Genomic DNA, 115343 nt, shown 5'->3' on the forward strand with positions numbered 1-115343 from the left:
GCGGGGGCGACAGGTTCGCGGCTGGTCACGGGCTCCACGGCGCTCCACGCCGAACTGGAGCGCGAGCTGGCGCAGTTCGGCGGTTTCGAGGCGGCGCTGGTCTTCTCGTCCGGGTACGCAGCCAACCTCGCCGTGCTCACCGCGCTGACCGGCAGGGACTCCCTGATCGTCTCGGACGCCGGCAACCACGCCTCGATCGTCGACGGCTGCAGACTCTCCAGGGCAGCGACCGAAGTCGTCCCGCACAGCGACCCCGAGGCGGTGGGCAAGGCGCTCGGCGCCCATGGCGGCGGCCGCGCCGTCGCTGTCACCGACTCGGTCTTCTCGGTCGACGGCGACGCCGCGCCCCTGCCGGAGCTGGCCGCGGTCTGCCGCACGTACGGTGCGGCGCTCATCGCCGATGACGCGCACGGACTCGGCGTGCTCGGCGACGGCGGGCGCGGCGCCGTCCACGCGGCGGGCCTCGCGGGCGCGCCCGACGTCGTCTCCACGGTCACCCTGTCGAAGTCGCTGGGCAGCCAGGGAGGCGCGGTCCTCGGTCCGGCCCGCGTCATCGAACACCTGGTCAACGCGGCGCGCACCTTCATCTTCGACACGGGTCTTGCGCCGGCCGCCGCGGGTGCCGCTCTGGCGAGCCTGCGACTGCTGAGCGATGAGCCGCAGCTGGCCGGCTGTGCCCGCACGGTCGCGCACACCTTGCACACACGTCTGACCGCGGGTGGGCTCAGCGCGGTACGCCCGCAGGCCGCCGTCGTATCCGTCCTCGCCCCTTCGCCCGGCAAGGCGGTGCGCTGGGCCGCCGACTGCCGCGACGCCGGACTGTGGGTCGGTTGCTTCCGCCCGCCGTCAGTGCCGGACGGTGTCTCGCGGCTGCGGCTCACCGCACGTGCCGACCTGACGCCGGAACAGATCGAGTGGGCGGTGGACACGGTCCTGCGGACCGCGCCCACCGGATGACCGCTGCCGGTTACCCCACGCGTCGCAGTTCCCGGTCGCGTAACGCGGCCAGGAAGCTGGTCCAGGTGCCCGCTGCGAAAAGCAGCGCGGGGCGGTTCACACGCTTGGAGTCCCGGACGGCCAGCAGGCCGCCGTCGAGTGACGCGGCCTCGACACAGTTGTTCATCCCGGTACTGCGGCTGCTGCGCCGCCACTGAGCACGGGGCAGACAGGTGCTGGGAAGCGGAGCACGGGACTGAGAACTGCTGGAAGGGAAGGGCGTAGTTCGTGCGGACATGATGACTCCCTAGACGCCGTCAGCGACCCCGGCGATGAGATCCAACGATTCCTTCTGTGGAAGGGCGAGCGCCTGGATCCTGCGGAACGCGGCGCTGTACGCCTCAAGGTCTTCTTTCCGTTCCAGATAGCGGCTAGTCATCAAGTGGTCGAGAACGACCACATCCAGATCAATGATGTTCGGAAAGGAGAAGATTGTGAAAGAGCCGGTCAGTCCGATATATCCGCCGACGGCGAATGGCATGACCTGCAGGTTCACATGGGGAAGCTGCGCGACCTCCCTCACGTGCCGCAACTGCTCCGCCATCACCCGGAGGCCGCCGATCCGCCGGTGCAGAGCCGCTTCATCGACGACCGCACTGAGCTCCAGGGGCGGATCCGCGCTCAGTACCCTCTGCCGGGCCAGTCGTACGTCGACCAGTGAGTCCACGGTCCGGGCGGCCGGTCCGTCCAGTGAAGCCCGCGTCACCGCTTTCGCGTAGCCGGGTGTCTGCAGCAGCCCCGGCATCACCGACGTTTCGAAGGTGTGAGCCGTGCACGCCTGGGACTCCAGTCTGATGAAGTCCCGGTACTGCGCGGGCAGCAGGCCCCGGTAGGTGTGCCACCAACCGGCACCCTCGGCGGCCCCCGCGCCGGACAGTGCCTCCAGGAGCTCGCGCTGGCGGTCGTCCCGTACCCCGTAGGCATCGAGCAGCAGCACCACGTCCGACGGCCGTACGCCGCTGCGGCCCGTCTCGATCCTGCTCACCTTCGACTGGTGCCAGCCCACCAGCCGGGCTGCGGACGCGCTGGTCAGACCGGCCAGGACGCGCAACCGACGCAGCTCCGCGCCGAGTTTGACGCGGCGCACCGCCGGGCTGCTGCGCACGCGGCTCTCCCTCCGGCCGGCCGTTTCCGCAAACGTGCCAGACCGGACGTCAAATACGGCTCCGCGTCGCAGAGTTCATCACTTTGAGCGACAGATATATGCACATCTTGGTGGATGACGGGTACTGCGGTCACTATGAGTGTCACGCTGGTACAAAGCGCCACCCGAAGCCGTCCTCGGAGTGCATTCGTCACGAGGCCGGCGCCTTCATCGGTGGGAAAGGGGCAGGCCGCCATGGCAGACCACCAGGAAGCATCCGTCACGCTGCCGAGCGAGCCGGCCTCGGTTCCGGCAGCGCGGACGTTCGTGGCCCGAGTGCTCACCGAATGGGGGCTGTCTCCTGAAGCCGAGCTGGCCGACACCATCAGGCTGATCGTCTCGGAGCTCGCGACCAACGCGGTGCAGCACACCTTCGGGGCGTCGCCCACCTTCACCGTGGAAACCGTCCTCGAGCGGGACGAACGGCTCTGTATCGGCGTCACTGACAGTCATCCGCGCTGGCCCCAACGCCTGCCCGCTGCCGTACAGCAGGACAACGGCCGGGGCATGGTCATCATCCGCTGGCTCGCAGCCGAGAACGGCGGCCGGCTGACCGTCACGCCCACCCGGGAGGGCGGCAAGACGGTATGGATCGCCCTGCCCTGGACTGCCACGGCCCAGGGCTGAACGCACCTGCGAACAGAGGAACTTACGGCATCAGGGGGCTTACGGCTTCAGCCCACCCGGCCGTACCAGACGCTGCCGGTCCAGATCTTCTCCAGCCTCACCACTGCGCCGGTCTTGGGGGAGTGCCAGATCTTCCCGTGCCCGGCGTAAATACCGACGTGGTAGACGCTGCGGCCGTAGTGGAAGAACACCAGGTCGCCCCGGGCCCGTCCGGAGGCCGAGATGTGGCGCACCCGGTTGTACTGCGCCTGAGCGGTGCGCGGCAGTTTCTTCCCTGCCTGTTTGTACGAGTAGAGCGTCAGCCCCGAGCAGTCGAACCGCGATGGCCCCGCCGCCCCCCACTGATAGGGCGAGCCCTTCTTGGAGGCCGCTACCTGCACGGCTCTGACGGCGTGCATGGCGGCCTGGGCTTCGGTGGTCGCACCCGGCGCCAGAGAGGTCCCCGCAACTGCGGCGAGGGTGAGGGCCGAGGCGGTTCCGGCCCGGGTGAGCAGAGACGGGATATGAATCTGCGCAGTCATGCGCAACCCTTCGCAAACCGCCTGTGAAGGATGACCTGTCGGGTTCGGGCCGGCGAAGTTGCCCGGCCGCCCGGCGGAACAGCCGACTGATCAAGTCGGTTGCCCGCCGGGCGGCTTCACCCCAAGGAGCGACGTCGCTGTCGCCCCGGACTGCTTGGGTCCTCCACTCCTGCCGATCCACTCGTGTCGACCAGACATCCGGGTACGGCGGCAGGACTCGGCGTCCGCCCGGACCGCCCCGCCGTGGTGGCGGGGGCTTGTCGTCTCCCGGATCTTCACCCATGGCAGGGCGGATTTCTGGCTGACCGCGCCGATTTGTACTGGTTCGTGCCGATGGCCTGTTCGGGTGGATACCGACGGCGCTGCGGCAGGTTTTCCTGTGGCCGCACGTCCCCCACCTGGGGCGGAGCAGTAGTCAGGGGCGGGTCGGCCGGTGCGATGTGCAACTCGGCGCGACAGCCGGAACACCGCCCGGCTACGCCTTCCGGGGGGCGTCCATCGGTGTAACGGCGCCCGCCGAAAGGATGGGCGGGCCGCCTGCCGGCCGAGTGGGCGCCGGGTGCTGGGCGCGGCAGCGGTGCCCGGCCGAACTCCTCTGTCCCGGTTCCGCGTTGCGGGCCGCTGTGGCGACCGGGGCCCAACCGCCGGGCGGACGGGCCCGATGCAGGGCCCTTTGGCTGGGGCTGAACCGCTCATCGGACCAGGATCTCCGCATTTCGGGTTGGCAAAGAACCCCGATGCGCCCTGTTGTCAGGGACTGTTCACACGCAAGGATCCCCGTACGTACTGGAGAGCGCCGTGCGAACGGCGCTTCGCAGAGGGGGAGGTACCACGTGAGACGCACCGCAGTGCTCGGCTCGGCCGGCGCTCTGGCCGCGGCGACTCTCATAGCGGGCGCCATGGCTGCACCGTCGGCCACCGCCGACGGCCGCGGTCGCACCGGCCCGGAGGCGCACGGTGCGGCCGTCGCCGCCGCCCGCGCGGCGAGGGCGGGGATCGACTGGCGGGACTGTCCCGCGGACTGGGCGCTCGCCAAGCCGGTCCAGTGCGGCTGGGTGACCGTGCCGGTCGACTACGCGCACCCGGACGGCCGGACGATCAAGCTGGCGGTGGACCGCGCCGCGAGCACCGGCACCGCGTCGCAGCGGCAGGGCTCCCTCGTCTACAACCCCGGTGGCCCCGGCGGTTCGGGCATGCGCTTCCCCATCAGGACCACCACCAGGAGCGCACTCTGGGTCAACACCGCGAAGGCGTACGACTTCGTGGGCTTCGACCCCCGGGGTGTGGGCCACTCGGCACCCCTCTCGTGCGTCGACCCGCAGAAGTACGTCAGTGCTCCGAAGGCGGATCCCGTCCCGGACAGCGCCGCCGACAAGCGGGTTCAGCGCAAGCTCGCGGCGCAGTACGCGGACGGCTGCGAGAAGCGCAGCGGGGCGATGCTCCCGTACATGACCACGCCGAACACCGCTCGTGACCTGGACGTCATCAGGGCGGCGCTCGGCGAGAAGAAACTCAACTACCTGGGTGTCTCCTACGGCACCTATCTCGGCGCGGTGTACGGAACGCTCTTCCCTGGCCACGTCCGGCGGATGATCGTGGACAGCGTGGTCGACCCGGAACGATCGAACATCTGGTACCGGGCCAACCTCAATCAGGACGTCGCCTTCCAGGGCCGCTGGGGCGACTGGCAGAACTGGGTCGCCGCCAACGACGCCACGTTCCATATCGGGAAGACGGCCGGGGCCGTCGAGCAGCAGTGGGTGAAGCTGCGGGCCACGGCGAAGAAGCATCCGATCGGCGGGATCGTGGGCCCGGCCGAGTTGCTCGGGTTCTTCCAGAACGCTCCGTACTACGACTCCTCCTGGGCGCCGGTCGCCAAGGCATGGAGCCAGTATCTCGGCGGTGACCCCAAGCCGCTGATCGAGGCCGCGGGGCCCGATATGTCGGACACCGCGGGCAATATCTCGGCGGAGAACGGCACAGCCGTCTACACGGCAGTCGAGTGCGCCGATGCCAAGTGGCCGACCGACTGGCGGACATGGGACCGGGACAACACCCGGCTCAACAAGGACTACCCGTTCCTCACCTGGTCCAACGCATGGATGAACCTGCCGTGCGCCACCTGGCCCGCGAAGCAGCGGACCCCGGTGAACGTCCACAGCGGCAAGGGGCTCCCGCCTGTACTGATCGTGCAGTCGACCAGAGATGCCGCCACCCCGTACCAAGGTGCTGTGGACCTGCACAAGCGCTTCAAGGGGTCACGTCTGATCGTGGAGAAGGGCGCCGGGTCGCACGGGGTGACCGGTCTCGTCAACCCGTGCATCAACAGCCGGGTGGACAGCTATCTGCTCACCGGCAGCACCGACCGCCGCGACGTGACGTGCGGTCCGCACGCCACACCGCAGCCCTGACGGAGCCGGCTGGGGGGCTGCTCGGTCAGCGGCTCCCCAGCCAGGCGTCCTCCGCCGTGTAGTCGAAGAGGTCGAGGTGCGGGCCGTAGGTCTTCGCCATCGCGGGAAAGGCCTCCCGCCAGTCCCTGCCCCGCAGCCGGGAGGTGAGCCACTCAACGGTCGCGGGCAGGGAATCGGCGTACCCGGTCACCGGCCGGTACTCCAACTCCCGCTCGGCCGCAGACATGTCGTAGACCACGGGATGGTCCACGCTCCACGGCGTGTCACCCACCGTGGCCGGGCCGTCGATCAGCACCAACTCGCTCCGTACACCCATGGCATCGTCGACGGCCGTGCTGATCTCGGCCACTGTCGGAGCCTCGGGGTCCCCGCAGTTGAGCACGCGCGCGCCCGGCCGGAGCGCAGCCAGCCGGATCATCTCGGCCAGGTTGGAGACATGCGCCGGGTGGAAACGGCTCCGTCCGCCGTGGGCCAGGATCCGGACCGGCCGGCCGTCCAGCGCCCGCTTCACGAAGTACAGCTCACGCGGCGAGCGGCAGTGCGGGCCGTGCACGGCGCCCGCGCGCACCAGCGTCACGGGCAGCTCCCGGGCCGCCGCCAGCAGGCCCCGCTCCAGTGCGATCTTGCGGGTGCCGTACGTGGCCGGGCCGGGCTCGACCGTCCGCTGGCTCTCCGGGATCGGGACGGGATAGCGCGGGAAACCCTCCGGATCGCCCTGTGTGTCGAAACTGCGTCCCTCGGCGTCCGCGTACACCGCGCCGCTGGAGATCACCACCGCCGAGCCGATCCGGTCCGCGAGGCCGGTCAGCTGCCGGGCGTGGTCCTCTCCGTACGCGACCATGTCGACCAGCACGTCACAGCCGTCCCCGAGGGCGGCAGCCAGCTGGCCTTCGCTGTCCCGGTCGACGCGCACCGTACGCACATCGTCGGACCAGGCCTCGTCACGGCCCGCCCCGCGGGACGCGGCCCGTACCTCCCACCCGTCAGAGGCGAGCGCACGCACCGCCGCGCGCCCGATCTGCCCTGTGGCTCCCAGAACAACAACGCTTCCCATGCTCATGCAGGCGACGCTAAGGTCCGGGACGCGGCACCGACAGAGGAATCTGCTCTCGGCCGATCCGCTGTCAGCGCGGCTTCCTCGGGAACTTCTTCGCCTGCGCGGCCTTCACGTCGGCGGCGTACGCGTCGACGTACTCCTGGCCGGAGAGCCCGAGTACCGCATGCATGATCTCGTCGGTCACCGCCCGCAGCGCCACTTTCTCGTTCTCCAGGCCGGCGTAGCGGCTGAAGTCCAGCGGCTCCCCGAAGCGGATCGTGACCCGCTTGATCCTGGGCATCCGCTGCCCGGGGGGCTGGATCTCGAAGGTGCCCACCATGGCGCACGGCACCACGGGCACCCCGCCGGTGACGGCCATCACAGCGACCCCGACCTTGCCCTTGTAGAGCCTGCCGTCGTGCGAGCGGGTGCCCTCCGGGTAGATCCCCAGCAGTTCCCCCCTGCCGAGTACCCCGAGCCCTTCGCGGACCGCGGCCTTCCCTGCTTCCTTGCCCGACCGGTCCACCGGGATCTGACCGGCGCTGCGGAAGAAGGCCGCCGTCAGCCGTCCCTTGATCCCTGGCCCTGTGAAGTATTCCTGCTTCGCCAGGAAGGTAATGCGCCGGCTGAGGACGACCGGCAACAGGAAGTGGTCGGAGAACGACAGATGGTTGCCCGCGACAATGGCGCCACCCTCGTCCGGGATGTGTTCCAGCCCTTCGATCCTGGGCCGGAACAGCAGCCTCAGGAGCGGCCCGAGAACGGCGTATTTCAGGATGTAGTAGAACAAGCGCGATCCTGTCTCCCCGTAGTGCCCGTGCCGACGCACAGTAGCTGCCGGACCAGCCTGTGCGGAACCCCGCCGGTACCCGTTCGGGGCAGAGGCCCACGGCCGTACGGGTGGACCGGCGGTGTGGCGTCTTGCCACCGGGACCGATGGGCGGGTGCTCTGGCCTCACACTCTCGTGCCGCGTTCCAGGAGGTCCGGATGCGCCCCCGTTCGATGTTCGCCGCTGCGGCTCTGCTCGCCTTCGCCACGGCTGTGCCCGCGCAGGCGGCCGGTGCGCCGCCCATCCGCCCGAGCGGGCTCCTGCTCACCGTGTCGTCGCCCGCGCGCCCCGCCGACGACCGCAGCGTGCTGCTGCGGTGCGCGCCGGACGAGGACGAGACCCATCCGGAAGCCGCGGCCGCCTGCCGGGCACTCACCCGGTCCGGCGGGAGTTTCGACCGTCTCGACGGCGAGCCCCGCGCCTGCACCAGGCAGTCCGACCCGGTCAGGGCCACCGTCGCGGGGACCTGGGGCGGACGGCCCACCCACTGGGGCCGGACCTTCGCCAACGCCTGCTCGCTCGACGCGGCGACCGGACCGGTCTTCCGCTTCTGAGCTGCCGGGTCCGCGGCTCAGCCGCTGCCGCGCGAGACAACCATGCCGAGCGTCACCAGGCCCAGCACCACCCAGCCGAACCACAGCCAGCCGTTGCTGCCGAGCACCGTTGAATACCCCGTCACCGTGACCAGCGCTACCACGGTGATGACACCCATCGTTTTCACAGAACCGGGCATGGCCGCTCCTCCTCGGGGGTGGAGGGCCATCGTCGCCCGGCGGAGGCCTTCTCCGCTACTGGCCGCGCGCCTGGAGTGACGCCAGGTAGGCGTTGTAGGCGGCAAGCTCCTTGTCGCCGTTGCGGTCCTCGGCCCGGTCGGAGCGGCGCGAGATGCGCTGCTCGGAGCCGTACCACTGGAACACCAGGGCGATCAGGACCAGCACCGACGGGATCTCGCTGAACGCCCATGCGATACCGCCCGCGGCCTCCTGGTCGGAGAGCGCTTCGATACCCAGCGATACGGGCGGGTGCTTGTACACCTGCACCATCGGCTCGGTCGCCATCATCAGTGCGATGCCGAAGAACGCGTGGAAGGGCATTCCGGCGAAGAGTTCCAGCATCCGCATGATGTAGCCCGGCCGGTGCGGGCCGGGGTCGACGCCCATGATCGGCCAGAAGAAGACCAGGCCCACGAAGAGGAAGTGGACCATCATCGCGATGTGACCCGTCTTCGAACCCATCAGGAAGTCGAAGAGCGGGGTGAAGTAGAGGCCGTAGAGGCTGGCGATGAACAGCGGGATGGTGAACGCCGGGTGCGTGACGATCCGCATGAAGCGGCTCCGCAGCAGCATCAGCAGCAGCTCCCTCGGCCCCTTGCGGTTGCCGCGCCCGGCGACGGGCAGCGCGCGCAGCGCCAGCGTCACCGGTGCGCCGAGCAGCAGCAGGATGGGGGAGAGCATGCTGATGATCATGTGCTGGACCATGTGCACGCTGAACATGACCATGCCGTAGTCGTTCAGCTTGGTGCACATCGTCAGGCCGACGGTCAGTACCCCGACGGCGAAGAACGCCACCCGGTGGACAGGCCAGCTGTCACCGCGCCGGCGCAGCCGCACGACGCCCCAGCCGTACAGTGCGAGTCCCACCAGACAGCCGATCAGGAAGAACGGGTCCGCGGAGAAACCCAGCCCCCGTCCCAGCGTGAACGGCGGCAGATCCATGGTCATGCCGTGCCCGCTGTGGTCCATCCACTCACTCCTGATTCGTGCCTGATGTCCGCACCAGACTAGAACTGCCCCCGGCCGCAGCTGCGGCCGGGGGCAGTTCGTACCGTATCGGGCGAATGCGGAACGCTCAGAGGACGCACTCGGCTTCGGCGTACCGCTCGGCGGGGACGGTCTTGAGGGTTTCCACGGCCTGGGCCAGCGGCACCATCGTGATCTCGGTGCCGCGCAGTGCGGTGAGCATGCCGAACGCCCCGCGGTGCGCGGCCTCAACCGCGTGCCAGCCGAACCGGGTCGCCAGGACCCGGTCGTACGCGGTGGGGGTGCCACCGCGCTGCACATGACCCAGTATCACCGGACGGGCCTCCTTGCCGAGGCGCTCCTCCAGCTCGATCGAGAGCTGACGTGCGACACCGGCGAAACGCTCATGGCCGTACATGTCCTTGGCTCCCACGTCGAAGCTCATCGAGCCCTCGCGCGGCTTGGCGCCCTCGGCGACCACCACGATCGCGAACTTCTTCCCCGCCGAGAAGCGCCGGCCGACCAGCTCCGCCAGCTCCCCGATGTCGAAGGGGCGCTCCGGTACGACGATGGCGTGCGCACCAGCGGCCATCCCCGAGTGCAGGGCGATCCAGCCGGTGTGCCGCCCCATGACCTCCACGATCAGCACCCGCTGATGGGATTCGGCGGTGGTCTTCAGCCGGTCCAGTGCCTCGGTCGCCACCCCGACGGCCGTGTCGAAGCCGAAGGTCACATCGGTGGAGGCGATGTCGTTGTCGATGGTCTTGGGCACGCCCACGATCGGCAGCCCGGCCTCGGACAGCAGGTTCGCCGCCTTGAGTGTGCCCTCACCCCCGATCGGGATGATCGCGTCGAGCCCCAGGTCAGCGACGTGGCCCCTGGCCCGCTCCACGCCGTCACGCAGGTGCGCGGGCTGCACCCGGGACGAGCCGAGGATCGTGCCGCCGCGTGCCAGAATGCCGCCCACCGCGTCGAGGTCGAGCTTGCGGTAGTCACACTCGAGCAGGCCTTTCCACCCGTCGTGGAAGCCGATGACCTCGTCGCCGTGGTCGACGACGGCGCGGTGAACGACCGAGCGGATGACGGCGTTCAGGCCGGGGCAGTCGCCGCCGGAGGTGAGCACACCAATTCGCATTGCCCGACTTACCTTTGCAACGTGGGCCTGTGACCGGACCACGTCGTCCGGGCTGGATCCCCGTCACCCTACCGGCGCGGGGCGATGGAGACGTAGCGGGCGTCCGCCTGCTGGACGCCCGCTCAGATGTACGTTTCGGGCCTCATGCGGGCTGTGTCGCCACGGCGATCCGTTCGGCGCGCAGCGCCTCGTACCAGCGGTCGTCGGTCGGAGGCAGCGCGTTGACGTCCAGGGCCAGTTTGAGCAGCAGATCGGCGATCTGCGGATTGCGGGCCAGCACCGGGCCGTGCATGTACGTACCGAAGACGGTGTCGTTGTACGCCCCCTCGGTCCCGTCGCCGGTCCCGTTGCCCCGGCCGAGCTGAACCCGAGCGAACGGACGGGCCGTCGGTCCGAGATGGGTGATGCCCTGGTGGTTCTCGAAACCCGTCAGCGGCGGCAGGCCGAGCCGCTGGTCGATGTCGCCGTACACGTCGCCGACGCAGCGGTCGCCCTCGCCGCGTGTCGAGATCACGTCGAGGAGCCCCAGACCCGGCTCGCGCTCGCCGAGGTCGTTGATGAACTCGTGGCCGAGGATCTGGTACCCGGCGCAGACCGAGAAGATGATCGCTCCGTTGGAGGCCGCTCTGCTGAGGCCGCCGTCCCTGCGCAGCCGCTCGGACGCCAGCCGCTGCGGGCGGTCCTCGCCGCCGCCGATCAGATAGATGTCGCCGGATGTCGGCACGGGCTGGTCGCTGCGCACGTCGATACGGGTCACGTCGAGGCCGCGCTGGCGGGCCCGGCGCTCGACCACCAGGGCGTTGCCCTGGTCGCCGTATGTGCTCAGCAGGTCCGGGTAGACCCACACCAGTCGCAGGCTGTTGTCGCTCATCATCGTTTCCTCTGAGGTCAGTTGCCGACGCGGCGGCGCACGTCCTGGAACGCGGTGTAGTTGGCGATCAGTTCGATCCGTCCGGGCGGCGCGTACTGGACAGCCTCGTCGACGGTCTCGCAGACGCGGAACTGGAGACCGGCCACTTCCAGGCGGACCGCGAGGTCCAGCTTGCGGTCGCCGATCACGAAGATGGGGTGGCCCGCCAGCCGGGTGTAGTCGACGTCCCAGAGCCAGGAAGTGTCGGTGCCGTCGGCGCCCCGGGCGTTGACGGCGAGGATCACCGGTGTGGGCGGCGGGTCGATCAGGGAGAACGTCTCCAGCCAGCCCGCCGGGTTCTTGGCCAGCAGCAGGCGCACTTCGCGGTTGAGGTACGAGACGACGTCGTACCGGCCGGCGACGGCCTGAACGCCGTACATCCGTTCCAGGGCGACCTGTGGCGGCACGCCGAAGGTCGCGGCGACGGCCGCGGAGGTGGTCGCGTTCGCCTTGTTCGCCCGGCCCGGCAGCTGGAGGTGGATGGGCCAGGCGGAGCCGTGCGGGTCGACCACATAGTCGCCGGAGAGCGCCCAGCTGGGCGCCGGACGGCGGAAACCGCAGTCGCCGCAGAACCACTCGTCGTTCGGCCACTGGAGCACACCGCCGCAGGACGGGCACGACCAGGCGTCGTCCTTCCACTCCTGGCCGGCCGCGACCCAGACCACGGTGGGGGAGGACGAGGCGGCCCACACGACGAGCGGGTCATCGGCGTTGGCGATGACGACGGCCTTCGTACCGGCCAGTCCCTCGCGCCACTTCTCCGCCAGCATGCGGGTCTCGCCGGCCCGGTCGAGCTGGTCGCGGGAGAGGTTGAGCAGGGCGATCGCCTTGGGTGTGGTGTCGCGTGCGACCCCGGCGAGGTACTTCTCGTCGACCTCGATCACGCCGAAGCGCGAGTCGGAACCGCCGGCCAGGGCGGAGGTGATACCCGCGGGCATGTTGGCCCCCAGGGCGTTCGACACGACGGGGCCGGCGGCCCGCAGCGCCTCGGCGATGAGGCGGGTCGTGGTCGTCTTGCCGTTCGTCGCCGAGACCAGGATCACGTCCAGGTGCTGGGCGAGACGCCCGAGCAGGTCCGGGTCGAGCCTCAGCGCCACCTTGCCGCCGATCACCGACCCGCTGCCGCGCCCCGCGGCGCGCGATACCGCTGCCGCGGCCCTGCCTGCCGTCACGGCCAGCTTGGCCCGCGGCGACAGCGGCTCCGTGTTGCCGTCCATCGTCCTAGATCCTCCTTGCGTCGGCGCGGAGCTCAGCCTATCGAGATCCGGCCGTGCGCCCGACCTCGGCACCGCCGGGGCGGGGCTGTTGCGGCGGGAACGTACCCTTGCCGCCATGCGAAACCGCCCGATCCCCGGCAGTTCCGGAGCCGTGCGGACGATGAGTCCGTACGGCGATCCCGTGCTGCACGCGCCCTGTGAGCCCGTGGCGGGCTTCGACGCGTCGCTCGCCCGGCTCGTCGAGGACATGTTCGCGACGATGTACGCGGCGCGGGGTGTCGGCCTCGCGGCGAATCAGATCGGTGTCGGGCTGCGGGTGTTCGTGTACGACTGCCCCGACGACGAGGACGTCCGCCACCTCGGGCACCTCGTCAACCCCCGGCTGCTGGAGACCGGCGGTGTCACCGTGCGGGGCGCCGAGGGCTGCCTCTCACTGCCGGGTATCGAGGCGGGCACCCCGCGCCTCGACCACGCCGTCGTCCAGGGCTTCACGGTGACCGGAGCCCCGGTCACCGTGAGCGGTACGGGATTCTTCGCGCGCTGCCTCCAGCACGAGTGCGACCACCTCGACGGCCTGATGTACACGGACCGGCTCTCCGGCCGGCGCCGCGGCCGCGCGCTCCGGGCCGCCCGCAAGGCCGGGCTGATTCCCTAGCTGCTGTCCGGCACTCCGCCGCGGAGGCCGGCCGGCCGCTGCGGCCGGTTGTTCAGAAACCCGGTCCCCCCGCGCGGTCGGTGGCCACGGAGAGCCTGCCCCACAGGAGATCGGCGAGACTGCTGACCAACTGCGCCCGGGAGCAGGGCCGTTCGCCGAGCCACCAGTCGCCCGCCGCGTGCATCATCCCGACGATCCCGTGGCCCCAGACCCGGGCCAGCTGCTCGCTGTCCGGCCCGAGGTCGACCCGTTCGGCGATCACCTTGGCCAGTTCCTCGCCCAGCCTGCGCAGCAGTGGGGCCGAGTGCAGCCCTACGTCGAAGGCCTGCTCGGGCTGCTGACCGGCGTCGGCTGGATGCATCAGGAAGCGGTAGACCTGCGGTCTGGCCTCGATCGCCGCGAGATAGGTGTCCAGCGTGGCCTCGACCCGCTCGCGCCGCCCGGCCGGAGCGTCCAGTGCGGCGCGCAGTGCGCTGAGCAGTGCGTCGGTGTGGCGTTTGGCGAGAGCGCGGTAGAGGCCGCCCTTGTCGCCGAAGTGCCGGTAGAGGATGGGCTTGGTGATGCCCGCCTCGGCGGCGATGGCGTTCATGGACGCTTTCGGGCCGTCCCGCAGGACGACCCGGTCGGCGGCCTCCAGCAGTTCGCGGCGGCGGCTGTGTGCCGAGCGCTGCTGTGTGACCTGTGTGGTCCCCATAGGTACCTCTTCCCCGCCCTGCGATCCTGGCTCTGTGACGCGGACCGTGCCGCGTCCGCTGATTGATCCGTGCCCCCGCCGAAACGTAACACCCGGCCGGGGGGCCACGTCGGGGGCGACCGCGGAGGTTGACAGGGGCTACTTGCCAGTAACAGACTGCGGTTACCGCAAGTAACAAGTCAATGGAACGCAGTGCTGGAGGGGACATGGCCGAGTTCACGCTCGAACTCAACGATGACCAGAAGGAGGTCCGCGACTGGATCCACGGGTTCGCAGCGGACGTCATCCGCCCGGCTGCCGCCGAGTGGGACGAGCGTGAGGAGACGCCCTGGCCGGTGATCCAGGAGGCGGCCAAGGTCGGCATCTACTCACTCGACTTCTACGCCCAGCAGTTCTTCGACCCGACGGGTCTCGGCATCCCCGTGGCCATGGAGGAGCTCTTCTGGGGTGACGCCGGGATCGCCCTCTCGATCGTCGGTACCGGTCTGGCCGCCGTCGGCGTCCTCGCCAACGGCACCGAGGAACAGATCGGCACCTGGATTCCGCAGATGTACGGCGACGCGGCCGACGTCAAGGTCGCGGCCTTCTGCTCGTCCGAGCCCGACGCCGGTTCGGACGTAGCGGCGATGCGTACCCGCGCCGTGTACGACGAGGTCAAGGACGAGTGGGTGCTCAACGGCACCAAGACGTGGGCGACGAACGGCGGCATAGCCAACGTCCACGTCGTGGTCGCCGTCGTCGACCCCGAGGCCGGCTCCAAGGGGCACGCCTCGTTCATCGTGCCGCCGGGAACGCCGGGCCTCTCGCAGGGGCAGAAGTTCAAGAAGCACGGCATCCGCGCCTCCCACACGGCGGAGGTCGTCCTGGAGGACGTCCGGGTGCCCGGCAACTGCCTGCTCGGCGGCAAGGAGAAGCTGGACGAGCGGCTGGCCCGCGCCAGGGAACGCGCGAAGCAGGGCGGCGGCGTGGGGGCACCTCCCGCCGAAGGCAGGGGGAGGGTGAAGAACGCGGCGATGGCGACCTTCGAGGCCTCCCGGCCCGCGGTCGGCGCCATGGCGGTCGGTACCGCCCGCGCCGCATACGAGGTCGCGCTGGACTACGCGAAGACCCGCAGCCAGTTCGGCCGCCCCATCATCGACAACCAGGGCGTCGCCTTCCAGCTCGCCGACATGCGGACGCAGATCGACGCGGCGCGGCTGCTGGTCTGGCGTGCCTCGTGGATGGCCGCCGCGAACAAGCCGTTCACCGCGGCAGAGGGCTCCATGTCGAAGCTGTACGCGAGTGAGACGGCCAAGAAGGTCACGGCCCAGGCCGTCCAGATCCTGGGGGGCAACGGATTCACCCGTGAGTACCCGGTCGAGCGGATGCACCGCGACGCCGCGATCTACACCATCTTCGAAGGCACCAGCGAGATCCAGCGCCTGGTGATCGCGCGGACCCTGTCGGGCATGCAGATCCGCTGACCGGCCGGGCACCCCGGCCGGACACGGGAAAAGGCCTGCGGAGGCATCCTCCGCAGGCCTTTTCCGTACGGTCTCAGGCGGGCAGCTGCGCCTCGATCGCCGCCACTACCTCCGGCGCCTCCGGCTCGGTACGGGGGCGGATGCGGGAGACGACCTCGCCCGCCGGGGAGATCAGGAACTTCTCGAAGTTCCACTGGACGTCCCCGGCCTCGCCGGCCTCGTCGGCCACCTGCGTCAGCTCCGCGTACAGCGGATGCCGTCCGGCGCCGTTGACATCGGTCTTCTCCAGCATCGGGAACGTCACGCCATACGTGGCCGAGCAGAAGGTCTGGATCTCCTCGGCGCTGCCGGGCTCCTGCCCCGCGAACTGGTTGCAGGGCACGCCGATGACAGCGAAGCCGCGCTCGCCGTACTGCTGCTGCAGCTTTTCGAGACCGGCGTACTGCGGAGTGAGACCGCACTTGGAGGCCACGTTCACCAGCAGCACCGCCTTGCCCCGGTAGTCGGCCAGAGAGGTGGCGTCGCCGGTCAGGGTGCGCAGCGGGATGTCGTACAGGTTCATCGGCAGCTCCTGTCGTAGGTCAGTGGCACCCACTGTTCCAGAGACCCGCGGACGCCCGGCCGACGGCCCCGCCGGCAGCCCTTCCGCGCCTCAGGCCCGCCCGCTCTGCTTGCGTGCCCGTCGTCGGCCGACCAGGAGCGCGCAGGCCAGAGCGGCTGCGGACAGAGCGCCGGTGACAGCGAGTGCCGCCCGTCCCGAGAACGCGATGCGCGCGGCCTGCGACGCGGCGACCGGGGGTGTGTGCCCGGCGGGCACCGGGCTGGCGGCGGGGTCCGTCGGCCGCGCCCGGGGCAGGCCGGGCAGCACCCCCACGGGCGACGCCGTGGGCGCAGCGGAGAACCCCCAGTCCAGCAGCGACCTGGTCTCGGTGTAGGCGTCGTTCGGCTGCCCGGCCTGCGGGTTCATGACGGTCACCAGGAGGGTGCGGCCGTTGCGCCGGGCCGCGGTGACCAAGGTGTTGCCCGCCTCCGTCGTGTACCCGTTCTTCACCCCGAGCAGGCCGGGGTACCGGACAACACCATGGGACCCCACGAGCAGCCGGTTGGTGTTCTGGATGCCGAACGCGCCGGGGCCGCCGACGGCCGGGAAGCGGGCCCTCCTGGTCGAGGCGAACTGACGGAACTCCGGATTCTGCAGCCCCGCACGGGCGATCACGGACAGGTCGTACGCGGAGGAGTGCTGCCCGGGGGTGTCGTATCCGTCGGCGGATTTGACGACGGTGTCCTGCACCCCGATGCGTCGGGCGGCGGCCCGCATGTCCCGGAGGGTGGCCGGTACCCCGCCGTTCATCATCGCCAGGGTGTGCACCGCGTCGTTGCCCGACGCCAGGAACACGCCGCGCCACAGATCGGCCACCGTGTACCGGGTGCCCTCCTTGACGCCGACCATGCTGCTCCCCGGCTGGAGCCCCGAGAGGTCGGTGCCGGCCGCCCGGTGCACCTCCTGCGGCGGGAATTTCGGCAACAGGGCCAGGGCGAAGAGCGTCTTGAGCGTGCTGGCCGGCGGCAGTGGCCGGTGCGCGTCCTTGGCCGCGAGCACCCGGCCGGTCCGCAGGTCGGTCACCATCCACGACAGGGCCGTCGCCGCGGGCAGCTTGGGAGCACCGGGGGAGACCTGGACGCCGGTGCGGTACAGGGCGGACTGCCCGCTGTGCGCACCCGGTTCCGGCACGGGCCGGCCGTCGGCCCGAGCGGACGGCGAGAGGGAGGCGAGAACCAGCGCGGGCAGGGAAACGGCCAGGGCCGCACGGATCCTGACAGAACACCACATCGCTTGTGACATGATCACACCGTAGGAGAAGTCCGGCAGGGCCGCTCCGTGGCTTAGCCCGACCGGACCCCCTCCGCGCTGTGGTGTGCCGCGCCCCCTGTCAGCCGCCGAGCTTGCGGAACAGACCCTCCTGGACGACCGACACCAGCAGATTCCCCTCACGGTCGAAGATGCGGCCACGGGCCAGCCCGCGGCCGCCGGTCGCGATGGGGGACTCCTGGTCGTAGAGGAACCACTCGTCCGTACGGAACGGGCGGTGGAACCACATGGCGTGGTCCAGTGACGCCATGTCGAAACCGCGCGGCCCCCACAGGGGCTCGACCGGGATACGGACCGCGTCCAGCAGCGTCATGTCACTGGCGTAGGTGAGCGCGCAGGTATGGATGAGCTGGTCGTCGCCGAGCGGGCCGACCGCACGCATCCACACCGCGCTGTGCGGATCGGCCCCCTTGATCTCTTCGGGCGTCCAGCGCAGCCGGTCCACGTACCGGATGTCGAAGGGCTGTCTGCGGGCCATCCGCTCCAGCGCCTCGGGCAGCTCGCCCAGGTGCCGGCGGATCTCCTCGGTGACCGTGGGCAGCGACTCCGGGTCCGGTACCTGCCGGGCCGGCGTCTGATGCTCGAAGCTGCCCTCCTCCGGCCGGTGGAAGGACGCGGTGAGGTTGAAGATGGTGCGTCCCTGCTGGACGGCGGTCACCCGGCGGGTGGTGAACGAGCGGCCGTCCCTGACCCGTTCGACCTGGTAGACGATCGGCACCCCCGGCCGGCCCGGACGCAGGAAGTACGCGTGCAGCGAGTGGACGGGCCGCTCGCCGTCGGTCGTGCGGCCGGCCGCTACCAGTGCCTGCCCGGCGACCTGCCCGCCGAAGACCCGCTGCAGGGACTCGTGCGGGCTGCGGCCGCGGAAGATGTCGACCTCGATCTGCTCCAGGTCGAGCAGGTCGATCAGCTTCTCGGTGGGGTTCGTCATGTGGTGCCCTCCCAGGTCACAGTGGCCGCCCGGTTCACAGCTGGCCGACAGCGGTGATCCGGACGACCGCCCGCCCCTCCTCGTCGGAGGCCGCGAGATCCACCTCCGCGCTGATGCCCCAGTCGTGGTCGCCGTTCGGGTCGGCGAAGATCTGCCGCACGCGCCACAGCCCGCGCGAGGTGTGCTCGTCGTCCGCTTCGATGATCAGCAGCTTGGGGCCGCGCGCGTCCGGGCCCGTGCCCAGGTCGTCGTACTCGTCCCAGTAGGCGTCCATCGCATCGCCCCAGGCGTCCTCGTCCCACCCCGCGTCGCCGTCCAGTTCGCCGAGCGCGGCCACATTGTCCAGCGCCGCGAGCTCCACCCGGCGGAACATGGCATTGCGCACCAGCACCCGGAAGGCGCGGGCGTTGGCGGTGACCGGCTTGACCTGGTCGGCCCGTTCGGCGGCCTGCTCCGCGGTCTCCACCTCGGGGTTGGCGAGCTGCTCCCACTCGTCCAGCAGGCTGGAGTCCACCTGGCGGACCAGCTCGCCCAGCCACGCGATGAGGTCCTGGAGGTCCTCGGACTTCAGGTCGTCAGGGATGGTGTGGTCGAGTGCCTTGTACGCGCCCGCGAGATAGCGCAGCACGATGCCCTCGGTGCGGGCGAGCTCGTACTGCGAGGTGAACTCGGTGAAGGTCATGGCGCGTTCGTACATGTCGCGGATGACCGACTTCGGCGACACCGGGTGGTCGCCGACCCACGGATGACTCGTGCGGTAGACGTTGTACGCGTGCACGAGAAGCTCTTCGAGCGGCTTGGGGTAGGTGACCTCCTGGAGCCGTTCCATGCGCTCCTCGTACTCCATCCCGTCGGCCTTCATCTGCCCGATCGCCTCACCGCGCGCCTTGTTCTGCTGGGCGGCGAGGATCTGGCGCGGGTCGTCCAGCGTCGACTCGACCACCGAGACCATGTCCAGGGCGTAAGAGGGGGACTCGGCGTCCAGCAGGTCGAACGCGGCCAGCGCGAAGGTGGACAGCGGCTGGTTGAGCGCGAAGTCCTGCTGGAGGTCGACCGTGAGCCGGATGATGCGGCCCTCGGCGTCCGGGGTGTCCAGCTGCTCCACGACATCGCCGTCCAGCAGCGAGCGGTAGATCGCGATGGCGCGGCGGATGTGCCGCAGCTGCGCCTTGCGGGGCTCGTGGTTGTCCTCCAGGAGGTGCCGCATCGCGTTGAAGGCGTTGCCCGGCCGCGCGATCACCGAGAGCAGCATGGTGTGGGTGACCCGGAACCGTGAGGTCAGCGGCTCCGGATCGGCGCCGATGAGACGCTCGAAGGTGGTGTCGCTCCAGGCGATGAAGCCGTCCGGGGCCTTCTTGCGGACCACTTTGCGGCGCTTCTTCGGGTCGTCGCCCGCCTTGGTGAGCGCCTTCTCGTTCTCGACGACGTGCTCGGGGGCCTGGGCGACGACGAAACCGGCGGTGTCGAACCCGGCCCGGCCCGCGCGGCCCGCGATCTGGTGGAACTCCCGGGCGCGGAGCGTGCGGACACGCGTCCCGTCGTACTTCGTCAGCGCGGTGAACAGCACAGTGCGGATGGGGACGTTGACGCCCACGCCCAGTGTGTCGGTACCGCAGATGACCTTCAGCAGGCCCGCCTGGGCCAGCTTCTCGACCAGCCGGCGGTACTTGGGGAGCATGCCCGCGTGGTGAACGCCGATGCCGTGGCGCACGTAGCGCGAGAGGTTCTGGCCGAACTTGGTGGTGAAGCGGAAGTTGCCGATGAGATCGGCGATCCTGTCCTTCTCCTCGCGGCTGCACATGTTGATGCTCATCAGCGACTGTGCGCGCTCGACCGCGGCGGCCTGGGTGAAGTGCACGATGTAGACGGGCGACTGCTTGGTTTCGAGCAGCTCGGTCAGCGTCTCGGTGATCGGAGTCAGCCGGTACTCGTACGAGAGCGGGACCGGACGGCTCGCGGAGCGGACCACGGAGGTCGGCAGCCCGGTGCGCCGGGTCAGGTCCTCCTCGAACCGGGAGACGTCACCGAGCGTCGCGGACATCAGGATGAACTGCGCCTGTGGCAGTTCGAGGATCGGGATCTGCCACGCCCAGCCCCGGTCGGGCTCCGCGTAGAAGTGGAACTCGTCCATCACGACCTGGCCGATGTCGGCGTACTTGCCGTCGCGCAGCGCGATCGAGGCCAGCACCTCCGCAGTGCAGCAGATGACCGGGGCGTCCGCGTTCACCGACGCGTCACCGGTGAGCATCCCGACGTTCTCGGTGCCGAAGAGCTTGCACAGGTCGAAGAACTTCTCCGAGACGAGGGCCTTGATCGGCGCGGTGTAGAACGTGACCTTGTCCTGAGCCAGCGCGGTGAAGTGCGCGGCGGCCGCCACCAGGCTCTTTCCCGAACCGGTGGGGGTCGAAAGGATCACATTGGCTCCGGAGACCACCTCGATCAGCGCCTCCTCCTGAGCCGGATAGAGCGTGATGCCCTGACCCTCCGCCCACGACGAGAAAGCCTCGAAGAGTGCGTCGGGATCGGCGGTCGTGGGGAGCTGATCGATAAGGGTCACGCCTCCATCTTGCCTGCCTTCCCGGCTCAAGGGGGAACCGGCTGTCCGCGGGAAGATCATGAGCGATACGCTTCCCTCTCGAACGGTGCTCAACTGGGCTCAGCACAACGGAAAACGGGGCGGAACGAACCATGATGGGACCCGCGCACTCGCTGTCAGGAGCAGCAGCCTGGCTGGGGGTGGGGGCGGCGGCGACGGCGTACGGGCATCCGATGCCGTGGCCGGTCCTCGTGGTCGGAGCGCTGATCAGCGCCGGGGCGGCGCTGGCACCGGATCTGGATCACAAGGCCGCGACGATCTCCACGGCGTTCGGCCCGCTGTCCCACGGACTGTGCGCCGTCGTGGACGCGCTGGCGGGCGTCGTCTACAAGGCGACGCGAGGCAAGGGCGACCCCCGCAAGGCGGGCGGGCACCGGACGCTGACACACACCTGGCTGTGGGCGGTCCTGCTGGGCGCCGGGGCCTCCGCCCTGGCGATCTACTGCGGTCGCTGGGCGGTCCTCGGCATCCTCTTCGTCCACGTGGTGCTCGCCATCGAGGGACTGCTCTGGCGGGCCGCGCGCCCGTCCAGCAGCACCGTGCTCGTCTGGCTGCTCGGCGCCGCGGGCGCGTGGATCCTGGCCGGGATCCTGGACCAGCCGGGCAACGGCTCGGACTGGCTCTTCACCGAGCCGGGCCAGAACTACATGTGGCTGGGGCTTCCGGTCGTTCTGGGCGCCCTGATCCACGACATCGGCGACGCCATCACGGTCTCGGGCTGCCCGATCTTCTGGCCGATACCGCTCGGCCGCAAGCACTGGCGCCATGTGGGCCCGCCCAAGTTCATGCGGTTCCGGGCGGGCAGCTGGGTGGAGCTCAAGGTGCTGATGCCGGTGTTCATGGTGGCGGGCGGGGTCAGCTGCGCGGTAGCGCTCGGGGTCATCTGAGCGAGCCGGGAGCGGCGCCGCCCCCGGCTCCTGCTCTCACCCGTGCCAGGTGCGCCACAGCGCCGCGTACGCCCCGTCCGCCGCGACCAGCTCGTCATGGCTGCCCAGCTCACTGACACGGCCCTCCTCGACCACGGCGATCACATCCGCGTCGTGCGCCGTGTGCAGCCGGTGCGCGATCGCAACCACCGTGCGCCCTTCGAGCACCCGGGCCAGCGAGCGCTCCAGGTGCCGGGCCGCCCGCGGGTCGAGCAGCGACGTCGCCTCGTCGAGTACCAGGGTGTGCGGATCGGCGAGCACCAGCCGGGCCAGCGCGATCTGCTGTGCCTGCGCGGGAGTGAGTGCCAGTCCGCCCGAACCGACCTCGGTGTCCAGCGCCCCGTCCAGGGCGCGGGCCCATCCGTCCGCGTCGACCGAGCCGAGCGCCGCCCACAGCTCGGCGTCATCCGCGCCCGCCCTGGCCAGCAGCAGGTTGTCGCGCAGCGAACCCACGAAGACGTGGTGCTCCTGATTGACCAGCGCGACATGCTCCCGTACCCGCTCCGCGGGCATTCCGGAGAGTTCCGCGCCACCCAGGGTGACCGTGCCGGTACGAGGTGCGTAGATCCCCGCGAGCAGCCGCCCCAGCGTGGACTTGCCGGCGCCGGACGGTCCGACCAGTGCCATCCGGGTGCCCGGCGCGACGTCCAGGGTCACCCGGTGCAGTACGTCGACCCCCTCGCGGTAGCCGAAGCGCACCGCGTCGGCGCGCACCGTACGTCCGTCCGGACCGGCTTCCCCGTCGCCCGAGTCCGGCTCGATCTCGCGTACTCCGACGAGCCTGGCCAGCGACACCTGGGCGACTTGAAGCTCGTCGTACCACCTGAGGATGAGCCCCACCGGATCGACCATCATCTGAGCGAGCAGCGCCCCCGTGGTGAGCCGGCCGACGCTGATCCAGCCCTGGAGCACGAACACCCCGCCGAGCATCAGCACCGCGCCGAGGATGGTCACGTACGTGGCGTTGATGACAGGGAAGAGGACCGACCGCAGCCACAGTGTGTACCGCTCCCAGCTGGTCCACTCCTTCACGCGGCGTTCGGACAGCGCCACCCGGCGCGCGCCGAGGCGGTGCGCCTCGATGGTCCGCCCGGCGTCCACGGTCTCGGCGAGCATCGCGGCGACCGCCGCGTATCCGGCGGCCTCCGAACGGTAGGCGGACGGCGCCCGCTTGAAGTACCACCGGCACCCGGCGATCAGCACCGGCAGCGCGATCAGCACGGACAGGGCGAGCGGCGGCGCGGTGACGGTCAGCGCACCGATCAGCAGTCCCGCCCACACCACACCGATCGCCAGTTGGGGCACCGCTTCGCGCATCGCGTTCGCGAGCCGGTCGATATCGGTGGTGATGCGCGAGAGCAGGTCACCTGTGCCCGCCCGTTCCAGTACCCCGGGCGGCAGTGCGACGGAGCGTACGAGGAAGTCCTCGCGCAGGTCGGCAAGCATCTGCTCGCCGAGCATCGCACCGCGCAGACCGGTCAGCCGTACGAAGCAGGCCTGGACGGCCAGTGCCACGGCGAACACCGCCGCGACGCGCCCCAGATGCAGATCGGGGTTCCCGTCCGACAGGTCCTCGACGAGACCACCCAGCAGATAGGGGCCGGCCAGCGAGGCGATCACGGCGATCGCGTTGGCCCCGATGAGCACGGCGAAAGCACGCCGGTGGCGGCGCAGCAGCTCGCGTACATAACTCCGGACGGTCGCGGGTGTGCCGACGGGAAGGGTCGCCGCCGTCTGCGGTGCGGCCGGGTCGTGGGACGGTGGCGCGAGGCCGATCATGCCGACTCCTCGATATCTGCGAAAGCCTGCTCGGTGGGTGGACCGGGCCGGTCCGCCCGGCCGTCCGGTGCCGGCCCGGACACCACTGGTGCGGCGGGCCCCGGCAGCCCGTCACCCGCATCGTCGGAGCGCCGGGTGACGACCGCGCGGTACCGCTCGTCGCCGTGCAGCAGTTCGCGGTGCGGACCGGCGGCGGCGACCACGCCCCCGTGCACGAAGACCACCCGGTCGGCGTGGTCGAGCAGCAGGGGAGACGAGGCGAAGACCACGGTCGTACGACCCGCGCGCAGCTCCTTCACGCTCCGGGCGACCCGCGCCTCGGTGTGTGAGTCGACTGCCGACGTCGGCTCGTCCAGCACCAGTACCTCCGGGTCGGTCACCAGTGAACGCGCCAGTGCCAGCCGCTGCCGCTGGCCGCCGGAGAGTGAGCGTCCGCGCTCGGTGACCTTGGTCAGCATGGGATCACCGCCCGGCTCGACGGCAGCCTGGGCCAGCGCCTGCAGGACGTCTGCGCACTGTGCCGCCTCCAGCGCTTCCCCGGCCGGCACCTGGCCGGACGACGGGACGTCGAGGAGCTCGCTGAGTGTGCCGGACAGCAGTACCGGGTCCTTGTCCTGGACCAGGACGGCAGTACGGGACGTCTCCAGCGGCAGTGCGTCGAGTGGGACCCCGCCGAGCAGGACCGACGGCAGCCGCTCCGCGTCCTGCACGGCCGTGGCATGCCCGCCGAGACGCTCGGCCAGTACGCCCGCGGCGTCCGGGTCACCGCACACCACGGCGGTGAACTCACCGGCCGGTGCGAGCATTCCGGTCACCGGGTCGTAGAGATCACCGCTCGGCACCACCCCGGACGCCGCCCGGCCGTCCGGGCCGCAGCCGGTCCTGTCCTCGCAGGAGGAGCGCTGCAGCGCCAGGACCCGCGCCGCACGCTTCGCCGACGGCCGGGAGAAGGAGTACGCCATGGCGATCTCCTGGAAGTGCCGCAACGGGAAGAGGAGCAGCGTCACCGCGCTGTACACGGTGACGAGCTGACCGACCTCGATCCGTCCTTCGGAGGCCAGCCGGGCGCCGTAACAGACCACCGCGATGAGCAGCAGCCCCGGCAGCAGGACCTGGATTCCCGAGATCAGCGCCCACATACGGGCGCTGCGCACGGCGGCCCGGCGCACTTCCTGCGAGGCGCCGCGGTAGCGGCTGAGGAAGAGCTCCTCGCCGCCGATGCCACGCAGTACCCGAAGACCCGCGACGGTGTCGGCGGCCAGCTCGGTGGCGCGGCCGGCCTTGTCCCGCTGGACGTCGGCCCGCGCGGTGGCACTGGAGAGCAACGGCAGCACGGCCAGGGCCAGTACGGGCATGGCGAGGGCCACCACGATGCCGAGCGAGGGCAGATACAGCAGCAGACCGGCACAGATGATGACCAGCACCGTCGCCGCGGCGAGGAATCGCGAGAGCGCCTCCACGAACCAGCCGATCTTCTCCACGTCGCCGGTCGACACCGCCACGACCTCACCCGCGGCGACCCGCGTGGTCAGCGCCGAACCCAGCTCGGCGGTCTTCCTGGCGAGCAGTTGCTGCACGCGGGCCGCAGCGGTGATCCAGTTGGTGACCGCTGTCCGGTGGAGCATCGTGTCGCCCACCGCGATCACCGCGCCGAGCAGCATGATCAGTCCGCCGGAGAGCGCCAGGCGCGCGCCGGAGCGTTCCACCACCGACTGGACCGCGAAGCCGACCGCGAGCGGCAGTGCGGCGATTCCGCACTGGTGCAGCAGTCCCCAGGCGAGCGACCTGCACTGGCCCCCGAGCTGATTCCGGCCGAGCCAGTACAGGAAACGGGGACCTGACCTGACGTCGGGATCGCCTGGATCTGGATAGGGAAGATCGCGAATCTGCATGGCGTCCCAGAAGTCGTTGAGGGGATCAAACCGTGCAAGGTTCGCGCTGCACCACGGGTCGGGGCAATTGATTTTCCGCCCAGTGGTACGGAACAGGACGAAAACCCGTCAACCGTGCTGGGGGGCGCCGGGTTCCGGGCGGGTCGCCCGCTCCAGCTCCAGCAGGACGGAGTAGTAACCGCGGCCCGTAGCACGGTCCATACCCACCTCGCACATCCGGTTCGCCGACAGGTGCGCGTCGAAGTCCCTGGCCGTGACCTCGGCTGCTTCCGGTGCCGTCGCTGCGGCGGTGAGCTCCTTGTGGAGCATCCCGCGGTCCCCGGCGAAGGCGCAGCAGCCGAGGTCCTGGGGGACCACGACCTCATCGGCGCAGGCCGCGGCGACGGTCCTCAACTGCTCCTCGTCGCCGAGGTGTCGCATGGAGCAGGTGGGGTGGAGCACGGCGGATCCGGTCCTGCGCAGCACGGTGAGTCGGGGGAGCAGCTCATCGGCGGCCCACACGACCGAGTCGACGATCCTCAGCTCGCTGTGCAGTGCACGGTTGTCGCCGGTGAGATACGGGACCACCTCGTGTGCGATGCCCAGAGTGCAGGATGACGCGTCCACGATCAGCGGATACTTGCCGCCGCCGGTCCATCCCCAGGCAGCCTCGACGATGCGGTTGGCCATCACGGCGCCGGCCTCCTCGTACCCCTTGGAGTGCCAGATCGTCGCGCAGCAGGTCCCCGCCACATCGTCCGGAATCCACACGGGGCGTCCGGCCCGCCCGGCGAGCGTCACGACGGCCCGGGGGAGTGAGGGCCCCTGGAACCCGGCCGGTTCACCGAAGATCCGGTTGACGCAGGCCGGGTAGTAGACGGCGGTCGCACCCCGCCGGGAGGTGCGCGGGAGCCTGCGGGCGGCGGCTCCCGGGATTTCCGGCAGCCACTCCGGCACCAGGTCCTGACGGACCGCCTTGCGTGCGAGACCGGTGACGGACGCCAGCAGCCGGTCGCTGATCCGGTCCGCCGCGCCGACCGCGAGCCGCGCCGCCGCCTCGACCGTTCTGAAGTTCCGCGCGGTCAGTGCGGCCATCCGCTCTTCGCGCGGGGTGTGCCGCCGGTGCCGGAAGTCCTTCATCATCGCGCCGGTGTCGATCCCCACCGGGCAGGCGAGCTTACAGGTGGAGTCGCCCGCGCAGGTGTCCACCGCGTCGTATCCGTAGGCTTCCAGCAGGCTGTCCTCGACCGGTGATCCGGACGGCTGGCGCATCATCTCGCGGCGCAGCACGATGCGCTGGCGTGGTGTTGTCGTCAGATCCTGGCTGGGGCAGGTCGGTTCGCAGAAGCCGCACTCGATGCAGGGGTCGGCGATCGGTTCGACCCCGGGGATGGTCTTGAGCCCGCGCAGATGGGCCTCGGGGTCCCTGTCCAGGACGATACGCGGTGCGAGGATGCCGTCGGGGTCGATGATCTGCTTGGTGCGCCACATCAGCTCCGTCGCCTTCGGGCCCCATTCGAGTTCCAGGTAGGGAGCGAGGTTCCGGCCGGTGGCGTGCTCCGCCTTGAGCGAGCCGTCGAAGCGTCCGACGGTGAGCCGGCAGAACTCGTCCATGAACGCGGCGTAGCGCGCGACGTCCCCCGGCACCGCGGCGTCGAAGGCGAGCAGGAAGTGCAGATTGCCGTGCGCGGCATGACCGGCCACGGCTGCGTCGAAGCCGTGCCTGGTCTGCAGTTCGAGCAGAGCCGTACAGGCGTCGGCGAGTTTCGAAGGCGGAACCGCGAAATCCTCCGTGATCAGCGTCGTGCCGGGCGGGCGGGCACCGCCCACCGCGGTGACGAACGCCTTGCGCGCTTTCCAGTACCCGGCGATGGTCTTCGGGTCGCGCGTGAACGTGTTGGTCACCGACGCGACGGGAGCCACCAGATCAAGCCTGTCGAGGACTGCGGCCGCCGCCCGTTCGTACGCCTTCCTGCCCTTCTCGTCCGGCGCCCGGAACTCGACCAGCAGCGCCGCGGTCTCTTTCGGCAGCGCGGCCCAGTCGGCGGGTACCCCCTCCACGCTGACCGAGGCGCGCAGCGTGTTGCCGTCGATCAGCTCGACGGCCAGTGCCCCGGCCTCGTTGAAGAGCGGGACCGCGGCGGCCGCCGCACGCAGGGCCGGGAAGAAGAGGAGCGCCGTGGAGAGCTCGCGGTCGAGCGGCAGGGTGTCGAAGACGACCTCGGAGATGAAGCCGAAGGTGCCCTCGGAGCCCACCATCAGCCCGCGCAGGATCTCGACGGGGGTGGCGCCGTCCAGGAAGGCGTCGAGTCGGTATCCGTTGGTGTTCTTGATCTCGTACTTGGAGCGGATACGGGCGTCCAGCACCGGGTCCGCCTCGATCTCGGCCTTGACCGAGAGGAGCCCCGCGCACAGGCCGGGCTCGGCGGCTGCGAGAGCGTCGTCGGCGGCCGGGTCCGCCGTGTCCACGACGGTGCCGCCCGGCAGGACGAAGGTCAGTGAGGCGAGTGTGCGGTAGGAGTTGCGGGTGGTGCCCGCCGTCATGCCGGAAGCGTTGTTGGCCACGACACCGCCCAGAGTGCAGGCGATGGCGCTGGCCGGGTCCGGGCCGAGTACACGGCCGTACCGTGCGAGCGCGGCGTTGGCCCGCACTACGGTGGTACCCGGCCGGATGCGGGCCCGCGCACCGTCGTCCAGCACCTCGATGCCCGACCAGTGCCGGCGGACGTCGACGAGGATGTCCTCGCCCTGGGCCTGGCCGTTGAGGGAAGTTCCCGCGGCACGGAAGACGACCTGGTGTCCGTTGTCCCTCGCGTACGAGAGCACGGCCGAGATGTCGTCGATGTCCTCGGCGATCACCACGACCGCGGGGACGAAGCGGTAAGGGCTGGCATCGGAGGCGTACCGCACGAGGTCGGAGATCTTCGAGAGCACCTTCTCCTCGCCCAGCAGCGCCGCCAGACCGCGGCGCAGCGGCTCGGGCGTTCCGGCCGACCGCGTGTCGGGCACCCGGTCGGGTGACGGCACCCTGACCGTACGCGGACGGAGAGCGCCGGGTTTCGGCTCCAACAGCGGCATCAGAGAGTCTCCTCGGAACGGAGGACGGCGGGCGGCGTACGGCAGACGACTGGCGAACGGACGGATGCGCGGACGGACACGCGGCCGACGGGGTGAACGGCCGGCCGGCCGTCAGCAGTGCCGGTCGGGGGCGCTGTCCAACAGGGTGGACAGCAGTTCGCCGAGAGCTTCCCGCTGGCCGGTGGCCAGTGGAGCGAGGATCTCCTCGGCCGCCCGGCGCCGCGCGTCGCGCAGCGCGCGCAGAGTGGCCCGGCCGCTGTCCGTGAGCTCGATCCGCACCACCCGGCGGTTGCTCGGATCGGCCACCCGCCGGACGCTGCCACTCTCCTCCAGGGCATCGACGAGGCTGGTCACGGCGCGCGGCACCACTTCGAGCTGCTGGGCGAGGTCGGCCATTCGCGGCGGCTCGGCGCAGTGCGCGACCGTGCGCAGCAGACGGGACTGCGCGGGTGTGATGCCGACCGGTTCCAGATGCTGTTTGTGGATCCGGTGGAGCCTGCGCGTCAGCCGGAGGAGCTGCTCGGCCAGCAGGCCGTCGGCGTCGGGGGCACCGGAAGGGGATGACATGCGGGAACAATATCAGGACTATGTACATTGTGAGCATAGGTAACAATGGACTATGCTCGTCGGACTCCGCTCCGGTACGTCCGGCGCGACCGCTTCGCCCACGTCCGGTGCGACCGCTTCGCCGCCTCTCGTGACGGCTCCCCCGACGGCCCGGTGCTGTCCCCTCACTGCCGAAGGAGCTCATGAAACCCGAACGCCCCGACTGGACACCGCCGCTCCGCGACGCCGGGCAGCCACCCGCCGAGGTGCGGCGCATCGTCCGGCTCTTCCGCCCCTACCGGGCGCGCCTGGCACTCGTCGGACTCCTGGTCTGCGCTTCGTCGCTGGTCTCGGTCGCCTCGCCGTTCATGCTGCGCGAGATTCTGGACACCGCGATCCCGCAGGGCCGTACCGGTCTGCTGAGCCTGCTGGCCCTGGGCATGATCGCGACCGCCGTCGTGAACAGTGTCTTCGGAGTCCTCCAGACCCTGATCTCGACCACGGTCGGGCAGCGCGTCATGCACGACCTGCGCACCGCTGTCTACGCCCAGCTCCAGCGGATGCCGCTCGCCTTCTTCACCAGGACGCGCACCGGTGAGGTCCAGTCCCGCATCGCCAACGACATCGGCGGCATGCAGGCGACGGTCACCTCGACCGCGACATCCCTGGTCTCCAACCTCACGGCCGTCATCGCCACGGTCGTCGCCATGGTCGCGCTCGACTGGCGGCTGACGATCGTGTCCCTCCTGCTGCTCCCGGTGTTCGTCTGGATCAGCCGCCGGGTCGGCCGCGAGCGGAAGCGGATCACCACCCAGCGGCAGAAGCAGATGGCGGTGATGGCTGCCACGGTCACCGAGTCGCTGTCGGTCAGCGGCATCCTGCTCGGGCGCACCATGGGCCGCTCGTCCTCGCTCACCAGTAGTTTCGCCGCGGAGTCCGAAGCGCTCGTCGACCTCGAAGTGCGCTCCAGCATGGCCGGCCGCTGGCGGATGTCGACCATCGGCATCGTGATGGCCGCGATGCCGGCTGTCATCTACTGGGCGGCGGGTCTGGCGCTCCAGGAGGGCGGGCCCCAGGTCTCCATCGGCACGCTCGTCGCTTTCGTCTCGCTCCAGCAGGGCCTCTTCCGGCCGGCGGTGAGCCTGCTGTCGACCGGTGTCGACATGCAGACATCACTCGCCCTCTTCCAGCGGATCTTCGAGTATCTGGATCTGCCCGTGGACATCACGGAACCGGAACATCCCGTCCCACTGGGCAGCGTCCGCGGTGAAGTGCGCTTCCAGCAGGTCGATTTCGGCTACGACGAGAAGAGCGGGCCGACCCTGGAGGCCATCGACATCGAGGTGCCCGCGGGCGGCAGCCTGGCAGTCGTCGGCCCCACCGGTTCGGGGAAGTCCACTCTCAGCTATCTGGTGCCCCGGCTGTACGACGTGACCGGCGGGTGCGTCACGCTGGACGGCGTCGACGTACGCGAACTCGACTTCGCCACACTGGCGCAGGCCGTGGGCGTCGTCTCGCAGGAGACCTATCTCTTCCACGCGTCGGTCGCCGACAACCTGCGCTTCGCCAAGCCGGACGCCACCGACGCGGAACTCCAGGAGGCGGCCAGGGCCGCGCAGATCCACGAGCACATCGCCTCACTGCCCGACGGATACGAGACGCTCGTGGGCGAGCGCGGCTACCGTTTCTCGGGCGGCGAGAAGCAGCGCCTGGCTCTGGCCCGTACGATCCTGCGCGATCCGCCGGTCCTGATCCTCGACGAGGCGACCAGCGCCCTGGACACCCGTACGGAACACGCGGTGCAGCAGGCCATCGACGGCCTCTCGGCGGGCCGCACCACCATCACCATCGCGCACCGGCTCTCCACGGTCAGGGACGCCGACCAGATCGTGGTGCTGGACGCGGGCCGGGTCGCCGAACGCGGCACGCATGAGGAGTTGCTGGGGATGGACGGCCGGTACGCGGCGCTGGTACGCCGGGACGGCGAACTGGCCCCGACCGTCTGATGTCCCGCCTCCCCGCACCGGGTCAGGCGGCTGACGTGCCGAGGGGAAGGCGGCCCCGCGAGCGCTCCAGCAGCCGCAGGATGTCCCGGACCGCGACCCGTCCGGCGCGGTTGGCTCCGATGGTGGAGGCCGAGGGTCCGTAGCCGATCAGATGGATCCGCTCGTCCAGGACCGCGCGGGTCCCGTCGAGCCTGATCCCGCCGCCCGGCTCGCGGAGCCCCATGGGCGACAGGTGATCGATGGCCGGTCGGAACCCGGTGGCCCAGAGAATGCTGTCCGCCACCACGGTGCGCCCGCTGTCCCAGACGACCCCCTCCGCCGTGATCCGGTCGAACATGGGCTGCCGGTCGAGAACACCCCGGTCCCGGGCGGCGCGGATCGCGTCGTTCACCGGCAGCCCGGTCACGGAGACGACACTCTGCGGCGGCAGTCCTCGGCGTACGCGTTCCTCGACCCTCGCGACCGCCTGCCGCCCCCACTCCTCGTCGAACGGCCCGTCCCGGAACACCGGCGGTCGCCGCGTCACCCAGGTGGTCTCCGCCGCGACGTCAGCGAGCTCCATCAGATGCTGGGTCCCGGAAGCCCCACCGCCGACCACCACGACCCGCTGCCCGGCGAACTCCTGCGGGCCGCGGTATCCCGAGGTGTGCGACTGCCGCCCGCGGAAGGTCTCCTGACCCGGATAGTGCGGCCAGAAGGGCCGGTCCCAGGTACCGGTCGCGCTGATCACCGCACGGGCGGCCCACACACCCCGGGACGTCTCCACCCGCAGCAGCCCGCCGTCGCCCTCACGTACCGCGCCGACCCGGACCGGCCGGTGCACCCGCAGACCGAAGGCGTCCTCGTACGCCGTGAAGTAGTCACCGACCACCTCGGACGAAGGGCGGTCACCGTCCGCGTCCGTCAGCTTCATACCGGGCAGCGAGTGCATGCCGTGGACCTTGCCGTACGTCAGCGACGGCCAGCGGTACTGCCAGGCGCCGCCCGGCCCCGGGGCGTGGTCGAGCACGACGAAATCCCGGCCGGGGACCAGCCCGCCGCGCCGCAGATGGTAGGCGCCCGAAAGCCCCGCCTGCCCGGCGCCGACGACCACCACGTCCACTGTCTGTATACCGGAATCGTCCACGCTTCCCCCAACAGCTCAGGGCCGCGGTGTCTTCCCGGTCACCGGCCCCCCGGACTTCCCGGTCACCGTCCCCCCGGACAGGCGGCCGTGCCTCGGGCGCGGGAGAATGGGACACATGCCAGACACCTTCACCACGCGCACCGTGCACATCGAAACCGGCGGCAGTGAGACCGTCACCGACCTGACGGGGGAGTGCGGGGAATTCCTCCGGGAGGCGGCGGCGGGCCGTGACGGCCTGCTCAATGTCTTCGTCCCGCACGCCACGGCGGGCATCGCCATCCTGGAGACCGGAGCGGGCAGCGACGACGACCTCCTCGCCGCGCTGCACAGCCTGCTTCCCGCGGACGACCGCTGGCAGCACCGGCACGGCAGCCCGGGGCACGGCCGCGACCACGTCGTACCCGCCCTGGTCGCCCCACACGCGACCTTGCCGGTGATCGGGGGCCAACTGGAGCTGGGGACTTGGCAGTCGGTGTGTCTGGTGGACACGAACACGAGTAACACCGACCGTCAGGTGCGGCTGAGCTTCCTCGGTTGATGGGTCACCGGGCGGAATTGGCCATATTCGCCCGGCGGGGGCGGGTCACAGGATCTTCCTTCACGCCGCCCAGCGCCCGCCCCCTCATCGTTCAGCCAGACACAGGCGACCGCGAGCGACGCAAATCATGGCCACGAACCAAGATCCGGGCCATTCGCGGTCCTTCACAGCGTGACAGCAGGTTCTTCGTATGCTGGTGGTACATACACCATGGTCACTATGACCAGCCAAAACAGTGGCATTGAGGTCAGCTTCCTGGACACAGCCACTGAGCTTTGCATCGACCGCGGGTACCTGCGCCTGCTTGGGCGCTCCGCCTCCCAGCCCCTTACGCGCGACTCGTTCTCCGGGACCGCACAGGTCATCGCATCCGTCCGGAGTGTGCGGTGTCTCGTACGCGTTGTACCGTACGGCGATCTACTGTTGGTCCAAGGTGCGTGAACCGGGGGCGGGGCGAAAGTGTCGGGTATTGGGCTGGCCGCGGCCATCGAGGAACTGCGGCAGGAGCTGTACGAGGTGCAGCGGCTCGGTGCGCATCAGCAGTTCGGCTTTGGTGTCGAAGAGGCACAGCTGGAATTGCAGCTCGAACTGCGCGAGACCGCCAAGGCGGACGGCAAGCTCGCCTTCGGGGTGGTCGCGGTGGGCGCGGGGGGCGAGCAGTCCAGCGTCCGTACGCACAAGCTGGTGCTGAAGCTGTCGGTCAACGACCGGGCCCGCGGCGGTGCGCGCCCGCAGATCGGCGATGACGAGTTCGGGTCGCTGGACGAGGAGTGACATGGATCGTCGCAGACTGGCGCTGATCCGCAGCGGACGTGGCGGTGAAAGGCGCGCCACCGTCGGCTCCGGCTACCTGGTCGCCCCCCGGCTCGTGCTCACCGCCCGTCATGTGCTGGAGGACCGCGAGGCCGCGGAGCTGTGGCCGGACATCACCGTGTGGGTGGGTCATCACCGCGACGGTGCGACGACGCGTACGCTCGCGGAAGTTGTTTGGACCCACTCGGGCGGACTCGACGTCGCGCTGCTGCGGATCGACGGTGAAATCGATCCGCCCGGCTCCGTCCGCTGGGGTCGCCCGACGGGCAGCGTGCCGCTGCAGTACGAGGGCCTCGGTTACCCATTGGCCGCCAAGGAGGAGACCCGGGACCCGGAGCACCTGCGCGGTGTCCTGCCGGTCCTCTCCGGGGGCAAGGACCGCTATGTCCTCGATCAGGGCCCGGCTCCCACCGCCCGTACCGACGGCCGGAACGCCTGGGGCGGCGCCTCGGGGGCGGCGGTCTTCTGCGACGGTCACCTCGTCGGTGTCGTGACCCAGGTGCCGCATGCCTACGGTGCCCGCCGGTTGATCGCCGTGCCGGTGGCCTCCTTCGCGGGGGACGGTGGCTTCGTGACCCTTGTCGAGGAGCACACCGGCCGGGCTCCCGCGCTCAGTGCGATCGGTGCGCGCCCGCCTGAGGCCCCGCCCGCCGCCGAGCGCCGACCTGACGGGCGTGAACTGGAGGCGTGGCTGGCGCCGCTGTTCCCGCGGCCTGGCGTCCGTGTCGATCACGCTCGGACCCTGGCGCGCGAACTGGGTTACGAGACGCTGGGGTATGAGCCCACCGTCGCTGACCTCGTGGCGCTGCTCATGGCGCATCCCCGGGCGCTCGCGTCCCTCGGCGAAGCCGTCGCGGCCGGCGCGCCAGCGGCGACCAGGGCCGACCTGACTCGGCTATTCGCATGGGCCACGACGTTCGACCGCGCGTCGCTGCTCTCCCTGTACGAGTACGACTCCCTGACCGGTCTGCTGGGCCGTGTCTGCGAGAAACAGCCGTCGTTGCTGCCCCGAACGGCCAGGGAGGCGCTGCCGTTCGCCGCTCTCCCGGACATCCTTACCCGCCCCCGGCTCGGCGAGGACGACATCGGCGCCGTGGTCGAGGGCCTGGAAAACCTGTCCGACGCGGTGAGCGGCGCCGACAGCGCCTTCCCGGTACCGGCTCTCCTGCGGGTCGTCGAGTACGCGGCGGCGGCCGTGGGCGGCGGCCTTGGCGACGACCTGCGTGCGTGGTCGGAGAAGACCGTCCAGCGGCTCGGTGTCGATATGGGGGCCCTGCGCGAGCGGCGTGCGGACGCCGCCCAGTGGGCCAAGCGCGCGCCGTCGCCGGTGTCGCGGATCGTGATGGAGCTGTCGCACGACCCCGCCGCGGGGGAGGAGAGGTACCGGACCCAGATCCTGCACGTCCGGCACGACGGTTCACACCGCGTGCTCAAGGAGGCGGAGGCGAGTCCCAGAACCCCGCAGGAGGTGGCCGGCTGCCTCGAAGCGGCGGTGTCCGCCGCCTCCCGGGAGCCGGGACAGGACGACCAGGCGGTGTGGGTGACCGTCGTGGTCGACCGGGAGGGGCTCGGTCTGGCCGTCGACGAGTGGGAGCCCGCGGCGCTCGACGGCCTCATTCTGCCGTGGCCGATCGGAGGACGTTACCGTCTGTCTCTGAGCTGCCCGGAACTCAACGACCTGATGGCGGCACGCGAAGGCGACCAGGCACGCCGGTGGAAAAACGGCCGCGCGTCGGTGCTCGACACCAGTCGGGCAGTCGACGACGCCTGGCAGCTCCAGGATCTGCTGACGACCAAGCACCGGGACACCGCGCGAGTGGTCCTCCACGGGCCCGCCCACGAGCGCAGGTCCTGGGCGATCCTGTGTCTCGCCCTGGGAGTCCCGGTCGTGCTGTGGGACCGAGACGCCCGCGGCTACGAGGACGCAGAGAGACTGGGGGCTCTTGCTCCTGCAGACGATCTGGACGGACTCGCCGAGCGGGTCCGGCACTTCCGGAGCGGTTCGGCGGCCCGCCCGACGGAGCGGCGGGCACGGCCTGCCCTCGTATGGGAACCGGAAGGCAGTCTCCCGCGGACCGAGCGGCTTCGACTGAGTGACCCGCGGAGAGGATCGTACGCGTCATGACGACCCCAGACCCCCTGGCCGGTACAGGCCCCCGGCTCTCGTCTTCCCACAGTGAAGGCGACGCGTGGTGGCTCTTCCGTGGTGACGGCGAGCGCCGTGAAGTGCCGTTCCCCGTCGCGCCTCCGTGGCGCCGGTTCGACCGGACGGAGACGGCGACCGGCGACGGGGCCCCGTTCCCGCGGCCCTACCTCATCGGCCCCGACGAGGTGCAGGTGGTGAACGCGGCGCTCCACCTGCGCCGCCCCCTCCTGGTGACGGGCCAGCCCGGCACGGGCAAATCCTCGCTGGCCCACGCCATCGCGCACGAGATGACGCTCGGCCGCGTTCTGCACTGGCCGGTGAACAGCCGCTCGACTCTTCAGGACGCTCTCTACCACTACGACGCCGTCGGCCGACTGCGCGAGGCGAGCCTGCGGCGCGACGCGGACGGCCGCGACGCGGACGGCACGGAATTGGACATCGGCCAGTACATCCGCCTTGGCCCCCTGGGTAACGCACTCGTGCCCAGGGAGCGCCCCCGCGTGCTGCTCATCGACGAGCTGGACAAGGGCGACGTCGACCTGCCCAACGACCTGCTGACCGTCTTCGAGGAGGGCGAGTTCACCATCCCCGAACTCGCCCGGCTGCCCGAGAGCCGGGCGCCGGTCCACGTGCGGACCGACGACCTGGACGAGACTGCCCCGGTCACGCGGGGCCGCGTCCGCTGCGCCGAGTTCCCGGTCGTGGTCATCACCAGCAACGGCGAACGCGAGTTCCCGCCCGCCTTCCTGCGGCGCTGCGTCCGTCTCGACCTCCCCGAGCCCGACGAGCGGCGCCTCCGCGAGATCGTCGCCGCGCACCTCGGCTCCGACGCCCTGGACGACGTGGATGACCTGCTACGGGAGTTCCTCGCACGCCGCGCCGAGGGGGAACTGGCCACCGATCAGCTGCTCAACGCCGTATTCCTGCGCAAGGGCGGCGTGAACCTCAACGCGATCTCCCTCCTCCAAGGCGTGCTGCACCGGCTCGGCGGAGGCATGTGACGCCGTGATCTCGCGCGTGACGAGGCTCCTGGCGGAGAGCGGCGCGGACCTCTCCCACGAGGAACTCCTCGACGCCCTCTGGCTCGCCGCGAACCTGCCCCGAGGCTCCGAACCCCTGGCGCGCTCCGCAGACGTGGCCGCCGCGTCCTCGGAGCGGCAAGACGAGCCGCACCACGATGGGCCGACGGTGCCATCGGGCGGGACTGCGAAGCCCGCGTCGGAGCCGGACAGCGCGGAGTCCGCGGAAAAGCAGCCCGCGCGCCCACTCCTGGCCTCGGGGCGACCTGGCCACGACGACGCGCAGGGGCCCGCGAGCCTCTCGCCGGCGGTCGCTCTCCGGATCCCGGAGAGCAGCGCCCTCGGCACCGGGCTGCTCGGGCTCGGCAGGTCTCTGCGGCCGCTGCGGCAGCGCTTCCCGGACCGGCGCCGACAGGAACTCGACGTCAAGCGGACCATTGCCGCCATCGCCGAGACAGGTGTACCCGAGACCGTCACCCGTGCGGTGCGCGGCCGCTGGCTGTCTCTGGCCCTCGTCGTCGACGACGGCGTCTCCATGGTCCTGTGGCAGCGGCTCGCCGCCGACGTCCGGGCCCTGATGGAACGGGCCGGGGCCTTCCGCGACGTGCGCGTGTACGGACTCGACGCGCGCAGCGTCACGCCGTCGCTGCGCACCAGCCCGTACCGCCCCCGCAGCCGGCCTCTGACACCAGAAGCCCTGTGCGACCCGAGCGGCAACACCCTCGTCCTCGTCGTCAGCGACGGCGTGGGTGAAGCGTGGCGGGACGGCAGCATGCGCCAGGTGATGAACCGTTGGGGACGCCGCGGTCCCACTGCGATCGTCCAGACACTGCCGTCCAGGCTCTGGGCGAGCACCGGCATCGGCGCGCGACGCTGGCAGGTGACCACCCAGCGCCGCGGCGGCCCCACGCACGCCTGGCATGTGACCGACCCGGACCTGCCGCCGGACCTTGTCCGCTACGGCTCCGTGCCCGTCCCTGTCCTCACGCCGACCCCTGCGGCCGTCGCCGACTGGGCCGGGCTCGTCGCCTCACCGGGCGGCACCGCGCTCCTCCCGCTGTGGGACGAGGCCCGGCCCGGCTCCGGCCGGATCGTGGACGACGCCCCGAACCACGCCCCGAACCACGCCCCGAACCACGCCCCGGACGACGACGCTGCCGAAGCGGTACTCCGCTTCAAAGAGGCCGCGTCCGCCGAGGCGTACCGGCTCGCGGCCCACATAGCGGCCGTCAGCCCGGTCACGCCGCCCGTCATGCGCTTGGTGCAAGCGGCCCTCGGGCCGCCGACGGACCTCGGCCACCTCGTGGAAGTGTTCCTCGGGGGTTTGATGCACGAGTCCGGCGCCGACGGAAGGGATCCAGCGGACGGGACGGATGGAACCGGCGGAACGGAACGGCTGCCACATCACCGGCGTTACGACTTCACGGACGACGCCCGGGGCCTCCTCCTCAGCGCCGTCTCCCCGAGGGAACTGCTGCGCACCGCCGAGGCGGTGTCGCGACGCATCGAGACCGCGGTCGGCCGCGCACCGGTCTTCCCGGCATGGGTCGGCCACCCGGACGGCGCGGCCGTCATCGAGAACACGGCACGCTCCTTCGGCTGGCTACGGGAGCAGGTGCTCACGAGGCTGGGTATCCCGTCCGTCGCTGATGCTGTGCCGGTGGCGAAGTTGCCACCGGTGCTGCGTGTGCAGCGCGCTCCGAGTGCTCTGCACGTTGAAGGTGAAGAGGCGTACGAAGGCGCAGAGATGTACGACGACACGCGCGACCCGTTCCTGCCCCCAGGGTGGGTGGCGCTGCTCCCGGAGGACCCGGCGCTGCTCGGCCGGTTCCGGCTTCGTGCGCGAAGTGCGAACGGCTGGTCCCACCTGACGATGTATCTGGCCGAGGCCGAGGACGGTGCGCTCTCCATGGTCCGCGCACCGGTCAGCCTGTACGCCCGCGAGCCTGAAACCGCGCGGGATCTTGTCCGGACGGAAGTCGAGTGTCTGTCGCGCATGCGGGGCACGCACACCCCCGACCTCCTCGGTGCGGCGGCGCCTACCGGGGGAGAGCTGCCATGGGTCGCCGCGAGCTGCGTTCACCGTCGCGCGGGCGATCCGTCCTCACCGCCCGCACCGAATCTGCGCGTCGTGCTCGCAGAACACGGAGGGATCGTCCCGGAAGAACTCTTCCTGCGCATCGGCCTCGGTCTCACGGAGGCCGTCGCCCTCGCGCACTCCCGGGGACTCGTGCACGGCTCGCTCTCCTCTCGGGCCGTCCTCGTGACCGACCGCGACGTACGGCTGGTCGGCTGGGCCACCGCGACGGTCGACGGCGTCGACAGCGCTCACCGCAACGTGCTGCCCCTCAGCGACACCTATCTGAAGGCGGACGACGACGGGCGTTCGCTCACGCCGCAAAGCGACATGTACCACGTCGGGGCGCTGCTGCTGGCCTTCCTCTCGGGGCGGTGGAGCGGCCTGAGGACCGACAACCCGGAACAAGGTTTCCTGGCCGGTCCCGGAAACGGTAACCCGGTGCTCCTGCGAACGCTTCGGCGGTGTCTGGAGCGGGACTCCGCCCGCAGACCCTCTGCCACTGAACTGGCCGAGGCGTTCGCGCTTGCGGCGCCCGGACGCGCGGCCCCGGGCTCCGAGGAAACCGCACGGAGGACGAACCGTGGGCCAGTCGGCCCAGCCGCTTCTTCCGAGTCTGGAGGAGAAGAAGCACTGGTCGGGGAACGCTACCGGCTGGTGCGGCAGCACCGCGCCGCAGCGATCTCGATGACGTGGCAGGCGACGGACGAACTGCGGGACAGCCGAGATGTCACTCTCAAAATCTTCACCGGGCCACGGGACGGCGAGGCGTCCGCACGAAGGGACTTCCTTTCCGACGCGAGGCAGCTGGCCGCACTGGACGCGGAGGGATTGGTGCGTGTCAGCGGTTACGGACTGCACGATCATCGTCCGTACCTCGTGACGGATGCCGTCGACGGCGAAGAGCTGCACAACCTGCTGGATAGGTCTTCCGGCGCACTCCCGTTGGAAAGAATCAAGGACATCGGTAGGCAGACCGCGCGGATGCTCGCCGAATATCACCGTCACGGGCTGCTGCACCTGGACATCAGCACCGCGGCCTTGGTGGTGCGCCCTGACGGCCGGGTGCTGCTGACAGATCCCGGTTCGGGCATCCGTGGTCTGACGGACTCTACGGGCGTCGCCTTCGACCACCGAAGTGACCTGTACGCACTGGGTTGTCTGCTCTACGCCATGGCCACGGGCGCCTCGCCCGACATGACCGCGCTCACCCCACGTGAAGCAGGAGACCACCGCCCCCCGCAGCCTCCACCGGAACTGCCCCCCGGCTTCCCTCCCGAGTTCGCGGCGCTGGTCACGGAACTCATGGCCGTCGAGCCCGAGGACCGGCCGGCCACTGCGGTCGAGGTGATGAAGCGGCTCACGAGCGCGGGAACGGATGATGCGGAGCTGATCGCGGTCTATGAGGCAGTGCGCGATGCGGACCCGGATGGTACACGTACCGAGCGCGTACTGCGGGATGTCATCGACGAGGTGCTGGCCGGTGAGGTGACAGGTCGATACGACGTGGAGCAGCTGACCAAGGCGGAGAAGGGGAACCTCGGCGCTTCGGTGGCCATCGCGTTCCAGCGTGCGTTTGTCTTCGAGGACGGTCGCGCGACGGACTTCCGTGTCGCCGGTGTCGATGTGGACATCCGTTACAGCCGCAGGTTCGGCGGCTGGATGTTCGCTCCTGAGATGCTGGACCACGTCTGCCTGCTGGTCTGGGCCGACGACCACCAGAGCCGGTGGAGCGCCGGTTTGCTGCGCGTCAGGCAGGAGTGGCTCACCGCGGGGAGCAACCGGGACATGAAGGCCACGCTGGCTGCCGAGCACCGCGACAAGATTGTCTGGCTCTGGCGGGACGCCGAGCTTGCGGAGAACGTCCTGCTGCACATGTCCGACACCGACCGCGAGGCGGTCTTCAGGAGCAGTTCGAGCCAGCTTCGGCTCAACGAACTCTTCCGGCGTGTCCAAGGGCGCCGAATCGGACGCACGGTGGTCCGCACGGTAGCTCAGCAGAGGGACTACATGAAGCGGATCCGCGGAAACGGTGGATCCCGCACGGCGCTCAGCGGTGCAGGAATCATCATCCTGGGCGACTACAGCGCACACCGGCGTATCGCCGATCAGCTCGGCCTCCCCCTTCCAGGGGAAGGAGAGTTCGTCAGCGCGCGCGTTGTCCCAGCCGTACCCGTGTCTGGCAAGCCTGTTGCGGAGGTGGACGGCCGTCGGTGGTCCCTGGCCTCTCCGGAAGACCCTGAGCACCCCGCCCCGGCGTTGCCTTCGCGGTAGTCGGCGCGCAGTTCGTGCCGGTCGCGCGGCGGATCTCGAATTCCTCGGGTCGCGACGCCGAGTTGCGGTGGAGCTATAAGGATGCGGTGAATCCCCTGTTGCCCGACTCGGTGGCCCGGCCACGAGGGTCAGGCGAAGTCGGGCGAAGTGGCTGACACGTGTGGGGCTGGTCGGTGTGCCGGCCCATCAGGCGTCCAGGCAGACGATGTTGAGTGCGGTCGCGGTCAGCACTTGGGCGAGCCGTATTCTGTCCAGTCCCCGGTATGGGGTGGTCCGCGCTCCTGTGACCCGGCCGGCCTGGTGCATCGTCCCCTCTACGCCGTACCGGACCGCGTAGCGCTCCTTCCACTCGTCACTCAACCTGCGGCAGGTCAACAATCCACCCGATCGTGCAGCAGCGCCCGCAGGCGCCACAGCGCCCTCAACTACCTCTCACCAGTGGAGTTCGAACAACAGCTCCGGGGCGCGCGTCGACCGGCCATGACCTGGCTCCGGGGCCCGGGGGTGCCCCGTGGAGCACGGGCATTGCCGTAGCGTGATCGTCCGCACGGAATCTCAGGCGTCGGGCCGGCCCGTGCGAGGGATACCGGTGGCGAGCGATAGGACCGTGATGAGTGAACTGACGAAGCCCAGGATCGAGGTTCCCGAGGGTGTTGCGACCACCGAGTTGACGATCCGGGACCTCGTGGTCGGGGACGGACTCGAGGCGCAGCCGGGCAGGGTCGTCCAGGTTCACTATGTAGGGGTCACGTTCGCGTCCGGCAGGGAATTCGATTCCTCTTGGGAGCGGGACCGGCCTTTCAAGTTCGCCGTGGGCGGTGGCAAGGCCATCAAGGGCTGGGACCGGGGGGTGAGGGGAATGAAGGTCGGCGGCCGGCGCGAGATCATCGTTCCCCCGCGTCTCGGTTACGGCAGGCAGTCACCCTCTCCGCTGATCCCGGCGGGCTCGACGCTGATCTTCGTCGTGGACCTGCTCACAGTGGTGGGCGTGCCTGGCAGAGCGAGGCCCGGCTCGACCGGCTCGGCCTGAAAGCACGCTCCTGATCGGCTCGTGCCAGGACAGGTCGGTGTGGACCCACGGTTCAGCTCGACGCGAGTGTGCGCTGGTGATCCCTGGTCAGCGGCGGCCGGTGGCCAGAATGACGAGGAACTGGCCGCCGCCCGGCTCGATGTCGGCGGTCACCGCCAGCCCCGGTACCAGTCGGGAGAACCGGTCCACCAGCCAGTCCGCCGCCTCTTGGGCGTCCCGCCTGGTCGGGCAACGGCCCACCATCTCGCGGCCCCCCTTGCGCTCCAGCCTCCCGGCAACGGTGATCAGCGGCGCGGGTTCGACCACGTACAGGTGGTCCGGCCAGGCGATGGCCACCTTGACCGCGCCCTTGCGGGTGTTGCATCCGCGGTGCGCGAGCCGCTCGGCGACCTTGGCCTTCCGGTCGGCAGTCCGGCTGTCGACGCTGGGTCCCCGCGGGTCGTTCACCGACTCGTCGGGATCGACCGGTTCGTCACACACCCAGCAACGCCAGCCGTCACGCTCGGCTACATCATCAAGCAGACTCATCCGAGCAAACTAGCGTGCCCGGCCGCCACCCCGTGCACCAGGGGCCCGGCGAAGTCATGAAACCGGCCGACAATGTTGCAATGCCTGGCGACCAGCGTCACCGATGCTTTGACGTGTGGGAATGCCGATGTGCCGATGGCCCACCGAGTATCGGGGCGGTGGACCCGAGGGCTCACCACGGCATGGACGGGGAACCCTGGTGGACCTGGGGTCCCCTTGATGACCGGGAGTGCCTGGAGGGCAGTGACAAGCCAGGTGCGGTGAGCTGTGGAGCATGCGGCGGGTCTGCTGGATGTCGTGGTCCCCGGTGCCTGGTGCCCGGTGCGCCCGATGCCCGATGCGTAGGTATCGCGGGCCGGTGTGCGGGTGATCGCGATCGCGGCGAGGGCCGTGCCCGGCGCGCACCGATGGACGGGTGGCCCGGTGCTCACTGGCACCGGGCCACCCGTCGACCGACGCGACCCTGTGTGGCAGGGGCGATGGTGACGGTCAGTGCTTCAGGGTCATCGCGTAGATCTCGAGGTCGCTGTTGCGCTGCCAGTCGAGTCCTCCGGACCCGGGCGCGACCCATGCGGGTACGGACGGTGTCGCCAGGGAGAGGGACCGGACCTTCTTCCCGGACTCCAGCGGGACGGTCGTTTCGTAGAGTGATGCCTTGGTGGCGGTCTTCCCGGTTCCGGCCTTGAGCTGGTACGCGGTCGTCAGTGCGACGCCGTTGCCGAAGTCCGGAGCCTTGTTCGCCCAGCCGGTGAGTTCGAGCGGAACCGTCGCGGTGCTGCCGTCGGTGTAGGTGACGACGGCGGTGGCGGACGCGGCACCCGAACTGCCGTTGTCGGACGCGCCCACGATGTGGAGGCTGTGGTATTTGCCCGCGGGGAGGGCAATTGCCTGCCCGGTGGACTTGACGAAGTTGTTGCTGGTGCCGGAGGTCGGGGGCGCCTCGTAGGTCTCCCCGCCGAGAGTGACCGGCCCCGGTGCGGGCAGTTGGTCCGCGGCGAAGCTCGTACCTGTGCCGTCGAAGTTGCCCTGGTCCGGCGCAGCGAGTGTGGCGACGCCGTCGTTGTTGTAGGCGGCGTTCAGATCGACGGCGCACGAGGTGTTCGTCTTGATGGCGCAGTTCCCGGCTTGCCGGACCACGACGCTGACGGTCTTCTTGACCGGAGCGGCTCCGGGGAGTCCGGCGGTGACCGACACCGCGTAGGTGCCCGCTGTGGTTCCGGCCGGTGCGGTGATCCGCAGCCGGTCTTTCATCTGGGCGGGGAGCCCGTTCGATTCCGCCGTCGCCGTCGCGCGGGACGGCGACACCGACCACCCCTTCGGCGCCTTCGCCGTCACGGCGACCCGCGCGGTGTGCGCAGATGTGGCCAGCAGCGTCAGGTCGACCTGCTGCCGCGACGCACGACCCGCCGTAGGCTCCATGACGACCTGGTCGGGCGTGACGTCAGCGCTGAGCCGGCGCTGCGGATCCGACGTCGTGTCGATCGACGGCGGGGCGTCCTTCCGGGCCGTCGCCCACGCGGTGGGCTTGGTGCTCAGGGCGTAGTCGATGTGCCCGCCGTGGGCGATGTCGGACTGGTCGACCCATGCCTTGTCCCAGGCTCTGCCGTTCACCGTCGCGGAGGCGACGTACCGGTTGGCCATGCTGGTGCCAGGTGCGGAGAGCGTCAGAGTCCCGCCCTGTGTCTTCCCGTACTCACCGATCCGCACCTGGGCGTTCGGGAACTGCGGAGTGGTGATGACGTCGAAGTTGCCGCCACTGGTCGTGGGGTAGAGCCCCAGCGACGACATCACGTACCAGGAGGACATCTCCCCCATGTCGTCGTTGCCGGGGATACCGCCGGGGCTGTTCGTGAACAGGCTCTCCTGCGCCTTGACCACGGTTGCGGTGTTCGCGGGCTGCCCGGTCCACGCGTAGAGGTACGGCGCGATGAGGTTCGGCTCGTTGTTCGGGTTGTACTTCGTGGAGCCGTAGTAGTTGTACGGGTCACTGACCCAGGCCGTGCGTGCGGTGCCCGCCGGGTCGGTGAGGAGGTCGTCGTAAGCGAAGAAGTCGTTCAACCGACTGGTCGTCGCGTCGCTGCCACCCAGCATACCGACGAGCCCTGCCGGATCCTGGGGCACCAGCCACTGGTACTGGCTCGCGTTCTGCTCGTGCAACGCGTGGTCGCTCGTGACCGTGTCGTAAGGGGTCAGCCAGGTGCCGTCGGCCGAGGTGCGCGGTCGGAACTGGCTGGTCTGCGTGTCGAAGACGTTTTTGTACGACTGGCCGCGCCGGGCGAACATCGTGGCGTCGGCCGCGTGGCCCAGGCCCTTGGCCATCAGCGCCAACGACGCGTCGGCCGCCGCGTACTCCAACGTGGCCGACGTGCCGTAGTAGCAGTCGTTGTCGTTCGTCTTGGTCGGGCAGCAGTTGCCGCTCGTCCCCCCGCTGCAGTCGGCGTTCGACTTGATGTTGAGGCCGTAGGGGATGTACCCGCGTGCCGCGTAATACGCGGCCCCAGCACGTCCGTTCTCACGGACGTCCGCGGGCGCCGCCTCGGTCGCGTTCGCCCGTAGGTACTTGTACGCCTCCCGGGCGTCGGCTCCGGTGAGCAGGCCTTTCGACCAGCCCTCGACCAGGAACGGCGTGACCGGGTCACCGGTCATGATGTTGCCCTCCTGGTCTTCCAGATACCAGCGTGGAAGCGCGCCGCCCTCCCGTGCGATCGCGAGGATCGACATGTCCACATCGTGTGCGACGTGGGGAACGAGCATCTCCAGGAGCTTGTTCTGCGTCCGGTACGTGTCCCACAGCGAGAGGTTGCTGTAGGGGGTGTAATTCCTGGCGGTGTGGATCTTCTTGTCGGCTCCGACGTAACGGCCGTCGACGTCACCGATGATGTTCGGATCGAGCATGGAGTGGTACAGCGCCGTGTAGTAGGCAACCTGCTGGTCGTGCGAACCACCACCGATCGCGGCCTTGTGCAGCATGGTGTTCCACTCGCCGTTCAGCGCCTTGTGCACGGCGTCGAAGTCGAACCCGAACTTCCCCGTCTCCGCCGAGAGGTTCTTGTGGGCGCCGGCGAGTCCGGTGAAGGAGAGCCCCACCTTCGCGACCACGGGAGCGTCGTTCTTCCTCGTGTCGAACGACACCCACGCTCCGTTGGCCCCCTTGGCGGCCGATGCACGGGACCCCGGGCTCCGGTCGGAGCCCTTCCAGGTGCCGTACGACGCGAACGGCCGGCTGAGCTGTGCGACGAAGTAGGTCTTCTTGGAATCCTCGACCCACCCCTCGACCGTCCGGTTCCCGACCACGCGGATCTCGGAACCGGTCACGCCGGCACCGGCGTTGAACAGTACGTTCGCCTGACTCGTCCGCGGGAACTTGTACTGCTGCCACCCGGTCCGTGCGGTCGCCGTCAGCCCGGCGGTCACGCCGTACTTGTCGAGCTTCGTCTGGTAATAGTCAGGCCCCGTCGTCTCATTCACATGGCTGAAGGACGACGCGTACTGCGCTGGATCGGTCGAACTCACCGCGCCGGTAGTGGGCATCATCGGCAGATAGTTGAACCGGCACCCGTTGATCGTGGTCTGACTGAATCCAGTGATGGTGTCGGCGGACTCCGTGTCACACCCCGTGCCACCGGCCGTCTTCGTCACCGGACTCTCCTGCACGAGACCGAACGGTGCGCCCGCGGCAGGGAAGTCCAGCCCCTCGTTCTCGGTCCCGATGAACGGATTGACCAGCTTCGTCAGATCGGCCCCGGCTCCCGGCGTCGCGTCGGCTGCCGCCGCCGCCACCGACCGCGTGGCGGCCTCCGCGCTCACTGCTGTCCCGGTGACGGATCCCGCGGCAGCGAGGGCGAAACAGAGCGCAGCCGCCCCCAACCGGTCTCTCAGACGCCGTGCCGTCGACCCGTTCCGGATCGATGCGTATCGCGTTGATTGCATACCACTCCTGCCGTGCGCCCACTCGTGGACATCGTTGTCATGCACCGCACGTGACGCTAGATCGTCTCCTCCGCCCCCTGCAAGGGGTTACTCCTGCGTCACTTGACTGAGGCAGTGACCGTTGCCGTACGGCCCTCGCCCGAGCCCGTCGTCGGCGACGGTCCCCGAGTGGGACGCGGCGGATCGCTTCCCACGCCGGTCGGCGAGGAGGGTGAGGACGATCCCGATCACGAACCAGACCGCCAGGACCAGAGCGGGGGCGGCGGCACCTGTGCCGCCGAAGTAGGCGTTGGCACGAAGAAGACTGCCCGAGGCGCCCGGAGGGAGCAGCCGGCCAAGGGTGGCCCATCCGTCGGGCAGCCAGTGCGGGCCGGTGGCCAGGCCCGAAAGCGGGTTGCCGAGCAACATCATGAGGGCGCTGCCGAGGGCGAACCCGGCTATGCCGAGGAGGGCTTGGAGGCCGAGGAGAGTGGTGGACATGGCGGCCATGCCCAGGATGATTCCCGCAGAGGTGAGCCAGTAGTTGCCGTCGATCGAGTGTGTGGCGAACTCAAGTACGGCGGTGACAGCTGCGCCTGCCACGATGGAGAAGAAAAGGGCTCCCGCCAGCCGGGTCCGCAGCCTGCGGTGACCGGGGAAGACGCTGCTCAGGATGAGGGCGGGGAAGATGCCGCCGAAGATCATGGGCAGGAGCGCGGAGGTCAGTCCGGAACCGCGGGGGTCGTCCTTGGTGAAGGGCGCCAGGTCGTGGACTGACGCCGCGGCCCCGTGCTGTGCGGCGACGCTGCTGCCCAGTGCGGTGAGGGTGCTGGTGGCGGAGGGGCCGCCCGCGGTGGCGGTGTAGACGTCCACGTCGTGACCGGTGACCGCGAGCCCGCCCGCTATTTCACGGTCCTTGATAGCGGACTGGACTGCCTCGGGGGTTTTGTAGCGGTGAACGTCCCACGCGTCTCCGTCGGCGTCCCCCAGGAGAGCGTCGGTGGTCCGCTGGGGTCCGGTGACGCCGATGGGGATGTGGTGGGGGCCGCTGTGGAGCGAGGGGAGCGCGAAAGCGCAGAGCATCGTGGTGATCAGGGCTGCCAGGCCGAGGACGACCAGAGCCAGCTTGCGTCCCGTACCCGGCACGGGGGAGTGCTTGGACATAGTGAGTCCTTCTGTGCTTCATACCGTGCGCGGAGGGGCGTGCCCTTCCCGGCCGGGTGGTGGAGAAGGCAGGGCCGGCGATGTGTGCCCGAGCCGGTGTATGCCGTACCGGTGCTTCGCAGTGCCCCGCCCCGGTGCGGTTGCCGGCCGCGCTGCCTGCACAGGCGAACGTCGGGCCGAATGGCGCCATCGGGGCTGAGACGGCCCGACGTCCGGCCCGGGACTTCAACCGAAGGTGAGCGTTGCCCGCGGTCCCTCAGGAGTTGGCGGCCGCAGCGGCAACGATCCAGTTCCTGAACTCGACGGCGTAGTGCCGCAGGTGGTGGTCCAGGACCTCATCGGGGCACGTGACGGGGAAGTACACGGTCAGGTTCGCAGTGAAACCGTCGGCGGTGTCCCCGAACTGGATCAGCGCCCGCCCCACGACGGTGCCGTCTTCCAGGAAGAGGTTCGAGGACATCTTGCGCGGAAACTCGGACTCCGGGAGGAGCTCGGGCGCGTCCGCGGCCCAGGCCATCGCGTCCGTTCCCCAGCCGCCCATGTAGAAGGAGCAGACATGGGGGCCGATGTTCTCCACCACGCGCGCTCCGATGGCATCGGGGCCCATCGCGTAGTGCTCGGGGTGCGCGGCGAGGAGTACGCGCTCGTCGTCGCCCGCGAAGGCCCCGTCCATCCAGGCCAGGAACTCGCCCGATGTGAGGCCCTGGGCCGCGAGCACGGTCGTGCCCGCCTTGAAGTTGCCGTCCGATGTAAGAGCGCTCTCCCGCAGGAAGGCGTTGCCTTCCTCGATGTCTGCCGCCAGGAGGTCGAGCAGGCCCTGGCGACCCAGCCGCGTCCGGAAGCGGTCCAGGGCGCGACGGGCGTAGAACAGCTCGAAGTCGTCGATGCTCCCGCGGCCGGCGGGCCCCGACTCGAGCGTCACGGTCACGGGCGGGGACGTCTGGGTGCCAGTCATTATCGAACCTCCAGTAGGATGTGAATGCAAATTCACGTTCTCATAATGAGAGTACTCAGAGGGACGCCCGACTTGTCAAGGACAGGTGTCGAGACCGCCGCCGATGCGATCACGGACGTGACCGATGAGCCGGACCGTCCAGCGCCCTACCGGGAACCCCGCCTGGAGCGGAGCGCCGCGACGCCGGCTCGCGTGCTGCGGGCGGCCGAGGAGACCGCCTCCGCGGCCGGCCCGGAGGAGATGGCGATCACCGGCGTAGCGGAACGCGCCCGTCTCGGTCGTCACGATCTACCGCCGCTTCGAAGACAAGGAACAGCTGATCACCGCCCTGACCGAGCGGATGCTGGAACGCCGTGAGGAATACATGGCCGAGCGGCTGCGCGCGGCCGGACCTTCACTCTCCGGTGCCATGGACGCCTATGCGCACGCGCTGCTGCAGTCCTTCGCCGACAGCAACTTCGCCGACAGCAACAGTCTCTTCCCCGAGCTACTGCGCGTACGGGGGCAAGTCCCTGGACCGTGGCGCCGGACCATCACCGAAATCCACCGCCTCCTGCTCGGAGCGGCGGCCCCCTATGCCGGCCGGATCCGGCGCGCCCGTCGCGCTTGTCTTCGTCTCCCCGGCCTGGGCGGCGGAAGTTCAGCGCCGCACAGCAGCTGACATCGGCACCCGCCGGCGAGCTGACGCGCTGCCTGGGCGGCGCGCACCGGGGACCATGTTCGATGTTCCGGAACGGGCAGCGTGCCACCAGGCAGCGCACGCGCGGGGATGAAGACGCCCGCGCTGACCGACCGCCACGCCGTCGCCGGGGCCGTCCCGTCGCCAAGGCCGCTGCGGCCGTCCGCATCCGGCCCCGCCTCAGCGCCGCCGTCACCGTCGCCCCGCTCCTCACCGGCGGTGCCCGCACGTCGTGGAACCCGCCGTGGTCGTGATGGCCGGCAGGTGGCCATGTACCACCGGAGCGCGCCTCCGCACACCACGAGCGCTCCGCCAAACGGGTGTCACCGTGTCAATTCCCTTGGTAGGGCGATCACTCTGATGGGTTAATCCAGGTGTCTGCATCAATGGGCGACGGTCCATCGAGTCGCCGCGGACAAGCCTCCCTCCCGGGACTGAACTCATCCCGTCCGGACGGGCCTCCGCACATCCCCATCTGCCGGTGGCCGGGCGTGTTGGCCTGGGCCGGTTCGGGACGTCCGTGGATCGGGACACCCAGTCGCTGCTCGGAGAAGTCTTCCGAGCGAGGAGGAACCCCTCATGCCTATCAGTCCCAATCAAGGCTCCACCAGCGGCGGTACAACCGTCACTATCACCGGCGTGAACCTGTCCGGTGCCACCGCCGTCCACTTCGGGTCCCGGACCGCCACGATCACCGCGAACACCCCGACCTCGATCAATGTCATCGACCCCGCGGGCTGCGGTGTCGTCGACGTCAACGTGACGACCGCGGGAGGGACGAGCAACTCGCTCTCCTTCTTCTACATCGGCTCGCCGATCGCGGTGTCCGTGGATCCGGGCTCCGGCCCGACGGCGGGCGGCAACACGGTCACCATCAACGGCTACGGACTCTCCACGGCCGCCACCGTGTCCTTCGGATCCAACACCGCCACCCCTACGGTCGTCTCGGACAGCCAGCTGTCGGTGGTCGTTCCGGCCGGCAGCTCCAGTGGCTCCGTCGACGTCACCGTCACCACCACCGGGGGCACGACCGCTCCGCTCACCTACGCCTACCTCGACGCGCCGACACTGGTCTCGCTCACACCCACCTCCGGCTCGGCCTCCGGCGGTACCTCGGTGACCATCAGCGGCACCGGCCTGGCGTCCACCACGGCCGTCACCTTCGGCGGCACCGCCGCGTCCTTCGCAGTGCTGAACAGCACCACGCTGGTGGCCGTCACACCGCCCGGCACCACGGGTTCCGTCGATGTCGTCGTGACTACCGAGGGCGGTAGCGCCACCGCCAGCGGCGCATTCACCTACGTGTCCGGGCCCGGTATCTGACGGTGTATCGGATGCACGGCTGTGCGCAGGTCCGGTCCGCTCCGGTCGCCGGCCTGTGCGCAGTGGAAGCGGTGCGAACTCGCGTACGCCCGCCCGCACCGCTTCCGTGACCCCCACAGCTCGCGGCCCAGCCATGCCGACCACACCCCTTGGAGTCACCGTGGCCCCTCCCGTCCTCACTTCGGTCGCACCCAACACGGGTCCGGCGGCGGGCACCAATCCCGTGACCTTGAACGGAAGCCAGTTCACCGGCGCCACCGCCGTCACGTTCGGGTCCGCGGCCGCCCTGTCGTACACGGTCAACACCCCCTCGACGATCACGGCGACCGTCCCGCCCGGAACCGGCGCGGTCAACGTCACCGTGCGCACACCCGCCGGGCTCAGCAACACGGTCGCCTACACCTACGCGCCCACGCCCACCCTCAGCGCGATCGCACCGAACCAGGGACCGACTTCCGGCGGGACGAGTGTGGTCCTCACCGGCACCGGCCTCACCGGGACGACCGCCGTCACCTTCGGCGGCACCCCCGCGACCTCCTACACCGTCAATTCCGCCACCCAGATCACTGCCGTCACCCCGGCCGGCACCGGGGCGGTGGCGATCACCGCGACCACCGTCGGCGGTACCTCGGGGCCGGTGTTCTTCTACTACATCAACGCGCCCTCGCTGCTGTCCGTCTCGCCCGCCGAGGGACCAGCGACCGGCGGGACGAGCGTCGTCCTCACCGGAACCGGCCTCACCGGGACGACCGCCGTCACCTTCGGCGGCACCCCCGCGACCTCCTACACCGTCAATTCCGCCACCCAGATCACCGCCGTCACCCCGCCCGGCAGCGGATCCGTCGCGTGCACCGTCACCGGTCCCGGTGGCACCAGCAACTCAGTCGTCTACACCTACGTGGCGGCGCCGGCGCTCACCGCACTGTCGCCCACGCAGGGACCGACCGGCGCCGGCGCCGCCGTGACCCTGACGGGCACCGGGCTGACCACGACCTTCGCGGTCCACTTCGGCACCGTACCGGCGGCCTTCACCGTGGTGTCGGACACGACAGCGATCGCGATCGCCCCGGCGGGTCCGGCGGGCCCCGTGCCGGTGAGCGTCATGACGTCGGGCGGCACCACCAACTCGCTGACCTACCAGCGGGTTGCGCCACCCGCGATCTAGCCAGTACCACCGCATCGGCGCCACCGGCCCGTGCCATCGGCCCGCTCCAGCCCATTCGAGCGAGCCGATGGCTCAGGTGGGGCCGCCGGGGCCCGCGCCTCCCGCATATGCCGTCGAAAGCGGCCTAAGGTCACGCTCCGAACGGTTACGGCGAACCCCCGCCTGCCGAGCAGACCGAGGAGGCCCCTCAGTGAAAGCATGTCGTGCGCGCAAAGCCGGAGTCATGGTCGCCGTAGCGGCGGCGGCCACAGTGCTGTTCCTCGCTCCGTCGGCTGCCGCCGCCGATCAGTCCTCGACCACGGTTCAGGCCACGCCCTCCTCGGCGGCGACCGGGCAACTGGTCACCCTCGACGCGACAGTGACCTGCGGCTCGGACCCGAGCGGCGGCCTCGGCGTGTCGTTCTTCGACGGCTCGGACCTCCTCGCGACCGCACCTGTCTCCGCCGACGGACACTCCTCACTGACCACCGGTTTCACGACCACCGGAGCACACACCATCACCGCCGCCTACAACGGCGACGACAGTTGCGGCGCTTCGAGCAACACCACCACCGTCACCGTCTCCGAAGCCCCGGCCCCCCCGGCCAACAACCCGGGCTGTCTGCTGTGCGGGCTCATCGACTTTCACACCGGGGACATCCACAACCAGGTCAACGTCAACAGCCACAATGTGACGCGCATCCACAAGTAGGTCCGGCAGGCCGGCCGCTGGACGCGTGCGCGGGGTGCCCCGACCGTGAGACCGAACGACTCACCGTCGATGTGAGACATCGGAAGCAGTGCTGGTCAGGAGCCAGGCCGCGGCCGTCGGCGGCGAGAACCCACAGCTGGCGGAGGATCCGGACGGCCGGTGCATGAGCACCGGCCTTCGGGGACGGGCGCGGGAACGACGAGGGAGGTCCTTGCCGCTTGCGGTGGCCTTGACGCCGTAGCTGCGGGGACTGATGTCGCAGGAATCGATGTCTTCCTCCGCGGTCACCGTGAACTGGGCCGTCCCGGAACAGGAAAACCGCGCAAGGGAGCAGTCGAAGTTCTTCGGCACACCAATTTTCGTGGAGTCGACCGCCAGGGAATAGGACGAACTCGCCACGAAGCAGGAAGACGTGGGGTACGTCCTGACGGTCGCGGCGGCGGGATCGGCCGCACCCGCACTGTCGGCCGGGCTGCTTCAGTGCCTTCGGCCAGGCCGTCACATCCGACGTCCCTGGACGGACCGACCCCGTCCAGCTTCACGTTGTCCACGCCGCGAGGCGAACTCGTCCGCCCAGGAGTTGGTGAAGTCCCGGGCGCCCGGCTTGCTGTAGTCGATGTTCCGCACGCCCTTGCAGCTGAAGTTGCTCGCGGAGGAGTGGAGGAGCTGGTGGCTATCGTCGTGCGCCATCTGGTGGCCGCCGGGTGACCACTTCCGCCCGACCAGCTCGCCACCGGGTTCGCTGAAGCAGTGACGGCACTCGCGACCGCATGGAGCTTCGCCATGTCGGCTGCCGTGCGGCTGGGTGGTCCGGCGCCACGGCCGCGTGTTCTGTCCGACGCGCACACGGCCGAATGCCTCGCCGCACGCCATCCGGCGCCGCTCGACGCCACCGGTCGCTCCAGCAGTGAGATCGAACGGACCGTGCGTTACGCGAAGGCCTTCAACCCGATTGACGACGCAGGGCTGTTGACCCGCCGCCGGTGCGGCCGCTAGGTTCGCCGACACCGCGCAGGACCATCAACCACTGGGTGTACGGAGGTGTTGACAACGATGTCATATCGGAACCGGCCGGGACTGCCTGCCAGTCGGGGAGCGTTCGGCGGGGCGGTGGCCCTGATGGGTGGTTCGCTCGTGCCGGGGCCTTCCGCGACGCGGGCGGCCGCCGGTCGGGCGCGGTCGCACGGGCGCGGCGGTTACGCGCGACGGGTGGTCGTGGCGTACTGAGCCGCGCACCTCGGCTGGACCGGACCGGCGCCACGGCCGCCCACGACCGCACCGGTGCGGTGGAGTCGCCCCGACGACATAGCACTGTCCATCGTGCGGTTCTACCGCTCCGCCCGAGTTGTCATGACCCTTGTGAATGATCATGGGGGCGCGTGGAATCGGCCAGAACTGTTCGATGTTGCTGTTGACTTCTGAGCAAGGAGAACTCATGCGTGTACGACCACCCGTACTTCTCGCCGCTCTTCTGACCGCGTCCATGGCAGGTGGTGTGCTTGTTCCTTCGGCGCAGGCCGACGACGGGTCCTGGGTTGTCTCCCGCGGCGGTGCGGGCCCGGCCGCATCCCTCCACCTGAACGATGACGGGAAACTCTCCCTGGGGGTCCGGCTCCAGGGCCGTACCGTGCTCGCCCCTGGCGCCCTGGGTATCGTCACCGACGAAGGCGATCTCACCTCTGGACTGAAGTTCGTGAACCGGACCGACAGCCGGGTGCACGAGAACTACACCACCAGTGTCGGCAAGCGCCGCAAGCGCACGGTCGATCAGACGGAGTCCCGGTTCGTATTCGAGAACGGGGACGGAGCCAGGCTCGGAGTGGTGGTGCGTGCCGCGGCCGACGGCATCGCGTACCGCTATGTGGTGCCGGACGTCCAGGGCGACGGTGTGAAGGTCATGAAGGAAGCCTCCGCGTTCGAGCTGCCCGCCAATGCGTCGGCGTGGGTGAACACCTGGTCGAACGGCAACTATGAAGCCGCTCACCAGTCGCTCTCGGCCGCCGGCGCCGGCGATGGTGACTATGCCTACCCGGCGCTCTTCCGTACCCGTGGAACGGGTGTCCACGGTGATTACGCGCTGCTGAGTGAGTCGGACGTGACCGGAAGCTACGACGGCAGCCACCTGGCGCACACCAAGGGCAACGGCGAATACCGGGTATCGCTCGCGGACGACGAGATCAACTCGACCGGGCCGCTGAGCACTCCGTGGCGGACCGTGACGACCGGCGATCTGGCGACCGTCACGGAGTCCACGCTCAACGACGACCTCGCCCCGGCCTCCCGGGTCAAGGACACCTCGTGGATCGAGCCGGGCAAGGTCGCCTGGTCCTGGATGGACGGCGGCCACGAAGCCCAGCGCAGCCTGGAGAAGCAGAAGTCCATGGTGGACTACGCCGCCGCACACCACTGGGAGTACACACTCGTCGACGACGGCTGGAACACCACCGACTGGATGCCGGAACTGACCGCGTACGCCAAGGAGCGCGGGGTCAAGATCCTGCTCTGGATGAACTACGGCGATGTTGATACCGCCGAAGAGCAGAAGGCGATGTTCGACAAGCTGGCGGACTGGGGTGTTGTCGGCGTGAAGATCGACTTCATGGACTCGGATCAGCAGGCCCGCTACAAGTGGTACGACGGGATCCTCAAGGAGACGGCGGCCCGTCACCTTCTCGTCGACTTCCATGGTTCGACCATCCCGCACGGTATTCAGCGGACTTGGCCACAGGTCATGTCGATGGAGGCTGTGCACGGCGCGGAGCAGTTGAACGTGACCGCGGCCAATGTGTCGGTACTGCCGTACACCCGCAACGTGGTGGGCTCGATGGACTTCACCCCGATGGACTTCCAGACGGGCAAGATCCCGGTGTCCGACGCCGCTGAGCTGGCACTCTCGGTGGTCTACGAGTCCGGGTTGCAGAACTTCGCGGGCTCGCTCGACGAGTACCGCAAGCGCCCGGAGCTGGAGAAGTTCCTTGAGGAGGTGCCCACGGTCTGGGACGAGACCCGGCTGGTGGCCGGCGACCCCGGGAAGAAGACCACGATCGCCCGCCGCGACGGCGGCCGGTGGTTCCTGGGCGATGTGACCGCCGGTGATGCCCACACCGAGCAGGTGCCGCTCCGTTTTCTGGGGCACGGCACGTACACCATCGACGTCGTCAGGGACGGCCCGGACGGACTCGTGCGGGAGAGCCACACGGTGACGGCCGACGACACGCTTACGGTCGATGTCCCGGCCAACGGCGGGTTCGCCGCTGTCGCCAGCAAGGCTGACTGACGGTTGACGTGACGCGTCACGTGTGGCCGGCTGTTGTCGGCAGTCGGCCACACGTGGCCTCGGCGTCGGTTACCGCACACATTGGTCCCACTCCCAGGACTCGGTGTACCCCGTACGGACCACGGGCCTCTCCGGACTCATGGACGTCGCGGACGGGGGCACGGGGGCCACGCCGGGTGTGCGCCTGCTGCCCGGCAGCCAATTCCGGCGCCGACCGCAGGTCACGTGCGGCGCGAGGGTGATGCGTACCGGCTGGTGCCGACAGCACCGGGCGCGTAACGGCCCTCGGCTGATCGGAGGGCCTGCGGGGGCAGCCGCTCAGCCGTAGGCTTGTGCGGTGCCCAAAGGATTTCCGCTCGCTCCCCACCGTACGAGCGCGGAGGCAAGGGCTGCGGGCTCCGGCGGGTGCGGATGTCTCTTGGGAGCGCGGTCCGGGGTGGCGGCGGGTCCGGCCGTCGCGCCGCTCTTCACAGTGCGGGGTCCGAAGCATGGACCGATGAGTTCTGGGCTGCCTGGCGGTCTCCACAGGAAAGGGCACCGAGAGATCACGTCTGGAAGGGCAGGTGGACTCCATGAACATCGCGCGGGTACTGATGGTCGCGCCGGTACGGGACATCGGCGCAGCGGCGCATTGGTACGAAAGGCTGTTGGGTCGTCCGGCGGACACCCGGCCGATGCCGTCGTTGGCCGACTGGCACCTCACCGGGGGTGGCTGGCTGCAGGTCTTCGAGGATCCCGGACATGCTGGTTCGACGCTGCTCAACCTGGAGGTGCCCGACCTGGACGAGGCCCTGGCAGGGCTCGTGGAGCGCGGTCTTACCGCGGGGCCGGTACAGACCGGCGGTGAGCGCGCCCGATTCGCCGCTCTGGACGACCCGGACGGTAACCGGGTCACCCTGATGGAGAACCCGGTGGCCTGACCCGCAATGCACACGGCCACACGGTCGCGGTCCCGCTCCGTGCCGGTCGTCGGCCTTCGGCCCAGGGACGTGTTGTTGGCCGAAGACGCGCGAGCATCGGCAGCGGCCAGTGTGTCTCCGCCGGTGCCGCTGGGCCGCTGTCAACGGACTGGCCGCTGCCACAGGTTCCGGATCCGTCCCACCGGGCCGGGCTCTCCACTGTTCCGGATTTTGCTTCTGCCGCGCACCTGTGGGAGGTGTTGTTCCGTCCGAAGTGCAATGGCCCCGCCCGCAGAACCGAGGGGCCGCACAGGTGAATCGAACGGCCCGGAGGCGACAGGCGCATGAGAGCGAGTGAAGCGGGACCCCACGCGGGACGGCGAGGCGGGGAGCTTTCCCGTCGCCGGCTGTTCACCCTGTCCGGGGGCGCGGCACTGGCAACGCTCGGGGTGGCAGGGTGCGGCCCGGACCGGAGCGGCGGGTCCGGCGCCGCCAGTTCTCCCGCCGTGGAGCCATCCACTCCGGGGGTGAGTGCGCCGCCGGCCTCCGGCGTACTCGCGGCCAATGTCAACCAGGCCCTGGACAAGATCGATCTCGCTGAGCTGAGGGCCGTCTCCGGCACTTGGATACGCGGCTTCCAGGTGATGTCCGACGCCGACCGGGGGGACCCGGCCGACGGGACCGGGATCGCGAAGCTGCTCCACGCGGCGGCCCTCGGTTACGGCACCGTGCTGAGCATGAAGTTCCAGTACCACGACGTGCCGATACCGACTCCCGGCAGCCCCGCCATGCGCACCGCTCTGGCCCGTCTCGACAAGGTGCTGGCAGCGGCCATGGGCAAGGTCGACATCCTGACCGTCGGCAACGAGCCGTTCTTCGAGACGAGGAAGGCGGACAGCGCAACACCCCGCATCAACGCCTTCTACGAGGCGCTCGCCCGGCACACCGCCCAGTACCGGCAGGCGCACTTCGGAGCGGGCTGCAGGACAAAGATCTACATGGGCGCGCTGACCGCCCTCGACAAGCCCGGTGCCCAAACCGCGCAGACCCGGCGGTGGATGACGTTCACCGCTCACACCCCTTCCATCGCCGGCGTGGACATCCACCCGCACGTGCCCAGCCCGGCCGCGGCGCAGAAGTATGTCGACTACGTGATGCCCTTCCTCCGCGACGACCAGAAGTTCCTCGCCACTGAGTTCTCGCTGGTACAGCTCTGGAAGTCGCATATGAACGACCCGGTGAACCCGGTGTTCGCCAACCGCCACGGCATCGCGAGGGGGACTCGCGTATGGCAGGTCATCAACAGCGCCACCTGGCACCCTTTCGAGGAACAGGAGTGGAACGACTTCCTGCTCTCCAACCCGTGGTTCGCGGCCAACAAGAGCTTCCTGACGGACCAGATGGGGCGCTTTCGGAGCACCGGGAAGCTCGCGGTGGCCGGGTACGGCATCACTCAGGACGCGGCGATGTCGAAGGACTTCGGCCCGCACCGCACTCCCTGGGTGATCAACAGTCTGTTCTGCCCGTACGTGTCCAAGCCAGGGCAGGGCGGCCTGCCCGGCCGGAACCACACCTGGTGCAGTGAGTTCCGCGCGGTCCAGCACCACTGACGCCACCGGGCTGCCACTTCCGTTCCGGCTGCCGGAGCTCTCCGGGCAGCCGGAACGGATGGTGCGGCCGGACGACGCCGTTCCCGGACCGTCCCGTGTCAGCGCACGGTAATGACCAGCTTGCCCGTGGTGCGGCCCGTCTCTCCCAGGGCGTGGGCTCGGGCGCCTTCGGCGAGGGGGAACGTGCCGGACACGTGGGCGCGCAGGCTGCCGCGGTCGACGAGTTCGGCGACGGCGCGCATCCCGGCGTGGTCGTGTGCGACGAGCAGGGTGACGGCACGGACCTGGTTCTTCTCCGCAGCGGCCCGGGTGTCCTCGGCGCCCGGCAACAGGGAGACGAGGACGCCGCCGGGGCGGAGCACGCTCACGGAACGGGTGGCGGTCTCACCGCCGAGGGCATCGAGGACGACGTCGTAGCGCTCCTCGGTGTCGGTGAAGTCCTCCGAGCGGTGGTCGATGCAGACATCCGCGCCGAGCCCGCGCAGGAACTCGTGCTTGGGGGCGCTCGCCGTCCCGGTGACGTGGGCGCCGCGCTCCTTGGCGATCTGTACGGCGAGATGACCGACACCGCCGGCCGCGGCGTGGATCAGCACCCGCTGCCCGGCCCGGAGGCCCGCGGTCTCGGCCAGGGCCTGCCAGGCGGTGAGTGCGGCCAGCGGCAGAGCGGCCGCCTGGACGTGATCGATCCCGGCGGGCTTCGCGGCGAAGGCGCGGGCGGGGCCGGTCACGTACTCGGCGTGGGAGCCGGCCCCGTACGGGTAGGGCAGCATGCCGAACACCTCGTCGCCGGGCTGGAAGAGGGTGACGCCGTAGCCGGTCTCCACCACGGTGCCGGAGACGTCCCAGCCAAGTGTCAGTGGCGGGGGCGGCAGGAAAAGAGTCAGGGCGCGGTGCTTGAAGTCCGTGGGGTTGAGCCCGGCCGCGTGCACGGCGACGAGGATCTCACCGGGGCCGGGCACGGGCCGCGGAAGCTCGGTCAGCCGCAGGACCTCGGGGCCACCGAGGACTGTCTGGTGCAGGGCGAGCATCACAGGGGCGCCGTCAGGGGCGGCGTGGGCCGGGGACCGCGTGGCACGCGCCGGGGTCGGGGAGGTGGGGTTCTCAGGGGTGTCCGTCGAAGTCATGCCTCGATCCTCGCGGTACGCGGCGGTCCGGGGCGATGGCAGGAACGTCAGTATCCGATACATTCTTGCCATGTCCATAGCTCCTGCCGCCCATTGTGTTCCGGGCACCACCTTCGGCCCTCCCGCCGCCTCCACCCCCGCGTCCGACGAGCGTTCCCGTGTGATCGCCGACCGAGCGGCCGAGCTGGACCGCTGGATGCGCCCGGACCCGAGGCCCGGCGCCCACAAGGTCGTCGTCCTTGCGCTCGACGGCGTCTACCCCTTCGAGCTCGGCATCCCGCACCGGGTCCTGGGATCCGCCGACGGCCGCTACGAGGTGCTGACCGCCGGCGTGGACGGGCATCCCGTGCGTACCGACTCGGACCTGACTGTCACCCCCGGGCACGGTCCCGAGGTGCTGGCAGAAGCGGACACCGTGGTCATCCCTCCGTACGCGATCACCCGGGCCTCGGCCGCCGCCCCCGATCCGCAGGCCCTCGCCGCGCTGGCCCGCATCCGCCCCGGAACGCGTCTGGTGTCCATCTGCACCGGTGCCTTCCTGCTGGCCGCCGCCGGGCTCCTGGACGGGCGCCGGGCCACCACCCACTGGGCGCTCACCGACCACTTCCAGGAGCTCTTCCCCCAGGTCGAGCTCGATGTCGGCGTGCTCTTCGTCGATCACGGTGACGTGCTGATCTCCGCCGGGGCGGCCAGCGGCGTCGACGTCTGCCTGCACCTGCTACGCCGGGACCACGGCAGCGAGGTGGCCAACCAGGTCGCCCGGCGCTGCGTCGTGCCGCCGTACCGGGACGGCGGGCAGGCGCAGTACATCGAGCGGCCCTTGCCGACGACGAGCGGAACCGGCACCGGGCCGACCCGCGACTGGGCGCTGCACCGGCTGGAGCTGCCTCTGTCGCTGGACGAGCTGGCCGCCCACGCCGCGATGAGCACCCGTACCTTCGCCCGGCGCTTCCGGGACGAGACCGGTCTGAGCCCCGTCCGCTGGCTGACCCAGCAGCGGCTGCGGCGGGCACGGCACTTGCTGGAGTCCAGCGACCTGCCCGTGGAACGGGTCGCCCACGAGGTCGGCTTCGCCACTGCCACCTCGCTGCGGCGACACCTGGCGGCGGAAGCGGGGGTCGCCCCGTCGGCGTACCGGCGTACTTTCCGTGCCTCGGGTGCGGCCGCGGACAAGGCCGGAGGACGACCGGTGACGGAGTCCGTTCAGTGACGGACCAGTGCCGCTCCCGGTGCGCCGGGAGCGACGACGGGTACAGCGTTCGTCCGCCGGACCGGTGCGCGGACCGCGGCCACGCAGCGCCTCGCCCCCGGCCGGTATTGCCGTAACCGTCCGCCGGGGCCCTGCCGGAGCCGGTTCGGCTGATCAGACACCGGCGGCCGGCGGTGGTGGCGGAGTCGCTTCCTGGGGCGCTGCGAGCTGCTCTTCGATGCGGGGCAGTCGCTCGATGGTGCGTCGCTGTGAGACGAGTGCCGGTACCAGCAACAGGTCGCCCGCCAGCAGCAACGCACCGAAGGCGTAGTACCCGGTCGCCAGGAGGGCGACACCCCCCACCGCGAACAGAGTCATCAGGACGGGCAGCGACCAACGGCTCCGCTGCGACGCCCGCCGCTGTTGCCGTGCCAGAGCGGCCATCGCCCGCCGCGCCTTCGGGTCCGCCGGCACGCGGCCCTTGCGCAGCCATCGACCGACAATCGGCACCTGCCACGGGCTCAGCCCTGACTCCTCGGCAACCTGCCGCCGCACACGCCGGGCGCTCCACAACCCGGCGAACGCTGCGCAGAAGCCACCGAATCCCCCTGTGCCGCCGCTCGAACGGCCCCACGCGTCGCGCAGCAGCACGTTCAGCACGACCGCGACTCCGCCTGCGATCACGAGAGCGAGTGCCACCTGTACCCACGGCCGGTCGTTCCAGTGCCGCTCGGCCTGCCAGTCGATCGGCTCGGGCTCGGCGGGCGCTCCGTGTGCCGTGCCTCGCTGTCTGTCCCCGCCCGTGTCCACGGTCATCGTCTCCCCTGGGTGCGGTCCGTGACGGGCCGGTGTCTACCGGCCCTTGCCGCGACCGTCTTCCCGACGAGTTCCTTCACATGTATGAATCAACGACTCCGCATGTGAATGTGAAGATGTCCCGGACGACCGACGCGTTCGTGGTGCCGACGCGCCCCTGCACGCGACGCCGGGTCAGCCGGTCCGGGAGGGACACCCGCAGGACTCGCGGTGGGTGAACGCGGGGTTGATGGTGACCTTGCGCGGCGCCAGTTCCGGGTCGCGGATACGGGCGAGCGCCATTTCCACCGCTTGCTCGCCGATGGACAGCGCGGGTTGCGCGATGGCGGTGAGCCTCGGTTGGAAGAGGTCCGCCCACTCGAAGTCGTCGAAGGAGACGAGGGCCATGTCGGCAGGCACGCTCAGCCCGGCGTCGCGCAGGGCGCGCATGCTGCCGATGGTCATGCGGTTGTTCCCGGCCACGATGGCGCTGGGAGGCCGGGGGAGGTTCAGGAGACGGCGGACGGCCTGCGCCGCGCCATCCTCGGTTGAGTCCCCGTCGGCTTCGAGCGACGCGTCCGGTCCGATCCCGTTGCGAGCGAGACCGGTTCGGTAGCCGGCGAGCCGTTCGGTGGTGGTGGACAGGCCCTTGCGGCCCGTGAGCATCGCGATGCGGGTGTGTCCGAGCGACGCCAGATGCTCGACCAACACCGCGGTGGGTTCGACGTTGTCGACCGCTATCTGGTCGACCGGGGCGGCGACGAAGCGGTCGATGACGATGATCGGTATGTCGACCTGACGGGCGTAGTGGATGGCGGTGGACCCATCGCCCGACGGGGCCAGGATGATGGCGCTGACGCGGCGCCGCAGCAGCTCGCTGACAGCCTTGACCTCCCGGTCGTGCACGTCGTGGGTGTCCGCGAGGAGCAGTGAGTAGCCGGCGGCCGACGCGTGCCGGTCGATGCCGTGGACGACATTGCTGAAGTACGGGTTGGACAGGGCCGACATGGCCAGGCCGATGGTTCCGTAGCCGCTGTTGTCGAGCGCGCGGGCCACCGCGTCCGGGACGTAACCGGTGTGAGCCACCGCGTCGAGGACGGCGCGCGCGGTGGCGTCGGCGACGGGGCGGGTCTTGTTGAGTACGTGCGAGACGGTGGAGACCGATACGCCCGCATGGCGGGCGACATCGGACATCGTCGGTGTCTGACGGGGAGTTCTGCCTGCCATGTCCGCACCCTACCGGGCTTCGGTGAGAGTCAGGTCGGCCCGGTTCGCGCTGCTGCGGATGAGGGCGCTGGTGCTCTCGTCGACACCGGTGGTCTTCGCATGGGCGGCCTGCGGGGTGAAGCCGTAGTGGATGTAGCGGCGGGCGAGGCGTTCGCGCCGGGCCCCGGGGGCGGCGTCGAGGAACCATGTCTCGGTCAGCAGGTCCTTGACCCGGTGCCAGGGCGGCTGCGCGGCCAGCAGGAAGTTCCCCTCGACGATGACCAGTTGGTGCCGCGGGGCGACCTCCAGTGCGCCGGCGACGGGCTCTTCGAGGTCCCGCCGGAACTCCGGCCACCAGACGGTGCCAGCCCGCTCCCGGCGGACGCGCTGCAGGGCTGCGAGGAAGCCTTCGGCGTCGAAGGTGTCGATGGCCCCCTTGCGCGCACCGTGTCCGCGCTCCTCGACCACTCGCTGGGCGAGGTGGAAGCCGTCCATCGACACCACCGTCGCGAAGTGGGGCCGGCGTTGGCCGATGGCGGTCAGGAGCCGCTCGGCAAGCGTGGACTTGCCCGACCCGGGTTCTCCCGCGATGCCGATCAGTGTCCGTCCCGGCGCGCCGGCCAGTTCCAGTGCCCGGTCGGCGAGTTGGGACAGGGACGTGCCTCGGTACAGCAGTGCGGACTCGTGCTCCTGGTCGGTGCCGTCGCTGGTCGGGTTCACTGCGCCGCCTTCGTGGTGCCGGGGCCGGCGGGGGAGTCGTGCGGCATGGGGTGTCCGGCGTTCTCCGTGAGGGAACCGTCCGGCTGCAGGCGCAGAGCGCCCGTCATCAGCCCCACCACGTCGGTCATGGAGCACGCCCGCGGACTGACCACGGCGGTGCGCCGGCCCAGCCTGTGCACATGGATACGGTCGGCGACCTCGAAGACCTGCGGCATGTCGTGGCTGATGAGCACCACGGGCACGCCACGGTCCCGGATGCGGTTGATCAGGCCGAGCACCTGGCGGGATTCACGTACGCCCAGGGCGGCGGTCGGCTCGTCCATGATGATCACACGGGTGCCGAACATGGCGGCGCGGGCGACGGCCACCGCCTGGCGCTGTCCGCCGGAGAGGGTGCCGACGAGCTGCGTGATGTCCTGGACGGTGGCGATACCGAGCCGGTCGAGCTGCTCGGCGGCGCGGGCGCGCATTGTCCGGTGGTCCAGCATGCGCAGGGTCGATCCGAGGAACCCGGGGCGACGCAGCGGACGGCCGAGGAAGAGGTTGCTCGCGATGTCCAGCTGGGGGGCGACCGCCAGGGTCTGGTGGACGGTTTCGATGCCGGCGTCGCGGGCGTCGCTCGGGCCCGTGAAGTGCACTCGCCGGCCGTCGAGTTCAACGGTGCCGGCGTCCGGGACGACGGCACCGGTGAGGGCCTTGATGAGGGTGGACTTCCCGGCGCCGTTGTCACCGACGACGGCGAGGACTTCTCCCGCGCGCAGCTCGAAGTCCGACTCCCGGACGGCGACCACGTTGCCGTACCTCTTGACCAGTCCGGTGGCCCGCAGGATCACGTCTCCGGAGTCGGCGCCGGCCCCGCGGGGCGACGGCTGTGGGGCGTGCTCGGTGTTCATGCGGTCCTCCCGCGCACGATGCGGTCGACGGCGACGGCCGCGATGACCAGGACGCCGGTCGCGACCTGCTGATAGAGGCTGTCGATGCCGGCCTGGGTGAGGCCGTTGGCGAGGACGGTGACGACGAGGGCGCCAAGGACGGTGCCCGTGATGCTGCCACGGCCCCCGAAGAGGCTGGTGCCGCCTATGACGACGGCCGTGATGCTCTCCAGGTTGCCGGTCTGGAAGGCATTGGGATCGGCGTTGGGGATACGGCCGAGGGCCTGCCAGGCGGCGACCGCGTAGATGAAGCCGGCCAGCACGTACACGCTCAGCAGCGTGCGGCGGACGTGGACGCCGGTCAGCCGGGCGGCTTCGGCGTCATCACCCACGGCGTAGATGTTGCGGCCCCAGGAGGTCTGGGTCAGGGCGAACCACAGCCCCACCGCGAGCACGAGCATGACCCCCATGCCGTACGTCACCTCGATCCGGCCGAACAAGTAGGAGCGGGTGCCCGGCCACGTCAGGATGCCGGACGGGACCGTGAAGCTCTCGCCGTTCGCGTACAGCTGGTTGACCGCCGTCAGGATGCTGAGCACCCCCAGGGTGACGATGAACGGGGGCAGCTTCAGGCGGGTCACCAGGGTGCCCGAGAGTGCGCCGACGGCCGTGCAGATCACGATGCCGATGACCAGCGCCAGAGCCGCGGGCATCGTCTCCTGGCCGAGCCGGGCGACGACGAGCGTGCCCAGCACCATGGTGGCGGCGTTGGCCAGGTCGATCCCTGCGGTCAGGATGACCAGTGTCTGGCCGAGCGCCAGCGTGCCGATCACCAGGAACTGCTCGACGATCAGGGAGGCGTTGTCGGTGTTGAAGAAGGTGTCCGTCGTCAGCGCGAACACGGCCACCGCCACGACCAGCGCAGCCAGCGGCCCGGACGTGGGGGTTCGGGCCAGTGCGGCCGCGCCCCGGGACAGGACGGGCTTCGCCCGGGTCGCCGGGGAGGCGGTCGGCGTGGATGTCACCGTCATCTCTCCTAACCCCAGCAGTTCTTCAGGCCCCAGGCGGTGTCCTTGGACGCCACTTGGCCGACCGGCTTGTCAGTGATCAGCTGCGATCCGGTGTCGACGAACCCCTTCGGCTTCCTGGCCTTGTCCTTGGTGTAGTCGGCGACAGCGTCGACGCCCATCCTCGCCATCTTCTCCGGGAACTGCATGACGGTCGCGGCGAACTTGCCTGCGGCCACGTTGCGCACTCCGGTGCAGGACCCGTCGATCGAGCCGATCACCACACCCTTCTTCGAGGCCAGCGCCTGGGCGGCACCGGCCGCCGCGGGTTCGTTGATGGTGTAGACGGCGTTGACGCCGGGCTCACGCTGCAGCAGGTTCTCCATGGCGGTCTGTGCCTTGGTCTGGTCGCCGTTGGTGACCGCGGTGCCCTTGACCGCGGAGGGCGATCCGTCCGCCCCGAAGCCCTCGAGGAATCCCTTGTGCCGCAGGTCGTCCACGGAGGAGCCCGGGGTGCCGTCCAGGAGCACGGCGTCGGGCTTGGCGCCCTTGAGTGCGGCTTTGACGTACTTGCCCTGCGTCACACCCGCAGCCTGGTTGTCGGTGGCGAACGTGGCATCGACCGCACTCGCGGGATCGGTCGCGGTGTCCAGCGCGATGACGAGGATGCCCTTCTGCCGCGCCGCGGCGATCGCGTTGAGGACGCCCTTGGAACTGCTGGGTGTGATCAGGATCCCGGTGACCTTCTGTGCGACCAGGTTGTTGATGGCGTCGACCTGCCCCTGGTTGTCCCCGTCGAACTTGCCGGCGAGCGCGATCAGCTTCGCCCCGCGCTTGCCGGCTTCGGCCTTCGCCGACTCGCGGAGCCTGACGAAGTACGGGTTGCTGTTCGTCTTCGTCACCAGCCCGACGGACGCCTTGCCACCGGATCCCGCACCGATGTCGCCGCTGCCGGACTTGGTGGAACTGCACCCGGCGGCAAGGCAGGCCAGGGCCGCCGCAGCGGCGATCGTCGCCAGACGGGCGGGTGCACGTACCTGTCCCATGAGCTGCTCCTCTCAGTGGCCGGGTCGCCCTCGACCTGACCGGTGCACGGCAAATTACCCGGCCGAAACCCGTCTGCATAGCCATTGCGCAATACTTTGCGCGATGCCGATCGCCCCATTTTCAGCGGTGGTTGGTGTTCCGGGCGCGTGGTTCCGACTCGGTCGAGAAATCTTTGCGCAATGCATTGCGCATTCGTGTGCCACGGGGCAACCATCTGACGCGTCCCGATCGACGAGGCGTTGGAGGCAAACCGCATGCGCAACGATCCCCGAACCGAACGACAGGCAACCACTCCCACCGGGCCCGGCCGCCGGGCCGTACTCCGCACGGCGTTCGGTGCTGGTGCGGGCGCCGTGTTCTGGTCGGCTCTCGGTGACCGGGCTGCGGCGCATGCCGCCACGGCGTCGGCCAGGACCGACATCGTCATCAACGACTTCGAGTCCCGGGTCTGGGGCGACTGGAGCACGTCGGGCTCGGCGTTCGGCACCGGACCCGCCATCGGTGACGAGCTGTTGCGCAAGCTGGAGATCAGCAACTACCGCGGCATCGGGGTCGCCTCCAGCGAACGGGACGGCGACGGACCCACGGGCACGGTCGCCTCACCCGGCTTCCGCGTTCAGCGTGACTACATCGCCTTCGGTATCGGCGGCGGAGACTATGAGCGGGTGACCTGTCTCAACCTCGTCGTCGACGGAGAGATCGTCCGCAGCGCCACCGGCCGCAACAGCGACGCGCTCGCCGAGGCCAGTTGGGACGTACGCCGGTGGGCAGGAAGGACCGCGCACGTCGAGCTGGTCGACACCGCTGCCGGCGACTGGGGACACGTCAACGTGGACCGGATCACCCAGACCGACCAGCCCGAACGCCTCCCCGTCACCACCCAGCCGCTCTATCGCGAGACGTGGCGGCCGCAGTTCCACTTCACCGCCCGGCAGTGGGTGATGGACCGGCTCAACCCGGGGCAGCGGCAGGAGGGCTGGCTCAACGACCTCAACGGTCTCATCTACTACGAGGGCGAGTACCACCTCTTCGCCCAGCGCTGGAACAAGTGCTGGATCCATGCGGTCAGCGAGGACCTGGTCCACTGGACCGAACTCCAGCCGGCCTTCTGGGAGGAGAGCCTGGACAGCGGTGTGCAGTCCGGCTCCTGTGTGGTCGACTACAAGAACACCTCCGGTCTCTCCCCGGACGACGGCACCCCGCCGATGGTCGCCTTCTGGTCCCGGAACGACAACCGGAGCCACTGTCTGTGCTTCAGCCTCGACCGCGGTCGTACCTGGACGCACTACAAGAACAACCCGGTACTCGTCGCGCCCGAACGCGATCCCAAGGTCTTCTGGTACGCACCCGGCGACCACTGGGTGATGTTCCTCTACGGCGAGGGCAAGTACCACATCTACACCTCGGCCGACCTGCTGAACTGGACGGACACCGGCCACCCTGTCGACGACAGCTTCGAGTGCCCCGACTTCTTCGAGCTGCCCGTCGACGGCGACGCCGGCAATACCAAGTGGGTCCTGGTCCGTGGCGACGGGAAGTACACCCTGGGCTCCTTCGACGGCACCCGCTTCACCGAGGAGACCAGTCAGTACGTCGCCGACTCCGGGCCCAACTTCTACGCCACCCAGACCTGGAACAACACCGGGACCGGTGACGGCCGGCGCATCCAGGCCGCGTGGATGCGCGACGGCTCGTACCCCGACATGCCCTTCAACCAGCAAATCACCTTCCCCGCCGAGCTGACGCTGCGCACGACGGCCGACGGGCTGCGGCTCCACCGCAACCCCATCGCCGAGATCACCGGTCTGCGCGCCAAGGGCATTCGGTGGAGCGGCGCCATCGGTGACGGGCAGAGCGTGACACTCACCAGCGACAGCGACCCGTTCCACTGCGTCATCGAGGTCTCCGTTCCGCAGGGCGCAGTCCTCACCCTGGACGTGCGCGGCACTCCGGTCGTCCTCGGTCACCAGAGCATCGACAACGGCAGCGGCAGCCGGCCCCTGTCGAGTCCGCTCAGGACAGCGGAAATCCTCATCGACCGTACGTCCATCGAGGTCTTCGCCAACGACGGCGAACTCTCCGTCTCCCGCTGCTGTCTGCCGTCCCGCCCCGCCATCACCATGACCGGCGGCGGCGGCACCACGGAACTTCCCGCCCTCACCCTCTGGGCCCTCGCCGGCACATGGCCCGCAGCCACCGGAGCCCGGAAGCCCAGCCGGCGCCCCCGGCTGAGCCGGCGCCGGGTCGCGCCGGAGGAGCCGAAGGCCTGACGGGCAACAGCGGTCGGAACGTGCCGACCTGGCGCCCCTCGGTACGGAACACCGGGCCGGGGCGCCAGGGGCGAATCGCCCGCATGACGCTCCGGGGCCAACTGGACGGCGGTGGCCGCTGTACGCGCCTCACCGGCCGCTCCACGGCGGTGGTTGGGTCATCGGCCGTAGCTGACGTGCCATCAGGAGGAATCGGGCCTATTCCACCGTCGCGCGCTCGTCCAGGCGGCGGGCGAGCGCACGCACGAGATCGCGCAGCGCGGTGGGCTGTTCGATCACGAACGGGCGGTCGAGAGCGGCGAGTACCGGGGGAATCCAGTCCAGTCGTTCGGCACGGATGCGCACGTGGACCCATCCGGTGTCCTCGTCAGCGGGAAGGGGCGCCGGACTGTCCGTACCGTCGCAGGGGGCCCCGGTGCGATCCGGGCCGCCGCGGGGGGTCGCCGCGGCCGGAATCATGGAGAGGTTCGCGATGTCCGCCGGAAAGTGCCTGCGGATGTGCTGGACCCCGGCCTGGACGCGCAGCGACACTTCATGGGTCCAGGGCGTGTCCGCGAGGGCCTCCAGCACGGTGGCCGCAGGGTCGAAATCCGCTGGGGTGACGAACGAGCCGGACTGCACGGTCATGGAGGCGATCCGGTCCAGCCGGAAGGTGCGTACCTCCTGGCCTGCGGGGTCGGCGCCGGTCAGGTACCACCGTCCGGAATGGGCCACGAGGCCGTAGGGCAGGACGGTGCGCTCACTGCTGCGGCCCTTGCGGTCGGTGTAGCGGATCACCACGGGCCGCTGGTGGCGTGCGGCCTCGGCAAGGCCGAGCAGCACACCTGTTTCCGGTGCGGTGCCGGGCCGGGGGCGCGCCGTGAAGTCGGCCGTCTCCAGCAGCGCCTCCAGCCGCTGCCCGAGGGCTTTGGGCAGCACCCGCTGCAGTTTCGCCGTGGCGCTCTCGCCCGCGGCGGCCGACGTGGTGACCAGTCCGGCCCGCTGTCCGGCCAGCAGACCGAGCAGGACGGCAAGTGCCTCTTCGTCGGTGAGCATCAGGGGCGGCATCCGGTAGCCAGGAGCGAGCCGGTAGCCGCCGTAGCGGCCACGCACCGAGTCGACGGGCACCCCGAGATCCAGCAGGTGCCCGATGTAGCGGCGGACGGTGCGTTCGTCCACATCCAGGCGCGTGGCCAGGTCGGGGACGGGGCGGATGCCGCCTTCCTGCAGGATCTCCAGCAGGGCCAGCACGCGAGTGGTCGATGTGGTCACCTCACGATTCTGCCTCGGATACCGGGCGGATTCTGTCCTGTATTGGTCCTAGCGTTCGAAGTGCCCCACCATCCGGACGATCTTCGACAGGAAGCCGCTCATGAATTTTGTTTCGATCCGCATGATCACCGACGATGTCGCCCGCCTCGTCGCGTTCTACGAAGCGGTCACCACCGTTCCGGCGAAATGGTCGACCCCCGACTTCGCCGAGATCGTGACGCAGTCGTGCACGCTGGCGGTCGCCGCCACCAGAACCGTTGCGCTGTTCGGCTCCGATTCCGCCCGGCCCGCGGCCAACCGCTCGGTGATCACCGAATTCCGGGTCACCGACGTGGATGCGGAGTACCGCCGGCTGACGTCCCTCGACTGCGAGTTCGTCCAGACACCGACGACGATGCCGTGGGGCAACCGGTCCCTCCTCCTCCGTGACCCGGACGGGAACCTGATCAACTTCTTCACGCCTGTCACACCCGACGCCGTCCAGCGGCAGGAGCGCTGATCTGTCCGCCTGCCGTGGAGGGGCGGGGCGCGGTGACGCACAGCGCGTCACCGACACCGCCCACCGCTCACCATGTCCCCTGGCCGGCATCCACCTGGACCACGTCCGGTACGGGTTCCGGCTGGGCCGAGTGCGGCTGCGCGCGGTCGGGGGCGGGCGGGGACGACGGATCGATGGTGATGGAGAACAGGGTCGCGGCCGCCGCACCCGTCATGGTCAGCAGCGCGGCCGCCCGCACCCTGCGTACGAGTGTCGGGGAGCGCCGGGCCCGGTGGCTCCGGGGCCCACGGGCCCCCGTCGGCACCACTACGGGGATGGGGATCTGGCTGTACAGCGGATGCGTAGTGGACACGTTGCCACCTTCCTCTGGACTCGTCTTCCGGAAGCGACGGTTCAGTACACCGTCTCGGGTCGTTCGCTCAGCCCGTCATGGCGAACTGCTCGCAGTGGATGCGGTCTTCGGGCACTCCGGCCTGCAGCAAGGAGAGAGTGGCCGCCGTCGTCATACCTGGCGGCCCGCACAGGAAGACGTCGTGCTCGGCGAGATCGGGCACCAGCGCACGCAACCGGCCCCGTGAGAGTGGGTCGGTGTCCGCGTCGCTCGGTCCGAGCAGATAGTGCAGGGCGGCTCCGCGCCGCTGGGCTATCGACTGCAGCTCTTCCCGCAGGACCAGGAGATCGGGGTTGGACGCACGATAGAGCAGCGTCAGGTCGCCGGGGCCCCCGGGCAGGGTTTCGAACAGGGCCCGCAGCGGAGCGATCCCGACCCCGCCGGCGAGCAGCAGCACCTTGCGGCGCTTTCGCCGGTGTGCGGTGAGCGCGCCGAAGGGGCCCGCGGCCATCACCCGCACGCCCGGCCGGATCCGGCGTACCCGCCGGGAGTGGTCGCCCGCTGCTTTGACGGTGATCCGCAGCTGGTCGTCGCGGACCGGCGCGGACAGCGAGAAGGGCAGCGCGGTGCGCCAGAGCCGTCTGGTGAGGAAGCGCCACCGGAAGAACTGCCCCGACTCCGCCTGTAGTTCATCCAGAAAGCGCCCGGTGAACTCGATCGTGACGATGCCCGGCGCCTCGGCCCGCACCCGGGAGACCCGCAGATCGTGGCGGAGCGCGCGCCGGACCGGCACCACCAGCCGGTACCAGACCAGCAGCACTGCGGCCTGGGCGTGCAGCAGCGACCAGAACCAGACGGCGAACGGCCCCCCGCCCGCCACATCGGGGCCGCCGAGCTGGTGGACGAAGCAGAGCGCGGCGCTGAGGTAGGTGGCCAGGTGTACCGCCCGCCAGCTCTCGTGGCTGATCCGGCGGCGCACCGCGCGGGCCGAAGTGACGCCCACGGCAAGGAGCAGCACAGTGCCGGCGGCAGCGGCCGCCAGTCCGGGGTAGCCGAGCAGCCCCACGCCCGCCGTGATGACATCGATATCCCGGTAGGCGGCGTAGGCGAACAGCGCCAGCACCATGTGCACGGCGATGGAGGTGAACACCAGCCGCCCTCCCCAGGCGTGCCAGCGCGCCAGTTGGTCCGCGCCGACGCCGTGCTCCACGGCTGGGATCCTCGCCATCAGCAGCAGCATGACGACGACTCCGTAGGCCCCGAGCAGCCCCGCGAGATGTGCCCCCGTGGCGAACAGCGCGTCCAGCCGTGCCGACAACTGCGCCTGCGCACCCCACATCAGCGCGACAGCGCCCGCACCCGCCACGATCGCCACGCCGCACGTGTGGGGTGACAGCCGCGGCGGGGCCGTACTGAGCACCGGCTCGATACGGTGGCGGGGGCGCGCTCGTGGCACACGGACAGTCATCCAGGGCTCCTACGGTGGGGGCGATGCACCCACGCTATGCGCCACTGTCTGCTTGAACGCCCAGTTCAGGGCGGTGCCGACCAGCCTTGAGGCACCCTTAAGGAAGAGCTCAGCGGCGATTAACCACAGCTCCGGCCCTGCCGGTGTTCGGGTCCGCCGCTATCCGAACAGGGGGAACCGTTCCGCGTCGGTACCGAGCTGTTCCTTCTCGCCGGCGCTCAGAGGCAGCCGGCCGGTGGCGGCCCGCGCATACTGCTGGTCGCTCCACTCCAGCGGTACGGGACGGCCCAGCAGGCCGTCCAGCGTGGCCCGTACACAGCCCAGAGCATCCTCCGCCGGCGGTGCGGCCGACGGAAGATGCGCCACCAGATCCAGGTGGTGGACGGTGGCCTCAACAGCGAGCGTCGCCATCACATCTCCTGCGGTCAGCACATACCCCTGAGTGGTGACGAACGACCGGGGATCGGCGCGCCCCGCCGCCGTGGTGACAGCGGCGGCCGTCTCCAGGTACAGCCCGCGCAACTGCTCGAACCTCAGAAACATGCCGGCGCACACGCGCGTGTAGCGCCGCCCGTTCGCCGCCCCGATGGTGTCCGGCTGCCAGTCGGCCCAGTAGGTGACGGCGTCCCGGTCCGCCGGGCCCGAAGCGGGCGTGTGCAGAGCCACCAGCCCTCGCTGTGCGTCGGCGAGGCAGTGAAAGACCAGATCCCGCACGGCCCACCCGGCACACCCGCTCGGCAGCCATGACTCCTCGTCCCCGAGCGAGCCCACCACGCTCCCGAACGCCGCGTACGCCGAATTCAGAACACTGACTGGTTCCACTCCGCTCTCCCACCCGTTTCGCGCGACAACAGACTCGCCTCCGTAACAACTATCGCGCGCCGGCGCGGCGACCCCGTGACGGTCCCCCCTCGCGCGAAGTCCGGCAGGCGCGTATGCCGTCGGAGACAACGCCGTCGAAGACGCGATCGGGGAGGTGAGTGGTGCTGTCCGTAAGGGGGCCGTCGCCCGCCGGACGGGGTTCACCCGCGGTCAGGTCGGTGCCGTGCGTGTGCGGCGCCTCCGGCATCGGCGTCGTTGTGGCACACCGTCAGAACATTGCGGCACGCGACGGTCGAGCCGGTGTCCTGACTCCGGACGGATCATGGAAGCCGGGAATCACGACCTACCGAGCGCCGACCGCCCGTCCCGGGCAGGGGCATGCTACCCAGCCGGGCAATGGCCGAAAGAGCCCCCCGTAAGGCGACGGCTCGTGAGCGCCATGTTTGCATATGTTCATGATCGTTAATGCATCGGAAACAGAAGAACCACGAACGTACATAGACCACATCCTGGAGCACTGGCACAAGGACGAGGACACCGAGGCGCTCGTTCAGGGTGAGCAGCGGCTGACCCGGAGAGAGGCTCGGCTGCGGCTGTTCCGACTGGGGCACGCACTGCGCCGCCAGGGGCTCGCGCCCGGCGACGGGGTGGGACTGTTCCTGGCCAACCGGGTGGATTCCGTCCTGGTGCAGCTCGCGGTCCACCTCATCGGCTGCCGCGTGGTGTTCCTGCCGCCCGAGCCGGGGCCCGGCGAGCTCGCCGCGCTGGTCGAGCAGTCCCGGGTGCGCGCCGTGGTCACCGACCCGCTCTTCGCGGACCGGGCCGCCGCTGCCGCCGGCCACAGCGTCCACGCGCCGGCGCTGCTCAGTCTCGGGCCCTGTGCGCAGCGGTGTGCCGATCTGCTGGCGCTGGAGGCCGGGTGCCCTGCGGTGCGCCCCGACCGAGCGCCCGCCCCGGGAGCGGACGAAGCCGTCACCGTCCTCTACACCGGCGGGACCCTGGGCCGTCCAAAACTCGCCGCGCACAGCCACCGGCTCTATGACGCGCTCATTGGCCTGGCGGAGGGCATCCTGCACGACTCCCGGCCGGCGGTTTTCCCGACCACGGACCCGGGCACGGAGCGAGTGCTCGCCGCCACACTGCTCACTCACGGCAGCGGTCATCTCACCGCGGTCCGGGCGCTGGTGACAGGGGCCGTCCTCGCGGTGCTGCCCGAGTTCGAAGCGGGCGCGGCGCTTGCGGTGCTGCGCGAGGAGCGGATCACCGCCACCATGTTCGTACCGCCGATGCTGTATGCGGTTCTCGACCACCCGGCATGTGAGCCGGGGGCCCTCCCCGCACTCCGGCGGATCGCCGTCGGAGGCGCGGCCTCGTCGCCCACCCGGCTGCAGCAGGCGGTCGAGGTCTTCGGGCCCGTGCTCAGCCAGGGCTACGGGCAGTCGGAGGCGCTCGGTATCGCTGCCTTCGGCGCGGAGGATCTCGCATCGGAGGGAGCCCAGCGGCCCGAGCTCTGGCGCAGCTGCGGCCGCGCGATGTCCAACACCGAGATCGAGATCCGTGGTGAGGACAGCGCGGTGGCGCTGCCCACCAGGCAGGTCGGCGAGGTGTGCGTCCGGGGCGAGACGGTGATGCTCGGCTACTACGAAGACCCGGAGCGCACCGCTGAGGCGCTGCATGACGGGTGGCTGCGCACCGGGGACATGGGCTACCTCGACGCCGAGGGGTACCTCTATCTGGTCGACCGGGCCAAGGACATCATCGTCACCGGGAGCACCAGCGACAACGTCTACTCCCGGGTCCTGGAGGACTTCCTGCTCACGCTGCCCGGTGTGCGCAACGCCGCGGCACTGGGCATCCCCGACGAGGAGTACGGGGAGGCCGTACAGATTTTCCTGGCCACGGCCGACGGCACCGACGTCGACCCGGCTGCGGTCGGCGCCTCGGTGACCGCCGAGTTGGGGGAGCTGTACACGCCCCGGAAGACGGTCCTGCTGGATCAGCTGCCGACGACCAAGGTCGGCAAGGTGGACAAGAAGGCGCTGCGCGCCGCGTGGACGAGCGGGGCCCTCGGCGTCACGTCGTAGGCGCCGCTCCTCCCGGCAGGCGCGGACAGCCTGCCGGGAGGGAATGCCGGCGATCCGCCTCAGTGCCGTGAGGCCGGGCGAAGGCCGCGCAACTGTCTTCACCGACACCGAGTACGTCCGGCCCCGGTACTTCGCGCTGTACGGCGTGTGCTCGCGGATGATCCAGGTGTCGTCGTTCTCAAGGGGAACTTCCCCTCGGGCGCGCCACTTGCCGATCCCCCCGAGCCGTCCCCGGTTCACCGGTTTCAGCAGGACCCGGTGAGTACACACCTGCTCCACCGGGTACGCACGACCGGACAGGTCCTCCCTGTCGCCCGGCCGGATCAGCCTCTTCCGACGGCCGTCGGCGTACTTCGGCCTTTCACGCGAGGTTGCCGAACGCGAAGTGCCGTCGGAGCGTGACGAGACGTACTGGACGCCGCCGCCACCGGGGAGTTGGCCGCCGCCGCCGAACAGCACCTGCAGGGCGCCCGGAGCGGCGGTTCCGTCACAGAAGGGAGCGGCGTCCCGCAGTTCCTGGGATGACCGTGCGGACGGTGACGCCGAGGACCCATTGGGCCGTTTGTCACCGTTCCCCCCCGCCGGTACCGCATCCCGTGAGCAGAACACCAACAAGGGCGACCGTGGCGCCACCGGCAGCGCAGAGGCCGTCGGCCCAAGCACGGGAAGCCGCCCGGCCGCAGCTGCTCGCAGCACTCCGCAGCCGGGCGGCCCGTACTCAGCCGGAGCAGGTAAGGCTGGGCATGGCCCAGTCCCCATGGTCGTTGGCGTTGCCGTCCCCTGCGTCGCCCACGACCAGGTCGAGAGTCTGCACGCCGCTCACATCGGCGGTGATCTGCCGCACGGGATCACCTCCCTCGACCGTCTCCGTCGACGCCAGGGTCTTGCCGTCGCCGAGCACGCTGAACGTCATCGTGCCCGAGGCGCCTGCATCGTCGTCGTTACCGACCTTCGAAGTGAACTTCGAGCAGTTGCCGCCGAGGTAGACGGAGATGTCGCTGACCGAGTTGGTGCCCAGGCCCTTGGGGTACACCGTGCCGTCGATGGTCAGAGGCGTGCCGTCGCCGGCATTGACGCCGCCCACCGCTTCATTGCGCTCGACCGGACCCCAGCCGTTCGTCGATGTCAGGAAGTCGATGTCACCTACGTCGGTGACCCCCGTCGGGGGCGGCGGGTCGACCACCTTCACCTCACCGTCCTGACGCAACCACTGTGCCGCTCCGCCCTGGGCGAAGGTGGCGGTGGCAGTGAGCTTCGCGGTCTGCGCCTTGGTGGCGGGCGCGGTCAACTGCCAAGTGGCGACGGCGCTGTGACCGGGCTTGATCGCCCCGAACACCTGCGCCTGGGTGTCGTACACGAAGCCGTCGGGTGTGGCGAGAGTGACGTTCACGCCCTGTGCGGCCTTCGCGTGGGCCGGGACCGACACCTTTGCCGTGACGCTCAGCGACTTGCCGCGCCGGACCGATTTCACCGACGGTGTCACTGCCAGCGAAGCCGAGGGGGCCGCGGCCGGGACGGGCTTGAACGAGAGGTTGTCGAACTGGTCCGTGTCGTACGACGTGAGACCCAGGCCCCCTTGCCCTTCGGAGTAGCTGCTGTCGTGCACCACCCCCACGTCCGTCCCGTCGACCGATGCGGTGATCGCGGAGCCACTGAAGGACAGGCCCAGCCGGTGCCACTTGCCCGTGCCGAGCGCCGTCGTGGAAGATTTGGCCAGCACCGTGTGTTTGCCGTCCGCGTCGCTCTTGAAGACCGTCCACGCACCGGTGTCACTGATCTGGAAGCAGTAGCCCTGCTGGTGCGACTGCGGCCGGTTCTGGGTGCCCGCACGTCCGATCAGCTCGACGGTGCCGGGCTTGGCCAGTTCGACATCGGACTGCATCGAATAGTTCTTCCAGGCCGGATCGCCGACCAGGGTGAACGCGTCACTGTCGTCCTGCCACTCGATGGGCTTCGTCGGGGCCATCTGCTGTACGCACTTGCCCTTCCGTCCGGCCGAACACTTCTGGACCTCGAAGGAGCCCTGCATGTCGGAGAGGTACTTCGCTTCGGTGCCGGCGCCGTCCTGCTCGAACGAGTCCGAGTAGGGCAGTGCGAGGGCATGCGGTCGTGGCGCGGTCGCGGTGCCCTTGCCCTGGCCCGTCGTAGTGGTGACGGTGTAGACGTAACCCGGCTTCATGGTCAGGGAGTAGGAGCCGTCCGATGGCTTGAGATCCTGGGTGTGGACGAGGGACGCCGACGGATCGGGAGAGTTCACGTTGGTGGCCCACACGTGCACAGGGCCGGTCGAGAGGCCGCCCCCGACAGTGAAATCGGCGGTCTGGGACGCGGTGGCCGTGGTGGTTTCCAGCACCGTCGAGTAGTCGCTGCCGTTGGGTGATTTCATCGTGACGTACGTGCCGTTGGACTCCTTGCCACCCAGATAGCCCGAGGCATTGTCGATGAACTTCCAGCCGGGCCGGGTGAACTGTGTGACCTGCGCTGTCGCCCAGGTACTCGCCCCGATGGAGTAGTTGCCGGACCAGGGGGAGCCGGCGGTTGCCAGACCCACGGTGTGGTAGGGCAGGTTGGGATATACGGCGGCGAGGAGCGGCCAGTTGAAGTAGCTGGTCATCTTCGCGTCGATATAGCCTCGAGTGATGGCGCGGATGAGGGCGGGCGCACCGGTGTTCATGTCCTGAGAGCCGCTCTCGCTGTCCCACAGCGGCTTGCCGTTGGCCTTCGCGGCCTCGGTGGTCGAGCAGGTGTCGGCACTGCCCCCGTCACCACCCTCACAGGAGTAGTGCGCGCCGAGGATCGAGACGGCCTTGTCGAATGCCGGGTCCTTCGCCATGTCGTCGGCGGTGCTCCAGCCGCTGTCGTCCGCGACCAGTTGCACTCCCGAGTACCCGTGTGCGTCGAGCGCGGCGCGCAACTGCACGTACCAGTGGGCGTCGTGGCCGCGCTCGTTCCAGCCACCGAGGTATTTGATGTTCAGGTCGTGCTGCTTGGCACAGCCCAGCCACGAGATCAGGTAGTTGATCGTGTCCGTGGACCAGAAGCCACCCTTGATCCAGCCGGGCGCGGCCCATGCCAGCCCGTACAGCCCGATGTCCGGGTTGCGCTTCTTCGCCTGCTCGGCGAGCCAGAACTCGTACCCGGCATCGCAGTTGATCTTTCCCTCGGTGTGCTCGATCGAGGGTTCGGAGCCGTCCGTGGAGTTGGCGTCCCCGCCGATCTCCAGCTTCAGCAGCTGGAGGTTCGCGCCGTACCCGGGCTTGAACATGTAGTCCAGGATCTGGGACTGCTGGGCCGCCGGATAGTCCGTCAGCAGACGCGAGTTACCGCCGCCTCCACTGATCGCACCGATACCGTCGAACGTCCGGCCGCTCCGGCTGCCGTCCACGCCGATCGACGTCGCGGGGGCCGCCTGTGCCGGATGACTGCTCACGGCCAGCAGTGCGGCCAGCAGGGCCAGCACCCAGATGGGGGTAAGTCTGCCTGCGCGGTGCATTGTTGCCACCCTTCAGTGGGGGAGGGACTACTGATGACTGACAACGTTGTCAGACTGCTGCCGCCCGGTCTTCCGGACGAATGAGTCCCTGTCTCTCCATTGCTTTCCCGGGAAACGGCGAGCGGGATGCATGCCACCACACTGGGCATTTGTTGTCCACAGTTCGCACCGGATCACTGCCACGAGGGCCTGGGCGACTGCGAGTCGGGACAGGTGCGGGCCCGATCGTTCAGGTGGGGCGCTCGCTGTCCGCAGCGGCGAGACGCCGGGCCGCGGTCTCCAGCAGCAGATCGAGGCTCTGCGCATAGGCGCTGTGGTCCATCTCCGTCTGAAGCAGCCGCGCTGTCGCCGCGATGTTGGGGTGGGTGGCGGCCGGCAGTACCGCGTAGGTGCGGCGCCAGACCTGCCGCTCCGCCTCCCGCGCCTCCGGCGGCAGGGCGGCGGTGCTCGCGTCCTGCGCCGCGAAGGCGAGACCCGTGTCGACGAAGAGGTGGTAGATCCGTACCGCCTCCTGGTCCGCGAAGCCGCCGCGCCGCAGTACGCCGAGGATCGACTCGACCGCGTGCACCTCGTGCGGCCGCCCGGTGACCCGGTGCGCCGCCAGCGCCGCCGCCTGTGGGTGCTCCTGGTAGGCGGCGTGCATCCGCAGCCCCAGCTCCCGCAGGTCCGCCCGCCAGTCCCCGGTCGGGACCCAGCCCGCGTAGGACTGGCCGATCAGCTCGTCGGCGACAGCCAGCAGCAGTCCGTCCGTGCTGGGGAAGTAGCGGTACAGCGCGCTGGGATCCGAGCCCAGGGCCGCGCCCAGCCGTCGCACCGTGAGCGCCTCGGCGCCGTGCTGCCGGATCAGCCGCAGCGCGGTCTCCACGATCAGCGCCTCCGAGAGCATCGTGCCCTGCTTGGTACGGCGTCGCCGCACCCCTGCGGTGGCCTGCCGCTCACTCCGATCCGTCATGCGCAGACCTTATGTCAACGCCGTTGACCCGGGAAGACCCGGCGCGTTTCCATGTGGCTGCGGCAGGCGAAGGCAGTGGCCGGTGCCGCGGCGGCCGGTGTCTGCCCCGTCGCGGCGTCCGGGTTCACCGATTCTCGGCTGCGCTCGAACAGGTGGGAGCACTTCTCGCCGCACCGGACGCCGCTCCTTGACGGGCAGATGTTGCCCGCCGCGGCACTAGCGAAAGCAGCGGTGGCCCGATGGCAGCAGACCTGAGAAAGTCCCTCGGTGTGGTGGACGGCGTGGTCATCGCCGCGTCCAGCACCGCGGCGACATCGAGTATCGGCATCGGCATGGGGCTGATCGCCGGAGCGGTGGGCCTCCACCTGCCGGTCATCGTGCTGCTGGCCTTCCTGCCGGTCCTGGGTATCGCGGCAGCCTTCTCCCGGCTCAACCGGGTCGAGCCCAACTGCGGCAACAGCTATGTCTGGGTGGGGCGTTCACTCAGTCCATGGCTGGGGTTCCTGTCCGGCTGGGTGAACATCGTCGGTACGGTGGTCTTTCTCGCCTACACCACCACGGTCACCGGCTCGGTGCTGCTCCAGCTCGCCGGTGAGGCCGGGGTGCACTCCCTGGGCGGGATCGGGCTGGATCCGGGCGACACGCTTCAGACCACTCTGATCGGGCTGGTGGTCCTGGCGGGTGTCACCGTCGCCGCGATCACCGGCATCGATGTCGCCGCACGCATCCAGCGCTACCTGCTGGCGTTCGAGTACCTGGTGCTGCTCGGCTTCTGCGGTTACGGGCTCTTCGCCGGCCCCCATCCCTTCAGCTTCGACTGGTTCAACCCCTTCACCATCCCCTCCCTCACGGGTCTGGCCCAGGGCATGGTGCTCGCGGTCTTCTGCTACTGGGGTTTCGACGCGGCGTTCAGTGTCACCGAGGAGGTCCGCGACCCGCGCGACGCCTCGCGGGGCGGGATGATCGCGCTGGTCACCATGCTCGGCCTCTTCATGCTGGGCGGGACGGCGTTCCAACGAGTGCTCTCCCCGGCGCAGTTGGCTGACCACGGCGCCGAGGGGCTGACCTTCTTCGGCAACCGGCTGGCGCACCAGCCGCTGGCGGCGCTGCCGCTGATCGCGCTGACGTTCTCCGCCGTGGCCTCACTGCAGGCCGGTGTCATCCCGACCGTGCGCGGGATGTTCGCCATGGGCCGCGACCGTACCCTGGGCCGGGTCTGGACCCGTATCAGCCCGCGGTACGGCACACCCGCACGCGGCACCCTGCTGGTCGGTGCCATCGCCTCGCTGGTAGCCGTGCTGTCGCTGGTCATCCCCAGGGTCAGCGACCTGATCAGCGCGGCGGTCAATGCCATCGGCATCGTCGTCGCCCTGTACTACGGCCTCACCGCGCTCGCTGCGGCCGTCCGCTTCCGCGGTCTGCTGCGCAGCGCGCCCTGGGAGGGAGTGCGGGCGGTGGTCGCCCCGGCGCTGAGTGCGGCAGTGCTGTTCGCGCTGGGCGGGTACATGTGCTGGGGGTACGCAACGTCCACCGATCACTTCGCGCTCAGCGCCGGCAACGGCTGGTTCGCCCTGATGGTGCCGTTCCTGATGGTCGCCTCCGGTGTACTGGCCGCTGCCTGGGCCAAGTGGGGCCGTAAGTCCTCCTACTTCAGTACGGGCGTGGCCACCGACGCCGACGCCCGTGACCTTCTCGGCCCCGGACCCACAGCCGTCCGGCCCCCGCACAATCCAGGGAGTACCGCATGACCAATCACGCCGACCTCGTCCTCACCGGCGGCCCCGCCTTCACCGCCGGTCCGGCCCGCACCCGTGCCGGCACCGTCGCCGTCCGCGGCGACCGGATCGTCGCCGTGGGCCACGACGAGGTACTCGGTCTGGTCGGGCCGGGGACCGAAGTGGTCGACCTGGCGGGGCGCCTGCTGGTCCCCGGCTTCACCGATGCCCACGTCCACGCCGTCTTCGCGGGTGTGGAACTGGGGGAGTGCGACCTCACCGGCACCACCGACCTGGCGGAGTACCAGCGCCGGATCGCCGCCTATGCCGCGGCCCGTCCCGAGCGGGAGTGGATCACGGGCAGCGGCTGGTCGATGGAGTCCTTCGCCGGCGGCGTTCCCACCAGGCAGCTCATCGACGCCGTGGTGGCCGACCGCCCCGTGCTGCTGTTCAACCGCGACCACCACGGCGCCTGGGCCAACACCCGCGCCCTGGAGCTCGCCGGGATCACCGCCGGAACCCCCGACCCGGCCGACGGCCGGATCGAGCGCGAACCCGACGGCGCCCCCGCCGGGACTCTCCAGGAGGGTGCGACCGGCCTGGTGGCACGCCTTGTCCCGCAGCCGACCGACGCCGAGCACCTCGACGGGCTGCTGCGAGCCCAGAGCGTGCTGCACTCCCTGGGCATCACCGGCTGGCAGGATGCCATCCTCGGTGTGTTCAACGGCCGGCCCGACGTCTCCGACGCGTACCTCACCGCTGCCCGCGACGGCCGCCTGACCGCCCGGGTCAACGGAGCCCTGTGGTGGGACCGTTCGCGCGGCGCCGAGCAGATCCCGGAGCTGGTGGAGCGGCGGGCACGGCTGCGCGCCGGGCGCTTCAGGGCCGGCTCCGTCAAGATCATGCAGGATGGCATCACCGAGAACTTCACCGCCGCCATGACCACCCCCTACCTGGACTCCTGCGGCTGCGCCACCGCCAACAGCGGTCTCAGCTTCGTCGACCCCGCCGAACTGCGGGACCATGTCACCGCGCTGGACGCACTGGACTTCCAGGTCCACTTCCACGCGCTCGGCGACCGCGCCGTCCGTGAGGCGCTGGACGCCGTCGAGGCCGCCCGGACCGCCAACGGCCGCCGGGCCAACCGGCACCACCTCGCCCACCTCCAGGTTGTGCACCCGGACGACCTGCCCCGGTTCGCGCAGCTGGACGCGATCGCCAACCTGCAGCCGCTCTGGGCCGCCCACGAGCCGCAGATGGACGACCTCACCATCCCCTTCCTCGGTGGTGAACTCGCCCAGCGGCAGTACCCGTTCGCCGGTCTGCTGCACGCCGGGGCGACCCTGGCCGCGGGCAGCGACTGGCCGGTGAGCAGCCCGGATCCCATGCAGGGCATCCATGTGGCCGTCAACAGGACCGGCCACGGCGAGGACCGCCCGCCGTTCCTCCCGGAGCAGCGCATCGACCTCGGCACCGCTCTGGCCGCCTACACGGCGGGTTCGGCGCACGTGAACGGCCTGGACGACGGGGGCACCATCCGGGTGGGCGCGCTCGCCGACCTCGTCGTGCTCGACCGCGACCCCTTCGCGGGCCCGCCGGAGGCGATCGGTGACACGGGAGTGGCCCTGACGTACGTCGGCGGCGAATGCGTCCACGCGCGCTGATCCGGGTGCCTCCTCGCGGCTTGTCGTCGGGCGGGTGGGGTCCCACCGGACGGCCCGGTGCCGTGAGGCGGGCGTCCGCCGGGGCAGGACACGGGGAACCGTGTCCTGCCGGTCCTCTCCGGACCCGGCGGAACCGTCTCAGCCTGCCCAGCGGCCCGACAGGAAGGTGAGCGCGAAGACGGTGGTGACGGGCGCCGCGAGGCCCAGCCAGGCCGTCCTGAACCATGGCCGGCGCAGGCTCCATCCGGCCATCGTGATCCACAACGGCCACCACAGGAGGGTGGAGCGGGGGATGGACATGTACCAGTAGGAGGTGCCCAGGGCCCACAGGGTGAGGCCGATGTACAGCAGCTCGGCCCAGCGGCGCTGCCGGACCAGCAGGCCCATGAGGAGGAGTCCGGCGAGCATGGCCAGGAGTTCGGCCTGGAACATGAAGGCGTATCCGGTGGTCTGGGTATGGGCGAAGGCCGCGTGCCAGGTGTTGGCCCAGGCCTCCCACGGCGCGTGGAACGTACGGTTCCAGCCGTGTTCCTCGGCGTGTTTCCAGGCCAGCCAGTCCCCGGTGCGGGCGTGCAGGTAGCCGCTGTGGAGCGCTACGGGTACGGCGGGCAGGAACAGCCAGGGGAGTTGGCGCCAGTGGCGGCCGGTGCGGGCGGTGAGTACGAAGTGCAGGGCGATGGCAGCGGCGAGGAAGAGACCGTTCACCCGGACCGTGGCGGCCAGGGCGGTCAGGGCCGCGGCGAGCGGCCAGTTGTACCGCTGGGCGGCCAGCCAGGCGGGCAGGGCGAGTGCGAGAAAGAGCGCCTCGGTGTAACCGGCGGCGAGGAAGACGGCGCACGGCGAGACCAGCAGGAACAGGACGGCGCGCCGGCCGGCCTCCTGGCCGTGCACCTGAAGCCGGGCGATCCGGGAGAGCGACAGTACGGCGACGGCTCCCGCGACGAAGGAGACCAGCAGGCCGGCCGCGGTCCAGCTCGGAACGGCCGTGTGAACCGCTCGCAGTACGAGCGGGAAGCCGGGCAGAAACGCTTCCCTGTGGTCCAGGCTGCTGTGCGGGAGTACACCCTGGCCCGGGAAGTAACCGTCGCGCGCTATGCGCAGGTAGTAGCCCCAGTCCCACTGCTGGAAGGGAGCGAGAAGGGGGCCCGGGTCGCGGGAGCCGCTGTTGGCGGGGAACAGCCACCGTGCGCAGTAGGCCGTGATCCAGACAGCCAGGCGGGCCACCAGATACAGCCACAGCACGTCACGGTCGGCGGGGCCCAGCCGCAGCCGGAGAGAACGGACGGCGCCCGCGCGCGGAAGCGGGCCGGACCCGGCGCCTCCCGATACGGAGGGCCACGGCTCCCGCGCGCCGGATGACGGCCCGGATTCGGGTATGTGCTCTCGCAGCCCGGACGGCAAGAACGGCATGGTCTCTCTCCTGGGTGTGCGGGGGTGTACCGGCACGACCGGTGACACCTGCGGCTCCTGCGTCTTTCGCTCTCCTGGGGATACGCCTGGCGGGGGACATCCGGCTGACACCCGGCGCCGGGAAAGGAGCGTGATGATCATCACGGAACCGCGCGCCGTGAAACCCCGTCACGGGCAGCGGCCCGCGATCCCCGCGCCCAATCCGGCGCCGGGCCGGCTCCGAATGTCTGCTGTCGGTCCGCAGATGCCGGAGGAACGCCCGTGAGCACGCCCCACCCCCCTGAGTCGCACGGTTGCGAGAGCGATCCGGCCTGTCCGCCGGAGTCCGCGGCGCGGGCACTGGCGCGCCACATCGCGCGGGCCGCCGGGGCCGCCGCGCGCGCCGCCGCCTACGGCGCAGACCAGGCCCGGGACAGCACCGGGCGGACGGCTGCGGATGCCGCGGAGGAGACCGCGAGCTGTACGACGGCAGGCCGGGCGGCGTCCCTCGCGAGGGACACGGCGCAACTGGCCCTGGCCACCGCCGTCAACAACAGGACGTCGCGGCGGGACGAGTTCGCATCGACCGCCAAGGACGCGGCGCATGCGGCGCAGACGGCTGTGGACTGCGACCCGGACGGCCTGCACACGGTCGCGAACATCGTGGCGGACGGGTACGAGGCGCTGGCCCGCGACGCGCTCGGCGGCCACCGGGTCCGGCTCCCGACGCGGGAGGAGGAGGCGGCCATCCACCGGGGCGAGGGCGAGCCGTACGACGCGGTCTACGTCCACCCGGAGGACTCGGCCTCGTACACCGCGGATACCCGGGTCCGCCAGCCGAAGAACGGGCGGTCCTACTGCCCTCGGCCGTTCCTGCTCTCCGCCGATGCCAAGCTGGCATCTCCGACAGGTGAGCTGTTCGCCCCCGGCGTCGGCCCGCACTGGCGGATCGCGTGGCGGCCCCTCTTCACCTGAGTACGCGATGGTGCCGGGCGCCCGTGCGCCGCCGTGCCCGGTTCTCCGGTCCGGGGCGGGTCAGGCTGCCGCGTAGTGGTGGGCGCGCGCGCCCCGCCACTTCACCCATGCCTCGTCGTCGAGAAGCGTGTCGGCGTCCAGCAGTCCGGCCCGCCGCAGGAACTCGACGACGTCCTCGTCGTCATGGGCCAGTCCCGCGATCTCACCTTGGATCGTGACCCGGCGTCCTCCGGTGGGGGAGGGCGGGTGCACCACTATCGGCGTGCTGTCCATGCCTCCAGGGTGCGTCCGGCCGGCTGTTCCAGCACGCCGGGAGGGCGGCGCGCCCCGCCCTGGCCGGAGGCGGCAGCGTGCCGGGCCCGGCACGTAGAGGTCCAGGCCCGCCCGCCCGTTGCGGGGCGCTCGCACTCCGGTCCCGCACCCCGGCGATCTTGGCCCATCGGGGTGACCCGGGTAGGTGCGGTGGCGCTGTCGGGGCGCCTTCGCCGACGAGTCGGCCTAGCGTGAGGTACCCCCTCCCGCGACCTCATGGAGTACGCCGTGACGACACCTGCCCCCGCCGATCTGGCCGGTACGTACGCGCTCGACCCGGCGCACACCCGGATCGGGTTCGTGGCCAGGCACGCGATGATCACCAAGGTCCGGGGCTCGTTCGGCGCGTTCGAGGGCACGGCACTGCTGAACGGCGCGGATCCCTCCGCCTCCGGTGTCTCGGTCACGATCAAGACCGAGAGCATCGACACCGGCAATGAGCAGCGCGACGGCCACCTGCGGACGAACGACTTTCTCGACGCCCCCACCTACCCGCAGATCACCTTCGTCTCGACCCGGGTCGAGCAGCTGGACGGCACCCACTTCCGGCTGACCGGCGACCTGACGATCAAGGACACCAGCAAGCCGATCAGTATCGACTTCGAGTACACGGGCGCCGCCCAGGACCCCTTCGGCAACCATCGGGTGGGCTTCGAGGGCGAGGTCGCCATCAGCCGCAAGGAGTACGGCATGACGTGGAACGCGGCTCTGGAAGGCGGCGGAGTCCTCGTCGGGGACAAGGTGGTGCTGGAATTCGACGTCTCGGCGATCAAGCAGGGCTGAGCAGCACAGAGGCGCCCGGCCGCTCCAGCACGGGGCCGGGCGGCACCGGGCAGGAGCTGGGCGGACCGGCTGAGGCACGGGCGGGAGCAGGGGGAGGTGGGCACGTATGAGGTCGCTGCGCTTTCCGTACTCGCTCGAGCAGTCGGGACGGTATCCGAAGGCGCTCATGGCGGTGCCGTTCGCCTTGATCATCGCTGTCGTGGTGGTGGCTCTCCTCACGCCGCCGGCCGTGCATCTCGGTCCTTTCCTGGTGGCGGCCCCCGCGATGACGGCGTCCTTCGCCGGTCCCCGTATGACAGCACTCGTCGGTGCGCTCGCGATCGCGACGGAAGCGTTCGTCGCCACCACGCGGACCAGCATCACCGACCTCAACCACACGTATCAGCTCGCGGCGCTCTTCCTGATCTCTGTCTTCGTCACCTTCTTCGCCCATCTGCGAGTACGGCACGAAGACGAGATGACCCACCTCCGCTGGGTGGCCCGCGCGGTGCAGCAAGTGGTGATGCGCCCACTGCCGGAACGGAGCGGGCCCCTTCGTATCGCGTCCGTGTACCTCGCCGCCGAGGAGGAGGCGCAGCTCGGCGGCGACCTGTACGCGGTCGCCCGTACACCGGGCAAAACCCGCGTGATCATCGGTGACGTCCGGGGCAAGGGACTCGATGCGATCGGCGAGGCGGCCGGCGTCCTCGGAGTCTTCCGGGCGCTGGCTCACCAGGACCGGGAACTGTCCGAAGCCGTGGGCCTGCTGGAGGCGGGTGTCGCGGCCGACCGGAGCGACGCCGGGGAATCGCGGGGGGACGGCGAGGACAGTGGGGAGGCCTTCGTCACCGCAGCCGTGCTCGACATCCCCGACGCCGCCCAGGAACTCCACCTGGTCAGCTGTGGACACCCGCAGCCGCTGGTCCTGCGCGCGGGCCGGGTGCACACGCTCGCTGTGCGCGAACCCGCGCCACCCCTGGGCCTCGGCCATCTGCTCCGCAGCACGTTCGCGGCGGAGACATTCACCTTCGGCGCCGGTGACGTCCTGCTGCTGTACACCGACGGTGTGATCGAGGCCCGGGACTCCGCGGGCCGGTTCTACCCGCTGTCCGACCGGATCGCGTCCTGGGGCACGCAAGGCCCGGAGGCGCTGCTCGAACGGCTCCGCGCGGACCTCCTGCGTCACGCGGGCGGCCGCCTGGGGGACGACGCTGCCATGGTCGCCGTCGAACGGCTCCCGGCGGCGGACTGAAGCGATCCGGGCGTTCCCTGCCCTTTCCTGCGGCTGGGGTGCCCAGAGAGGCGCCCGGAGGGCTTGGTCCAGACCTATTGACCGCAGGTCTGGACCACTTTAGATTGTCAGGTACTCGACATTCGTGCTCTGTCAACTCGCCGCGCCAGGAAGGGACACGACATGATCGGTCGGAGAGTTCGTCTTCTGGGGGTCGGCCTCGCTACGGCTGCCGTGGTGCAGATGCTGGTCGCCGCCGCGCCCGGCAGCGCACCGGCCGCCGACACCTGCGCGGTCAAGTCGAAACCGGCTGGCAAGGTTCTCCAGGGGTACTGGGAGAACTGGGACGGGGCCGCCAACGGTGTGCATCCGCCGCTCGGCTGGATCCCGATCACCGACGCGCGTATCCCGGCGCACGGCTACAACGTGATCAACGCGGCCTTTCCGGTCATCCGTTCCGACGGAACCGCCCTGTGGGAGGACGGGATGGACTCGACCGTGAAGGTCCCGACCCCGGCCGAGATGTGCCAGGCAAAGGCTTCGGGCCTCACCACGCTGATGTCCATCGGCGGTGCGACCGCGGGCATCGACCTCAGCTCCACCGCGGTCGCCGACCGGTTCGTGAACACCGTGGTGCCCCTTCTGCAGAAGTACAACTTCGACGGCATCGACATCGACATCGAGACCGGGCTCACCGGCAGCGGCAACATCAACCAGCTCTCGGCGTCCCAGTCCAACCTCATCCGCATCATCGACGGCGTACTCGCCCGGATGCCGTCGAACTTCGGTCTGACGATGGCGCCGGAGACGGCGTACGTCACCGGTGGCAGTGTCACCTACGGTTCGATCTGGGGTGCCTACCTGCCCATCGTCAAGAAGTACGTGGACAACGGCCGGCTCTGGTGGCTGAACATGCAGTACTACAACGGCAGTATGTACGGCTGCTCGGGCGACTCCTACTCCGCCGGGACCGTCGCGGGCTTCACCGCACAGACGGACTGCCTGAACAAGGGGCTCGTCGTCCAGGGCACCACGGTCAAGGTCCCCTACGACAAGCAGGTTCCGGGGCTGCCCGCGCAGCCGGGCGCGGGCGGCGGGTATCTGCCGACCGGCCAGGTCGCGCAGGCGTGGAACACGTACGGCGGCGGCCTCAAGGGGCTCATGGACTGGTCGCTCAACTGGGACGGCGCCAAGAACTGGACGTTCGGCGACAACGTCCGCTCCCTCCAAGGGCGTTGAAGCTCCAGCCCTGACACCCCCACGGCGTCCGCTGCGGTCCTTCCACCGCGGCGGACGGCCGGGGTTCGCCGCCGGGCGGCTCGCGTGGTGCAATCACCTTCCCCCGCCTCCTGCCGCGAAAGACCCGACGTGCTCCCTGTGTTCCGCCGCGCCGCCCATGCCCTCGCTCCGGCGCTGATGGTCCTCCTCGCCGGGTGCTCGTCCGGCGAACCCGCTGAAGGCTCCACCCCGGCCGCCACCGCTTCAGCGCACGGCGGGGTCCGGGGGCCCGCGGCCCGGTTGCCCTTCGACTACCAGCTGGGCGGGGCGTACCGGCCGCCGGCCGGGGTACGTGCGGTATCCCGCGACCGCACCGCGGCCCCGGTACCGGGGCTGTACAACATCTGTTACGTCAACGCCTTCCAGTCGCAGCCCGGTGACGCGGTCGGCTGGTGGCGAAAGCACCACCCGGACCTGCTGCTGCACGACGGCGAGGGCAGGCCGGTCGTCGACGAGGACTGGCACGAGCCCCTCCTCGACATCTCCGGCGCGGCCGAGCGCAAGGCGCTCGCGGACATCGTCGGCCGCTGGATCGACGGCTGCGCCGACGCCGGGTTCGACGCGGTGGAGCCCGACAACCTGGACTCGTACGAGCGCTCGCACCATCTGCTGACCGCCGACGACGCCGCCGACTTCGCCCGGCTGCTGGCCGAGCGGGCCCACCGGCGGGGACTCGCCATCGCGCAGAAGAACACCACCGACCTGCTGGGCGAACGCGACTACATCGGCTTCGACTTCGCCGTGGTCGAGGAGTGCGGCAGCTTCCAGGAGTGCGGCGAGTTCGCCACCGCCTACCGGGGCAGGGCCTTCGACATCGAGTACGGCGCCAAGGCCTTCGACCGGGCCTGCCGCTCCTGGGGCGGCAAACTGTCGGTCACACTGCGCGACCGCGATGTGACCCCGGCCGGGGAGCGGGGCCACGTGTACCGGCGCTGCGATTCCTCCGTCTGACGGGGGCGCTGCCGGTGCGGGCACGGTGCGAGGACCCCTGAGACGACCGGACCGGTGCCGGAAATGCTCAGGTCTCCCACGGCGCCGGGCGGGCGGCCGCTTCCTCTCCTTGGGAGTGCCCGCCCGCGGCCGGATGCGTGCGGTCCGCTGCCGCCGGGGGCGGGGCCCTGTCGAGAGGGGGCCGCTCAGGAGATATCTTGATGTCGAGCAATGTTGCAGACGTGGAGCGGAGCACCCGGTGACTGACTCGACCATCATCTATACACATACCGACGAGGCCCCGGCCCTGGCGACGTATTCGTTCCTGCCGGTGATCCAGGCGTATGCCTCGACGGCCGGTGTGACCGTGGAGAGCCGTGACATCTCTCTCGCGGGGCGGATCATCGCCAGTTTCCCCGAGCGTCTTGACGAGAGCCGACGGGTCGAGGACGCACTCGCCGAGCTCGGTGAGCTGGCCAAGACGCCCGGCGCGAACATCATCAAGCTGCCGAACATCTCGGCGTCCATCCCCCAGCTGAAGGCCGCCGTCGCGGAGCTGCAGAAGCTCGGCTACGCCCTTCCCGACTACCCGGACGACCCGCAGACCGACGAGGACAAGGACGTCCGCGCCCGGTACGACAAGGTCAAGGGAAGCGCCGTGAACCCGGTGCTGCGCGAGGGCAACTCGGACCGCCGCGCCCCGGCGTCGGTGAAGAACTACGCCAAGGCCCACCCGCACCGGATGGGTGCCTGGTCGTCCGACTCCAGGACGAACGTCGCCCACATGGACGGCGACGACTTCCGCTCCACGGAGAAGTCCGCCGTCATCGGCGAGGCCGGATCGCTCCGTATCGAGCTGGCGGGGGACGACGGCAGCACCACCGTCCTGCGCGAGTCGGTGCCCGTGCTGGCCGGCGAGGTCGTCGACGCCTCGGTGATGCGGGTGGCGGCGCTCCGTGAGTTCTTCACGGCGCAGATCGCCCGCGCCAAGGCCGAGGGCGTGCTGTTCTCGGTGCACCTCAAGGCCACGATGATGAAGGTCTCCGACCCGATCATCTTCGGCCACGTGGTGCGCGCCTTCTTCCCGAAGACCTTCGCCGAGCACGGTGCGGCGCTCGCCGCCGCCGGGCTCACCCCGAACGACGGTCTCGGCGGGATCCTCAAGGGCCTGGAGGCACTGCCCGAGGGCGCGAAGATCAAGGAGTCCTTCGAGGCCGAGCTGGCCGAGGGACCCGCCCTTGCGATGGTCGACTCCGACCGAGGCATCACCAACCTGCACGTACCGAGCGACGTCATCGTCGACGCGTCCATGCCGGCCATGATCCGCACCTCCGGCCACATGTGGGGCCCGGACGGCGGCGAGGCCGACACCCTGGCGACCATCCCGGACAGCAGCTACGCGGACATCTACCAGGTCGTCATCGACGACTGCCGCGCCAACGGCGCCTACGACCCGTCGACGATGGGCTCCGTGCCCAACGTCGGGCTGATGGCGCAGAAGGCCGAGGAGTACGGCAGCCACGACAAGACCTTCGAGATCCCCGTCACCGGCACCGTGCGGGTCGTCGACGGCCAGGGCAATGCCGTGCTCGAGCACGCTGTCAGCGCCGGTGACATCTGGCGCATGTGCCAGACCAAGGACCTGCCGATCCAGGACTGGGTCAAGCTCGCCGTCACCCGCGCCCGCGCGACCGGCTCCCCGGCCGTGTTCTGGCTCGACGAGGGGCGCGCGCACGATGCCGCCCTGATCGAGAAGGTCAAGGCGTACCTCCCCGAGCACGACACCGACGGTCTGCAGATCGAGATCATGACGCCGGCGGACGCCATCGCGTTCTCGCTGGAGCGGATCCGCCGCGGCGAGGACACCATCTCCGTCACCGGCAACGTGCTGCGCGACTACCTGACCGACCTGTTCCCGATCCTTGAGCTGGGCACGAGCGCGAAGATGCTCTCCGTCGTCCCGCTCATGAACGGTGGCGGTCTGTTCGAGACGGGTGCCGGCGGTTCGGCTCCCAAGCACGTCCAGCAGCTCGTCAAGGAGAACTACCTGCGCTGGGACAGCCTGGGCGAGTTCCTCGCTCTCGCGGTCAGCTTCGAGCACCTCGCGCAGACGACGGGCAACGCGCGCGCCCAGGTCCTCGCGGACACGCTCGACCGTGCGACCGGCACGTTCCTCAACGAGGACAAGTCCCCGAGCCGCAAGCTGGGTGGCATCGACAACCGCGGCAGCCACTTCTACCTGGCGCTCTACTGGGCCCAGGAGCTCGCCGCGCAGACCGACGACGCCCAGCTCGCCGAGGCGTTCTCGGCCCTCGCCAAGACACTCGGCGAGCAGGAGCAGACCATCGTCGGCGAGCTGATCGCGGTCCAGGGCTCGCCCGCCGACATCGGCAGCTACTACCAGCCCGACGCGGAGAAGGCCGCGGCCGTCATGCGCCCGTCGGCCACCTTCAACCAGGCCATCGCCACGCTCGGCTGAAGTCCGGCGACCGGCAGCCGCAACGGCAGCCGGTCGCCGCAGCGCACCCTGGCCGCCCCGGCCGGCGTCCCGCCGGCCGGGGCGGCTGCGTGTGCGCTGGACCTGCCGCCGGCCGGGCGGACGCCCCGCCAAACCCCGCCGCTGACCTACGCCGGATGCCGCGGACGGCCGTGCGTGGTTCCATGAGAGATGTCAGTGCTTGATGCTGCCGCTGCATCCGCCGAGCGGGTGCAACGGGGTTGCACATCAGGCTGATCCCACGACTTTCAGGGCGGCGTGCGGCTGTCCGGCCGGACCGGTGTGAGCCGGCCGCCCTCACGGACGCGCGCTGCGAAACCGCCCCGCGTCCCCCCGGGAACACTGGGCGGCGGTCCTGAAAGGAGATGCGGTATGTCCACAGCCATTCTCACCGTGTTCAGACAACTGATCCGTCTGGTGACGGACTCGGCCAGGGCAGTCGGCCGCCACGTCGCCCGGCGCTTCGAAACCGGGCGCTCCCCCGCGGAACACAGCCGGCGTCCCCGCCCCGCCGACCTGCTGGCCGGACGGATCGAGCAGGCGGAGTACCAGGCTGACCAGGAACGTCTGGCGCTGGCCGACGCGTCCGCCCACCCCCTCCGAGTGCCGCCGCTGCCGAAGCGGTGACCCGCGGTCGCCGCGGTGGCGAGCGCGCCTGCGGTACGCGACCGGGCGCGCGGTTGCTGAGAGCGACGCACCCGCAGTACGCCGGTCATCCGCCGGGCCCGCTTCACGGACCGGTCCCCGCACTGCGCAACTCCCGCTGCTCCGCACTGTCCTGACCTGGTGGTCTCGCTCTCCATCCGGTCCGCAACCCCCTGCTACCGTCTGCCGAAGCCCGGTCACCCGAGGACCGGGCACCGACGGAGAGGGGTGGCGCGGTGGCCACGACAGGCGCTGAGCGGGCATTCATAGGGTCGTTCACGTCAGCGGGGGGACCTGGTCTCGTCGCCGCTTCGGTGGACGCGGCGGGGGCGCTGACCGTGCTCGGCGCGGTGGACACCGTACCCAACCCCTCGTTCCTCGCTCCGGCCCCCGGAGGCTCGGTCCTCTACGCCGTATCCGAGACCGGCGAAGGGGCCGCGGCGGCCTTCGACACCGCGGGACCACTGCCGCGCCTGATCGGGGCACCGGTCGATGTGTCCGGCTCCGCGCCCACCCACCTCGTCCTCACCGGCGGGCACCTCCTCACCGCCAACTACACGTCGGGGAGTGTCAGCGTGCTGCCCGTACGCGCCGCGGACGGCGCTCTGGAAGCCCCTGTGTCCGTGCTCCGGCACGAGGGCCGGGGGCCTCATCCGGAGCGCCAGCAGGGCCCGCACGCCCACCAGGTGAAGCAGGACCCCACGGGGCGCTGGGTGCTGAGTGTCGACCTCGGTACCGACTCCGTGCGGGTCTGCGCGCTGGACGCCGTCACGGGCGCACTGACGGTGCACGGAGAGACCGCGCTGCCGCCCGGAAGCGGGCCCCGCCACCTGGCGTTCCACCCGGAGGGGAGGCACGTCTACGTCCTGAACGAGCTGGAGCCCACCCTCACGGTCCTCCGGTGGGACGCGGCGGCCGGCACCCTGGAGCCGGCCGGCCGGACCGCGCTGCTGCCCGAGGGCACGGTGGGGGAGAGCCATGCGTCGGGGGTGGCCGTCGCGCACGACGGACGGTTCGTCTGGGCGGCGAACCGCGGGCAGGACAGCATCTCGGTCCTCGCGCTGGACGTGAGCCCGGAGAAGCCCGTCCTGGTCACCACCGTGGACTGCGGCGGCCGGTGGCCGCGCGACCTCGCCCTGGACCCGGCGGGCCGGCGGCTGTACGCGGCCAACGAGCACTCGGGGGATGTGACCTGGTTCGACATCGATCCGCGTACGGGTGTTCCGAGCCGCTCCGGCTCCGTCGAGGTGGCCGCCGCCTCGTGCGTGGTGTTCGCCTGACGGCCCCGACGCCCCCTCGGCACACCTGTGACCGGGGCCCGCACCGAGCAGCACGAACTGCCGGTGCGGGCCCCCTCACGTACGTGGCGGCAGTGCGCGGCCACGTACGTGGCGGCAGTGCGCGGGTCAGCCGACCGGAGCTCCCTGCGACGGCTGCTGCGGGGTGATGCCCAGCGCGGTCGCGTACTTCGAGAGCACCAGCTTGCCGACCGCGGGGTAGGCGCCGAGAGGCTCGGCAGAGGCGCAGCCCGCCTCCTTGGCCGCCCCTGAGAGCAGCTCCTCGGTGACCTCGGGGCCGATCAGGTACGGCGCGAGCGCCAGCTGCACCGAACCCGAACCCCGCAGCTGATCGGCGATGGCGGCGACCGAACCGTCCACATCGAGTGCGGCGGCCATCACCGGTACGGCGAGGCGGGCGGCCAGCAGCATGCCGGTGATCCCGGCGGCCTGCACGGCCTCGTCGCCGCCGACCGTCGCCAGGATGATGCCGTCGGCCGCGGTGGCGACCGTGAACAGCCGGGCCCGGTCGGCGCGGGAGAGACCGGCCTCCGAAAGACGTACGTGGAGACCCTCGGCCAGCAGCGGGTGCGGGCCCAGGACCTCGGTCAGCTCGGCAGCGGTGGTGCTGTCCATCACGGCCTGCCGTATCCGCCGCTCGGTGGCTGCGTCGGGGCCCGCCAGCAGGGGCACCACGACAGCGGTGGCGGTCGATGGCTCGGCCACCTCGCGTCCGGCGGCCTTCGCCTGCTCGTAGCGCGCCACACGCTCGGCGGCGGTGCGGGAAAGAACCGTCTCAAGGGCGGGAAACTCGTCGTCGGCACCATCCAGGTAACCGATACGGGCGTCCAGGCCGGGCAGCTCGGAGCGGGCGATGGAGATAACCTCTTCCGCCAGGCTGCGGACAGCGGCGGAAGGCGTGCCGGGAACAGCGAGAACCAGCGCGGGCGCGCCCTCAGGGGCCACCGCGGGTTCCGGGCGGCGGTGCCGTCCCGTCTGGCGAGGTCGCGGCATTCGTACAGGCAGGCCGGATGCGGGCCCATTGGGGGAGCTCATGGCGCCGCATGCTACTGGCTTCGCAGGCCCGGCTGTTCGGGGAGGGTACGTTAGCGCGGCGTCTGTCCTCATTTATCCGGTGCGTTGCGTCGTTAGCGCGTATCCTGTTCCGCCACCACACGCAGGAGCTGCGGATGCGGGGGCAGCCGGAGGCTCCCCGTGGCGAGCGCCGAGGCGATCAGCACCGCACCCACCAGCGGATCCCCGGTAGCGAGCACCGGTCGGGCAGACGGCAGCAGGGTGGAGAACTCCTCGCGCGCAGGGGTGAGCAACGGGTCGCCCATCTTGAACAGACCACCCGTGAGGGCTACTTCACAGCCCGCGCCTGACTCCGCGGGGCAGACGGCGGCTGCGGCTCCGGCGATCTGCCGGGCCGCCTCCCGCAGAATCCCGGCAGCCACGGGGTCGCTTTCCGCGCACCGGGCCACCTCAGGGGCGAACGAAGCGAGCACCGCGGGCCGGTCCGAACGCGGATACAGCGAGCCCGGCATGCCGCCCGCCGGCCCGAAGACCGCCTCCAGCCGCTCCAGCAGCGCGGCCGAGCCGCCCGGCCGCCCGTCGTGCGCGCGCATCGCGGCCTCCAGGCCGGCCCGGCCGATCCAGGCCCCGCCGCCGCAGTCGCCCAGGAGATGCCCCCAGCCGTCCGCTCTGCGCCACTCGGTGAGGTCGGTTCCCAGAGCGATCATCCCGGTTCCGGCAGCGACGACCACACCGGGCCGCTGCCCCAGTGCGCCCGCGTACGCCGTCACCCCGTCCGCCGCGAGCGCCAGCCGCCGGACGCCGAGCGAGCGCTCCAGGGCCGCGGGGAGCGCCGCGCGGAGGTCGTCGCCGAGCGTCGCCATCCCGGCCGCGCCGATCGCCACCGCCGATACACCGGCGCCGTCCGTGTGCCCGAGGAGTTCGTCCGCCATGGGCAGCAGCTGCCCCAGCAGATGGTCCGCGTCGATCCCCGCGGCGCCGGTGCGGACGGGTACGCGGGAGACGACGGACCCGGTGAGCCCCGGTTCAGCCGCGTCGGCGAGTGCCACCCGGAGCCCGGAGCCTCCGGAGTCCACACCGAGGACCCAGGTCACGGCAGCCGCCAGTCGACGGGCTGGGCACCCTGGCGCACCAGCAGTTCGTTGGTGCGGCTGAAGGGGCGCGAGCCGAAGAAGCCCCGGTCCGCCGACATGGGGGACGGGTGGGACGACTCCACCGCCGGAAGGTTCCCCAGCAGAGGGCGCAGGTTACGGGCGTCACGCCCCCACAACACCGATACCAGGGGTTTTTCCCGGGCGACCAGTGCCCGGATGGCCTGCTCGGTCACTTCCTCCCAGCCCTTGCCGCGATGTGCCGCCGGTTTGCGCGGAGCCGTGGTCAGCGCCCTGTTGAGCAGCAGTACGCCCTGCTCGGCCCACGGTGTCAGATCGCCGTTGGAGGGGCGGGGCAGCCCGAGGTCCGTGTGCATCTCACGGAAGATGTTGTCCAGGCTGCCCGGCACGGGCCGCACATCGGGTGCCACCGAGAAGCTGAGCCCCACGGCGTTGCCCGGCGTCGGATAAGGGTCCTGGCCGACGATCAGGACACGCACGTCGTCGAACGGCTGCTGGAACGCGCGCAGCACGTTCGCACCGGACGGCAGATACGTGCGCCCCGCGGCGATCTCGGCGCGCAGGAACTCGCCCATCGCCGTGATCCGGTCGGCGGCGGGAGCGAGGGCCTGCGCCCACCCCGCTTCGACAATTTCATTCAACGGACGTGCTGCCACGGGGCGTCACTCTACTGGCCCGCCGCGCCGGCGCCTTCCCGGGTGCGGTCAGCGGATCAGGTTCCCGTACGCAGGGTCAGGCGGCAGACACGCCGGTCCTGCGCTGTGAACAGGAGAATCGGCCATCTCGCGGCGGCCACCGGCAGCCGGACGCCCGGCAGCGGGCCAGCCGCCCCCTAACAGACCGACCGTGACGGCGACAGCCAGGGAGGGGGCCTTACTGAGCAGCACACGGCGGATGCCGTGGCCGGAGACCAGCGCGGCGACTGTCAGGCGACCAGGAACACGGCGACCGCACCGGCCCGGGACAGCAGGACCGGGTGCGGTCGAATCGTTCATGGGGATGCTTCTCCGGTGTCGGTCCTCGCACGCTGAAACGGCATCAGAACGGGACCAGGGCGCACCGTACGGACCTACCGGCGTGGATACGCGAAGCGCGAGCACCGCGGGCCGGTGAAGGCCGGGGAGCGGCCTCAGGGGCGCGCCGCGGGCAGCGTGACCTCGAAGCAGCAGCCGCCGGTCACATTGCGCACGTCGGCCCGACCGGCGTGTGCCTCCACGATGCCACGCACGATGGCGAGGCCGAGGCCGGCGCCCGCCGGGGGAGTCCGGGCCTCGTTGCCGCGCCAGCCGGTGTCGAAGACCCGTGCGAGTTCGTCCTCGGGAATGCCCCCGCAGCCGTCGGTCACCGAGAGGACCACGGAGCCTGCCCGCTGCTCGGCCGCGATCGCGACCGTACCGTCGGCCGGTGTCCGGTGAATGGCGTTGACCAGCAGATTGGCCAGGACCCTGGTCATTTCCTTGCCGTCCACCTCGACGGGCAGGGGCTTCACGCCGCCTCCCTCCAGCCGGACGCCGTGCTCGCGGGCCAGCGGATCCGCTCCGGCCAGTGCGTCGCCCACCAGGTCGTACACCGACATCCGGATCGGCGTCAGCGTGAGCGCTCCCGCATGGATACGGGACAGCTCGAACAGGTCACCGACCATGGCGTTCATCCGGTCCACCTCGGTGCGGATCTGCCGGAAGTAGCGTTCGGGGTCGGTGGCCATCCCGTCCTCCAGCGCCTCGGACATCGCCCGCAGCCCGGCGAGCGGTGTCCGCAGATCGTGCGAGATCCACGCCACCAGCTCACGCCGGGAGGTCTCCAGCGCCTGTTCGCGGCGGCGCGACACGGCGAGTTTCTCGCTCGTCGCCGCCAGCTCCCTGCCCAGGTCGGCCAGCTCGGCGGGGGGAGCCCCGCCGGGCACGGCGAAGTCACCCCCGTCCCCGAAGGACCGCGCGGCCAGCGTGAGCGCCCTGCTGCCCGCGACGACCCAGCGGCCGAGCAGCAGCGCGGTCGCCAGCGAGACCACCGCCGCCATGGCCACCACCAGGGTCACCACTTTGAGGTCGTGCGGCGACAGGAACATCGCCCTGGCCACCGCCAGCGTCCCCGCCAGCATCGCGGTCACCGCGACGGCCGAGATGACGGTGACCGACAGGGCGACCGACCGGTGGCGCAGCCGCCACAGGGCGCCGGCTCCGATCAGCCCGGCCGCGGCGGCGCCGAGGAACGCGTACAGGGCGATCAGCACCAGGTCCTTCATCGCAGTCCCGCCCCGTCCCCGGCCGAATCGCCGCCGGCCGCGCCGGACCGGTCCGGCGCGTCGCTGCCCGCGGTGTTCAGGGTCCGGACCTCAGAGCCTTCCACCGGCGTGCTCGTGCTGTGCGATCCCTCCCGTCCGGCCTCGAACCGGTAGCCGACGCCCCAGACGGTCCGGATGAGCCTCGGGGTCGCGGGATCGTCCTCGATCTTGCCGCGGAGCCGGCGCACGTGGACCGTTACCGTCGACAGATCGCCGAACTCCCAGCCCCACACCTCGTGCATCAGCTGCTCGCGCCCGCAGGCCTCTCCCGAGTGCCTGATCAGATAGGCCAGCAGGTCGAACTCCCGCAGGGTCAGGGCGAGCTCGCGCCCGTCCTTGGCGGCCCGGCGGGCCGCGGGGTCCACCGTGAGCCCCGCGGCGTGCAGCAGCGGCCCCGGCCGGTCTCCGCCCGTGCGGCTGCGCCGCAGCACCGAGTCGACGCGGAGTACCAGCTCCCGTGGGCTGAAGGGTTTGGTCACATAGTCGTCCGCGCCTATCTCGAGGCCGAGAATCCGGTCGTCCTCGTCCCCGCGGGCGGTCAGCATGATGACCGGGACCGGCCCGCTGTCGCGCAGGACCCGGCACACCTCCAGACCGTCCATGCCCGGCAGCATCAGATCGAGCACCACCAGATCGGGCCTGCGCCGCGCGGCGCACTCCAGGGCGGCGGGGCCGTCGGCGGCGAGGTCCACGCAGTACCCGGCACGGACGAGGTAGCCGGCGACGACCTCGGAGACGGTGGGATCGTCGTCGACGACCAGTACGCAGGACGGGTGGAGGGCGGGGAGCGGGTTCTGCATGACCCCAGCGTGTCACTGTGCTGCGGCGACCGGCCGGTCGCACGGGTGGATACGTCCGGACGTCCGCGTTTCGTAAGGAGTGAAAGAGCCGTCCCGGCCCATTCGGTTCGTACGGTGAGGGCGTGACCGACCTGATCCCGCTGAGTACCTTGAGCCCCCGGACCCCCATCACGGTGGACGTGGTCCTCCCCTGCCTCGACGAAGCCGGTGCACTGCCCCGGGTGTTGGAGCGCATCCCGGACGGCTGGCGCGGGCTCGTCGTCGACAACGGCTCCACCGACGGTTCGGCGGCGATCGCCGCCGGTCTCGGGGCCACTGTCGTCCACGAGCCCCGGCGCGGCTTCGGCGCCGCCTGCCACGCGGGTCTGCGCGCCGCGACGGCGGACGTGGTGTGTTTCTGCGACTGCGACGGATCGCTGGACCCCGGGCTGCTGACGGCCTTCGTCCGCCGGGTGGCGGACGGGGAATCCGATCTCGTGCTCGGACGCAGGCGGCCCACCGGCCGTGGCGCCTGGCCGCTGCACGCCCGCGCGGGCAACTACGCGCTCTCCCGGATGCTGCACACCCGCACGGGACTGCGTCTGCACGATCTCGGACCGATGCGCGCCGCCCGCAGGGAGGCGCTGCTGGGACTCGGCCTGACCGACCGGCGCAGTGGCTATCCGCTGGAGATGGTCGTACGGGCCTCCGACGCGGGGTGGCGGATCACCGAGCAGGACGTGCCCTACCGGCCGCGGACCGGCAAATCGAAGGTCACGGGGACCTGGCGTGGCACCTGGCAGGCGGTGGGCGACATGCGCTCCGTGCTGAACGCCCCCGTGCCCGCCGGAAGGGTGGTCCGATGACCACGCTGCTCGTCATCGCCAAGGAACCGCGCCCCGGCCGGGTCAAGACCCGGCTCACCCCGCCCTACACCCCGCAGCAGGCGGCCCGTATCGCCGAGGCCGCGCTCAGCGACACACTGGCTGCGGTCCTGGACTGTCCGGCCCGGCGCCGGATCCTGGTGCTCGACGGCGTTCCGGGCCCGTGGCTGCCGCGCGGCATCGAGGTCGCCCCGCAGTCCGGCGGAGGGCTCGACGAACGGCTCGCCGCGGCGTTCGCCCTGTGTGCGGGGCCCGCGCTGCTGGTCGGCATGGACACCCCGCAGCTCACCCCCGCTCTGCTGGCTCCCGCACTCGGGCCCGGCGGCTGGAGCGGCTGCGACGCCTGGTTCGGGCCGGCCGACGACGGCGGGTTCTGGGCACTGGGACTCGCGGAACCCCGGCCCGAACTGCTCCGCGGTGTTCCCATGTCGACACCGGGGACGGGCGCCGCGCAGCGGGCCAGGCTGACCGGCGCGGGGCTCACCGTCCGGGATCTGCCGGCCCTGCGTGACGTCGACACGGCGGACGACGTACGGGCGGTGGCGGCTGCCGCCCCGCACAGCCGCTTCGCGGCGGCCGTCGCCGGCCTGGCGCCCGCACCGGTACCGGAGTCAGGTCCCGCAGCCGAGCCCGGCGCACGCTCCCACCGCTCCGGGGCCCGGCGATGAGCGCGCCCGTCCGGCCCCGCTGCTGGCAGGCCGATCCGTACACCGACGCGCTGCGTACCGGACGCGGCCCGCTGTTCCTCCGCCGCGCCGACGGCTGGATGCTCCCGCTCGACGTGGAACGCTGGTGCGCGGTCGCCGACCGCGCCGACATGTCCGTACTCGCCCGTTGCGAGGGGACCGTCCTGGACATCGGCTGCGGACCCGGCCGACTGGTCGCGGCCCTGTCCGAGCTGGGCCACCGGGCCCTCGGTGTCGATGTCAGCCGGGCGGCCGTCGCCCGCACCGAACGTGCCGGAGCGCCCGCCCTGTGCCGCTCCGTCTTCGACCGGCTGCCGGGGGAGGGGCGCTGGGACACTGCCCTGCTCATCGACGGCAATATCGGCATCGGCGGCGACCCGCGCGCCCTGCTGGCCCGCGCCGCTCAACTCACCGCGCCGTGTGGGCTGTTGCTGGCCGAGGCCGACCCGGTCGATGTCGACGAGTCGGTACGGGTCCGGGTCGACGACGGCAGGGGCGGCGCCGGGGCCGACTTCCCGTGGGCCCGCGTGGGAGTACGCGCACTGCTCGCTCACGCGCGCGCGGCCGGCTGGGCCGCGGCCGGGCAGTGGCAGGAACAGGGCCGCTCCTTCGTCGGGCTCCGCAGGACCGGCACCGTCGGCCACCAGGCGCACTCCGCCACGACGGCGCCCGGTCGGCTGCCCTGAGCCCGGCCGTGCTCGGCGCAGCCGACCGGGGCGCCGGGTCAGCGCTGCTGCTGGCGGCTGCGCTGCCGCTCGATGCTGCGCTGCAGATGTTCTGACATCGCCTCCGCGGCACGCTCGGGGCTGCGGCGCAGCACGGCGCGCAGGACGCGGTCGTGCTCGGCGAGGGTCGGCTCGGCTGCCCCCTGGATGCTGCTGAGACGGAAGATGTGCAGGTGAGAGTGGAGCCTGCTCACCGCGTCCGCCAGCAGGGGGCGGCAGGCCGCGCGGGCGATCGTCTCGTGGAAGCGCTGGTCGCCTGCTGCGAACTCCCGGTAGACGGCATACCGTTCACCTGCTCCCGGACGGTCGCGCATCTCCTCCACAAGGCGTTCGATGCCGTCGAGTTGCTCGTCGTCCGCGTGCGTGGCAGCCAGCGCCGCCGCCGTCGGCTCAAGCAGCAGACGCATCTCGAAGAGCTCTTCCAGGCCCTGCGGGGTGAGGAGTTCGGTGGCCCGGTATCCCGCGAGCGACCGCTTGGTGACCAGCCCGTCCGACTCCAGCCGCGCCAGTGCCTCGCGCACCGGTGTCGGAGAGACCTGGAGCGTCCGGGCGACGGCCTCGATGCCGACACGGGCGCCCGGCCTGATCTCGTGGTCCATGACCATCGCTTTGACGGCTTCGTAGACGCTGTCGGCCAGTACCTGGCGCGGCGGCGTCGGTGCTCCAGCGTCCGACAGCATCCGGCCTCCTCGATCCCGTCACGGACTGCATACGGTGAATACCCCGGGCGGTCGATTCTATAGGAATCGTCGGCGGGCGCCCGATCCGCGAACGTACGCGCCGGGCGCCCGGCGTACCCGGGAGGCCTACTCCATGAGGAAGACCTGCTCCATGGGGGCCCACCAGTCCTCGGGCGCCGCCTCCGGCACCTTCTGCTGGCAGGGATCCGTCAGCTCCCACCAGGTGCGGGTGGCCTCGTCCTGTCCCATCGCCGCGAGATCCGCGTCCAGGTCGTCGCCGTGGTACTCGAAGTAGCTGAAGAGCCGGTCCCCGAGCAGATGGATGGAGTAGTTGGCGATATGGCTCGCCCGCAGCCGGGCGAGCACGGGCTCCGGGACGGCCCGGTGCAGCTCGCGGTATTCCGCCAGTCTCTCCGGACGGACCCCGATCACCTGCGCGATCCGCCGCATCAGGCCGCCACCGCCGCTCGTACCGTCTGACGCTGAGCGCCCAGTGCGTCGATTTCGAGGTCGACCACGTCGCCGGCCGAGAGATAGGGGAACCGGCCGGAGAGCGCGACACCCTCAGGGGTACCGGTGTTGATGATGTCGCCCGGCTCCAGCACCAGATAGTGGCTGAGATGGCGCACCAGCTCATGCGCCCCGAAAATCATGTCCGCGGTGCTGGAGTCCTGGCGTGGTTCGCCGTTGACCCGGCTGCGGAGTCTCAGGGCCTGCGGACCGTGGGGCAGATCCTCTGCCGGTACGAGCCAGGGGCCGAGCGGGTTGAAGGTCTCGCTCGACTTGCCCTTCGACCACTGGCCGCCCGACTCGTCGAGCTGGTAGGTCCGTTCCGACACGTCGTGGGACACCGCGTACCCGGCGATGCACTCGGCGGCCGCCCGGGGGGAGTCGAGATAGCGGGCGGTGCGTCCGATGACGACGGCCAGTTCTACCTCCCAGTCCACGGTTGTGGCACCGGGCGGGATCAGGACGTCGTCGTACGGGCCGACCACGGTGTTGGGGTGTTTGAAGAAAATGATCGGTGCGGTGGGCGGCTCGCTGCCCGACTCCGCCGCGTGGGCAGCGTAGTTCTGCCCGACGCAGATGACAGCGGCCGGCCGGGCCACCGGTGCGCCGACCCGCAGCCGGTCCGCTCCCTGGATCTCGGTGAGTGAGCCCGCCAGCAGGGCCTCCCGCACCCGGGCGACGCCGCCCGCGGCGAGGAACCGCCCGTCGATGTCCTCGGTCAGCGTGCCGAGATCGTAGAGAACACCGGCTTCGCGCACGGCGGGGCGTTCGCTGCCGGGATCACCCAGTCGCATGAGCTGCATGACAGCAGCCTCCTCATGTTTCAGCCCTCAGGGGTCCTTGCGCCATACCCGCCGGGCCACGCGACCTCATCGGGCGCAAACAGTGCAAGGACCCCTAAGAGGTCGGATGTTATTGGCACGAAAGCTATAGGGAAAGCGGCGCTGGGTGAACCCCTGCCCTCTTGCGGCGTCCCTGGCGCCATAAAGTCGTGGTCGGAGGGTTGACTCCCGCGGGGGCTGCATGGCTAACCTCCGATGACCTCGAATTTCCTATAGGAAAAATCCGGCCGTTCTGGAGGCGCCATGGCTGACTCCCCGCACTCCGTCCCTGCCGCGCGCCGGCAGTCCCGAGGCGCGCCGGAACCGGGAGGCGGCGACGAGGCCACCCCGCCGCTTCCCCGGTTCGTCAAAGCCGTTGCCGTGCTCGGCGGGATGGCGGGGCTGCTGTACGGCTACGACTCCGGAGCCATCGCCACCGCACTGCCCTTCGCCACCGACCGGTTCGGCCTCTCGTCCACCGAACAGGGCCTGGTCACCAGCCTGATCCTGCTCGGCGCGCTGCCGTCGATCGTCGTGGGGTCCATGGCGGCCAAGCGGTTCGACCGCAGGCATCTGCTGATCGTCGCCGGGGTCGTCTTCGCCGTGGGGTCGCTCGGCTGCGCACTGTCCACCAGCGTCGCGATGCTGCTCGTATCCCGTTTCGTCCTCGGCCTCGCCGTGGGTCTGGCCAATATGTTCGGGCTGATTTATCTGACCGAACTGGCGCCGAAGCGGGTACGCGGACTGATCAGTGCGCTCTACCAGCTCAGCGTCAACGTCGGCATCCTGATCGCCTACGGTGCCGGCGACGCCCTGCGGGGCGCGGGCGCCTGGGAGTGGATGCTCGGCCTGGGGGCGCTGCCCGCGCTGCTCTTCCTCGTCGGCATGGTGCTCAGCCCGGCAAGCCCGCGCTGGCTGAGCCTGCGCGGCCGGGAGGCCGAGGCCCACGCGGTGCTGATGCGGCTGCGGTCGTCGCGCGCGGAGGCGGACGCGGAGGCGGCCGAGATCCAGGAGAGCCTCGGGATGCAGGAGGCCGGTCTGCGGGAACTGCTGCACCGCTACCGCCCGGCTCTGAGGATCGGGCTGGTCCTGACCTTCTTCCAGGTGTTCACCGGGATCAACGCGGTCGTCTACTACGCGCCGACCGTCTTCGCCGGCGCCACCGGGCACTCCGGCGACACCGGCATCATCGCCAACTACAGCGTCGGCGGCGCCCTGGTGATCTCCACCGCGATATCGCTGCCGCTGATAGACCGGCTCGGCCGGGTCAGGATGCTCGCCTGGAGCCTGGGCGGCCAGGTGCTCCCGCTGGTCGTGCTGGCGCTGTTCCCGCACACCTCCGGTCTCGACGTCATCTGTGTCTTCGTCTTCACATTCGCCTTCGGCTTCGGGCTCGGGCCGGTGTTCTGGCTCTACATCCCCGAGATTCTGCCGCTGCGCGCCCGTGCTCTCGGCATGGGAGTCGTCACGTTCACCCAGTACCTGTTCAACTTCCTCTTCTCGCTGACCTTTCCTGACATCCTCGATGCGATCGGCTTCTGGGTCTTCGGTATCTACGCGGTGATCTCCGCACTGGGGCTCGCGTTCGTCCTGACCCGGGTGCCCGAGACAGCCAACCGGTCGCTGGAGGAGATCGAGGCGGAGTGGCGGCGCAAGGACGCGGCGCCGTCCACCGCCCCGTCCACCGCCTGACCACATCCGCCGCGGCACCGAGCCGTGGACGACCCCGAGAAGGACACATGCGGGTAGGACTCTTCGTGACGTGTGTGAATGACGCGTTGTATCCACGGACCGGCATCGCCGTCGTGAAACTGCTGGAGCGGCTGGGGGTGGAGGTCGGCTTTCCCGCCGGACAGACCTGCTGCGGGCAGCCGCAGTTCAACACGGGCTACCGGCGGGAGACCGAACCCCTGGTCCGGCGCTTCGACAGGGAGTTCGCCGCCTACGACTACGTGGTCACGCCGTCCGGTTCCTGTGCGGCGATGGTCCGCGACAACTATCCGCGGATCGGCCGCAAGGCGGCCGCGGAGAACCGGGGCCACGCCCTCGCGGATGCCGCGGCCCGATCCGTGCCGAAGACGTACGAGCTGACGGAATTCCTGGTGGACGTACTGGGGGTGGTGGACGTCGGGGCCTATTTCCCCCACACGGTGGCGTACCACCCGTCCTGCCACGGGCTGCGGATGCTGGGTCTCGGGGACCGGCCGCGGCGCCTGCTTGCAGCGGTGCGGGGGCTGGAACTCCGTGAGCTGGAGGGAGCAGAGGAGTGCTGTGGCTTCGGGGGAACGTTCGCGGTGAAGAACGCGGACGTGTCGGCCGCGATGGGCGCGGACAAGGTACGCAACGCGGTGTCGACCGGCGCCGATGTGCTGTGCGGAGCCGACAACTCCTGCCTGATGCACATCGGTGGCATCATGCGCCGCCAGGACGCGCCCCTGCGGGCGCTCCACCTGGCCGAGATCCTGGCGAGCACCGAAGAGGAGCCCCACACATGAGCGGTACGTACCTCGGGATGCCGTCCTTCCCCGTGGCGGCCGGGGAAGCCGTGCACAACGAGACCCTGCGCGGGAACCTCCGGCACGCCACCCACACCATTCGCGACAAGCGGGCGAAGGCGGTCGCCGAACTCGCCGACTGGGCACAGCTGCGGGAGGCGGGCAAGCAGATCAAGGACCGGACGCTGCGCCATCTGGACGACTACCTGGTGCAGCTGGAGGAGTCCGTCACTGCCGCCGGGGGCACTGTCCACTGGGCCGCCGACGCCGATGAGGCGAACCGGATCGTCGCCGCTCTGGTGAAGGCGACCGGAGAGCGCGAGGTCGTCAAGGTCAAGTCGATGGCGACGCAGGAGATCGGTCTCAACGAGGCCCTGGAGGCCGAGGGGATCGCCGCCTACGAGACCGATCTCGCGGAGCTGATCGTGCAGTTGGGCGAGGACCGGCCCAGCCACATCCTGGTCCCGGCCATCCACCGCAACCGGGGCGAGATCCGGGAGATCTTCGCCCGCACGATGAGCGAATGGGGGCGGCCGGCGCCCGAGGGGCTGACCGATGCGCCGGCCGAACTCGCCGAGGCCGCCAGGCTGCACCTCCGGGAGAAGTTCCTGCGGGCCAAGGTCGGTATCTCGGGTGCCAACTTCATGGTCGCCGAGACCGGCACCCTGGTGGTGGTCGAGTCCGAGGGCAACGGCCGGATGTGCCTGACCCTTCCCGAGACGCTCATCTCGGTGGTGGGCATCGAGAAGACCGTGCCCACCTGGCGGGACCTGGAGGTCTTCCTGCAGACCCTGCCCCGCTCGTCCACGGCTGAGCGGATGAACCCGTACACCAGCACCTGGACCGGCACCACCGACGCCGACGGTCCGCGCGACTTCCACCTGGTGCTGCTCGACAACGGCCGTACCGCCACCCTGGCCGACGAGGTCGGCCGTCAGGCGCTGCGCTGCATCCGCTGCTCCGCCTGCCTCAATGTCTGCCCCGTCTACGAACGGGCGGGCGGCCACGCCTACGGCTCGGTCTACCCGGGCCCCATCGGCGCCATCCTCAGCCCGCAACTCCGCGGCACGGAGAGCGAGATCGACGCCTCGCTGCCGTACGCCTCATCGCTCTGCGGTGCCTGCTACGACGTGTGCCCGGTGGCCATCGACATCCCCGAGGTTCTCGTCCACCTCCGCGAGCGGGTCGCCGGCCAGGGCGGCCGGGGCCACCGGCTGGAGAAGGCGGCGATGAAGGCGGCCGGCTGGGTGCTCGACCATCCCGCCGCGCTCGCCGCTGGTGAGCGAGCGGCATCGAAGACCCGCCGGCTGCACCCGAAGCGGCTGCCGGGCGCGGCAGCGTGGACCGACAGCCGCGATCTGCCCGAGCTGCCGCCCGAACCGTTCCGCGACTGGTGGAAGAAGAACCGCACATGAGCTCACGTGACCAGATCCTCGCCCGCGTACGTGCCGCGGTCGCCGACGCGCCGGAGGCGCCCGAGGTCACCCGCGACTACCTCACGACCCATACCGCCGACGACCCGGCGGCCGTCCTGGACCTCCTTCACGAGAACCTGGCCGACTACCGCGCCCTGGTGCACCGGACCCGCCCCGACGGGCTGCCCGCGCTGCTCGCCCGGCTGCTGGCCGAGCGCGGGGCCACCACGGTGCTGGCACCGTCCGGGCTGCCCGCCGGGTGGCTGGCGCTTTCAGGTGCTGCCCGGGTCGACGACACGTCTTCGGCGACCGCGCAGGAACTGGACGCGGTGGACAGCGTGGTCACCGGTTGCGCGGTCGCCATCGCCGAGACCGGCACCCTCGTCCTGGACGGCGGCGCGGACCAGGGGCGCCGCCGGATCACCCTCGTCCCCGACCACCACATCTGTGTCGTACGCGCCCCCGGCCAGGTGGTCGCATCGGTGCCGCAGGCGCTGCCGCGACTCGACCCGGCACGCTCGCTCACCTGGATCTCGGGTCCTTCGGCCACCAGCGACATCGAACTCGACCGGGTCGAGGGGGTGCACGGCCCCCGCACGCTCGAAGTCGTCCTCGTCGAGGAGTGACGAGGGACCCGGAGAGCGAGCGGCCACACGCACGAGAGACCACATGAACGAGAGACGACACCCATGAGCATCATCAAGAGCGTCGACTGCAGGCTCGTCTTCATCGAGCCCGAGACGCTGCGCACCGACGCCACCCAGACCTTTGTCCGCCAGGAGACCATTCTCGTCACCGTCGAGACCGACGACGGGCTGCGCGGCACCGGGTACTCCTACACGATCGGCACCGGCGGCAGTTCCGTCCTGGCGCTTCTCCGCGACCACCTGGCCGCCACCCTGCTGGGCGCCGACGCACGCAATGTCGAGGCGGTCTGGGCCCGGATGCTCGCAGCGACCAGGGCCACCGCCTTCGGGCTCCTCACCTCACTGGCTCTGGCCGCGGTCGACACGGCCCTGTGGGACCTGCGATGTCTGCGCGCGGGGGAGCCGCTCTGGCGGCTGGCGGGCGGTGCGCACGAGCGGCTTCCCGTGTACGACACCGAGGGCGGCTGGCTGCACCTGAGCACCGAGGAGCTGGTGGAGAACGTCTCGGCGGCGCAGGCGTCGGGGCTGCGCGGCGCCAAACTGAAGGTCGGCAAGCCCTCCGCCGTCGAGGACGCGGAACGCCTCACAGCTGTCCGCGAGGCGACCGGGCCCGCCTTCCAGATCATGGTCGACGCCAACCAGTCGCTGACCGGGGCGGAAGCGATCCGCAGGGCCCGTACCTTCGAGCCCCTCGACATCGCGTGGTTCGAGGAGCCACTGCCCGCCGAGGACGTCGCGGGCCACCGCAGACTCGCCCGGTCGACCACGGTGCCGGTCGCTGTCGGTGAATCGGTGTACAGCGTCGGCCACTTCGCGGAGTACCTGTCGGCAGGCGCCGCCGGGATAGTCCAGGCCGACGTCGCGCGCGTCGGTGGCATCACCCCGTGGCTGAAGGTCGCGCACGCTGCCGAGGCCTGCAACGTGCAAGTGGCTCCGCACTTCCTGATGGAGCTGCACGCGAGTCTCGCCTGCGCCGTCCCCGCCGGGATGTACGTGGAACACATCCCGCAGCTCGGTGCGATCACCCGCAGCGCGCTGGTCATCGAGGACGGCTGCGTGGTCCCGCCCGAGACACCCGGTCTCGGCATCGAGTGGGACGAGGACGCCATCGCGGACCTGCGGGTGGCTTAGGGGTCCTTGCACTGTGCCCGCCCGGGTCGCGTGGGCCGGCACCGCGTCTCGCGGCGTCGCCGAAAAGTCCAGGTAGCTCCTCCGGCAAGGCACTGAAGGCCAGAGGGGACCCCATCCTGGACTCCCCGGCGCCTTGCGATACACGGCACCAGCCCACGCGACCTCATCGGGCGCTCATAGTGCAAGGACCCCATAGGGGGGTCACATGCCCGAGGGTATTTCCAGTGCAGCCCGCACGCACAGGGACGGTCCGTCGCGCGCCCGCTCCTGCTCCATCCGCTCGTTCAGGACCTGGTGGGCCGCGGCCGCCTTCTTCTCGTACGCCTCTACCTGCTTGAGGAAGTAGACGAGGTCGTCGGCGAGGGGCCGTGTCCATGCGGTTGCCGCACGGCCCGCGTGCGGGTCAGCGGTCGCGCCGGCCCCGAAGGAACGCCCGCCTGGGCAGGACGAGCAGCAGCAGGCTGTAGTACTGCAGCACGGGTGCGGCGAGGGCGAGGACAAGAGCCAGGACCAGAAGCAGGACGTTGACATAGCTCTCGGTGTAGGACTCCTGGAGCTTGCCCGGTTCCTGACCGTCCTCGTCGAGCAGTCCCGGGGTGGTTTTCAGGATCCTCAGCATCGCTAGCCGGCACACCATGCTCGCCAGGAGAGCCGTGTAGTAGAACGCGGCCACGAACCGGTTACGGCCGAAGGCACCGATCATCTCCGTCGGCAGGGGTAGCACGACGACGGACAGTAGCCATCCCATGTTCCACACCATCAAAGAGCGGGTGACCCTCGCGACCGACGAGAAGGTCCGGTGGTGCTCCCGCCAGATGTTTGCGATGACTGCGAAGCTGAGCAGGAAGCTCCAGATCTGGTCGAGGTGACCGGTGAACACCTCGCTGGCCTGCTGGTGGTTGGACACGGCCTCCGGGACGAGGTCGATCAGCGGCAGGATCAGCAAAGTGATCGAGATCGCGGTCACCGCGTCGGTGAACAACACCAGCCGTTCGCCCGAGGCACCCCCTTCGCTCCTGCCCGGCGCGGGAACCGGCGGCTGAGCCGGGTCGTATGCTCCCGTGCCGGTTTGGTCGACGGCGTCGCTGGTACTCATGCGTGTGGCACCTTCCTTCTGTCCGGTCCGTCGGGCCGGGGTCTGCCGGCTGCGGCGGCTCCCACGACCAGGGCGGACCCCAATATCTGGCTGTACAGGGGCTGTTGGGTAAACGGATTCGAGTTCGAGCACGAAGCAGCCGCTGCCCACTGGGCAGGCGGGTCTCAGGGCTGCCCGGAAGCGCGCACTGCCAGTGCTCCCGAGCGGGTGAGCAGCGCGGCGATGGCCATGAACACTAGCCCGTTAGTGACGATCGAGGCGATGTCCTGAGGCGGGGCGCCGTGCCGGAAGAAGAAGCGGCCCAGCTCGGACTTGTACCAGTAGGTGGCGCCGATGGAGAACACCGAGCGGGCGACAATCAGGCCGATCCACAGCACTGCGTAGCTGCGGCCGGCCCGGGCGACGACCTGGCCGTCCGGCTCCCGGAAGAGCTGGACCTGGCTGACGGCGACCAGCCCGAACAGCACGCCGGCCGCGAGGCCGCAGATTTCGATGGCCAGGCCGATCCCGTTGTCGAAGAAGGTGTGGACGAACACGGGGACGATGATCACCGCGACGATCAGCGGGCGGAGCAGGCGTCCGCGGCTCACCGCCTTGGTGCCGAGGTCGGCGTGCAGGGTCGTGAGCAGCACGACGACGTTGATGAGGACAGCGCTCTGCAAGGTGGACATGGTTTCCGCCGGTAGGTGAAGTGGAGGGCTTGTCCACTCAGCGTCGGACCTGTGCCACGGACCGGGCGTCGGCCGAGGAGCCGAGGAGGGTGGAGCGCGGATATCTCCACCCTTCTCCACCCTCCTCCACCTGCCGGCGGGCCCCCACCCGGCTGCGGGGCGGAAGTACATGCCAAGCTGAAACCATGGTCGTTACCACCGAAGGCAAGCCGTCGTCGGCGCCGCCCGTGCCACCGCGACCGATCCTGCCGCGTGCCGACCTCTGGCAGCATGTGCTGCCCCGGGTGCTCGGGTTGGCCCTGGTGCTGGTCGGCCTGCCGTTCTCGGACGGGCTTGACTGGTCCGCCACCACCTGGGAGCTGGTGGTGCTGATGAGCGGCGCCTGGGCGCTGTGGTGCGCGGCTGGCTTCCGTGCGGAATCTCCGGTGCCCGAGGCGTTGGCCGTGCCGATCCTGGGCGTCGCAATGATCTGCGGCAACCTCCTGGTCACCCTCGAACCCAAGGCCGTGCTGGCCACGGCAATCGTCGGTATGGCGGCGGTGTCGTCCGGAGCGATCCTGTCCACGCTGGTCAGCGCGGCCGTGCTGGCGGCTGGCGTCCTTGCGCTGGCGATCGGCGGGATCGTGGCCGGCTTTCCGGGGCAGGCATGGGCGCGCGTCGCCGCCTGGATCGCCGCCCTGCTGGCCTGTCAGCTCGCCGGCGCGACCCGGCGCAGCATCGGGACTCAGCACGCACAGGCGGAGGAACTGCTGCTGCAGACCCGGCGTGTGCACGAGGAGGAGCAGCGGGCCGCGGCGCTGGCCGAGCGGACCCGGGTCGCCCGGGAGATCCACGACGTCCTGGCGCAGTCGCTGGGTGCCCTGGCGGTGCAGTTGGACGTGACCGACTCGCTGCTCACCGCGGATCCGCCGCGCACCGAAGAGGCGGTCGAGCGGGTCCGCAACGCCCGCCGGATCGCCGTCGACGGACTGACCGAGACCCGCCGCGCGATCGCGGTCCTGCGTGCGGACACCCCGCCCCTGCCGGAGGCCCTCACCGCGCTGGTCCACGACCACCGCACCGCCTCCGGCGCGCCCGCGACCTTCACACTGGTCGGCACCCCGCGCGCGCTCGAACCGGACGTCGGGCTAGCGTTGCTGAGAGTCGCCCAGGAGTCCCTGGCGAACGCCGCCAAGCACGCCCGCGGACAGGAGCTGACCGCCACTTTGGACTACGAAGAGGACCAGGTGAGGCTGACCGCGCTGTCCGGACCCGCCGGCTCCGGTGGCGGCGAGGCCGGCCCACGGCCCCGAGTGGCGGGGATGGACGGCGGCTACGGTCTGGCCGGCATGCGAGAGCGGCTGCTGCTGGTCGGCGGCGACCTGACGGTCGGCCCCACCCCGGAGGGGTGGCGCGTGCAGGCAGAGGTGCCCGCATGAGTACTCGGGTCGTAGTCGTCGACGATCAGCAGGTGGTCCGCGAAGGCCTGATGACTCTCATGGACATGATGCCCGGCATAGACGTCGTCGCCGGGGCTGCCAACGGCGAGGAGGCCGTCGCCCGGGTCGCCGAAACGAGCCCGGACGCGGTGCTGATGGACCTGAGCATGCCGGGGATGGACGGCGTGGAGGCCACCCGCCGGATCGTGACGGCGCACCCGGACGTGGCCGTCGTGGTGCTGACCACCATGGCGGACGATCAGCTGATTCTCGACGCCCTGCAGGCAGGCGCCCGCGCCTACCTGACCAAGGACGCCGGCAAGGCCGAGATCGTCCGCGCGATCGAGGCCGCGCTCGCCCGGCACACCACATTGGACCCGATCGTCCAGGAACGGCTCCTGGCCGCCGCCATGCGCGGCGCCGACCATACGACCGAACGGCGGCGGGCCGAACCGTCGCAGGACCTGCTGACCCCGCGCGAGTCCGACGTGCTGCGGCTACTCGCCCAAGGGCTGTCGAACGGCGCGATCGGCCGACGCCTGCTGGTGGGGGAGGCCACAGTCAAGACCCACATCAACCACCTGTTCGCCAAGCTCCAGGTCCGCACCCGCGCGGAGGCCGTCGCCTGGGCCCATGCCCACGGTTTCGGAACCGGTGCGGACGGCGTGCGTTCTCCGATCTCGGGTTTCCCGGAGTGTTTTCCAGATCCGCAGCCAAACACCAACTACCGAAATCAGATGCCCTCTTAAGGGCAAGGCCGTGAAGTTACGGGCTGATGGTCGGTGTCAAGATGTTGATGCTGTGGGTGGCTTGATAGGTGTGCCGGTCGGCTTTGAGGCTCTTGCGGTCTCGGCAAGGACCGCATCGACCATCTCGAACGGGACGATCCGGGTGAGTTCCCCCAGATGACCTGGGGCGAACAGGCCCTTGGCTACCGTGATTTCACGCGTGATGACACACTGACCGGACAGCGGAGCTCCAGTTTTCGAACGATGGGTCTTGGTCGACACGTCGTTCTACCGGAGCTCCGCTTCCTACGTCTGCCACTCAGCCAGATCGGCACCCCTTGCCACCAGCCCCAAGGCCGTAACTTCATGGCCTTGCTCTCAAGCGGCCTTTGCACTGCCCTCTCCGGGTCGCGTGGGCCGGCACCGCGTCTCGCGGCGTTGCCGAAAAGCCCAGGATGGGGGTCCCCCTGGCCCTCAGGGCCTTGGGGGAGGAGGTACCTGGACTGTCCGGCGGGCTGACCGGGCGGCGGCAGTCCGCACCCGACTCTGCCTTCTGCGACGTCATGGCAGCACCGCCGGGTTGCCGAGGAAAGTTGTTGGCCTGCCCGACATGCTTCCGGAATGATCGGCTCGTGGACACCTACCTGGAGACCGAGCGCCTGGCCCTGCGCCGCTTCACTGCCGATGACGCGGATCTGCTGATCGAACTGGACAGTGACCCGGCTGTGATGCGCTACCTGACCGGCGGCAGTCCGACCGCGCCGGACGTCGTCCGTGAGCGCTACCTGCCGAACATCCTCGCTGGTTACGAGAAGTGGGGTGGCGACCTCGGCCTGTTCGCGGCGCACGAGAAGGAAGGCGGCGCGTTCATCGGCTGGTTCATCCTGCGCCCTGAGCCGCAGGGCCCGCTGGACGAAGTCGAACTCGGCTACCGGCTGCGGCAGGCGGCCTGGGGCGAGGGCTATGCCACCGAGGGCTCGCGGGCCTTGCTGGGCAAGGCGTTCACGGAGATCGGTGTGCGCGTGGTCTGGGCCGAGACGATGTCCGTGAACCATGGCTCGCGCAACATCATGGAGAAGCTCGGAATGACGCTCGTGGACACCATCCCCACCCCCTCCGACATGGAGATGATCGAGGGCTCCGAGCACGGAAGGCGTGCGGTACGAGATCACCGAGGAAGAGTGGGAACAGCAGTAGCCGCCGTGCGCTCGGCCGTTCTGCATCACGCCTGGAACCAGTGGCCACGGGGCTGACGGCAGGGGCCGTACCAGTGCGGCGCCGGCGGGGCGGCCGGCGCTGTGGCCGGCCGCCCCGCCGGCCCTTGAAGCCGGTCGGCCCGTCAAGGAGACACTCGTGCGTGCCCGGTTACGGTGTCCCCGGCGTGATCACGGCGAAGACGCCGCCCTGAGGGTCGGCCAGGACCGCCATCCGGCCCGCCACCATGTCGAAGGCCGGAGCCATGACCGAGCCCTGGGCCCGGACGGCGGCAGCCTGGACACTGTCCACGTCGTCGACGTGGAAGTACGGGAGCCAGTTCGGGGGTGTGCCGGGTGGCAGGTTCGCCATGTCCTTCATTCCGCCGACCGGGCGGCCGGCCACCCGGAACTCCGTGTACCCGGCGGCGCCCGGCATGTCAGTGGCGGCGGTGGTGACGGGCAGGACCGCCGAGTAGAAGGCGACAGCGGCGGGGATGTCGTCCGTGCTCAGCTCGTTCCAGACGAGGGCGCCCTGCTCGTTGACGATCCCAGCACCGCTGAAGGAACCGGCCTCCCACAGACCGAAGACGGCGCCTGTCGGGTCGGAGACTACGGCCATCCGCCCGAGTTCCATGACGTCCATCGGACCCGTCACGACCGTGCCCCGGGCATCCGTGACGGCCTTGGCGGTGGCGTCGATGCTGTCGGTGGCCAGATACGTGGTCCACACCGCCGGCGGCATGGGGTCGGGGACCTTGCCGTCCGGAGCCATCGCCTTCATGATTCCGGCGACGGGCTTGCCCTTGAGGGTGCAGACGGCGTACCCGCCCTGCTCGGCGGGGCCGATCTCGCCCTGCCAGCCGAGCAGGTCGCGGTAGAAGTCGATGGCCGCCTGCTGGTCGGGGACCATCAGGTCGAGCCAGCACGGGGTGCCTGGCTTGTAGGGGCCGTTCATTTCGGGCACGGAGGCCTCCGGATGGCACGAGGGAAGGACGGGCCATCCATTGCCCGGCCCCCACCCCCC

At 70.3% G+C, this 115343-nt stretch carries 99 protein-coding genes and 1 riboswitch (1 of these 100 running past the window's edge); of the genes, 47 read left to right on the forward strand and 52 right to left on the reverse strand.

Features of this window, described 5'->3' with window-relative positions; genetic code table 11:
* A protein-coding gene (locus OG584_RS31250) for an 8-amino-7-oxononanoate synthase (RefSeq protein ID WP_405784379.1) crosses the window boundary here: on the forward strand, positions 1–957 show its 3' portion. Its footprint begins 189 nt before the window's first position; 957 of the gene's 1146 nt are visible here — the last part of the coding sequence; its start codon lies beyond the left edge, outside the window; the stop codon is at positions 955–957.
* 10 nt (positions 958–967) lie between these two features.
* Here the strand turns inward: OG584_RS31250 and OG584_RS31255 are convergent, their stop codons facing one another.
* Positions 968–1234 carry a DUF397 domain-containing protein gene (locus OG584_RS31255; RefSeq protein WP_405782820.1) on the reverse strand — a complete coding sequence of 89 codons (267 nt, stop codon included), beginning with the start codon at positions 1232–1234 and terminating at the stop codon, positions 968–970.
* 9 nt (positions 1235–1243) lie between these two features.
* The gene (locus tag OG584_RS31260; RefSeq protein ID WP_405782821.1) at positions 1244–2101 is read right to left on the reverse strand and encodes a helix-turn-helix domain-containing protein; all 858 of its coding nucleotides are present in this window, start codon (positions 2099–2101) and stop codon (positions 1244–1246) included.
* Between the two features lie 234 nt (positions 2102–2335).
* On the opposite strand from OG584_RS31260, the gene OG584_RS31265 reads away from it, so the two are divergent.
* The gene (locus OG584_RS31265) at positions 2336–2767 is read left to right on the forward strand and encodes an ATP-binding protein (RefSeq protein ID WP_405782822.1); all 432 of its coding nucleotides are present in this window, start codon (positions 2336–2338) and stop codon (positions 2765–2767) included.
* Between the two features lie 47 nt (positions 2768–2814).
* Here OG584_RS31265 and OG584_RS31270 read toward each other — a convergent pair whose 3' ends face one another.
* Positions 2815–3288: a C40 family peptidase gene (locus OG584_RS31270; protein ID WP_405782823.1), complete on the reverse strand. Its 474-nt coding sequence runs from the start codon at positions 3286–3288 to the stop codon at positions 2815–2817.
* Positions 3289–3291: 3 nt separating this feature from the next.
* Positions 3292–3508: riboswitch (cyclic di-AMP (ydaO/yuaA leader) on the reverse strand.
* A gap of 613 nt (positions 3509–4121) precedes the next feature.
* Between OG584_RS31270 and OG584_RS31275 the strand changes: the two genes are divergently transcribed.
* Entirely contained in the window at positions 4122–5699 is a 1578-nt protein-coding gene (locus tag OG584_RS31275; RefSeq protein ID WP_405782825.1) for an alpha/beta hydrolase, read from the forward strand.
* 25 nt (positions 5700–5724) lie between these two features.
* On the opposite strand, the gene OG584_RS31280 is transcribed toward OG584_RS31275, so the two are convergent.
* Positions 5725–6759 (reverse strand): NAD-dependent epimerase/dehydratase family protein, encoded by a 1035-nt coding sequence (locus tag OG584_RS31280; RefSeq protein ID WP_405782826.1) that lies wholly within the window; start codon positions 6757–6759, stop codon positions 5725–5727.
* A 64-nt stretch (positions 6760–6823) separates the two neighbouring features.
* Positions 6824–7525, reverse strand: a complete 702-nt coding sequence (locus OG584_RS31285; RefSeq protein ID WP_405782828.1) for a lysophospholipid acyltransferase family protein — start codon at positions 7523–7525, stop codon at positions 6824–6826.
* A 198-nt stretch (positions 7526–7723) separates the two neighbouring features.
* On the opposite strand from OG584_RS31285, the gene OG584_RS31290 reads away from it, so the two are divergent.
* On the forward strand, positions 7724–8119 hold the full coding sequence (locus OG584_RS31290) for an SSI family serine proteinase inhibitor (protein WP_405782830.1): 396 nt from the start codon (positions 7724–7726) through the stop codon (positions 8117–8119).
* Positions 8120–8136: 17 nt separating this feature from the next.
* On the opposite strand, the gene OG584_RS31295 is transcribed toward OG584_RS31290, so the two are convergent.
* The 5 genes from OG584_RS31295 to OG584_RS31315 form a co-directional block, all read right to left on the reverse strand.
* On the reverse strand, positions 8137–8298 hold the full coding sequence (locus OG584_RS31295; RefSeq protein ID WP_405782832.1) for a hypothetical protein: 162 nt from the start codon (positions 8296–8298) through the stop codon (positions 8137–8139).
* 55 nt (positions 8299–8353) lie between these two features.
* Entirely contained in the window at positions 8354–9307 is a 954-nt protein-coding gene (locus tag OG584_RS31300; protein WP_405782833.1) for a cytochrome c oxidase assembly protein, read from the reverse strand.
* Positions 9308–9413: 106 nt separating this feature from the next.
* Positions 9414–10439: a 6-phosphofructokinase gene (locus tag OG584_RS31305; RefSeq protein WP_405782835.1), complete on the reverse strand. Its 1026-nt coding sequence runs from the start codon at positions 10437–10439 to the stop codon at positions 9414–9416.
* A 142-nt stretch (positions 10440–10581) separates the two neighbouring features.
* Positions 10582–11310, reverse strand: a complete 729-nt coding sequence (locus tag OG584_RS31310) for a type 1 glutamine amidotransferase (protein WP_385019156.1) — start codon at positions 11308–11310, stop codon at positions 10582–10584.
* Positions 11311–11327: 17 nt separating this feature from the next.
* Positions 11328–12566 (reverse strand): MurT ligase domain-containing protein, encoded by a 1239-nt coding sequence (locus OG584_RS31315; protein ID WP_405782836.1) that lies wholly within the window; start codon positions 12564–12566, stop codon positions 11328–11330.
* A 115-nt stretch (positions 12567–12681) separates the two neighbouring features.
* Here OG584_RS31315 and def point away from each other — a divergent pair, with 115 nt between their 5' ends.
* Positions 12682–13221: a peptide deformylase gene (def, locus tag OG584_RS31320; RefSeq protein ID WP_405782837.1), complete on the forward strand. Its 540-nt coding sequence runs from the start codon at positions 12682–12684 to the stop codon at positions 13219–13221.
* 52 nt (positions 13222–13273) lie between these two features.
* Here the strand turns inward: def and OG584_RS31325 are convergent, their stop codons facing one another.
* Positions 13274–13915 (reverse strand): TetR family transcriptional regulator, encoded by a 642-nt coding sequence (locus OG584_RS31325; protein WP_405782839.1) that lies wholly within the window; start codon positions 13913–13915, stop codon positions 13274–13276.
* Positions 13916–14121: 206 nt separating this feature from the next.
* On the opposite strand from OG584_RS31325, the gene OG584_RS31330 reads away from it, so the two are divergent.
* Positions 14122–15378, forward strand: a complete 1257-nt coding sequence (locus OG584_RS31330; protein WP_405782841.1) for an acyl-CoA dehydrogenase family protein — start codon at positions 14122–14124, stop codon at positions 15376–15378.
* A 73-nt stretch (positions 15379–15451) separates the two neighbouring features.
* Here OG584_RS31330 and OG584_RS31335 read toward each other — a convergent pair whose 3' ends face one another.
* From OG584_RS31335 to OG584_RS31350, 4 genes are all read right to left on the reverse strand, one after another.
* Entirely contained in the window at positions 15452–15940 is a 489-nt protein-coding gene (locus tag OG584_RS31335) for a glutathione peroxidase (RefSeq protein WP_405782843.1), read from the reverse strand.
* A 90-nt stretch (positions 15941–16030) separates the two neighbouring features.
* The gene (locus tag OG584_RS31340; protein ID WP_405782845.1) at positions 16031–17221 is read right to left on the reverse strand and encodes a D-alanyl-D-alanine carboxypeptidase family protein; all 1191 of its coding nucleotides are present in this window, start codon (positions 17219–17221) and stop codon (positions 16031–16033) included.
* A gap of 88 nt (positions 17222–17309) precedes the next feature.
* Positions 17310–18179, reverse strand: a complete 870-nt coding sequence (locus OG584_RS31345; protein ID WP_405782846.1) for an acyl-CoA thioesterase — start codon at positions 18177–18179, stop codon at positions 17310–17312.
* Positions 18180–18213: 34 nt separating this feature from the next.
* The gene (locus OG584_RS31350) at positions 18214–20736 is read right to left on the reverse strand and encodes a DEAD/DEAH box helicase (RefSeq protein ID WP_405782848.1); all 2523 of its coding nucleotides are present in this window, start codon (positions 20734–20736) and stop codon (positions 18214–18216) included.
* A 131-nt stretch (positions 20737–20867) separates the two neighbouring features.
* Between OG584_RS31350 and OG584_RS31355 the strand changes: the two genes are divergently transcribed.
* Positions 20868–21662 (forward strand): metal-dependent hydrolase, encoded by a 795-nt coding sequence (locus OG584_RS31355; protein ID WP_405782850.1) that lies wholly within the window; start codon positions 20868–20870, stop codon positions 21660–21662.
* Between the two features lie 36 nt (positions 21663–21698).
* On the opposite strand, the gene OG584_RS31360 is transcribed toward OG584_RS31355, so the two are convergent.
* The 4 genes from OG584_RS31360 to OG584_RS31375 form a co-directional block, all read right to left on the reverse strand.
* Positions 21699–23480, reverse strand: a complete 1782-nt coding sequence (locus OG584_RS31360; RefSeq protein WP_405782852.1) for an ABC transporter ATP-binding protein — start codon at positions 23478–23480, stop codon at positions 21699–21701.
* Positions 23477–25372 carry an ABC transporter transmembrane domain-containing protein gene (locus tag OG584_RS31365; RefSeq protein ID WP_405782853.1) on the reverse strand — a complete coding sequence of 632 codons (1896 nt, stop codon included), beginning with the start codon at positions 25370–25372 and terminating at the stop codon, positions 23477–23479. Before OG584_RS31365 ends, OG584_RS31360 begins: the two co-directional genes overlap by 4 nt.
* Before the next feature lie 108 nt (positions 25373–25480).
* On the reverse strand, positions 25481–28429 hold the full coding sequence (locus OG584_RS31370; RefSeq protein WP_405782855.1) for an FAD-binding and (Fe-S)-binding domain-containing protein: 2949 nt from the start codon (positions 28427–28429) through the stop codon (positions 25481–25483).
* A gap of 111 nt (positions 28430–28540) precedes the next feature.
* Entirely contained in the window at positions 28541–28996 is a 456-nt protein-coding gene (locus tag OG584_RS31375) for a MarR family winged helix-turn-helix transcriptional regulator (RefSeq protein ID WP_405782856.1), read from the reverse strand.
* Between the two features lie 182 nt (positions 28997–29178).
* Here OG584_RS31375 and OG584_RS31380 point away from each other — a divergent pair, with 182 nt between their 5' ends.
* The gene (locus OG584_RS31380) at positions 29179–30981 is read left to right on the forward strand and encodes an ABC transporter ATP-binding protein (protein ID WP_405782858.1); all 1803 of its coding nucleotides are present in this window, start codon (positions 29179–29181) and stop codon (positions 30979–30981) included.
* A 22-nt stretch (positions 30982–31003) separates the two neighbouring features.
* On the opposite strand, the gene OG584_RS31385 is transcribed toward OG584_RS31380, so the two are convergent.
* The gene (locus tag OG584_RS31385; RefSeq protein WP_405784381.1) at positions 31004–32092 is read right to left on the reverse strand and encodes an NAD(P)-binding domain-containing protein; all 1089 of its coding nucleotides are present in this window, start codon (positions 32090–32092) and stop codon (positions 31004–31006) included.
* A 130-nt stretch (positions 32093–32222) separates the two neighbouring features.
* Between OG584_RS31385 and OG584_RS31390 the strand changes: the two genes are divergently transcribed.
* From OG584_RS31390 to OG584_RS31410, 5 genes are all read left to right on the forward strand, one after another.
* Positions 32223–32645 carry a YjbQ family protein gene (locus OG584_RS31390; RefSeq protein WP_405782860.1) on the forward strand — a complete coding sequence of 141 codons (423 nt, stop codon included), beginning with the start codon at positions 32223–32225 and terminating at the stop codon, positions 32643–32645.
* A gap of 459 nt (positions 32646–33104) precedes the next feature.
* On the forward strand, positions 33105–33419 hold the full coding sequence (locus OG584_RS31395; protein ID WP_405782861.1) for a trypco2 family protein: 315 nt from the start codon (positions 33105–33107) through the stop codon (positions 33417–33419).
* 1 nt (position 33420) lies between these two features.
* Positions 33421–35583, forward strand: coding sequence for a trypsin-like peptidase domain-containing protein (locus tag OG584_RS31400; RefSeq protein ID WP_405782863.1), 2163 nt, complete (start codon positions 33421–33423; stop codon positions 35581–35583).
* Positions 35580–36605 (forward strand): AAA family ATPase, encoded by a 1026-nt coding sequence (locus OG584_RS31405; protein ID WP_405782864.1) that lies wholly within the window; start codon positions 35580–35582, stop codon positions 36603–36605. The genes OG584_RS31400 and OG584_RS31405 overlap by 4 nt, the downstream gene beginning before the upstream one ends.
* Positions 36606–36621: 16 nt before the next feature.
* The gene (locus OG584_RS31410) at positions 36622–40974 is read left to right on the forward strand and encodes a NaeI family type II restriction endonuclease (protein ID WP_405782866.1); all 4353 of its coding nucleotides are present in this window, start codon (positions 36622–36624) and stop codon (positions 40972–40974) included.
* Between the two features lie 186 nt (positions 40975–41160).
* Here OG584_RS31410 and OG584_RS31415 read toward each other — a convergent pair whose 3' ends face one another.
* On the reverse strand, positions 41161–41334 hold the full coding sequence (locus OG584_RS31415; RefSeq protein ID WP_405782867.1) for a transposase: 174 nt from the start codon (positions 41332–41334) through the stop codon (positions 41161–41163).
* A 250-nt stretch (positions 41335–41584) separates the two neighbouring features.
* On the opposite strand from OG584_RS31415, the gene OG584_RS31420 reads away from it, so the two are divergent.
* A complete protein-coding gene (locus tag OG584_RS31420) occupies positions 41585–42004 on the forward strand; it encodes an FKBP-type peptidyl-prolyl cis-trans isomerase (RefSeq protein ID WP_405782869.1) in 420 nt (139 codons plus the stop codon).
* An 87-nt stretch (positions 42005–42091) separates the two neighbouring features.
* Here the strand turns inward: OG584_RS31420 and OG584_RS31425 are convergent, their stop codons facing one another.
* From OG584_RS31425 to OG584_RS31440, 4 genes are all read right to left on the reverse strand, one after another.
* On the reverse strand, positions 42092–42532 hold the full coding sequence (locus OG584_RS31425) for a hypothetical protein (RefSeq protein WP_405782871.1): 441 nt from the start codon (positions 42530–42532) through the stop codon (positions 42092–42094).
* A gap of 489 nt (positions 42533–43021) precedes the next feature.
* Positions 43022–46339: a GH92 family glycosyl hydrolase gene (locus tag OG584_RS31430; RefSeq protein ID WP_405782873.1), complete on the reverse strand. Its 3318-nt coding sequence runs from the start codon at positions 46337–46339 to the stop codon at positions 43022–43024.
* Between the two features lie 210 nt (positions 46340–46549).
* On the reverse strand, positions 46550–47605 hold the full coding sequence (locus OG584_RS31435) for a hypothetical protein (RefSeq protein ID WP_405782875.1): 1056 nt from the start codon (positions 47603–47605) through the stop codon (positions 46550–46552).
* A gap of 256 nt (positions 47606–47861) precedes the next feature.
* Positions 47862–48560 carry a hypothetical protein gene (locus tag OG584_RS31440; protein ID WP_405782877.1) on the reverse strand — a complete coding sequence of 233 codons (699 nt, stop codon included), beginning with the start codon at positions 48558–48560 and terminating at the stop codon, positions 47862–47864.
* Between the two features lie 340 nt (positions 48561–48900).
* Between OG584_RS31440 and OG584_RS31445 the strand changes: the two genes are divergently transcribed.
* From OG584_RS31445 to OG584_RS31460, 4 genes are all read left to right on the forward strand, one after another.
* Positions 48901–49221 carry a hypothetical protein gene (locus tag OG584_RS31445; protein WP_405782878.1) on the forward strand — a complete coding sequence of 107 codons (321 nt, stop codon included), beginning with the start codon at positions 48901–48903 and terminating at the stop codon, positions 49219–49221.
* Between the two features lie 597 nt (positions 49222–49818).
* Positions 49819–50562, forward strand: coding sequence for an IPT/TIG domain-containing protein (locus tag OG584_RS31450; RefSeq protein WP_405782879.1), 744 nt, complete (start codon positions 49819–49821; stop codon positions 50560–50562).
* A gap of 160 nt (positions 50563–50722) precedes the next feature.
* Positions 50723–51727 (forward strand): IPT/TIG domain-containing protein, encoded by a 1005-nt coding sequence (locus OG584_RS31455; protein WP_405782881.1) that lies wholly within the window; start codon positions 50723–50725, stop codon positions 51725–51727.
* 190 nt (positions 51728–51917) lie between these two features.
* Positions 51918–52418: an Ig-like domain-containing protein gene (locus OG584_RS31460; RefSeq protein ID WP_405782883.1), complete on the forward strand. Its 501-nt coding sequence runs from the start codon at positions 51918–51920 to the stop codon at positions 52416–52418.
* Positions 52419–52916: 498 nt separating this feature from the next.
* On the opposite strand, the gene OG584_RS31465 is transcribed toward OG584_RS31460, so the two are convergent.
* Positions 52917–53108, reverse strand: a complete 192-nt coding sequence (locus tag OG584_RS31465) for a hypothetical protein (protein ID WP_405782885.1) — start codon at positions 53106–53108, stop codon at positions 52917–52919.
* A 60-nt stretch (positions 53109–53168) separates the two neighbouring features.
* Here OG584_RS31465 and OG584_RS31470 point away from each other — a divergent pair, with 60 nt between their 5' ends.
* From OG584_RS31470 to OG584_RS31485, 4 genes are all read left to right on the forward strand, one after another.
* A complete protein-coding gene (locus OG584_RS31470; RefSeq protein WP_405782887.1) occupies positions 53169–53414 on the forward strand; it encodes a hypothetical protein in 246 nt (81 codons plus the stop codon).
* Between the two features lie 439 nt (positions 53415–53853).
* Complete coding sequence (locus tag OG584_RS31475; RefSeq protein ID WP_405782889.1) at positions 53854–55695, forward strand: glycoside hydrolase family 97 catalytic domain-containing protein; 1842 nt, start codon at positions 53854–53856, stop codon at positions 55693–55695.
* A 572-nt stretch (positions 55696–56267) separates the two neighbouring features.
* On the forward strand, positions 56268–56615 hold the full coding sequence (locus OG584_RS31480; RefSeq protein ID WP_405782891.1) for a VOC family protein: 348 nt from the start codon (positions 56268–56270) through the stop codon (positions 56613–56615).
* Positions 56616–57121: 506 nt separating this feature from the next.
* On the forward strand, positions 57122–58204 hold the full coding sequence (locus tag OG584_RS31485) for a hypothetical protein (protein ID WP_405782893.1): 1083 nt from the start codon (positions 57122–57124) through the stop codon (positions 58202–58204).
* A 98-nt stretch (positions 58205–58302) separates the two neighbouring features.
* Here OG584_RS31485 and OG584_RS31490 read toward each other — a convergent pair whose 3' ends face one another.
* Positions 58303–59328 carry an NADP-dependent oxidoreductase gene (locus OG584_RS31490; protein ID WP_405782895.1) on the reverse strand — a complete coding sequence of 342 codons (1026 nt, stop codon included), beginning with the start codon at positions 59326–59328 and terminating at the stop codon, positions 58303–58305.
* Positions 59329–59524: 196 nt separating this feature from the next.
* Here OG584_RS31490 and OG584_RS31495 point away from each other — a divergent pair, with 196 nt between their 5' ends.
* Positions 59525–60538 carry a GlxA family transcriptional regulator gene (locus tag OG584_RS31495; protein ID WP_405784383.1) on the forward strand — a complete coding sequence of 338 codons (1014 nt, stop codon included), beginning with the start codon at positions 59525–59527 and terminating at the stop codon, positions 60536–60538.
* Positions 60539–60691: 153 nt separating this feature from the next.
* On the opposite strand, the gene OG584_RS31500 is transcribed toward OG584_RS31495, so the two are convergent.
* The 6 genes from OG584_RS31500 to OG584_RS31525 all read right to left on the reverse strand — a co-directional run bounded on the left by OG584_RS31500 (position 60692) and on the right by OG584_RS31525 (position 66163).
* A complete protein-coding gene (locus OG584_RS31500; protein WP_405782897.1) occupies positions 60692–61333 on the reverse strand; it encodes a hypothetical protein in 642 nt (213 codons plus the stop codon).
* Between the two features lie 174 nt (positions 61334–61507).
* Entirely contained in the window at positions 61508–62539 is a 1032-nt protein-coding gene (locus tag OG584_RS31505; RefSeq protein WP_405782898.1) for a LacI family DNA-binding transcriptional regulator, read from the reverse strand.
* 9 nt (positions 62540–62548) lie between these two features.
* Positions 62549–63238, reverse strand: coding sequence for a nucleoside/nucleotide kinase family protein (locus OG584_RS31510; RefSeq protein WP_405782899.1), 690 nt, complete (start codon positions 63236–63238; stop codon positions 62549–62551).
* Positions 63235–64131, reverse strand: coding sequence for an ATP-binding cassette domain-containing protein (locus OG584_RS31515; protein ID WP_405782900.1), 897 nt, complete (start codon positions 64129–64131; stop codon positions 63235–63237). Before OG584_RS31515 ends, OG584_RS31510 begins: the two co-directional genes overlap by 4 nt.
* Positions 64128–65135: an ABC transporter permease gene (locus OG584_RS31520; protein WP_405782902.1), complete on the reverse strand. Its 1008-nt coding sequence runs from the start codon at positions 65133–65135 to the stop codon at positions 64128–64130. Before OG584_RS31520 ends, OG584_RS31515 begins: the two co-directional genes overlap by 4 nt.
* Positions 65136–65146: 11 nt before the next feature.
* Positions 65147–66163, reverse strand: a complete 1017-nt coding sequence (locus tag OG584_RS31525; protein WP_405782903.1) for a substrate-binding domain-containing protein — start codon at positions 66161–66163, stop codon at positions 65147–65149.
* A gap of 255 nt (positions 66164–66418) precedes the next feature.
* Between OG584_RS31525 and OG584_RS31530 the strand changes: the two genes are divergently transcribed.
* On the forward strand, positions 66419–68434 hold the full coding sequence (locus OG584_RS31530; protein ID WP_405782905.1) for a hypothetical protein: 2016 nt from the start codon (positions 66419–66421) through the stop codon (positions 68432–68434).
* Positions 68435–68632: 198 nt separating this feature from the next.
* Here OG584_RS31530 and OG584_RS31535 read toward each other — a convergent pair whose 3' ends face one another.
* Positions 68633–69685 (reverse strand): helix-turn-helix transcriptional regulator, encoded by a 1053-nt coding sequence (locus OG584_RS31535; RefSeq protein ID WP_405782907.1) that lies wholly within the window; start codon positions 69683–69685, stop codon positions 68633–68635.
* Positions 69686–69785: 100 nt separating this feature from the next.
* Between OG584_RS31535 and OG584_RS31540 the strand changes: the two genes are divergently transcribed.
* On the forward strand, positions 69786–70184 hold the full coding sequence (locus OG584_RS31540; protein WP_405782909.1) for a VOC family protein: 399 nt from the start codon (positions 69786–69788) through the stop codon (positions 70182–70184).
* Positions 70185–70251: 67 nt separating this feature from the next.
* Here the strand turns inward: OG584_RS31540 and OG584_RS31545 are convergent, their stop codons facing one another.
* The 3 genes from OG584_RS31545 to OG584_RS31555 form a co-directional block, all read right to left on the reverse strand.
* Entirely contained in the window at positions 70252–70536 is a 285-nt protein-coding gene (locus OG584_RS31545; protein WP_405782910.1) for a hypothetical protein, read from the reverse strand.
* A gap of 67 nt (positions 70537–70603) precedes the next feature.
* The gene (locus OG584_RS31550; RefSeq protein WP_405782912.1) at positions 70604–71983 is read right to left on the reverse strand and encodes a ferric reductase-like transmembrane domain-containing protein; all 1380 of its coding nucleotides are present in this window, start codon (positions 71981–71983) and stop codon (positions 70604–70606) included.
* Between the two features lie 159 nt (positions 71984–72142).
* Complete coding sequence (locus OG584_RS31555) at positions 72143–72805, reverse strand: maleylpyruvate isomerase N-terminal domain-containing protein (protein ID WP_405782914.1); 663 nt, start codon at positions 72803–72805, stop codon at positions 72143–72145.
* Between the two features lie 455 nt (positions 72806–73260).
* On the opposite strand from OG584_RS31555, the gene OG584_RS31560 reads away from it, so the two are divergent.
* Positions 73261–74889 (forward strand): class I adenylate-forming enzyme family protein, encoded by a 1629-nt coding sequence (locus OG584_RS31560; RefSeq protein ID WP_405782916.1) that lies wholly within the window; start codon positions 73261–73263, stop codon positions 74887–74889.
* A gap of 718 nt (positions 74890–75607) precedes the next feature.
* On the opposite strand, the gene OG584_RS31565 is transcribed toward OG584_RS31560, so the two are convergent.
* Both OG584_RS31565 and OG584_RS31570 read right to left on the reverse strand, forming a co-directional pair.
* Positions 75608–78382 carry an NPCBM/NEW2 domain-containing protein gene (locus tag OG584_RS31565; protein ID WP_405782918.1) on the reverse strand — a complete coding sequence of 925 codons (2775 nt, stop codon included), beginning with the start codon at positions 78380–78382 and terminating at the stop codon, positions 75608–75610.
* Between the two features lie 229 nt (positions 78383–78611).
* Positions 78612–79334, reverse strand: a complete 723-nt coding sequence (locus tag OG584_RS31570; RefSeq protein WP_405782920.1) for a TetR/AcrR family transcriptional regulator — start codon at positions 79332–79334, stop codon at positions 78612–78614.
* A gap of 239 nt (positions 79335–79573) precedes the next feature.
* Between OG584_RS31570 and OG584_RS31575 the strand changes: the two genes are divergently transcribed.
* Both OG584_RS31575 and OG584_RS31580 read left to right on the forward strand, forming a co-directional pair.
* Positions 79574–81082 (forward strand): APC family permease, encoded by a 1509-nt coding sequence (locus tag OG584_RS31575; RefSeq protein WP_405782922.1) that lies wholly within the window; start codon positions 79574–79576, stop codon positions 81080–81082.
* Entirely contained in the window at positions 81079–82713 is a 1635-nt protein-coding gene (locus OG584_RS31580) for an amidohydrolase (protein ID WP_405782924.1), read from the forward strand. The genes OG584_RS31575 and OG584_RS31580 overlap by 4 nt, the downstream gene beginning before the upstream one ends.
* A gap of 138 nt (positions 82714–82851) precedes the next feature.
* Here OG584_RS31580 and OG584_RS31585 read toward each other — a convergent pair whose 3' ends face one another.
* A complete protein-coding gene (locus OG584_RS31585) occupies positions 82852–84123 on the reverse strand; it encodes a mannosyltransferase family protein (protein WP_405782926.1) in 1272 nt (423 codons plus the stop codon).
* 261 nt (positions 84124–84384) lie between these two features.
* Between OG584_RS31585 and OG584_RS31590 the strand changes: the two genes are divergently transcribed.
* On the forward strand, positions 84385–85077 hold the full coding sequence (locus OG584_RS31590; protein WP_405782928.1) for a hypothetical protein: 693 nt from the start codon (positions 84385–84387) through the stop codon (positions 85075–85077).
* Positions 85078–85137: 60 nt separating this feature from the next.
* Here the strand turns inward: OG584_RS31590 and OG584_RS31595 are convergent, their stop codons facing one another.
* Positions 85138–85350 (reverse strand): hypothetical protein, encoded by a 213-nt coding sequence (locus OG584_RS31595; RefSeq protein ID WP_405782930.1) that lies wholly within the window; start codon positions 85348–85350, stop codon positions 85138–85140.
* Positions 85351–85605: 255 nt separating this feature from the next.
* On the opposite strand from OG584_RS31595, the gene OG584_RS31600 reads away from it, so the two are divergent.
* The 7 genes from OG584_RS31600 (at position 85606) to OG584_RS31630 (ending at position 94012) form a co-directional block, all read left to right on the forward strand.
* On the forward strand, positions 85606–86172 hold the full coding sequence (locus OG584_RS31600) for a YceI family protein (protein ID WP_405782932.1): 567 nt from the start codon (positions 85606–85608) through the stop codon (positions 86170–86172).
* A gap of 106 nt (positions 86173–86278) precedes the next feature.
* Positions 86279–87403 (forward strand): PP2C family protein-serine/threonine phosphatase, encoded by a 1125-nt coding sequence (locus tag OG584_RS31605; protein ID WP_405782934.1) that lies wholly within the window; start codon positions 86279–86281, stop codon positions 87401–87403.
* 162 nt (positions 87404–87565) lie between these two features.
* On the forward strand, positions 87566–88621 hold the full coding sequence (locus OG584_RS31610) for a chitinase (RefSeq protein WP_405782936.1): 1056 nt from the start codon (positions 87566–87568) through the stop codon (positions 88619–88621).
* 177 nt (positions 88622–88798) lie between these two features.
* Complete coding sequence (locus OG584_RS31615) at positions 88799–89611, forward strand: endo alpha-1,4 polygalactosaminidase (RefSeq protein ID WP_405784385.1); 813 nt, start codon at positions 88799–88801, stop codon at positions 89609–89611.
* A 238-nt stretch (positions 89612–89849) separates the two neighbouring features.
* Positions 89850–92069 carry an NADP-dependent isocitrate dehydrogenase gene (locus OG584_RS31620; protein ID WP_405782938.1) on the forward strand — a complete coding sequence of 740 codons (2220 nt, stop codon included), beginning with the start codon at positions 89850–89852 and terminating at the stop codon, positions 92067–92069.
* Positions 92070–92459: 390 nt separating this feature from the next.
* Entirely contained in the window at positions 92460–92714 is a 255-nt protein-coding gene (locus tag OG584_RS31625) for a hypothetical protein (RefSeq protein WP_405782940.1), read from the forward strand.
* A gap of 254 nt (positions 92715–92968) precedes the next feature.
* Complete coding sequence (locus tag OG584_RS31630) at positions 92969–94012, forward strand: lactonase family protein (protein ID WP_405782941.1); 1044 nt, start codon at positions 92969–92971, stop codon at positions 94010–94012.
* 126 nt (positions 94013–94138) lie between these two features.
* Here OG584_RS31630 and OG584_RS31635 read toward each other — a convergent pair whose 3' ends face one another.
* The 5 genes from OG584_RS31635 to OG584_RS31655 all read right to left on the reverse strand — a co-directional run bounded on the left by OG584_RS31635 (position 94139) and on the right by OG584_RS31655 (position 99237).
* Positions 94139–95065, reverse strand: coding sequence for a sirohydrochlorin chelatase (locus tag OG584_RS31635; protein WP_405782942.1), 927 nt, complete (start codon positions 95063–95065; stop codon positions 94139–94141).
* Positions 95066–95157: 92 nt separating this feature from the next.
* The gene (locus OG584_RS31640; protein ID WP_405782944.1) at positions 95158–96138 is read right to left on the reverse strand and encodes an N-acetylglucosamine kinase; all 981 of its coding nucleotides are present in this window, start codon (positions 96136–96138) and stop codon (positions 95158–95160) included.
* Entirely contained in the window at positions 96135–96812 is a 678-nt protein-coding gene (locus OG584_RS31645; RefSeq protein WP_405782946.1) for a uracil-DNA glycosylase, read from the reverse strand. The genes OG584_RS31640 and OG584_RS31645 overlap by 4 nt, the downstream gene beginning before the upstream one ends.
* A 473-nt stretch (positions 96813–97285) precedes the next feature.
* The gene (locus OG584_RS31650; RefSeq protein WP_405782947.1) at positions 97286–98398 is read right to left on the reverse strand and encodes a sensor histidine kinase; all 1113 of its coding nucleotides are present in this window, start codon (positions 98396–98398) and stop codon (positions 97286–97288) included.
* Positions 98395–99237, reverse strand: a complete 843-nt coding sequence (locus OG584_RS31655; RefSeq protein WP_405782949.1) for a response regulator transcription factor — start codon at positions 99235–99237, stop codon at positions 98395–98397. Before OG584_RS31655 ends, OG584_RS31650 begins: the two co-directional genes overlap by 4 nt.
* Positions 99238–99368: 131 nt before the next feature.
* Here OG584_RS31655 and OG584_RS31660 point away from each other — a divergent pair, with 131 nt between their 5' ends.
* Genes OG584_RS31660 through OG584_RS31670 form a run of 3 tightly spaced genes read left to right on the forward strand, consistent with a single transcriptional unit; the run spans position 99369 to position 101472 of the window.
* Positions 99369–100082 carry a glycosyltransferase family 2 protein gene (locus tag OG584_RS31660; RefSeq protein ID WP_405784386.1) on the forward strand — a complete coding sequence of 238 codons (714 nt, stop codon included), beginning with the start codon at positions 99369–99371 and terminating at the stop codon, positions 100080–100082.
* Entirely contained in the window at positions 100079–100768 is a 690-nt protein-coding gene (locus tag OG584_RS31665) for a DUF2064 domain-containing protein (protein ID WP_405782950.1), read from the forward strand. The genes OG584_RS31660 and OG584_RS31665 overlap by 4 nt, the downstream gene beginning before the upstream one ends.
* Positions 100765–101472 (forward strand): class I SAM-dependent methyltransferase, encoded by a 708-nt coding sequence (locus OG584_RS31670; protein ID WP_405782952.1) that lies wholly within the window; start codon positions 100765–100767, stop codon positions 101470–101472. Before OG584_RS31665 ends, OG584_RS31670 begins: the two co-directional genes overlap by 4 nt.
* Before the next feature lie 38 nt (positions 101473–101510).
* Here OG584_RS31670 and OG584_RS31675 read toward each other — a convergent pair whose 3' ends face one another.
* The 3 genes from OG584_RS31675 to OG584_RS31685 all read right to left on the reverse strand — a co-directional run bounded on the left by OG584_RS31675 (position 101511) and on the right by OG584_RS31685 (position 103504).
* Positions 101511–102191, reverse strand: a complete 681-nt coding sequence (locus tag OG584_RS31675) for a GntR family transcriptional regulator (RefSeq protein WP_405782954.1) — start codon at positions 102189–102191, stop codon at positions 101511–101513.
* A gap of 126 nt (positions 102192–102317) precedes the next feature.
* Complete coding sequence (locus OG584_RS31680) at positions 102318–102641, reverse strand: L-rhamnose mutarotase (protein WP_405782956.1); 324 nt, start codon at positions 102639–102641, stop codon at positions 102318–102320.
* Positions 102641–103504 (reverse strand): fumarylacetoacetate hydrolase family protein, encoded by an 864-nt coding sequence (locus OG584_RS31685; RefSeq protein ID WP_405782957.1) that lies wholly within the window; start codon positions 103502–103504, stop codon positions 102641–102643. The genes OG584_RS31680 and OG584_RS31685 overlap by 1 nt, the downstream gene beginning before the upstream one ends.
* 282 nt (positions 103505–103786) lie before the next feature.
* Between OG584_RS31685 and OG584_RS31690 the strand changes: the two genes are divergently transcribed.
* The 5 genes from OG584_RS31690 to OG584_RS31710 all read left to right on the forward strand — a co-directional run bounded on the left by OG584_RS31690 (position 103787) and on the right by OG584_RS31710 (position 109210).
* On the forward strand, positions 103787–105214 hold the full coding sequence (locus OG584_RS31690; protein ID WP_405782959.1) for a sugar porter family MFS transporter: 1428 nt from the start codon (positions 103787–103789) through the stop codon (positions 105212–105214).
* 47 nt (positions 105215–105261) lie between these two features.
* Positions 105262–106017 (forward strand): (Fe-S)-binding protein, encoded by a 756-nt coding sequence (locus tag OG584_RS31695; protein ID WP_405782960.1) that lies wholly within the window; start codon positions 105262–105264, stop codon positions 106015–106017.
* Positions 106014–107432, forward strand: coding sequence for a LutB/LldF family L-lactate oxidation iron-sulfur protein (locus tag OG584_RS31700; protein ID WP_405782962.1), 1419 nt, complete (start codon positions 106014–106016; stop codon positions 107430–107432). Before OG584_RS31695 ends, OG584_RS31700 begins: the two co-directional genes overlap by 4 nt.
* The gene (locus OG584_RS31705; RefSeq protein WP_405782963.1) at positions 107429–108058 is read left to right on the forward strand and encodes a lactate utilization protein C; all 630 of its coding nucleotides are present in this window, start codon (positions 107429–107431) and stop codon (positions 108056–108058) included. Before OG584_RS31700 ends, OG584_RS31705 begins: the two co-directional genes overlap by 4 nt.
* Before the next feature lie 63 nt (positions 108059–108121).
* Entirely contained in the window at positions 108122–109210 is a 1089-nt protein-coding gene (locus OG584_RS31710) for a mandelate racemase/muconate lactonizing enzyme family protein (RefSeq protein ID WP_405782965.1), read from the forward strand.
* A gap of 403 nt (positions 109211–109613) precedes the next feature.
* Here OG584_RS31710 and OG584_RS31715 read toward each other — a convergent pair whose 3' ends face one another.
* Complete coding sequence (locus OG584_RS31715; protein ID WP_405782967.1) at positions 109614–110306, reverse strand: TMEM175 family protein; 693 nt, start codon at positions 110304–110306, stop codon at positions 109614–109616.
* 164 nt (positions 110307–110470) lie between these two features.
* The gene (locus OG584_RS31720) at positions 110471–110977 is read right to left on the reverse strand and encodes a CcdC protein domain-containing protein (protein WP_405782968.1); all 507 of its coding nucleotides are present in this window, start codon (positions 110975–110977) and stop codon (positions 110471–110473) included.
* A gap of 185 nt (positions 110978–111162) precedes the next feature.
* On the opposite strand from OG584_RS31720, the gene OG584_RS31725 reads away from it, so the two are divergent.
* The 3 genes from OG584_RS31725 (at position 111163) to OG584_RS31735 (ending at position 114376) form a co-directional block, all read left to right on the forward strand.
* Positions 111163–112395 carry a sensor histidine kinase gene (locus tag OG584_RS31725; RefSeq protein WP_405782970.1) on the forward strand — a complete coding sequence of 411 codons (1233 nt, stop codon included), beginning with the start codon at positions 111163–111165 and terminating at the stop codon, positions 112393–112395.
* Positions 112392–113144, forward strand: coding sequence for a response regulator (locus tag OG584_RS31730; protein WP_405782972.1), 753 nt, complete (start codon positions 112392–112394; stop codon positions 113142–113144). The genes OG584_RS31725 and OG584_RS31730 overlap by 4 nt, the downstream gene beginning before the upstream one ends.
* A gap of 611 nt (positions 113145–113755) precedes the next feature.
* Complete coding sequence (locus OG584_RS31735) at positions 113756–114376, forward strand: GNAT family N-acetyltransferase (RefSeq protein ID WP_405782973.1); 621 nt, start codon at positions 113756–113758, stop codon at positions 114374–114376.
* A 112-nt stretch (positions 114377–114488) separates the two neighbouring features.
* On the opposite strand, the gene OG584_RS31740 is transcribed toward OG584_RS31735, so the two are convergent.
* On the reverse strand, positions 114489–115274 hold the full coding sequence (locus tag OG584_RS31740; RefSeq protein ID WP_405784388.1) for a VOC family protein: 786 nt from the start codon (positions 115272–115274) through the stop codon (positions 114489–114491).
* Positions 115275–115343 lie beyond the last annotated feature (69 nt).

The organism is Streptomyces sp. NBC_00859 (genome assembly GCF_045161865.1).
Classification (GTDB): domain Bacteria; phylum Actinomycetota; class Actinomycetes; order Streptomycetales; family Streptomycetaceae; genus Streptomyces.

What these genes read in the sequence shown, in the direction of transcription:
- OG584_RS31255 (WP_405782820.1), bottom strand. Translation starts at nt 1,234, where the DNA reads ATGTCCGCACGAACTACGCCCTTCCCTTCCAGCAGTTCTCAGTCCCGT.
- OG584_RS31265 (WP_405782822.1), top strand. Translation starts at nt 2,336, where the DNA reads ATGGCAGACCACCAGGAAGCATCCGTCACGCTGCCGAGCGAGCCGGCC.
- OG584_RS31270 (WP_405782823.1), bottom strand. Translation starts at nt 3,288, where the DNA reads ATGACTGCGCAGATTCATATCCCGTCTCTGCTCACCCGGGCCGGAACC.
- OG584_RS31280 (WP_405782826.1), bottom strand. Translation starts at nt 6,759, where the DNA reads ATGAGCATGGGAAGCGTTGTTGTTCTGGGAGCCACAGGGCAGATCGGG.
- OG584_RS31290 (WP_405782830.1), top strand. Translation starts at nt 7,724, where the DNA reads ATGCGCCCCCGTTCGATGTTCGCCGCTGCGGCTCTGCTCGCCTTCGCC.
- OG584_RS31295 (WP_405782832.1), bottom strand. Translation starts at nt 8,298, where the DNA reads ATGCCCGGTTCTGTGAAAACGATGGGTGTCATCACCGTGGTAGCGCTG.
- OG584_RS31300 (WP_405782833.1), bottom strand. Translation starts at nt 9,307, where the DNA reads ATGGACCACAGCGGGCACGGCATGACCATGGATCTGCCGCCGTTCACG.
- OG584_RS31305 (WP_405782835.1), bottom strand. Translation starts at nt 10,439, where the DNA reads ATGCGAATTGGTGTGCTCACCTCCGGCGGCGACTGCCCCGGCCTGAAC.
- OG584_RS31310 (WP_385019156.1), bottom strand. Translation starts at nt 11,310, where the DNA reads ATGAGCGACAACAGCCTGCGACTGGTGTGGGTCTACCCGGACCTGCTG.
- OG584_RS31315 (WP_405782836.1), bottom strand. Translation starts at nt 12,566, where the DNA reads ATGGACGGCAACACGGAGCCGCTGTCGCCGCGGGCCAAGCTGGCCGTG.
- def (WP_405782837.1), top strand. Translation starts at nt 12,682, where the DNA reads ATGCGAAACCGCCCGATCCCCGGCAGTTCCGGAGCCGTGCGGACGATG.
- OG584_RS31325 (WP_405782839.1), bottom strand. Translation starts at nt 13,915, where the DNA reads ATGGGGACCACACAGGTCACACAGCAGCGCTCGGCACACAGCCGCCGC.
- OG584_RS31330 (WP_405782841.1), top strand. Translation starts at nt 14,122, where the DNA reads ATGGCCGAGTTCACGCTCGAACTCAACGATGACCAGAAGGAGGTCCGC.
- OG584_RS31335 (WP_405782843.1), bottom strand. Translation starts at nt 15,940, where the DNA reads ATGAACCTGTACGACATCCCGCTGCGCACCCTGACCGGCGACGCCACC.
- OG584_RS31340 (WP_405782845.1), bottom strand. Translation starts at nt 17,221, where the DNA reads ATGTCACAAGCGATGTGGTGTTCTGTCAGGATCCGTGCGGCCCTGGCC.
- OG584_RS31345 (WP_405782846.1), bottom strand. Translation starts at nt 18,179, where the DNA reads ATGACGAACCCCACCGAGAAGCTGATCGACCTGCTCGACCTGGAGCAG.
- OG584_RS31355 (WP_405782850.1), top strand. Translation starts at nt 20,868, where the DNA reads ATGATGGGACCCGCGCACTCGCTGTCAGGAGCAGCAGCCTGGCTGGGG.
- OG584_RS31360 (WP_405782852.1), bottom strand. Translation starts at nt 23,480, where the DNA reads ATGATCGGCCTCGCGCCACCGTCCCACGACCCGGCCGCACCGCAGACG.
- OG584_RS31365 (WP_405782853.1), bottom strand. Translation starts at nt 25,372, where the DNA reads ATGCAGATTCGCGATCTTCCCTATCCAGATCCAGGCGATCCCGACGTC.
- OG584_RS31370 (WP_405782855.1), bottom strand. Translation starts at nt 28,429, where the DNA reads ATGCCGCTGTTGGAGCCGAAACCCGGCGCTCTCCGTCCGCGTACGGTC.
- OG584_RS31375 (WP_405782856.1), bottom strand. Translation starts at nt 28,996, where the DNA reads ATGTCATCCCCTTCCGGTGCCCCCGACGCCGACGGCCTGCTGGCCGAG.
- OG584_RS31380 (WP_405782858.1), top strand. Translation starts at nt 29,179, where the DNA reads ATGAAACCCGAACGCCCCGACTGGACACCGCCGCTCCGCGACGCCGGG.
- OG584_RS31390 (WP_405782860.1), top strand. Translation starts at nt 32,223, where the DNA reads ATGCCAGACACCTTCACCACGCGCACCGTGCACATCGAAACCGGCGGC.
- OG584_RS31400 (WP_405782863.1), top strand. Translation starts at nt 33,421, where the DNA reads ATGGATCGTCGCAGACTGGCGCTGATCCGCAGCGGACGTGGCGGTGAA.
- OG584_RS31405 (WP_405782864.1), top strand. Translation starts at nt 35,580, where the DNA reads ATGACGACCCCAGACCCCCTGGCCGGTACAGGCCCCCGGCTCTCGTCT.
- OG584_RS31420 (WP_405782869.1), top strand. Translation starts at nt 41,585, where the DNA reads ATGAGTGAACTGACGAAGCCCAGGATCGAGGTTCCCGAGGGTGTTGCG.
- OG584_RS31425 (WP_405782871.1), bottom strand. Translation starts at nt 42,532, where the DNA reads ATGAGTCTGCTTGATGATGTAGCCGAGCGTGACGGCTGGCGTTGCTGG.
- OG584_RS31435 (WP_405782875.1), bottom strand. Translation starts at nt 47,605, where the DNA reads ATGTCCAAGCACTCCCCCGTGCCGGGTACGGGACGCAAGCTGGCTCTG.
- OG584_RS31440 (WP_405782877.1), bottom strand. Translation starts at nt 48,560, where the DNA reads ATGACTGGCACCCAGACGTCCCCGCCCGTGACCGTGACGCTCGAGTCG.
- OG584_RS31445 (WP_405782878.1), top strand. Translation starts at nt 48,901, where the DNA reads ATGCTGGAACGCCGTGAGGAATACATGGCCGAGCGGCTGCGCGCGGCC.
- OG584_RS31450 (WP_405782879.1), top strand. Translation starts at nt 49,819, where the DNA reads ATGCCTATCAGTCCCAATCAAGGCTCCACCAGCGGCGGTACAACCGTC.
- OG584_RS31465 (WP_405782885.1), bottom strand. Translation starts at nt 53,108, where the DNA reads ATGGCGCACGACGATAGCCACCAGCTCCTCCACTCCTCCGCGAGCAAC.
- OG584_RS31475 (WP_405782889.1), top strand. Translation starts at nt 53,854, where the DNA reads ATGCGTGTACGACCACCCGTACTTCTCGCCGCTCTTCTGACCGCGTCC.
- OG584_RS31480 (WP_405782891.1), top strand. Translation starts at nt 56,268, where the DNA reads ATGAACATCGCGCGGGTACTGATGGTCGCGCCGGTACGGGACATCGGC.
- OG584_RS31490 (WP_405782895.1), bottom strand. Translation starts at nt 59,328, where the DNA reads ATGACTTCGACGGACACCCCTGAGAACCCCACCTCCCCGACCCCGGCG.
- OG584_RS31495 (WP_405784383.1), top strand. Translation starts at nt 59,525, where the DNA reads ATGCGCCCGGACCCGAGGCCCGGCGCCCACAAGGTCGTCGTCCTTGCG.
- OG584_RS31500 (WP_405782897.1), bottom strand. Translation starts at nt 61,333, where the DNA reads ATGACCGTGGACACGGGCGGGGACAGACAGCGAGGCACGGCACACGGA.
- OG584_RS31505 (WP_405782898.1), bottom strand. Translation starts at nt 62,539, where the DNA reads ATGGCAGGCAGAACTCCCCGTCAGACACCGACGATGTCCGATGTCGCC.
- OG584_RS31515 (WP_405782900.1), bottom strand. Translation starts at nt 64,131, where the DNA reads ATGAACACCGAGCACGCCCCACAGCCGTCGCCCCGCGGGGCCGGCGCC.
- OG584_RS31525 (WP_405782903.1), bottom strand. Translation starts at nt 66,163, where the DNA reads ATGGGACAGGTACGTGCACCCGCCCGTCTGGCGACGATCGCCGCTGCG.
- OG584_RS31530 (WP_405782905.1), top strand. Translation starts at nt 66,419, where the DNA reads ATGCGCAACGATCCCCGAACCGAACGACAGGCAACCACTCCCACCGGG.
- OG584_RS31540 (WP_405782909.1), top strand. Translation starts at nt 69,786, where the DNA reads ATGAATTTTGTTTCGATCCGCATGATCACCGACGATGTCGCCCGCCTC.
- OG584_RS31550 (WP_405782912.1), bottom strand. Translation starts at nt 71,983, where the DNA reads ATGACTGTCCGTGTGCCACGAGCGCGCCCCCGCCACCGTATCGAGCCG.
- OG584_RS31560 (WP_405782916.1), top strand. Translation starts at nt 73,261, where the DNA reads ATGATCGTTAATGCATCGGAAACAGAAGAACCACGAACGTACATAGAC.
- OG584_RS31565 (WP_405782918.1), bottom strand. Translation starts at nt 78,382, where the DNA reads ATGCACCGCGCAGGCAGACTTACCCCCATCTGGGTGCTGGCCCTGCTG.
- OG584_RS31570 (WP_405782920.1), bottom strand. Translation starts at nt 79,334, where the DNA reads ATGACGGATCGGAGTGAGCGGCAGGCCACCGCAGGGGTGCGGCGACGC.
- OG584_RS31575 (WP_405782922.1), top strand. Translation starts at nt 79,574, where the DNA reads ATGGCAGCAGACCTGAGAAAGTCCCTCGGTGTGGTGGACGGCGTGGTC.
- OG584_RS31580 (WP_405782924.1), top strand. Translation starts at nt 81,079, where the DNA reads ATGACCAATCACGCCGACCTCGTCCTCACCGGCGGCCCCGCCTTCACC.
- OG584_RS31585 (WP_405782926.1), bottom strand. Translation starts at nt 84,123, where the DNA reads ATGCCGTTCTTGCCGTCCGGGCTGCGAGAGCACATACCCGAATCCGGG.
- OG584_RS31595 (WP_405782930.1), bottom strand. Translation starts at nt 85,350, where the DNA reads ATGGACAGCACGCCGATAGTGGTGCACCCGCCCTCCCCCACCGGAGGA.
- OG584_RS31600 (WP_405782932.1), top strand. Translation starts at nt 85,606, where the DNA reads ATGGAGTACGCCGTGACGACACCTGCCCCCGCCGATCTGGCCGGTACG.
- OG584_RS31605 (WP_405782934.1), top strand. Translation starts at nt 86,279, where the DNA reads ATGAGGTCGCTGCGCTTTCCGTACTCGCTCGAGCAGTCGGGACGGTAT.
- OG584_RS31610 (WP_405782936.1), top strand. Translation starts at nt 87,566, where the DNA reads ATGATCGGTCGGAGAGTTCGTCTTCTGGGGGTCGGCCTCGCTACGGCT.
- OG584_RS31615 (WP_405784385.1), top strand. Translation starts at nt 88,799, where the DNA reads ATGGTCCTCCTCGCCGGGTGCTCGTCCGGCGAACCCGCTGAAGGCTCC.
- OG584_RS31625 (WP_405782940.1), top strand. Translation starts at nt 92,460, where the DNA reads ATGTCCACAGCCATTCTCACCGTGTTCAGACAACTGATCCGTCTGGTG.
- OG584_RS31635 (WP_405782942.1), bottom strand. Translation starts at nt 95,065, where the DNA reads ATGAGCTCCCCCAATGGGCCCGCATCCGGCCTGCCTGTACGAATGCCG.
- OG584_RS31650 (WP_405782947.1), bottom strand. Translation starts at nt 98,398, where the DNA reads ATGAAGGACCTGGTGCTGATCGCCCTGTACGCGTTCCTCGGCGCCGCC.
- OG584_RS31655 (WP_405782949.1), bottom strand. Translation starts at nt 99,237, where the DNA reads ATGCAGAACCCGCTCCCCGCCCTCCACCCGTCCTGCGTACTGGTCGTC.
- OG584_RS31665 (WP_405782950.1), top strand. Translation starts at nt 100,079, where the DNA reads ATGACCACGCTGCTCGTCATCGCCAAGGAACCGCGCCCCGGCCGGGTC.
- OG584_RS31670 (WP_405782952.1), top strand. Translation starts at nt 100,765, where the DNA reads ATGAGCGCGCCCGTCCGGCCCCGCTGCTGGCAGGCCGATCCGTACACC.
- OG584_RS31675 (WP_405782954.1), bottom strand. Translation starts at nt 102,191, where the DNA reads ATGCTGTCGGACGCTGGAGCACCGACGCCGCCGCGCCAGGTACTGGCC.
- OG584_RS31680 (WP_405782956.1), bottom strand. Translation starts at nt 102,641, where the DNA reads ATGCGGCGGATCGCGCAGGTGATCGGGGTCCGTCCGGAGAGACTGGCG.
- OG584_RS31685 (WP_405782957.1), bottom strand. Translation starts at nt 103,504, where the DNA reads ATGCAGCTCATGCGACTGGGTGATCCCGGCAGCGAACGCCCCGCCGTG.
- OG584_RS31690 (WP_405782959.1), top strand. Translation starts at nt 103,787, where the DNA reads ATGGCTGACTCCCCGCACTCCGTCCCTGCCGCGCGCCGGCAGTCCCGA.
- OG584_RS31695 (WP_405782960.1), top strand. Translation starts at nt 105,262, where the DNA reads ATGCGGGTAGGACTCTTCGTGACGTGTGTGAATGACGCGTTGTATCCA.
- OG584_RS31700 (WP_405782962.1), top strand. Translation starts at nt 106,014, where the DNA reads ATGAGCGGTACGTACCTCGGGATGCCGTCCTTCCCCGTGGCGGCCGGG.
- OG584_RS31705 (WP_405782963.1), top strand. Translation starts at nt 107,429, where the DNA reads ATGAGCTCACGTGACCAGATCCTCGCCCGCGTACGTGCCGCGGTCGCC.
- OG584_RS31710 (WP_405782965.1), top strand. Translation starts at nt 108,122, where the DNA reads ATGAGCATCATCAAGAGCGTCGACTGCAGGCTCGTCTTCATCGAGCCC.
- OG584_RS31715 (WP_405782967.1), bottom strand. Translation starts at nt 110,306, where the DNA reads ATGAGTACCAGCGACGCCGTCGACCAAACCGGCACGGGAGCATACGAC.
- OG584_RS31720 (WP_405782968.1), bottom strand. Translation starts at nt 110,977, where the DNA reads ATGTCCACCTTGCAGAGCGCTGTCCTCATCAACGTCGTCGTGCTGCTC.
- OG584_RS31725 (WP_405782970.1), top strand. Translation starts at nt 111,163, where the DNA reads ATGGTCGTTACCACCGAAGGCAAGCCGTCGTCGGCGCCGCCCGTGCCA.
- OG584_RS31730 (WP_405782972.1), top strand. Translation starts at nt 112,392, where the DNA reads ATGAGTACTCGGGTCGTAGTCGTCGACGATCAGCAGGTGGTCCGCGAA.
- OG584_RS31740 (WP_405784388.1), bottom strand. Translation starts at nt 115,274, where the DNA reads ATGAACGGCCCCTACAAGCCAGGCACCCCGTGCTGGCTCGACCTGATG.